At 70.4% G+C, this 86,594-nt stretch carries 91 protein-coding genes and 3 tRNA genes; 52 read left to right on the top strand and 42 right to left on the bottom strand.

Annotated features, from left to right (window positions below; translation table 11 throughout):
• Positions 1 to 129: 129 nt before the first annotated feature.
• Entirely contained in the window at positions 130 to 759 is a 630-nt protein-coding gene (locus AC21LY_RS00470) for a YqgE/AlgH family protein (protein WP_489044157.1), read from the bottom strand.
• A gap of 75 nt (positions 760 to 834) precedes the next feature.
• Between AC21LY_RS00470 and AC21LY_RS00465 the strand changes: the two genes are divergently transcribed.
• Genes AC21LY_RS00465 through AC21LY_RS00450 form a run of 4 tightly spaced genes read left to right on the top strand, consistent with a single transcriptional unit; the run spans position 835 to position 3,316 of the window.
• Positions 835 to 2,163 carry an MFS transporter gene (locus AC21LY_RS00465; protein WP_489044156.1) on the top strand — a complete coding sequence of 443 codons (1,329 nt, stop codon included), beginning with the start codon at positions 835 to 837 and terminating at the stop codon, positions 2,161 to 2,163.
• 1 nt (position 2,164) lies between these two features.
• Positions 2,165 to 2,701: a hypothetical protein gene (locus AC21LY_RS00460; protein WP_489044155.1), complete on the top strand. Its 537-nt coding sequence runs from the start codon at positions 2,165 to 2,167 to the stop codon at positions 2,699 to 2,701.
• A 49-nt stretch (positions 2,702 to 2,750) separates the two neighbouring features.
• A complete protein-coding gene (locus AC21LY_RS00455) occupies positions 2,751 to 3,026 on the top strand; it encodes a type II toxin-antitoxin system Phd/YefM family antitoxin (protein WP_489044154.1) in 276 nt (91 codons plus the stop codon).
• Complete coding sequence (locus AC21LY_RS00450; protein WP_489044153.1) at positions 3,023 to 3,316, top strand: type II toxin-antitoxin system RelE family toxin; 294 nt, start codon at positions 3,023 to 3,025, stop codon at positions 3,314 to 3,316. The genes AC21LY_RS00455 and AC21LY_RS00450 overlap by 4 nt, the downstream gene beginning before the upstream one ends.
• A gap of 4 nt (positions 3,317 to 3,320) precedes the next feature.
• On the opposite strand, the gene AC21LY_RS00445 is transcribed toward AC21LY_RS00450, so the two are convergent.
• Positions 3,321 to 4,790 (bottom strand): CCA tRNA nucleotidyltransferase, encoded by a 1,470-nt coding sequence (locus tag AC21LY_RS00445; RefSeq protein WP_489044152.1) that lies wholly within the window; start codon positions 4,788 to 4,790, stop codon positions 3,321 to 3,323.
• Positions 4,791 to 4,865: 75 nt separating this feature from the next.
• Here AC21LY_RS00445 and AC21LY_RS00440 point away from each other — a divergent pair, with 75 nt between their 5' ends.
• Genes AC21LY_RS00440 through AC21LY_RS00430 form a run of 3 tightly spaced genes read left to right on the top strand, consistent with a single transcriptional unit; the run spans position 4,866 to position 11,910 of the window.
• On the top strand, positions 4,866 to 5,768 hold the full coding sequence (locus AC21LY_RS00440) for an NUDIX hydrolase (RefSeq protein ID WP_489044151.1): 903 nt from the start codon (positions 4,866 to 4,868) through the stop codon (positions 5,766 to 5,768).
• On the top strand, positions 5,765 to 8,236 hold the full coding sequence (locus AC21LY_RS00435) for a glycoprotein (protein WP_489044150.1): 2,472 nt from the start codon (positions 5,765 to 5,767) through the stop codon (positions 8,234 to 8,236). Before AC21LY_RS00440 ends, AC21LY_RS00435 begins: the two co-directional genes overlap by 4 nt.
• Positions 8,233 to 11,910 (top strand): lipid II flippase MurJ, encoded by a 3,678-nt coding sequence (locus tag AC21LY_RS00430; protein WP_489044149.1) that lies wholly within the window; start codon positions 8,233 to 8,235, stop codon positions 11,908 to 11,910. The genes AC21LY_RS00435 and AC21LY_RS00430 overlap by 4 nt, the downstream gene beginning before the upstream one ends.
• On the opposite strand, the gene AC21LY_RS00425 is transcribed toward AC21LY_RS00430, so the two are convergent.
• Positions 11,882 to 12,757, bottom strand: coding sequence for a hypothetical protein (locus AC21LY_RS00425; protein ID WP_489044148.1), 876 nt, complete (start codon positions 12,755 to 12,757; stop codon positions 11,882 to 11,884). The two genes, AC21LY_RS00430 and AC21LY_RS00425, sit on opposite strands and share 29 nt — an antisense overlap.
• A gap of 115 nt (positions 12,758 to 12,872) precedes the next feature.
• On the opposite strand from AC21LY_RS00425, the gene AC21LY_RS00420 reads away from it, so the two are divergent.
• On the top strand, positions 12,873 to 13,472 hold the full coding sequence (locus AC21LY_RS00420; RefSeq protein WP_489044147.1) for a DNA-3-methyladenine glycosylase I: 600 nt from the start codon (positions 12,873 to 12,875) through the stop codon (positions 13,470 to 13,472).
• A gap of 12 nt (positions 13,473 to 13,484) precedes the next feature.
• Here AC21LY_RS00420 and AC21LY_RS00415 read toward each other — a convergent pair whose 3' ends face one another.
• Positions 13,485 to 16,934 carry a proline dehydrogenase family protein gene (locus tag AC21LY_RS00415; RefSeq protein ID WP_489044146.1) on the bottom strand — a complete coding sequence of 1,150 codons (3,450 nt, stop codon included), beginning with the start codon at positions 16,932 to 16,934 and terminating at the stop codon, positions 13,485 to 13,487.
• Between the two features lie 201 nt (positions 16,935 to 17,135).
• On the opposite strand from AC21LY_RS00415, the gene sigM reads away from it, so the two are divergent.
• The 5 genes from sigM to AC21LY_RS00390 all read left to right on the top strand — a co-directional run bounded on the left by sigM (position 17,136) and on the right by AC21LY_RS00390 (position 21,200).
• Positions 17,136 to 17,768, top strand: a complete 633-nt coding sequence (sigM, locus tag AC21LY_RS00410; protein ID WP_489044145.1) for an RNA polymerase sigma factor SigM — start codon at positions 17,136 to 17,138, stop codon at positions 17,766 to 17,768.
• A 110-nt stretch (positions 17,769 to 17,878) separates the two neighbouring features.
• Positions 17,879 to 18,496, top strand: coding sequence for a hypothetical protein (locus AC21LY_RS00405; RefSeq protein WP_489044144.1), 618 nt, complete (start codon positions 17,879 to 17,881; stop codon positions 18,494 to 18,496).
• A 101-nt stretch (positions 18,497 to 18,597) separates the two neighbouring features.
• Positions 18,598 to 19,554: a thioredoxin-disulfide reductase gene (trxB, locus tag AC21LY_RS00400; RefSeq protein ID WP_489044143.1), complete on the top strand. Its 957-nt coding sequence runs from the start codon at positions 18,598 to 18,600 to the stop codon at positions 19,552 to 19,554.
• Between the two features lie 28 nt (positions 19,555 to 19,582).
• On the top strand, positions 19,583 to 19,906 hold the full coding sequence (gene trxA / locus AC21LY_RS00395) for a thioredoxin (RefSeq protein WP_489044142.1): 324 nt from the start codon (positions 19,583 to 19,585) through the stop codon (positions 19,904 to 19,906).
• 100 nt (positions 19,907 to 20,006) lie between these two features.
• A complete protein-coding gene (locus tag AC21LY_RS00390) occupies positions 20,007 to 21,200 on the top strand; it encodes an N-acetylmuramoyl-L-alanine amidase (RefSeq protein WP_489044141.1) in 1,194 nt (397 codons plus the stop codon).
• A gap of 42 nt (positions 21,201 to 21,242) precedes the next feature.
• Here the strand turns inward: AC21LY_RS00390 and AC21LY_RS00385 are convergent, their stop codons facing one another.
• From AC21LY_RS00385 to rpmH, 9 genes are all read right to left on the bottom strand, one after another.
• Positions 21,243 to 21,965, bottom strand: coding sequence for a GNAT family N-acetyltransferase (locus AC21LY_RS00385; RefSeq protein WP_489044140.1), 723 nt, complete (start codon positions 21,963 to 21,965; stop codon positions 21,243 to 21,245).
• A gap of 6 nt (positions 21,966 to 21,971) precedes the next feature.
• Positions 21,972 to 23,006: a ParB/RepB/Spo0J family partition protein gene (locus AC21LY_RS00380; protein ID WP_489044139.1), complete on the bottom strand. Its 1,035-nt coding sequence runs from the start codon at positions 23,004 to 23,006 to the stop codon at positions 21,972 to 21,974.
• A 2-nt stretch (positions 23,007 to 23,008) separates the two neighbouring features.
• Positions 23,009 to 23,923: a ParA family protein gene (locus tag AC21LY_RS00375; RefSeq protein WP_489044138.1), complete on the bottom strand. Its 915-nt coding sequence runs from the start codon at positions 23,921 to 23,923 to the stop codon at positions 23,009 to 23,011.
• 2,821 nt (positions 23,924 to 26,744) lie between these two features.
• A complete protein-coding gene (gene rsmG, locus AC21LY_RS00370) occupies positions 26,745 to 27,443 on the bottom strand; it encodes a 16S rRNA (guanine(527)-N(7))-methyltransferase RsmG (RefSeq protein ID WP_489045391.1) in 699 nt (232 codons plus the stop codon).
• A gap of 126 nt (positions 27,444 to 27,569) precedes the next feature.
• Positions 27,570 to 28,109: a Jag family protein gene (locus AC21LY_RS00365; RefSeq protein WP_489044137.1), complete on the bottom strand. Its 540-nt coding sequence runs from the start codon at positions 28,107 to 28,109 to the stop codon at positions 27,570 to 27,572.
• A gap of 45 nt (positions 28,110 to 28,154) precedes the next feature.
• Positions 28,155 to 29,300: a membrane protein insertase YidC gene (yidC, locus tag AC21LY_RS00360; RefSeq protein ID WP_489044136.1), complete on the bottom strand. Its 1,146-nt coding sequence runs from the start codon at positions 29,298 to 29,300 to the stop codon at positions 28,155 to 28,157.
• Positions 29,301 to 29,408: 108 nt separating this feature from the next.
• Complete coding sequence (yidD, locus tag AC21LY_RS00355; RefSeq protein ID WP_489044135.1) at positions 29,409 to 29,669, bottom strand: membrane protein insertion efficiency factor YidD; 261 nt, start codon at positions 29,667 to 29,669, stop codon at positions 29,409 to 29,411.
• A complete protein-coding gene (rnpA, locus tag AC21LY_RS00350) occupies positions 29,666 to 30,079 on the bottom strand; it encodes a ribonuclease P protein component (protein ID WP_489044134.1) in 414 nt (137 codons plus the stop codon). Before rnpA ends, yidD begins: the two co-directional genes overlap by 4 nt.
• An 87-nt stretch (positions 30,080 to 30,166) precedes the next feature.
• A complete protein-coding gene (gene rpmH / locus AC21LY_RS00345) occupies positions 30,167 to 30,310 on the bottom strand; it encodes a 50S ribosomal protein L34 (RefSeq protein WP_068526256.1) in 144 nt (47 codons plus the stop codon).
• 636 nt (positions 30,311 to 30,946) lie between these two features.
• Here rpmH and dnaA point away from each other — a divergent pair.
• Positions 30,947 to 32,434 carry a chromosomal replication initiator protein DnaA gene (gene dnaA / locus AC21LY_RS00340; protein WP_489044133.1) on the top strand — a complete coding sequence of 496 codons (1,488 nt, stop codon included), beginning with the start codon at positions 30,947 to 30,949 and terminating at the stop codon, positions 32,432 to 32,434.
• 15 nt (positions 32,435 to 32,449) lie between these two features.
• On the opposite strand, the gene AC21LY_RS00335 is transcribed toward dnaA, so the two are convergent.
• Positions 32,450 to 33,220, bottom strand: coding sequence for a hypothetical protein (locus tag AC21LY_RS00335; protein WP_489044132.1), 771 nt, complete (start codon positions 33,218 to 33,220; stop codon positions 32,450 to 32,452).
• A 455-nt stretch (positions 33,221 to 33,675) separates the two neighbouring features.
• Between AC21LY_RS00335 and dnaN the strand changes: the two genes are divergently transcribed.
• The 6 genes from dnaN (at position 33,676) to AC21LY_RS00305 (ending at position 40,663) form a co-directional block, all read left to right on the top strand.
• Positions 33,676 to 34,839 (top strand): DNA polymerase III subunit beta, encoded by a 1,164-nt coding sequence (dnaN, locus tag AC21LY_RS00330; RefSeq protein ID WP_489044131.1) that lies wholly within the window; start codon positions 33,676 to 33,678, stop codon positions 34,837 to 34,839.
• A 37-nt stretch (positions 34,840 to 34,876) separates the two neighbouring features.
• Positions 34,877 to 35,761, top strand: coding sequence for a phosphogluconate dehydrogenase (NAD(+)-dependent, decarboxylating) (gene gnd / locus AC21LY_RS00325; RefSeq protein ID WP_489044130.1), 885 nt, complete (start codon positions 34,877 to 34,879; stop codon positions 35,759 to 35,761).
• 17 nt (positions 35,762 to 35,778) lie between these two features.
• Entirely contained in the window at positions 35,779 to 36,978 is a 1,200-nt protein-coding gene (gene recF / locus AC21LY_RS00320; RefSeq protein ID WP_489044129.1) for a DNA replication/repair protein RecF, read from the top strand.
• Positions 36,979 to 37,067: 89 nt separating this feature from the next.
• The gene (locus AC21LY_RS00315; protein WP_489044128.1) at positions 37,068 to 38,390 is read left to right on the top strand and encodes a glycosyltransferase; all 1,323 of its coding nucleotides are present in this window, start codon (positions 37,068 to 37,070) and stop codon (positions 38,388 to 38,390) included.
• Complete coding sequence (locus AC21LY_RS00310) at positions 38,387 to 40,030, top strand: MFS transporter (RefSeq protein ID WP_489044127.1); 1,644 nt, start codon at positions 38,387 to 38,389, stop codon at positions 40,028 to 40,030. Before AC21LY_RS00315 ends, AC21LY_RS00310 begins: the two co-directional genes overlap by 4 nt.
• A 90-nt stretch (positions 40,031 to 40,120) precedes the next feature.
• The gene (locus tag AC21LY_RS00305; RefSeq protein ID WP_489044126.1) at positions 40,121 to 40,663 is read left to right on the top strand and encodes a DUF721 family protein; all 543 of its coding nucleotides are present in this window, start codon (positions 40,121 to 40,123) and stop codon (positions 40,661 to 40,663) included.
• Here the strand turns inward: AC21LY_RS00305 and AC21LY_RS00300 are convergent.
• Complete coding sequence (locus tag AC21LY_RS00300; protein ID WP_489044125.1) at positions 40,660 to 41,115, bottom strand: DUF6841 family protein; 456 nt, start codon at positions 41,113 to 41,115, stop codon at positions 40,660 to 40,662. The genes AC21LY_RS00305 and AC21LY_RS00300 overlap by 4 nt on opposite strands.
• 280 nt (positions 41,116 to 41,395) lie before the next feature.
• Between AC21LY_RS00300 and gyrB the strand changes: the two genes are divergently transcribed.
• From gyrB to AC21LY_RS00265, 7 genes are all read left to right on the top strand, one after another.
• Positions 41,396 to 43,456 (top strand): DNA topoisomerase (ATP-hydrolyzing) subunit B, encoded by a 2,061-nt coding sequence (gene gyrB / locus AC21LY_RS00295; protein ID WP_489044124.1) that lies wholly within the window; start codon positions 41,396 to 41,398, stop codon positions 43,454 to 43,456.
• A gap of 63 nt (positions 43,457 to 43,519) precedes the next feature.
• Entirely contained in the window at positions 43,520 to 46,021 is a 2,502-nt protein-coding gene (gyrA, locus tag AC21LY_RS00290) for a DNA gyrase subunit A (RefSeq protein ID WP_489044123.1), read from the top strand.
• Between the two features lie 27 nt (positions 46,022 to 46,048).
• Positions 46,049 to 46,753: a DUF3566 domain-containing protein gene (locus tag AC21LY_RS00285; RefSeq protein ID WP_489044122.1), complete on the top strand. Its 705-nt coding sequence runs from the start codon at positions 46,049 to 46,051 to the stop codon at positions 46,751 to 46,753.
• Positions 46,754 to 46,806: 53 nt separating this feature from the next.
• Positions 46,807 to 46,883: transfer RNA gene (locus AC21LY_RS00280), tRNA-Ile, on the top strand.
• A 19-nt stretch (positions 46,884 to 46,902) separates the two neighbouring features.
• A tRNA-Ala gene (locus AC21LY_RS00275) sits at positions 46,903 to 46,964 on the top strand.
• A 115-nt stretch (positions 46,965 to 47,079) separates the two neighbouring features.
• Positions 47,080 to 47,152, top strand: a tRNA-Ala gene (locus AC21LY_RS00270).
• A gap of 371 nt (positions 47,153 to 47,523) precedes the next feature.
• Positions 47,524 to 48,681 carry a hypothetical protein gene (locus tag AC21LY_RS00265; protein ID WP_489044121.1) on the top strand — a complete coding sequence of 386 codons (1,158 nt, stop codon included), beginning with the start codon at positions 47,524 to 47,526 and terminating at the stop codon, positions 48,679 to 48,681.
• Here the strand turns inward: AC21LY_RS00265 and AC21LY_RS00260 are convergent.
• The 4 genes from AC21LY_RS00260 to AC21LY_RS00245 form a co-directional block, all read right to left on the bottom strand.
• Complete coding sequence (locus tag AC21LY_RS00260) at positions 48,656 to 49,060, bottom strand: hypothetical protein (protein ID WP_489044120.1); 405 nt, start codon at positions 49,058 to 49,060, stop codon at positions 48,656 to 48,658. The genes AC21LY_RS00265 and AC21LY_RS00260 overlap by 26 nt on opposite strands.
• A 215-nt stretch (positions 49,061 to 49,275) precedes the next feature.
• The gene (locus tag AC21LY_RS00255; RefSeq protein WP_489044119.1) at positions 49,276 to 49,647 is read right to left on the bottom strand and encodes a hypothetical protein; all 372 of its coding nucleotides are present in this window, start codon (positions 49,645 to 49,647) and stop codon (positions 49,276 to 49,278) included.
• Between the two features lie 84 nt (positions 49,648 to 49,731).
• The gene (locus tag AC21LY_RS00250) at positions 49,732 to 49,863 is read right to left on the bottom strand and encodes a hypothetical protein (protein ID WP_489044118.1); all 132 of its coding nucleotides are present in this window, start codon (positions 49,861 to 49,863) and stop codon (positions 49,732 to 49,734) included.
• Positions 49,864 to 49,963: 100 nt separating this feature from the next.
• Positions 49,964 to 50,317 (bottom strand): Rv2640c family ArsR-like transcriptional regulator, encoded by a 354-nt coding sequence (locus tag AC21LY_RS00245; protein WP_489044117.1) that lies wholly within the window; start codon positions 50,315 to 50,317, stop codon positions 49,964 to 49,966.
• A 95-nt stretch (positions 50,318 to 50,412) separates the two neighbouring features.
• Between AC21LY_RS00245 and AC21LY_RS00240 the strand changes: the two genes are divergently transcribed.
• From AC21LY_RS00240 to AC21LY_RS00210, 7 genes are all read left to right on the top strand, one after another.
• Complete coding sequence (locus AC21LY_RS00240; RefSeq protein ID WP_489044116.1) at positions 50,413 to 50,874, top strand: ArsI/CadI family heavy metal resistance metalloenzyme; 462 nt, start codon at positions 50,413 to 50,415, stop codon at positions 50,872 to 50,874.
• Between the two features lie 114 nt (positions 50,875 to 50,988).
• A complete protein-coding gene (locus tag AC21LY_RS00235) occupies positions 50,989 to 51,372 on the top strand; it encodes a metalloregulator ArsR/SmtB family transcription factor (RefSeq protein WP_489044115.1) in 384 nt (127 codons plus the stop codon).
• Positions 51,369 to 52,484, top strand: coding sequence for an ACR3 family arsenite efflux transporter (arsB, locus tag AC21LY_RS00230; protein WP_489044114.1), 1,116 nt, complete (start codon positions 51,369 to 51,371; stop codon positions 52,482 to 52,484). Before AC21LY_RS00235 ends, arsB begins: the two co-directional genes overlap by 4 nt.
• The gene (locus AC21LY_RS00225) at positions 52,484 to 52,909 is read left to right on the top strand and encodes an arsenate-mycothiol transferase ArsC (RefSeq protein ID WP_305112898.1); all 426 of its coding nucleotides are present in this window, start codon (positions 52,484 to 52,486) and stop codon (positions 52,907 to 52,909) included. Before arsB ends, AC21LY_RS00225 begins: the two co-directional genes overlap by 1 nt.
• 42 nt (positions 52,910 to 52,951) lie before the next feature.
• Positions 52,952 to 53,617 carry an arsenate reductase/protein-tyrosine-phosphatase family protein gene (locus AC21LY_RS00220; protein ID WP_305112899.1) on the top strand — a complete coding sequence of 222 codons (666 nt, stop codon included), beginning with the start codon at positions 52,952 to 52,954 and terminating at the stop codon, positions 53,615 to 53,617.
• A gap of 104 nt (positions 53,618 to 53,721) precedes the next feature.
• Positions 53,722 to 55,143 (top strand): FAD-dependent oxidoreductase, encoded by a 1,422-nt coding sequence (locus AC21LY_RS00215; protein ID WP_489044113.1) that lies wholly within the window; start codon positions 53,722 to 53,724, stop codon positions 55,141 to 55,143.
• Positions 55,140 to 55,667, top strand: coding sequence for a GNAT family N-acetyltransferase (locus tag AC21LY_RS00210; protein WP_489044112.1), 528 nt, complete (start codon positions 55,140 to 55,142; stop codon positions 55,665 to 55,667). Before AC21LY_RS00215 ends, AC21LY_RS00210 begins: the two co-directional genes overlap by 4 nt.
• Positions 55,668 to 55,690: 23 nt before the next feature.
• Here the strand turns inward: AC21LY_RS00210 and AC21LY_RS00205 are convergent, their stop codons facing one another.
• The 4 genes from AC21LY_RS00205 to AC21LY_RS00190 form a co-directional block, all read right to left on the bottom strand.
• The gene (locus tag AC21LY_RS00205) at positions 55,691 to 56,086 is read right to left on the bottom strand and encodes a hypothetical protein (protein ID WP_305112902.1); all 396 of its coding nucleotides are present in this window, start codon (positions 56,084 to 56,086) and stop codon (positions 55,691 to 55,693) included.
• A gap of 121 nt (positions 56,087 to 56,207) precedes the next feature.
• Positions 56,208 to 56,978, bottom strand: a complete 771-nt coding sequence (locus AC21LY_RS00200; protein ID WP_305112903.1) for a hypothetical protein — start codon at positions 56,976 to 56,978, stop codon at positions 56,208 to 56,210.
• Positions 56,979 to 57,302: 324 nt separating this feature from the next.
• Complete coding sequence (locus tag AC21LY_RS00195) at positions 57,303 to 59,300, bottom strand: heavy metal translocating P-type ATPase (RefSeq protein ID WP_489044111.1); 1,998 nt, start codon at positions 59,298 to 59,300, stop codon at positions 57,303 to 57,305.
• Positions 59,297 to 59,716 (bottom strand): ArsR/SmtB family transcription factor, encoded by a 420-nt coding sequence (locus AC21LY_RS00190; protein WP_224644788.1) that lies wholly within the window; start codon positions 59,714 to 59,716, stop codon positions 59,297 to 59,299. The genes AC21LY_RS00195 and AC21LY_RS00190 overlap by 4 nt, the downstream gene beginning before the upstream one ends.
• Positions 59,717 to 59,820: 104 nt before the next feature.
• On the opposite strand from AC21LY_RS00190, the gene AC21LY_RS00185 reads away from it, so the two are divergent.
• The 4 genes from AC21LY_RS00185 (at position 59,821) to AC21LY_RS00170 (ending at position 62,199) form a co-directional block, all read left to right on the top strand.
• Positions 59,821 to 60,411, top strand: coding sequence for a class I SAM-dependent methyltransferase (locus tag AC21LY_RS00185; RefSeq protein WP_224644789.1), 591 nt, complete (start codon positions 59,821 to 59,823; stop codon positions 60,409 to 60,411).
• Positions 60,408 to 61,139: an adenylate/guanylate cyclase domain-containing protein gene (locus AC21LY_RS00180; RefSeq protein ID WP_489044110.1), complete on the top strand. Its 732-nt coding sequence runs from the start codon at positions 60,408 to 60,410 to the stop codon at positions 61,137 to 61,139. The genes AC21LY_RS00185 and AC21LY_RS00180 overlap by 4 nt, the downstream gene beginning before the upstream one ends.
• A complete protein-coding gene (locus AC21LY_RS00175; protein ID WP_224644791.1) occupies positions 61,136 to 61,753 on the top strand; it encodes a cadmium resistance transporter in 618 nt (205 codons plus the stop codon). The genes AC21LY_RS00180 and AC21LY_RS00175 overlap by 4 nt, the downstream gene beginning before the upstream one ends.
• A gap of 62 nt (positions 61,754 to 61,815) precedes the next feature.
• Positions 61,816 to 62,199, top strand: a complete 384-nt coding sequence (locus AC21LY_RS00170; RefSeq protein WP_224644792.1) for a hypothetical protein — start codon at positions 61,816 to 61,818, stop codon at positions 62,197 to 62,199.
• 29 nt (positions 62,200 to 62,228) lie between these two features.
• Here AC21LY_RS00170 and AC21LY_RS00165 read toward each other — a convergent pair whose 3' ends face one another.
• Positions 62,229 to 62,573 carry a hypothetical protein gene (locus tag AC21LY_RS00165; protein WP_489044109.1) on the bottom strand — a complete coding sequence of 115 codons (345 nt, stop codon included), beginning with the start codon at positions 62,571 to 62,573 and terminating at the stop codon, positions 62,229 to 62,231.
• An 88-nt stretch (positions 62,574 to 62,661) separates the two neighbouring features.
• Between AC21LY_RS00165 and AC21LY_RS00160 the strand changes: the two genes are divergently transcribed.
• Positions 62,662 to 63,072 carry a hypothetical protein gene (locus AC21LY_RS00160; protein WP_343930756.1) on the top strand — a complete coding sequence of 137 codons (411 nt, stop codon included), beginning with the start codon at positions 62,662 to 62,664 and terminating at the stop codon, positions 63,070 to 63,072.
• Between the two features lie 21 nt (positions 63,073 to 63,093).
• Here AC21LY_RS00160 and AC21LY_RS00155 read toward each other — a convergent pair whose 3' ends face one another.
• Both AC21LY_RS00155 and AC21LY_RS00150 read right to left on the bottom strand, forming a co-directional pair.
• On the bottom strand, positions 63,094 to 63,447 hold the full coding sequence (locus tag AC21LY_RS00155; RefSeq protein WP_343930755.1) for a hypothetical protein: 354 nt from the start codon (positions 63,445 to 63,447) through the stop codon (positions 63,094 to 63,096).
• 18 nt (positions 63,448 to 63,465) lie between these two features.
• Positions 63,466 to 64,566, bottom strand: coding sequence for an ImmA/IrrE family metallo-endopeptidase (locus AC21LY_RS00150; protein WP_343930754.1), 1,101 nt, complete (start codon positions 64,564 to 64,566; stop codon positions 63,466 to 63,468).
• 277 nt (positions 64,567 to 64,843) lie between these two features.
• Here AC21LY_RS00150 and AC21LY_RS00145 point away from each other — a divergent pair, with 277 nt between their 5' ends.
• The 4 genes from AC21LY_RS00145 to AC21LY_RS00130 are packed head-to-tail and all read left to right on the top strand — an operon-like array spanning position 64,844 to position 69,114.
• Positions 64,844 to 65,548, top strand: coding sequence for a hypothetical protein (locus AC21LY_RS00145; RefSeq protein WP_343930753.1), 705 nt, complete (start codon positions 64,844 to 64,846; stop codon positions 65,546 to 65,548).
• A complete protein-coding gene (locus AC21LY_RS00140; RefSeq protein ID WP_343930752.1) occupies positions 65,545 to 66,669 on the top strand; it encodes a tyrosine-type recombinase/integrase in 1,125 nt (374 codons plus the stop codon). The genes AC21LY_RS00145 and AC21LY_RS00140 overlap by 4 nt, the downstream gene beginning before the upstream one ends.
• The gene (locus AC21LY_RS00135; RefSeq protein WP_489044108.1) at positions 66,656 to 68,656 is read left to right on the top strand and encodes a tyrosine-type recombinase/integrase; all 2,001 of its coding nucleotides are present in this window, start codon (positions 66,656 to 66,658) and stop codon (positions 68,654 to 68,656) included. Before AC21LY_RS00140 ends, AC21LY_RS00135 begins: the two co-directional genes overlap by 14 nt.
• Positions 68,653 to 69,114 (top strand): DUF6262 family protein, encoded by a 462-nt coding sequence (locus AC21LY_RS00130; RefSeq protein WP_343930750.1) that lies wholly within the window; start codon positions 68,653 to 68,655, stop codon positions 69,112 to 69,114. Before AC21LY_RS00135 ends, AC21LY_RS00130 begins: the two co-directional genes overlap by 4 nt.
• A 144-nt stretch (positions 69,115 to 69,258) precedes the next feature.
• Here the strand turns inward: AC21LY_RS00130 and AC21LY_RS00125 are convergent, their stop codons facing one another.
• Positions 69,259 to 69,720, bottom strand: coding sequence for an adenylyltransferase/cytidyltransferase family protein (locus AC21LY_RS00125; RefSeq protein ID WP_489044107.1), 462 nt, complete (start codon positions 69,718 to 69,720; stop codon positions 69,259 to 69,261).
• Between AC21LY_RS00125 and AC21LY_RS00120 the strand changes: the two genes are divergently transcribed.
• Entirely contained in the window at positions 69,706 to 70,161 is a 456-nt protein-coding gene (locus AC21LY_RS00120; protein ID WP_489044106.1) for a hypothetical protein, read from the top strand. The two genes, AC21LY_RS00125 and AC21LY_RS00120, sit on opposite strands and share 15 nt — an antisense overlap.
• On the opposite strand, the gene AC21LY_RS00115 is transcribed toward AC21LY_RS00120, so the two are convergent.
• From AC21LY_RS00115 to AC21LY_RS00075, 9 genes are all read right to left on the bottom strand, one after another.
• The gene (locus tag AC21LY_RS00115; protein ID WP_489044105.1) at positions 70,145 to 70,594 is read right to left on the bottom strand and encodes an ester cyclase; all 450 of its coding nucleotides are present in this window, start codon (positions 70,592 to 70,594) and stop codon (positions 70,145 to 70,147) included. The genes AC21LY_RS00120 and AC21LY_RS00115 overlap by 17 nt on opposite strands.
• Before the next feature lie 146 nt (positions 70,595 to 70,740).
• Complete coding sequence (locus tag AC21LY_RS00110; protein ID WP_489044104.1) at positions 70,741 to 71,292, bottom strand: hypothetical protein; 552 nt, start codon at positions 71,290 to 71,292, stop codon at positions 70,741 to 70,743.
• Positions 71,293 to 71,385: 93 nt separating this feature from the next.
• Positions 71,386 to 72,039, bottom strand: a complete 654-nt coding sequence (locus tag AC21LY_RS00105) for an alpha-ketoglutarate-dependent dioxygenase AlkB family protein (protein ID WP_489045390.1) — start codon at positions 72,037 to 72,039, stop codon at positions 71,386 to 71,388.
• 2 nt (positions 72,040 to 72,041) lie between these two features.
• A complete protein-coding gene (locus AC21LY_RS00100) occupies positions 72,042 to 72,575 on the bottom strand; it encodes a hypothetical protein (RefSeq protein ID WP_489044103.1) in 534 nt (177 codons plus the stop codon).
• Positions 72,572 to 72,835, bottom strand: coding sequence for an Ada metal-binding domain-containing protein (locus AC21LY_RS00095; protein WP_489044102.1), 264 nt, complete (start codon positions 72,833 to 72,835; stop codon positions 72,572 to 72,574). The genes AC21LY_RS00100 and AC21LY_RS00095 overlap by 4 nt, the downstream gene beginning before the upstream one ends.
• Positions 72,836 to 72,850: 15 nt before the next feature.
• Positions 72,851 to 73,567 (bottom strand): 2OG-Fe(II) oxygenase, encoded by a 717-nt coding sequence (locus AC21LY_RS00090; protein ID WP_489044101.1) that lies wholly within the window; start codon positions 73,565 to 73,567, stop codon positions 72,851 to 72,853.
• 2 nt (positions 73,568 to 73,569) lie between these two features.
• Positions 73,570 to 74,187, bottom strand: a complete 618-nt coding sequence (locus AC21LY_RS00085) for a methylated-DNA--[protein]-cysteine S-methyltransferase (protein WP_489044100.1) — start codon at positions 74,185 to 74,187, stop codon at positions 73,570 to 73,572.
• Between the two features lie 13 nt (positions 74,188 to 74,200).
• On the bottom strand, positions 74,201 to 74,674 hold the full coding sequence (locus AC21LY_RS00080) for an RNA polymerase sigma factor (protein ID WP_489044099.1): 474 nt from the start codon (positions 74,672 to 74,674) through the stop codon (positions 74,201 to 74,203).
• On the bottom strand, positions 74,671 to 75,243 hold the full coding sequence (locus tag AC21LY_RS00075; RefSeq protein WP_489044098.1) for a methylated-DNA--[protein]-cysteine S-methyltransferase: 573 nt from the start codon (positions 75,241 to 75,243) through the stop codon (positions 74,671 to 74,673). Before AC21LY_RS00075 ends, AC21LY_RS00080 begins: the two co-directional genes overlap by 4 nt.
• A 270-nt stretch (positions 75,244 to 75,513) precedes the next feature.
• Between AC21LY_RS00075 and AC21LY_RS00070 the strand changes: the two genes are divergently transcribed.
• The 4 genes from AC21LY_RS00070 to AC21LY_RS00055 all read left to right on the top strand — a co-directional run bounded on the left by AC21LY_RS00070 (position 75,514) and on the right by AC21LY_RS00055 (position 77,456).
• On the top strand, positions 75,514 to 75,801 hold the full coding sequence (locus AC21LY_RS00070) for a hypothetical protein (protein WP_489044097.1): 288 nt from the start codon (positions 75,514 to 75,516) through the stop codon (positions 75,799 to 75,801).
• A 458-nt stretch (positions 75,802 to 76,259) separates the two neighbouring features.
• Complete coding sequence (locus AC21LY_RS00065) at positions 76,260 to 76,472, top strand: CbtB domain-containing protein (RefSeq protein WP_489045389.1); 213 nt, start codon at positions 76,260 to 76,262, stop codon at positions 76,470 to 76,472.
• A gap of 11 nt (positions 76,473 to 76,483) precedes the next feature.
• Positions 76,484 to 77,227, top strand: a complete 744-nt coding sequence (locus tag AC21LY_RS00060) for a CbtA family protein (protein ID WP_489044096.1) — start codon at positions 76,484 to 76,486, stop codon at positions 77,225 to 77,227.
• A 55-nt stretch (positions 77,228 to 77,282) separates the two neighbouring features.
• A complete protein-coding gene (locus AC21LY_RS00055) occupies positions 77,283 to 77,456 on the top strand; it encodes a hypothetical protein (RefSeq protein ID WP_489044095.1) in 174 nt (57 codons plus the stop codon).
• A gap of 1 nt (position 77,457) precedes the next feature.
• On the opposite strand, the gene AC21LY_RS00050 is transcribed toward AC21LY_RS00055, so the two are convergent.
• Complete coding sequence (locus tag AC21LY_RS00050; protein WP_489044094.1) at positions 77,458 to 79,023, bottom strand: FAD-dependent oxidoreductase; 1,566 nt, start codon at positions 79,021 to 79,023, stop codon at positions 77,458 to 77,460.
• 58 nt (positions 79,024 to 79,081) lie between these two features.
• On the opposite strand from AC21LY_RS00050, the gene AC21LY_RS00045 reads away from it, so the two are divergent.
• Entirely contained in the window at positions 79,082 to 79,636 is a 555-nt protein-coding gene (locus tag AC21LY_RS00045) for a helix-turn-helix domain-containing protein (protein ID WP_489044093.1), read from the top strand.
• Positions 79,637 to 79,638: 2 nt separating this feature from the next.
• Here the strand turns inward: AC21LY_RS00045 and AC21LY_RS00040 are convergent, their stop codons facing one another.
• On the bottom strand, positions 79,639 to 80,133 hold the full coding sequence (locus AC21LY_RS00040) for a hypothetical protein (RefSeq protein WP_489044092.1): 495 nt from the start codon (positions 80,131 to 80,133) through the stop codon (positions 79,639 to 79,641).
• 99 nt (positions 80,134 to 80,232) lie between these two features.
• Here AC21LY_RS00040 and AC21LY_RS00035 point away from each other — a divergent pair, with 99 nt between their 5' ends.
• Both AC21LY_RS00035 and AC21LY_RS00030 read left to right on the top strand, forming a co-directional pair.
• Positions 80,233 to 80,766 carry a peptidylprolyl isomerase gene (locus AC21LY_RS00035; RefSeq protein WP_489044091.1) on the top strand — a complete coding sequence of 178 codons (534 nt, stop codon included), beginning with the start codon at positions 80,233 to 80,235 and terminating at the stop codon, positions 80,764 to 80,766.
• A gap of 329 nt (positions 80,767 to 81,095) precedes the next feature.
• On the top strand, positions 81,096 to 81,617 hold the full coding sequence (locus AC21LY_RS00030) for a C40 family peptidase (protein ID WP_489044090.1): 522 nt from the start codon (positions 81,096 to 81,098) through the stop codon (positions 81,615 to 81,617).
• Here AC21LY_RS00030 and AC21LY_RS00025 read toward each other — a convergent pair.
• A complete protein-coding gene (locus tag AC21LY_RS00025) occupies positions 81,611 to 82,021 on the bottom strand; it encodes a PH domain-containing protein (RefSeq protein ID WP_489044089.1) in 411 nt (136 codons plus the stop codon). The two genes, AC21LY_RS00030 and AC21LY_RS00025, sit on opposite strands and share 7 nt — an antisense overlap.
• Before the next feature lie 54 nt (positions 82,022 to 82,075).
• Positions 82,076 to 82,369 carry a cell division protein CrgA gene (crgA, locus tag AC21LY_RS00020; protein WP_489044088.1) on the bottom strand — a complete coding sequence of 98 codons (294 nt, stop codon included), beginning with the start codon at positions 82,367 to 82,369 and terminating at the stop codon, positions 82,076 to 82,078.
• A gap of 80 nt (positions 82,370 to 82,449) precedes the next feature.
• Here crgA and AC21LY_RS00015 point away from each other — a divergent pair, with 80 nt between their 5' ends.
• The gene (locus tag AC21LY_RS00015; RefSeq protein ID WP_489044087.1) at positions 82,450 to 83,091 is read left to right on the top strand and encodes an aminodeoxychorismate/anthranilate synthase component II; all 642 of its coding nucleotides are present in this window, start codon (positions 82,450 to 82,452) and stop codon (positions 83,089 to 83,091) included.
• A 96-nt stretch (positions 83,092 to 83,187) separates the two neighbouring features.
• Here AC21LY_RS00015 and pknB read toward each other — a convergent pair whose 3' ends face one another.
• A complete protein-coding gene (gene pknB / locus AC21LY_RS00010) occupies positions 83,188 to 85,161 on the bottom strand; it encodes a Stk1 family PASTA domain-containing Ser/Thr kinase (protein WP_489044086.1) in 1,974 nt (657 codons plus the stop codon).
• A 20-nt stretch (positions 85,162 to 85,181) separates the two neighbouring features.
• On the bottom strand, positions 85,182 to 86,594 hold a 1,413-nt coding region (locus AC21LY_RS00005; protein ID WP_489044085.1), incomplete at its 5' end, for a protein kinase domain-containing protein.

Below are 86,594 nucleotides of genomic sequence, written 5' to 3'. Positions count from 1 at the left end.
CCCCTCCGCTTTTTGTTTTTTGGTTACTAAGGGTGTACACAAAAACACCTCTGACGCACCAGAACCCGACATCGTGAGCGGTCGCCAGCCGACCGGGGGCCCGGGCATCGCCAAGGGCCCACGGTGCTGTCAGTTGACGGAGACGTCCACCGGGTGGGTGGCGAGCAGAGCGGTCGGCAGGCCCTGACGGCGCAGGACCTTGCCCCACAGGTCGACCCTGGCGGGCACCAGCACGTCCGTGTGCACGGAGGTGCACGGGATCCAGTCGTCGCGCGCCAGCTCGTCGTCGAGCTGACCCATGCCCCAGCCGCTGTACCCGGCGAAGACGCGCACCCCGTCGAGCAGCTCGTCCATCATGTCCACATCGGAGTCCAGGTCCACCAGGACCACGCGGCCGGCGACGGGCTGCAGGCCGCGGATGCCGTTCACATCGACCCCGGCCTTGACCACACCCAGGCACAGCGCTGCGGACTGGTTCACCGGGCCGCCCACGAAGACGGCCTTCGGCTTGGCCGCCAGGTCGTGCCACTGAGGCAGCACGCCGTGCACCGCCGACTCGCTGGGCCGGTTGAGAACCACGCCCAGGCTGCCCGACTCGTTGTGCTCGATCAGATAGACGACGGTGCGGGCGAACGTCGGCTCGACCAGCTCCGGCGAGGCGACCAGCAGCGCGCCCGAGGACACCTCGAAGGCCGCGTCCCCGGACTCGCCGGAGGACGCGCCGCCCGGTGCGGACTCATTCGAACGATCGGGACCCACACCCCCATCATGGCACGTCGACGACCATCGGGCGTCCGGCGACGGGGAAGCGTCCTCGCCGATAGGCTGTAGCGCGTGACGACCAGCGGAGCGGATGCACCGGCCGCCGCTGCGAAACCGGCGTGGCGGACCTTCCGCGACCTCCCCGACCTGCTGCGCCTGCTCGGTGTACGGCTCCTGAGCCAGTACGCGGAAGGCCTGTTCCAGGCCGGGCTCGGCACCGCCATCGTCTTCAATCCCGAGCGCAGCGCCAGCCCGGCCGCGGTGGCCACCGGCCTCGCGGTGCTGCTGCTGCCCTACTCGGTGATCGGCCCCTTCGCCGGCGCACTGCTGGACCGGTGGGACCGGCGGCGAGTCTTCATCGTCGCCAATCTCGCCCGCGCGCTGCTCATCGCGGCGTGCGCCGCGGTACTCGCGTCGGGGGCGGGGGAGACGGCGATCTTCGTCGTCGCGCTGGCCGTCGGCGGCGCCGGACGGTTCGTGGCATCGGGGCTCTCCGCCGCGCTCCCGCACGTCGTCGACCGGCCACAGCTCGTCGCGATCAACTCCCTGACCACCACGCTGGGAGCGGGTGCGACGGCGGTGGGCGCGAGCACGGCGGTCGGGCTGCGGGCGGTCTTCGGCTCCGACGACGTGGGCGGCGCCGGGGTCCTCGCCTGCGCCGTTCTCGTCGCGGTGCTGGGCGCGCTGCTGTCCACCCGGTTCCCCGCGGGGGTCCTCGGGCCCGACCACGACCTCACCGGCAAGCACGAGAAGCCCGCCTCCGCGCTCGGCGACATCGCCGCGGGACTCGCGCACGGCGCGTTCGCCGCGTGGCGGGCACCGTCGGTGACGGCCGCCCTGACGGGCATGGGGGCGCACCGCATCGTCTTCGGCTTCAACACGATGATGCTGCTCCTGCTGACCCGCCACCACTTCACCGACGGGACGCTGGGGCTGGCCGGGTTCGGCTCCGTGGCGGGCGCGACGGCGGTCGGCATGTTCGTCGCCGCTGTGCTCACGCCCATCGCGGTGGCGCGGTGGGGACGCCGCAACACCGTGGTCGGCGCGCTGGTCGCGGCATGCCTGACGCAGTTCACGGTGCTCACGCTGAACTTCGCCGTCCTGGTCGCCGCCGCCGCACTGCTCGGCCTCGCCGGGCAGGTGGTCAAGCTCTCCGGCGACGCGGCGATGCAGCTCGACGTGCCGGACGAGCGGCGCGGCCAGGTCTTCGCCTTCCAGGACGCGCTGTTCAACGCCACGTTCGTGGGGGCGATCGCCATCGCCGCGGCGGTGGTGCCCCTCGACGGGGTCTGCCGCCCCCTCGCCGCCTTCGGTGGCCTCCTGTACGCCGTCGCCGTCGGCGCGGTGATGGCGCTCTACCGCCGCCCGGGAACCGCGGAGGCCGCTGGCGCGTCCAATTGATATGGGGGATCTGATCGAGTACTGGTTCGGCGACGGCGAGACGGTCACCCGCTGGACCTCGCCCGCGGAGCAGGGGGCGGTGCTGCTGGACTTCGACGGGGACGGCCGGGTCGACGATGCGATGGTCGACCTCGACGGGGACGGGCGCGCCGACGTCGCCGCGCTCGATCTCGACGACGACGGGGTCCGCGAGACCGCCTTCCGCGACGACGGCTCGGGCCAGTGGTCCGTACCCACCGCCGCTCCCGAACCGGACCGGGCGTCCGGGGCCGGCCAGGCGCACGCACAGGGACCCGCCGCCGGCACCGCGGGGCGGGCGGCACCGTCGACCTGCCCGATACCGGGCGTCGCCCAGGTCCCCGATACCCGCGCCACCGTGACCGCGGTCCCGCCGGAACCGGGGCAGCCGGCCCGTCAGGCGGTCGGAGACACGGACGGGGACGGTACGCCCGACGTCCTCCTCTTCGACACCGACGGTGACGAGACGGCGGACGGTGCCGTCCCGCTCGGCCCCGGCACCGGGACCTCGGAGTTCTAGCCAGAATTATGGCCGGAATAAGGCTAGGAGTGAGGTTACAATGACCACTATGACGACGGTGCCCCTCGGCGAGGCGAAGGACCGGCTCTCGGCGCTGATCGACAGCGCCGAGAACACACACGACATCATCACGATCACCCGGCACGGCCGTGCGGCGGCGGTGCTGATGTCGGTCGACGACCTGGAATCCATGCAGGAGACCATTTTCTGGCTCTCGCGGAGCGGCACCGCTGAGGCGATCGCCGAAGCCGAGGCCACGTACGCCGCAGGCGAAGCCGCCACGGGCGACGAGGTCCGTGCCCGCTTCGGGCTGCCGCCACGGTGACCACCGGCGCATCCGGCGCCCGATCGGTGTACGAGGTCCGGTTCGGTCGCGCCGCCCAACGCGCCCTGGAACGACTGCCGCTCAAGATCGCCGCAGCGGTGGTCGAGTTCATCACCGGACCGCTCGCGGAGAATCCGCACCGGCTGAGCAAGCCGCTTCGGGACGATCTCGCGGGGCGCCGCAGCGCGCGACGCGGTGCCTACCGGGTATTGCTGCGCATCGACGAGGACGCCCACGCGATCCTCATCACCGACATCGATCATCGCGCGCACGTCTACCGTCCGCGCTGATCGCTCAGCCCTGGCGGGCGGCCCACCACTTCTTCAGCTCGGTCTCGGCCTCGTCGCGGTCGAGGGGACCGCGGTCGAGGCGCAACTCCTTGAGGAACTTCCACGCCGCGCCCACCTCGGGGCCCGGCTGCAGCCCGAGGAGCTCCATGATCGCGTTGCCGTCGAGGTCCGGCCGCACGCGCGCGAGGTCCTCCTTGGCGGCGAGATCCGCGATGCGCTGCTCCAGACCGTCGTAGGTGGCCTGCAGCTTCGCGGCGCGGCGCTTGTTGCGGGTCGTGCAGTCGGCGCGGACCAGCTTGTGCAGCCGGGGGAGCAGCGGCCCGGCGTCGGTGACGTACCGGCGGACCGCGGAATCGGTCCACTGGCCGTCGCCGTAGCCGTGGAAGCGCAGGTGCAGGAAGACGAGCTGCGCGACGTCCTCGGTGACCGCCTTCGGGTAGGCCAGGGCCCGCATCCGCTTGCGCACCATCTTCGCGCCGACCACCTCGTGGTGGTGGAAGGAGACGCCGCCGTTCGGCTCGTGCCGGCGGGTGTCGGGCTTGCCGATGTCGTGCAGCAGCGCGGCCCAGCGCAGGACGAGGTCCGGATCGGACTCCTCGAGGTCGATGGCCTGCTTGAGCACCGTCATCGAGTGCCAGAAGACGTCCTTGTGCTGGTGGTGCTCGTCGATGGCGAGCTTCATCCCGGGGATCTCCGGGATCACGCGCTGCGCGAGCCCGGTGTCCACGAGCAGCACGATGCCGTCGACGGGGTACTCGCCCAGGATCAGCTTGTCCAGCTCGGCCCGGACCCGCTCGGCGGTGATCCGGTCGATCTCCGCAGCCATGTCCGTCATGGCGGCCTGCACCCGCGGCGCCACGGCGAAGCCCAACTGGGAGACGAAGCGGGCGGCGCGGAGCATGCGCAGCGGATCGTCGGAGAAGGACTCCTCCGGGGTCGCCGGGGTGTCGATCACACCGGCGAGCAGGGCGTCGAGCCCGTTCAGCGGGTCCTGGAAGTCCTCCGCGCCGTCACGGCCGATCCGCACGGCCATCGCATTGACCGTGAAGTCGCGGCGCACCAGGTCGTCGTGCAGGTTCTCGCCGAACCGCACGACGGGGTTGCGGGTCACCCGGTCGTAGGCCTCGGCCCGGTAGGTGGTGATCTCGATCTGCTGGTCGTGGAAGGCGGCGCTGACGGTGCCGAACTCGATCCCGGTGTCCCACATCGCGTCGGCCCAGCCGCGCAGCAGCTCCTGCACCTGCTCCGGGTGGGCGTCGGTGGTGAAGTCCAGATCGCTCGTCAGGCGGCCGAGGAGCGCATCGCGGACCGATCCGCCGACGAGGTACAGCTCATGCCCGGCATCGGCGAAGCGAGCGCCCAGCGGGGCCAGTACGTCGGACAATCCGCGCAGCGAGATGTGGGCCGCCGCGAGGAGCCGGGTCCGGCGTTCGGCGCGCGCCTCGGCGGCGCCGTCGGGGGAGCTGTCTGTCACGACCGGTCAGTCTACTGCCGCGCGGAAAACGCGACGGTGGCGTCCGGGGACGGAACCGGCCAGTAGCATCGGGGGGTGACTTCCGCCGAATCCGCCGACTCCCCGGGCCGCCCCCAGCGCCCGGGTCCGGTCGGCGACGCCACGCCGGGCGCAGCCCGGCCACGGCGTCGGCGCCGTCGTGGCGGCCGCGGCCGCGGCCGCGGCCAGCTCGCGTCGGTCACCGATCAGAAGGCGCCTCCGGAGGGGGCCGAGGCACCGTCGGAGCCGGTTCAGCAGGCCGGGTCCGCGCGCAAGCAGGGCACCCCGACCTCGAAGGCCAAACGCCCCGCGGTCGGCCGGGCCCGGCCGGATTCGCGCGTCCGGACCGTCCGGGAGACCTCCGCCGGTGGCCTCGTCGTGGCCGGCCTCGACGGTGCCGCCGAGCTGCGGGCCGCCCTCATCGGCCGCGTCGACCGGCGGGGCCGCACCCTGTGGTCGCTGCCCAAGGGGCACATCGAAGCGGGGGAGACGGCCGAACAGACCGCCATCCGCGAGGTCGCGGAGGAGACGGGCCTCACCGGCTCGGTGCTCGCACCCATCGGCAAGATCGACTACTGGTTCGCCGTCGAGGGCCGCCGCGTGCACAAGACCGTGCATCACTTCCTGCTCTCCTGGCAGAGCGGCGACCTCTCGACCGAGGACTACGAGGTCTCCGAGGTCGCCTGGGTTCCGCTGGCCGAGCTCGCGACCCGGCTCACCTATTCGGACGAGCGCAAGCTCGTCGCGACGGCCCGCACCGTCATCGAGGACCTGGCCGCCCGCCCGGACGAACTGGCGGCCCGAGAGGCGGCCGAGCCGCGCAGCGAGCCGTCGGCCTACGAGCGCGCCGCCGCGGAGCGCAACGCCGTCCGCAACGATCCACCCAAGCCCCGTCGCCGGCGGGGCGGGCGTCGCGCGCGCGGCCGGCGCAGCGGAGGTGGCGGGAGCGGTCAGACGTGAGTCGGTCGGCCCGCCTCCTGTGCGTGCTGACGCTCCTGATCGCGATCACCGGCCTCCCCGCGCCGAGCGGCGCCGGCCTGCCCGATGCGCAGTTCGTCCGGATCGATGTCGACGAGGTGACCTCCCGGATCACCGACACCTCGCCGAACGAGGTCGTCGTGCGCGGCAGCGTGACGAATTTCGGCGACCGCGACGTCAGCGACCTCGGCCTGCGGATCCAGCGCGCTCCCGCGGTCTCGACGTCTGCGCAGCTCCGCTCGGACATGGTCGCCGACAACAACGTCTACGACACGCTCGGCCGGTTCGAGTCGGTGTCGAAGGTGCTCAGACCGGGGGAGCGGACGTCCTTCGCGGTCTCCATCCCCGTACGGGCCACGCCGGCCACGCGGGGCCCCACCCTCGGCATCGACCGCCCCGGCGTGTACCCGATCCTGCTGAATCTCAACGGCAAGCCCGCGTACGGCGGTGAGGCCCGCCTCGACGACTCCCGGACCCTGCTGCCCGTGCTCAGCCTGCCGGCCGGCGGCACCGACACGGCCGACACCGTCGACAAGGCGGTAACCAGCTCGCCCGCGCAGGTGACGCTGCTGTGGCCGCTCGCCGACAACCCGAAACTCGCCGGCGGCGTGCCCGGCGGGGGCGACGTGCCGGTCCGGCTCGTCGACGACGCCCTCGCCGGCTCGCTCGCCGGGGGCGGCCGGCTCGACGGCCTGCTGTCCGCCTACGAGGACGCGACCCGCGGGCCCGACCCGCGCCGCACCGCGCTGCGCGCCTCCGCCTGCCTCGCGATCGATCCGGACCTGCTCGTCACCGTCCAGGCGATGACCGGCCCCTATCGCGTCTCCCGCAATCCCGCCGACCCGCGCGGGCCCAGCACCGCCGGCACCGGCAGCGACCAGGCGACCGCCTGGCTGGAGCGACTCAAGCACGTCGCCGCCGACTCGTGCGTGGTGGCGCTGCCCTTCGGCCAGGTGGATCTCGAGGCTCTCGGCCGCTCCGCGGAGCCCTCTCTGCAGCGCGCGGCGCTGGACACCCCGTCCGACGTGATCGACTCGATCCTGGGCGTGCAGTCGGTACGCGGCGTCGCGCTCCCGACGTCCGGGGTTCTCCTGTCCGACGGAGCCCGGCAGCTGCGCGCCTCCGACTTCTCGGCGACGGTCGTCGCCGCCACCGCGGTGAAGGCGCCGGACCGCGGGCGCGGGGCACCGTCGGGCATCGTGCCGGTGGGGCAGGGCATCGGTGCCGCGGTCTTCGATCCCAGCGTCTCCGCCGCGCTCGCCGCGATGGGGCGCGTCCCCGACGGTGCCGAACGCGGCGTCGCCCCGGGCCCGACGGGGACCGTGCCCACGTCCTCGACCTTCACCATCGCAGAGGAATCCGCGACGATGCGCCGGCAGGCCGCCGTCGGCGCCGTCACCGCCGCCGCCCTCGACCCCACGCAGCGCTACGCGCCACCGGGCGGCTGGGCGGCGAGCACGGCGACGGACCCCGTCGCCCAGGTCACCGGCCGGACCACGCTGATCGTGCCGCCGCAGGTCTGGGCCGCCGGGCCCGACGACGCCCGCGCCGTCCTCGACGCCGTCTCGGCGCAGTTCGGCACCGGCCTCGCGGAACCGCGCACCTTCCGTGACGTGGTCGCCTCCGCGCAGTCCGCGGGCCGGGACCCGGCCCGCGCTGCGGACCCCTGGACGCTGCGCCAGCCCCCGGGGACCACGGCCTCCCGCGTCCCGGACCGGATCGTCACGGCCGCGGCGGCGCACGTCCGGCAGGTCGACCAGCTCGGCGCGGCCCTTCTTCCCCTGCCGAAGAGCGCCCTCACCCCGCGGATGTACACCTCGCCCCTGCGCGAGGACGCGGTGCGTGCGCTGCGGTGGGCACCGTCGAGACCCGCCGTCGACGGTGACGCCGCCATCCGCCTGACGGCCGCGCGCGCGTCGATGGCCGCGCAGCTGCAGTCGGTCCGGTTCGTCACCCCCGGCGGCGCCTACACCCTGGCCTCGGACAAGTCGCCGCTGCTCATCGTCGCCCGGAACGATCTGCCGCTGCCGATCCGGACGGTGATCGACTGGTCCGCCCCCGAGGGCGTCACCATCGACGCCTCCGAGGTGCAGGAGCTGCCCGCGCGCGGCACCCGGCAGATCGAGCTGCCCACGACGGTGGACTACTCGCGGCAGATCTCCGTCCAGCTCACGCTGCGCTCGAGCAGCAACATGCCGCTGGGCGATCCGATCTCCGTCTCGGTGCACTCCAACGCCTACGGCAAGCCGCTGTTCTGGATCACCTGCGGCGCCGGGATCCTGCTGGTACTGCTGGCCGGCCGGCGCCTGTGGCGCCGCTTCCGCGGCCGTCCCGATCCGGCGGATGCGGATCGTCCTGCGCCCGACGAGCACGAGAAGCGGATCGCGAACAGTTACGCTGCACATCGACCGCCCGCCCCGAACGAGAACCCGGAACCGAAGGACACATGAGCCGCGCCGAGCCCCGGCACATCCCGCCGAGCAGCAGTCCCGCCGCCGGCGGGAAGGACGACGCCGGCACCGCCAGCCTCCTGCGCTCCACCGGCTCCGTCGCGGTCGCGACGCTGACCTCGCGCGTCACCGGCTTCCTGCGCACCGTGCTCCTCGCGGCGATCCTCGGGCCCGCGATCGCCTCGGCCTTCAGCATTGCCAATCAGATGCCGCAGCAGGTCTCCGAGCTGGTTCTCGGTCAGGTCCTGACGGCGCTGGTGATCCCCGTACTGGTCCGCGCGGAGATGGAGGACAAGGACCGGGGACAGGCCTTCTTCGAGCGTCTCTTCACCCTCTCCCTGACGATCCTCGGCATCGCCCTCATCGCCTCGCTGGCACTGTCGCCGCTGCTGGTCGGGCTGCTGGTCGGCGGTTCGAAGGTCGACGAGGGCCTCACGCAGGCGCTCGTGATCATGTTCCTGCCGCAGCTGATGTTCTACGGGCTCTCCGCCCTGTTCACGGCGATGCTCAACACCCGCGACGAGTTCAAACCCGGCGCGTGGGCCCCGGTCGCCTGCAATGCCGTGCAGATCGCCACGCTGGTGACCTTCTACCTGATGCCGGGCGAACTCACGCTCGATCCCACCGAGATGGGACAGCCCAAGCTGCTGGTGCTCGGGATCGGCAGCACCCTGGGCGTGGTGCTCCAGGCGCTGATCCAGTTGCCCGCCATGCGGCGCTCCGGGATCAAGCTGCGCCTGCGGTGGGGCGTCGACGACCGGCTCAAGCACTTCGGCAGCATGGGCATCGCGATCGTCACCTACGTCTTCATCTCGCAGGCGGGCTGGTACGCGGTCACCCCGATCCTGTCCCACGCCTCCGACGGTGGGCCCGCGATCTACCAGTACGCCTGGATGGTGCTGCAGCTGCCGTACGGCGTGATCGGGGTGGCGCTCCTGACCGCGGTGATGCCGCGCCTGTCGCGCAACGCCGCGGAGGGCAACCGCAACGCCGTGCTCGACGATCTGTCGGTGGCCACCCGCATCACGATGGTGGCGCTGGTCCCGATCGTCGTCTTCATGACCGTCTTCGGCCCGTCCATCGGGCGGGCGCTGTTCAACTTCGGCGAGTTCAGCCAGGACGACGCGAACTTCCTCGGCACGGCGATCTCCTTCTCGGCGTTCGTGCTCGTTCCGTACGCGATGGTGCTGATCCACCTGCGGGTGTTCTACGCGCAGGAGCGGGCGTGGATCCCGACGGGCATCGTGATCGCGATCGTGGCCGTGCAGATCGCCCTGTCCTACCTGGTGCCGGTGTTCGTGGAGGGCGACCACCGGATCGTCGAGTTCGTGGGCACGGCGCGCGGCCTGGCCTACACCGCCGGCGCGATCATGGGCTGGTACCTCCTGCGCCGGACCCTCGGGCCGCTGCACCTGACCAACGTCACCCGCACCCTGGTGCAGACGGTCACCGTCTCCGTACTGGTGACCGTGACCGTGTACGCGATCATGCAGCTGGGCGTGCTCAAAGCGGTCGACCGCAGCGGTCCGCTCGGCGCCTTCCTGTACCTCGCCATGGCGGGTGCCCTCAGCCTCACACTGATCTACGCGCTGCTCGCGCTCTGGCGGGTACCGGACGTGCTGGCGATCCTGGCGCCCCTGCGCCGGCTCGCGGCCCGGTTCGTGCCGGCGCTGCGCCCAAGCGCACCGTCGGACTCCGCACCGCAGGCCTCGAGCACCCCGGACACCCGGGAGATGCGGCTCGACGAGCTGGAGGCCTACGCCAGCCTGCGCCGCGAGGAGATCACGGCCCAGCTGCCGCGGATCGCCGACGACATCGGCCTCCCGTATGCTGGTCAAAGCCATGTTCCCCGGCGCCCGCGGGCGACCGCGCAGACACCGACCACGGGCCTTCGATACCGCAGAAGAGGAGCATTCGCAGTGACCGAGGACGACTCCGCAGGCACGTCCGGCAACGAGGCACCGGGGACCGGACGGATGCCGCTGCCGTCGGTGCCGGATGCCCCGCAGGCCGGCCTCCCGGCGGCGCAGGAGTCCGGCGCCACGGCTTGGGACGAGGGCGAGACACCCCGCGGCCCCGAGCTGATTCCCGGCGCGGTGGTCGCCGGCGGCCGGTACCGGCTGATCGAGCACTACGGCGGCATCCGCGGGCTGCAGTTCTGGCAGGCGCGCGACATCAACCTCGATCGGGACGTGGCGCTGACCTTCGTCGACTCGGAGCAGACGGCCCCCGTCCCCGAGCGCGGCGCCCAGATCAGCCTGCGCGGCGAGGGCCCGCAGTCCATCCTCTCCCGCACACTGCGCCTGGGGCGCGTCCACTCGAACGGCCTGGCCCGCGTCCTCGACGTGGTGCGCGGCAGCTCGGGCGGCATCGTGGTGGCGGAGTGGATACCCAGCAGTTCGCTGGCCGACGTCGCCGGCACGCACCCGTCGGCGATCGGCGCGGCGAAGGCCGTGCGTGCGCTGGCCGGCGCCGCCGAGGGCGCTCACCGCGCCGGCGCGGCACTGTCGATCGACCACCCGGACCGCGTCCGCATCTCGCAGGACGGCCACGCCTACCTCGCCTTCCCCGGCACGCTCGCCGACGCCTCGAAGGAGTCGGACGTCCGGGGCCTGGGCGCCGTGCTGTACGCCCTCCTCCTGGAACGCTGGCCGCTCGACGATGCGACGGGCCGCACCGTGACCACCGGGAAGGGCACCGTCGCCGGTATCCGGCAGGCGGATGCCGACGCGAACGGCAACCCGGTCGAGCCGCGGGACGCCAAGCGCGACATCCCCTTCGAGATCTCGGCCGTCGCCACCCGCACCCTCGAGGGCGGCCAGGGCATCCGCACCGCCGCCACCGTCCAGCAGCTGCTCGATCAGGCGTCGGTCGTCGACGTCAAGACGGATCTGCTGACGCCGGTGCGGGAGGAGGCCCCCCGGGAGACGCCGCGCCAGGCCGCCCGGCCCGCGCCGAGCTCGATCCCGGCGGCCGAGCAGACCCCACCCGCCACCCCGGGTGCGGCGAAGTCCACCCTGCTGCAGCGGATCTCGGGCGGCAAGAAGAACGTGCCGCTGCTCGTGATCGCGGCCTGCGCGGTGGCCCTGCTGGTGATCATCGGCCTCACCCTGCTGATCAGCAGCTTGACCGGCGGTAAGGACACACAGTCGGGTGTGAGCTCGCTGTACACCTCGAGCGCGTCCCCCGGGTCGAACACGGCCGCCGCGCCTGCTCCCGGGGTCGGCGCGCCCGTCAAGGCGACCGACGTCTCGCTCGTGGATTTCGCCTCCTCCAAGGATTCGGCGGCCAACCTGTCGAACGTGCTCACCGGGAAGAGCCCGTCGTGGAAGACGGACACCTACAAGGCCGGTCCCGCGTTCGGCAACCTCAAGAAGGGGGTCGGCTTCCTGGTGACCCTCGACAAGGCGGTCTCCCTGACCCGCGGCACGATCACCTCCCCGAGCAGCGGCACCACGATCGAGGTGCGCACCGCCACCAAGGATTCCGTGAAGTCCTTGGACGAGACCTCGCTGGTGTGGTCCGGCACCCTCCGCCCCGGCGCCAACGATTTCCACGTGAGCAGCGTCGCTCCGCGCTCCCGCTACGTCCTGGTGTGGATCACCGGACTCACCAAGGAATCCGGCAACGACTGGTACACCACGATCAACCAGGTGTCCTTCCAGGGTTCCTGACGCCCCGGTCGTCGTCGATCCACACCGCACCCGAATCCGGGACCGAGATCACCAGCGGCCCAGCGGATCCCGCATCGCGGTAGTCGAGAAACCGCACCCGCCAACCGGTTCCGGTACGCAACGTCGATACCACCCGCACCTCCTCCGGGATCTGCAACCCCCGCTCCCGCGCGTGCTCCTCCGCAGCCGCCCTCGCCTGCTCCGGATCGCGGCCCGGGACACCGTCGTACCGCGGGCCCGCGCCCGTCCATTGCGTCAGCCCGCAGTCCCGCAGCCGCTGCCAGGCCTCGTCGAGCATCCGGTCCGGAGCGAGCGCGCCGAAGGCCGCCCACCACGACACGGCGTCGAGCCATTCGTACTCGCACATCCGGACCACGTGATGCATCCCGTCGGCGTTCTCCAGGCGCGCGCCGAGCGCCGCGGCGACCTCCTCGGATCCACCGACCGGGGGGAGCGGCGCCCCGGGCTCGGGCTCCGCACCGGCCATGAGGGCATCGTCGTCCCAGATCCCGGTCCAGCCGTACCGGCCCGGCCCGATCCGGTGGTCGAGCGCCGTCACGTGGTCCAGCCACGACGGTGCTCCCGCCAGTCGTTCGGCCGCCCCCGGCGCGCCCGGGACGCGCCATCCCAGGTCGCCGCAGGAGAGGACGGCCCTGCCCGGGCCGAACCAGGCCAGAGTGGCGCCCGCCGACGACGAGGCGTCGTACCGGGCGACCCCGCGTTCGCCCCCGTCGACGGTGACCCGGAAGGGCAGCGGTGCACCCGCGGCGGCGAGCAGGGGTTGCGCGGCCGCGAGCAGGCACCAGCGTGCGCGGATCAGCCGGAGGTTCTCGAGCCGGACGGGCATGGGTCCGATCCTTGCCGCCGGCGCTGAAGGCTCCCTTGGGCCGGACTTGTCGGTGCCGTGCTCTACGGTGCGAAGACGGCGCCTCTCCCGGGCGCTGTCGATCGGAGGGGGCGAGATGACGGAACACAGCGACGGCGTGGTGATCTGCGATGACGGGCTGGCCCGCCCGGCCTGGGCGGCCGAGGGCCTGCTGCGCGAGTACTACGACACCGAGTGGGGCATGCCGGTCCGGGACGAGCGGGGGCTCTTCGAGCGCATCGCCCTGGAGGGTTTCCAGGCCGGCCTGTCCTGGGCGACGGTGCTGCGCAAGCGCCCGGCCTTCCGGGCGGCGTTCGCCGACTTCGATCCCGACGCGGTGGCCGCGTTCGACGAGCGGGACGTCGAACGCCTGATGGCCGATGCCGGGATCATCCGGAACCGGCAGAAGATCGAGGCGACGATCGGCAACGCCCGGGCGGTCGTGGCGCTGCGCGAGGACGGCGGGCTGGTCGATCTGGTCTGGTCCTTCCGGCCCGAACACACCCCCGCCCCGCGCACGATGGCGGACGTGGCGGCCACCTCCCCGGAGTCGGTCGCACTGTCGAAGGAGTTGCGCCGCCGCGGCTTCCGGTTCGTGGGGCCGACCACGATGTACGCGCTGATGCAGGCGGTGGGCATCGTCGACGATCACCTCGTCGGCAGCCACCGGCGGGGCACCTCGGGGGTGTGGGCGTAGCGTACCGGCGACCTAGCCGTGGGTGCCGGTCTCGGCGGCGAGGTGCCCGTAGCGGTGGCGGGTGGTGCTGACGGCCTGCTCCCGCAGGACGGTCAGCAGCTCGCGGCGGCCGGAGAGCAGCACCGGGCCGCGGAGCACGCTGTGGCCGTGCTCGGCCGCAGCCGCAGCCACCTCGGGTTCCGGGGTACCGAGCACGCGGATGCGCACGGGTTCCGCGCGGCCGCCGAGCCCGTCGGCGTACTCCCGCACCGCACGGACGGGGGCCTCGAAGGGCAGGGCGGGCGCGTCGGGGCTCGCCGTGATGTCGAGCCGCGTGCCGGTGCGGGCGGCGGCGAGCTGTAGCCGCACGAGGTCGCGGGGGCGCGCCCCCGCGCCCACCCGCACCTCCAGGTGGGGGAGCGGCCGGTAGCGGAAGACGTTCGCCTCGCTCGCCAGCCCCGTCGGGTCGTGCTCGACGCCGAACTCGCGCTCCCAGGCGCACTGATCGGAAGCGGCGGCCGCGTGCAGCCAGGCGACGTCCTCGTCCCCGAGGTGCCGTGCGGCGGCGATGATCCGCTCGCTGAACACCGTGGACGCGACCTCGGGAGCGGTCGGCACCGCCTTATCGGCCCAGTGTCCGAACTGGGCCACGTAGTTGGGACCGCCTGCCTTAGCGCCCGGCCCGATGGAGGATCGCTTCCATCCGCCGAAGGACTGCCGCTGCACGATGGCACCGGTCATGTGCCGGTTGATGTAGAGGTTCCCCGCCTCCACCTTCTCCCGCCAATGGGCGATCTCGCCGGGGTCGAGACTGTGCAGGCCGGCGGTGAGGCCGTATCCGGTGGAGTTCTGCAGCCGCAGCGCATCGTCGAGGGTGGCGGCGCGCATGATCCCGAGCACCGGACCGAAGAGCTCCGTCGTGTGGAACCAACTGCCCTCGGCCACGCCGTCGAGGACGCCCGGGCTCCACAGCCGGCCGGCGTCGTCCAGCTTGCGCGGTTCGACGAGCCAGCTCTCGCCGGGGCCCGGCCGGGTCAGGCCCCGCAGCAGCTTGCCCGCCGCGGGCTCGATCAGGGGGCCCACGGTGGTGCCGAGGTCGTGTCCCTCTCCCACGACGAGGGTCCGGACCGCGTCCTTGAGCTGCCCCAGGAACCGCCGCGAGGATCCGACGCTGCCCACGAGGATCGCCAGCGACGCCGCCGAGCACTTCTGGCCCGCATGCCCGAAAGCGCTGCGCACCAGGTCGTTCGCGGCGAGGTCCGGATCCGCGGCGGGGGTGATGACCATCGCGTTCTTGCCCGAGGTCTCAGCGAGCAGTTCGAGCTCGGGTCGCCAGCCACGGAACAGCGCCGCGGTCTCGCTCGCACCGGTGAGTACGACCGCGTCGGCCGCGGGGTGGGTGACGAGCCTCCGGCCCGCGTCGGCCTCGTCGGCGTTCACCAGCTGCACCAGGTCCGTGGGCACCCCCGCGGCGTGCAGCGCCTCGATCGCGGCGGTACCGCAGCGGAGGACCTGGGGCGCGGGCTTGATGATCACCGCCGCACCCGCGGCGAGGGCGGCCAGCACGCCGCCGAGGGGGATGGCGACGGGGAAGTTCCACGGCGGGGTGACCACGACCAGCCGGTGCGGGGTGAAGACCGCCTCATCGTCGTGCAGGCCGAGCGCGCTGTCAGCGTAGTAACGCGCGAAGTCGATGGCCTCGGAGATCTCGGGGTCGGCCTCGGAGACGGTCTTACCCGCCTCGTAGGACATCACGGTGAGGAGGTCGCCGCGGCGCCGGGCGAGTTCGTCCGCGACGCGGTGCAGCAGCGCGGCCCGCTCCGCTGCGGGCCGTGATGCCCAGGCGCGCTGCGCGGTCAGCGCGGCGTCCACGGCGGCGTCCACGGCGGACGGGTCCTCCACCCGCGCAGGCGGTTCGACGTGGTCCGGCCGCGTCAGTGCAGCGCGGGCCCATGCCCGGTTGCCGGGGGTCGACGGATCGGTGTCCGGCTCCCCGACGAAGGGGCCGTCCTGGGCGACGACCGTCTCGCGGCCGCGGTCCTGTACGCGGTTCGGGCCGTCCTGCACCAGTTCCCGCCGGGCGGCCGCGGTGCGGAACCGCTCCTCCTCCACGGCGATCGCTCCGGCATCGGGGCTGAACATGGAGTAGAGGAAGTTCTCACTCGACGAGTTCTCCTCGAGCCGCCGCACCAGGTAGCTCACGGCCACGTTGAAGTCGCCCGCGCGCACGACCGGCGTGTACAGGATGAGCGAGCCTACATCCGCCCGAACCGCGGCCGCCTCCATCGGCGCCATACCCTGCAGCATCTCGATGTCCAACTGCCGCTGCACGTCCCGCTGCTCCGCGAGTTCGACGGCGTACGCCACGGAGAAGAGGTTCTGGGAGGCGACACCGATCCGCAGCGCGTCCGCGTTCTCCGGGCGCAGGGCCCGATCGACCATCCGCAGGTAGTTCGCGTCGACATCGGCCTTGCTCCCGTACGTCGCGAGCGGCCAGTCGTGCAGCTCGGCGTCCACGCGCTCCATCGCGAGGTTGGCGCCCTTGACCAGGCGGACCTTGATCGGGGCGCCGCCCGCGGCGACGCGGGCGCGGGCGAACTCCGTCAGCCGAGCGAGAGCGCCGGGTGCATCGGGAAGGTACGCCTGGAGCACGATTCCCGCTGTGAGGGAGTGGAACTCGGGCTCTCCCAGGAGCGTCGTGAAGACCTCGAGGGTCAGGTGGAGGTCCTTGTACTCCTCCATGTCGAGGTTGACGAACTTCCTCCCGTCGCGGGCCGTGCGGTAGAGCGGCCGCAGCCGCTCGACGATCCGGTCACGGTTGCCCTCGAGATCCCACGGGATGAGCTGGGCGACCACGGAACTGACCTTGATGGAGACGTAGTCGACGGACGGGTGGTCGAGGAGCTCATGGGTCCGGGCGAGGCGATCGTCCGCCTCCCCCTGGCCGAGGACCGCCTCGCCGAGCAGGTTGAGGTTCAGCCGGACCCCCACCTCGCGGGCACGTCGCAGGCGGCGCTGCAGCTTGTCGCCCTCGGCGTCGAAGACCAAGTGGCCCACCAGTTGCCGCAATCGCATGCGCGCTACGGGCATCGCGACCGACGGTGCGATCGCAGCGGCGACGGTGCCGGCGCGCAGCAGCGCCGCGTCAACGGGGCTCATGAACGCCTTACCCGGCGCCCCGCCTGCGGCGGGGGAGACGAGTCGGCGTAGGGCCTTCGCGGCCACGTGGTCGTCCTCGGGCCGCGCGACCTGATCGACGAAGCCCATGGTGAACTCGACGCCGCTCGGATCATGCAGCAGCGCTGCGAGACTGGAGGTTGCGGCGGCCTCCCGCCGGCCGACCTCAGCGGGACGGGATCCGCGACTGGCACGCAGCCAGCGCTGGGCGCGGGCGACGGCGGCGTCCACGGTGGCCGCGTCGGACGGGACGTCGCCGGCGCCGGCGGAGTGCAGGGGAACGGACGGACGGGACGGTTCGACCATGAGAGGCCTCCTGATAGCTCGCGCAGTGAAAGGAAGTTCCACAGCGACGGGTGCGCCACCTGGCCTATCGGGATAGTAGTACAGAACCTGAGCCTGCGGGAGACTATGTGCGATCGCGTATTTTCCGGCGTCAACCGGTGCGGTTGACGAATTGCAAAGAAATCGCCTCAGAACCGTCATCTCCGCCCCTACCATCCGTCCATGACCGAGTGGGGGAACACCATCTCGCAGTCGGCCGGGTCGGGGGATCCGGTGACCGATGCACCTGGCCCGGGCGGCGCTGCGCCGCCCGGGCGCGATGACGGCGACGAACGCTCCGACGAGCGCCTCCTCGCCGCTGCCGCCCGCGGCGACGGCGACGCCTTCGCCGAGCTCTTCCACCGGCACAGCCGGCAGCTGCGCGCGACGGCACTGCGCACGATTCGCGACTACACCGACGCCGAGGACTGCCTGCAGGACGCCATGCTGCGCGCCTACCAGCTCTCGCCGAGCTTTCGCGGCGACTGCAAGGTGGGGAGCTGGCTGCACCGCATCGTCGTCAACGCCTGCCTGGACCGGGCCCGGCGCAATCAGGTGCGGACGTCCCTGCCCATGCCCGACGACGTGAGCGGGCTGGCATCGGACGACGGGCGCGGTGCCGAGGAGCTGGAACGCCGGCTCTCGGTGGAGGCGGCCCTGCGCATGCTGCCCGAGGACCAGCGGGCCGCCGTCGTGGCCGTCGACATGCACGGACTGTCCGTGGCGCAGGCGGCGGAACTGCTCGGCGTGGCGCCCGGCACCGTCAAGAGCCGGCGGGCCCGCGCCCGCGCCCGGCTCGAGCGCCTGCTGCGCTGACCACGGCCCGCGCTCCGACGACGTGTTCTACGACATCCGCACAATATGTACTGCGATCGAGGGAACCGATCGGAGGGCTGGTGCGTCCAATTCATGAGAGGAGGTTTCCGATGCGGAAGGCAGTACCGCCGGCGGACGGCGGTGAGGATGACGAACGGCCCCGTCGTCGCGCGGACGAAGCCCGGCTCGACGCGGCCCTGGCCGAGTACCGCGACCGCACCTATGCGCAGTGGTCGGCCCCGGAGGGCCTCTCGGCCGAGAACCCGCTCGGGGACCGCCGGATCGCGGCCGCGATCCGCGCCGCCCCCGCACCCACGCCGCCGCTGCACCAGCGCCGCTTCCTCCTCGGTGCCGCCGCGGCCGCGGTCAGCGTCCTGGCCGTCACCGTCGCACTGAACACCGTGCGGGACTCACCCGCCCTTCCGGACACCGGCGTGCTCCTGGCCGCCGCCGTCCCCGGCGGAGACCGGGGCCCCTTCGCGGACGCCCGTGCGCTGGCCCGGTGCCTGGACGCCGCGTCGGTCCCGGCCCAGCACCGCACGCTGCTGGGCGCGGGCACGATGCGACTGCGCGGTGATCACGTCACCGTCCTTCTCCTCCCCGGGGGAGCGCTCGGCGAACTGCGAGTGCTCGCCGTGACGGCGGCCTGCGCCTGGGGCGAGGCCTCGTCCGTCCTGGTGCACCGCACGCTCAGCGGCGTCTCGGCGGAGCGCCGGGGCACACCGTAACCTGGACGCCGGGCAGTGCGGGAACATCCAGGGGCCCGCCGCTGTTGGCACACACGTCGGCCCGGGAACACCGGGCGCTTCTTCAAGGGTTGGGTAGGTAGATGACTGCAGCTGGCACCGATATCGCGGACGTGATCATCATCGGATCGGGTCCGGCCGGATACACGGCGGGCGTCTACGCGGGGCGCGCCGAGCTGAAGACGATCCTGTTCGAGGGCACCAACTTCGGCGGCGCACTCATGACCACCACCGAGGTGGAGAACTACCCGGGCTTCCGCGAGGGCATCATGGGCCCGCAGCTGATGGACGAGATGCGCGAGCAGGCCATCCGCTTCGGCGCCGATCTGCGCATGGAGGACGTGGAGTCCGTGCAGCTCGACGGTGAGATCAAGGAGATCGTCACCTCGGAGGGCAGCTACCGCGCCCGCGCCGTGATCCTCGCGATGGGCGCCGCGGCGCGCTACCTCGGCATCCCCGGGGAGGAGGCCCTGCTCGGCCGCGGTGTCAGCGCTTGCGCCACCTGTGACGGCTTCTTCTTCCGCGAACAGGACATCGCGGTGGTCGGCGGCGGCGATTCCGCGATGGAGGAGGCCATCTTCCTCACCAAGTTCGCGAAGTCCGTCACCCTGATCCACCGCAGCGAGAACTTCCGCGCCTCGAAGATCATGCTCGACCGCGCGCGGGCGAACGAGAAGATCCGCTTCCTCACCGATACCAAGGTGAACGCGGTGCAGGGCGAGAAGTCCGTCGAGTCGCTGCTGGTCGAGAACACGGTGACGGGCGCGGTGGAGACTCTCGAGGTCACGGGCCTGTTCGTGGCGATCGGCCACGACCCGCGCTCGGCGCTGGTGGCCGGCCAGGTCACCCTCGACGAGGAGGGTTACGTGCAGGTCGAGGGCCGCAGCACCGCCACCGGAGTGCCCGGTGTCTTCGCCGCGGGCGACCTCGTCGACCACACCTACCGCCAGGCCATCACCGCGGCCGGCAGCGGCTGTTCCGCCGCCATCGACGCCGAGCGCTGGCTCGCGCATCAGCGCACCGCCGCGATCGCCCAGTAAGCCCCCACCCCCTTCCCCGAGGAGAGACATGGCCGACATCGTCACGGTCACCGACGACACCTTCGTCGAGCAGGTCCTGCAGTCCGACAAGCCCGTGCTGGTCGATTTCTGGGCCACCTGGTGCGGCCCCTGCAAGGTGGTCGCGCCGGTGCTGGAGCAGCTCGCCGCCGAGCACGGCGACAAGGTCGTCTTCGCCAAGCTCGAAGTGGACCAGAACCCCGGCACGCAGCGGGACTACCAGGTGCTCAGCATCCCCACGCTGATCCTGTTCCAGGGCGGGAAGCCCACCACCAAGCTGGTGGGGGCGAAGAGCAAGTCCGCCATCCTCAAGGAGCTCGACGGCCTGGTCTGATTCGCCGTCGCGTTGGTCCGTGGGCCCGGAGGCCGTATCGTGTACTCGATTTCCCGACCTGCGAGCGGCCCGCCCGCAGGAAGCTAGCGAAGGGTGCTCCATGCCACGCATCAGCCTCGGTGATCACGGTGGCGCCGTGGCGGAGATCCGCGGAATCCTCGCCGACCAGGGATTCCTCCGGGACTACGTGGCGCCGACGGACCTCGTCGTCAACGGATGGACCGTCCCCGAAGCGGTCTTCGACCGTCGGCTCGATCGCGCCACGCGCGCCTTCCAGCAGCAGCGGGGGCTCCTCGTCGACGGTGTCGTCGGTCCGGCCACGTACCGGGCCCTGCGCGAGTCCACCTACCAACTGGGCGCGCGCACACTGAGCTACATCGCCTCCGCGCCGCCCTCAGGCGACGATGTGGCCGCGCTGCAGGCCCGCCTGCAGAACCTGGGCTTCTACGCCGGCATGATCGACGGTCTCTTCGGTCCGCAGACGCACCTGGGCCTGTCCGCCTACCAGCGCGAGTTCGGGCTCGTCGCCGACGGCATCTGCGGCCCCGCGACGCTGCGCTCGCTGACCTTCCTCGGCTCGCGCGTGACGGGCGGATCGCCGCACGCGATCCGCGAGGAGGAACACGTCCGCAGCTCCGGGCCCCGTCTGTCCGGTAAGCGGATCGTGATCGACCCGGGCCTCGGCGGCCCCGACCGCGGCCTGGCCGTGCAGGGCCCGGACGGCCGGCACATCACGGAGGAGGAGATCCTCTGGGATCTGGGCTCGCGGCTGGAGGGCCGGATGGCCGCCGCCGGCATGGAGACCTACCTGTCCCGTCCGCGGGGCATGGACGCCGACGACAGCACCCGCGCCTACACGGCGAACACCTTCGACGCCGACATGATGATCGCGCTGCGCACCGCGCACTACCGCAACGATCGCGCCCACGGAGTGGCGTCGTTCCACTTCGGCAACTCGCACGGCGCGAGTTCGACCATCGGGCGCAATCTGGCCGGCTTCATCCAGCGCGAGATCGTCGCGCGCACACCTCTGTCCGACTGCCACTACCACGGCCGCACCTGGGACATCGTCCGGCTGACCCGGATGCCCACGGTGCAGATCGACGTCGGCTACGTGACCAACCCGCACGACGCGGCGGTGCTGGCCTCGCCGCAGATGCGCGACACCATCGCCGAGGCGATCCTGGTGGCGGTCAAGCGGCTGTACCTGCTGGGCGAGAACGACCGCCCCACCGGCACGTACACCTTCGCCGAGCTGCTGGAGCTCGAGGAGAACGCCGAGAACCGGGCCTGACGGGCCCGGGCACCGTCGGAGCCTGAACGGCCCCGTACGGCCTCAGCCCTCCCCGGCCCTCCCGACGGGTGCGGCGGCGTCTCCCGTGCCCTCCAGAGCCGTTCTGAGGGCCGCTTCGGCGGCGCCCTCCGCGAGCAACTGCTCGAGGGCGTGCTCGACGCCGGCCTTCCACCCCAGGCCCTCCGAGAGCTCAAGACGCAGCCGGGGGTACCGGTGGTGCGGGGCGACGGTCTCGAAGCCCATCTGCTCCAGGAAGTCGGCGTCCGTCAACGGTGGGGTCTTGCATCCACACGGACCACAATTCAGTTGTGCCACAACATCTTCAGTGAGCATCCCGACCGGCGTGAGCAGTGCGAAGGCCTCCACCGCACGGACGCCGCGACGCACCAGATCGGTGCACACCGCCGTGACCAGCTCCTCCTTGACCCGCACGTCCGTACCCGGTTCGGTACCGACCCAGGTGAGCAGCACAGCGTCGGGGCTGACGGGCGCGGTGGGGAAGTGAACGGCGCGAGGAACACTCCGCGGCGGCGCGTAGAAGGCGACGCCGACGACCCGGGTCGTGCCGTCGACGGAGTGGTCGATCGCGACCTGCCCGCACGAGCCCCACTCGAGCATGAGCATCGACAGCCAGGCTTCCTTGTCGAACTCGGTGTCGGTGAGGGTCTCACCGTCCGGCGCGACCTCCCAGTAGACGCAGCGGCGGATGTGCCGCGGGAGGTCGTCGAAGCCGCCCAGGGTGAGCGGGACGATCGTCAGTGCCATGGTGCATCACTTCTCGGCGAGGAGGGCGACGATCCGTTCGAGGTCATCGGCCGAACCGACCTCGACGACGATCTTTCCCTTCCGCTTGCCCATCGAGACGGTGACCTTGGTGTCGAGCCGGTCCGCGATCCGGTCCGCGACCTCCCGGAGGCCGGGGTCCGCGGGCTGCCGACGCTGCCGGGCGGCGGGGACGACGGTGCCGTCCCCACGGTTCGCGAGGGTGACGGCCTCCTCGGTGGCCCGCACCGACATGCCCTCCGCGACGATCCTGGCGGCGAGCGCGTCCTGGGCCTCGGCGCCGGCCTCCAGCGCGAGGAGCGCGCGCGCATGACCCGCGGAGAGGACGCCGGCGGCGACCCGGCGCTGCACGGCGACGGGGAGGCGCAGGAGCCGGATCGTGTTGGTGACCACCGGCCGCGAGCGTCCGAGGCGGGCGGCGAGCTCGTCGTGCGTCACGCCGAACTCCTCGAGCAGCTGCGCGTAGGCGGCCGCCTCCTCCAGCGGGTTGAGCTGGACGCGGTGGATGTTCTCGAGGAGCGCGTCGCGAAGCATGTCGCCGTCGGCGGTCTCGCGCACGATCGCGGGGATGGCGGTGAGGCCGGCCTCCTGGCTGGCCCGCCAACGGCGCTCGCCCATGACGAGCTGGTAGCGCACGTCGCCCTGCGGGCGGGGGAGCGGCCGGACCACGATCGGCTGCATGAGCCCGAACTCGCGAATGGAGTGGATCAGCTCGGCGAGGCCCTCCTCGTCGAAGACGGTGCGCGGCTGCTGCGGGTTCGGCTGGATCGCCGTCGGCGGGATCTCCCGGTACACCGCGCCGGAGTCCGCGAGGTCCGACGGTGCCTCCCCGCCCTGGGCGCCGGACGGGGCGCCCGTCGGGCGATCGGTGGGGCGGCCGGCCCGGTTGGCCGACGGGGCCTCCGCCCGCGCTCCGATGATCACGTCCGCGGCGGCGTTGCCGAGCCGCGGTCCCTCGTCCGGTCCGGTGGGGATCAGTGCCGCGAGACCACGGCCGAGCCCGCCCTTCTTCTGCCCGGCCACGGTTACACCGCCTGCCCTGCGCCACGGAAGGCGAGTTCTCGGCCGGCATCGAGATAGCTCATCGCTCCGCGCGAACCCGGGTCGTAGTCGAGGACGGTGGTGCCGTAGCCGGGCGCCTCGGAGACCTTGACGCTGCGCGGGATCGTGGCGCTGAGCACGCGCTCGCCGAAGTGGTTGCGGACCTCGGCGGCCACCTGGTCCGCGAGCTTCGTGCGCGCGTCGTACATCGTGAGGAGCACGGTCGAGACGTGCAGGTCCTTGTTCAAGTGCGCCTGCACCAGCTCGATGTTCCGCAGCAGCTGGCCGACGCCCTCCAGCGCGTAGTACTCGCACTGGATCGGAATGAGCACCTCCTTGGCCGCGACGAGCGCGTTCACCGTGAGCAGTCCCAGCGAGGGCGGACAGTCGATGAAGATGTAGTCGATGTCGTCGGCCGCCGCGCTGGCGAGGGCGTTCTTCAGGCGCGTCTCCCGCGCCACCATGCTGACGAGCTCGATCTCCGCGCCGGCCAGGTCGATCGTCGCGGGGACGCAGTAGAGGTTGGGGGAGTGCGGGCTCTGCGCCATCGCCTCCTCCAGCGTGGTCTCGCCGAGCAGGAGCTCGTAGGTCGACGGCACGCCCGAGCGGTGATCGACGCCGAGCGCCGTGCTCGCGTTGCCCTGGGGGTCGAGGTCGACGACGAGGACCCGCAGCCCCTGCAGCGCGAGCGCCGCGGCCAGGTTGACGGCGGTGGTGGTCTTGCCGACGCCACCCTTCTGGTTGGCGATCGTCAGGGTACGACGCTCGGTGGGCTTGGGCAGGGTGCCCGCCGCTCCGGGAGTCAGGACCTGGCTGGCGCGGCGGGCGGCCGCGGCGATCGGGGTGTCGTCTTCAGCGGTTCCACGTGAAACGTCGAAGCCGGATTCGTGATCAGTCACGCGCTCTCCTCAGCAGTTGCCCCTCATCCTAGTTTCTCCGCCGGGGCGCGTCAGCCCGGTACCCATGACCCGTCGTTCAGATCACGTCGTCCGGTCGGTCTCATGGACGGTTCCACGTGAAACAGCGCGTCGGCCTCGACGTCGGCGCGTCCCACCACGCCCCCGCCGTCGTCGACGCTCGCCCGCCATCGCCTCCGACCGGCCCGCTCCGACATCATCCGGAGCCGCCACGCTCTCCGCCGGAGATCGACGCGTCGGAGCCGGCCGTCTCGCCACGGCGCGCTCTCGGTCGGGCAGGCGGCGAGAGTCAGCTGTGCACCGTCGCGTCGTGGTCCGGACGATGCCGCGCAGGCCTGTCGGCACAAGCTCTCACGCGGCCGGCCCCGGCTCGCGGCACGGTGCGGGCCACCGTGCCGGTGCTCGCGCGGTGAAGATCAGCCGCGGCATTCACGGTGTCCCAGGGGGACGCCCGGACATCTTCCCGTCGGCGACCGTGAGTCGCGCTCTGGATGCGCGCTCACACGGACGATCGCCGTCGGACGGGCGGGCCGTCGGTCCATCACACACGCGAGCTGTCCGCGGACCTGATTCTCAGAGCCCCCGCGGGTCGGCACTCGACCTGGCACGTGTTCCACGTGAAACGCTCGACGGCGAGGTCGGTCGAACCGCCGTCTCACCCGGCGCCTCCCAGTGCTGCCGATCGCTCGCCCGAGAGCCTTCGCGCCGGGCGCTGCGATCTCCGATCCCGGCATCGGAATCCGAGCGGCGCGGACGATCGGGGCATCTGTTCCACGTGAAACAGTGACCCTCCTATCCCGGACGCCGCAGATGCCGCAGCGGCACACCTGTACATCGGCGCCCACACGCGAGCGGGACTGCTCGCCTCCCGCGGCTATCCGACAGTCGTCGGACCGACGACGCGGACAGCCGGCACGCGCTCTCAGCTCGCCGCGCCGGCACGCCCCCGTCTGCTGAACCCGCGCCGCTCACGCCCACCACCTCTGGCGAGGTCCCACCGCAATCGGCTCATCCGTCGATGACCTGTGCCCGCGGCGGAGATCAGAGCGCCGGTCAACACACCGTATGCGACGCCGCAGCACGCACGGGTCCACGAGGAATCGCCATTCGGAGGCCCAGGGGAGGGGACCCGTTCGACGCGGCACCGCCCGCGAGCGCAGGGGCGAGCACCGTGGCCGGGCCCTCGGCCCGTTCCATTGCGGCGTCGAGACTTCCTGACCGGTGCCGTCGGACGCGGGCGCTGCCTCGCCCGAAGTGTCGCCGGGAGGCGCGGTGTACTGCCCACGGCGAACGGCACGGGACGGATCGGTCGTGGCACACTGCTCCGGCTCCGTCGACGGACAAGCCCCGTCTACTCACGCCACGCACCGCGTTCCGCTCCCGGGAAGACACCGATCCGCAGTCGCGCCGGCACGCCGTACTCACCGACGACGGGCGGGCGATCGGTCATCCACAGAGCAGTCCGTCCAGACCCGTCGCCACACCGCGGTCCCCGCGGGAGCACTCCGCACGGCAGCAGACATCCCGGCATTGGCACGACACCCACATACCGTCTCACCCCTTCCCGAGCCGTACCCCGGCCCCCGCATTCGTATCGCCGTAGCGGCGTCATCGCCTCGGCAGCGACGACAGCTCCGGCACGAGTCGCTCCCCAGCCCGACCGCTATCGGTATCGTTCCCGCGCCCGCTCGACATCGACGACGCCGCGGTCGCGTCCTAGGAACGTGTGCGCCCACCGGAGCCCGCAGGGGCCGGCCGAGTTCGGGCGCCTCCCTTCGTCGACGCATGTGCATCCGGACGACACTGTGGACCCACCCAGCCGGACAGTCCGCCGCATGGCGGGATACAGCAGCCAGTGGATACCACCGTCACCCCCAAGAGTTCGACTCGGGATCGCCGGCACCGCGGTCGGGGGAGGAGAGACCCGGTCGCCTCGTTTCACGTGAAACCCACGCCCCGCATCTCGCGATCCTGTGATCTCCTCGCCCGAGGGCGACGGCGAACCTCTGGTGCTCCGCAACGTGCGCCGCCACCACGGCCCCGCACGTCGACCCGAAGGCGGGCAAGCCCCGCGGCCGGCGGATCGGGACGTCAGCCCGACGCCCGACAACGCCCGCCTCCCCAGCGGAGTTCAGCGCGTCCGCACCCCTCCACCGTCACCGGCGGGCGGGCGAACAGATCCCGGAGTGACGCCTCCCGGCACACCGCTTCGGTAGCTTCCAGCACCGGCCGGGGCGCGCGGATCATCTCAGTGCCGAGGGCCTTCCATCCGACGCGCGGACACCTCGCGCTACGGTCGACGAACGTCCCGCATGTTCGAGCGTTCCACGCGGTGCTTCGGACCGGCTCCGTCCTGACAACACGATCCGGCCGGGGGAGTCATGGCATCCACACGCCACGGATCATCCCGCCACCCATGCTCCGAACCGCAGTCGCCGGGCGCCCTCTAAACCGACGCAGACCCGAGTCCACTCATCGATCTCCGCTCCAATGCCAGCGCGGCCGGGCTCGGCGTCGTATCCAGACTCGCCGGCGAGTCCGGCGGACATCTCGTCGAGCTCCGCCCGACAACGCCACGGGAGGCCGGCAAGTTCGAGCGGTAACGACGCGAGCGAGAGGCCGGTCCGCCGTCTCACGCCGACCGGAATCGACCGACCGCGTGGCGCCAGACAGGTACGTCCGTCTCATTCCGAGGCCGGCCGAGCCTCACAATTCCCGCCACAGCCAAGCCTAGCGTCACGTGTCGAAACGGCCGGTGGGTGGTTGGGCACCCACAGACCGTGCCGCAAATGACCGTTTCCGATCAGCGTCGCGACTTCGCGCGCTTCCTCGGAGCCACCGCTCGCCGCACTGCACGCACGACGGTGGTCGCCGGATCGACGATGCCGACACCGCAGAGCACCACTTCCGGCTCACGCAGCCCGGCCTTGGAGAGGACCGCGCTGTGCTCCTCGATCTCCTCGGCGGCACGCGACCCCTTCAGTGCCAACAATCGTCCGCCATCGCGGAGGAGGGGAGCGGACCACGGGGCGAGCTTCGGGAACCCGGAGACGGCACGAGAGGTCACCGCGTCGGCACCACCCACCGCGTCGACGACCGCGCGCTCCTCCGCGCGCCCCCGGACCACCCGGACGTTGGGCAGGCGCGGTCCGCAGAACTCCTCGAGGAAGACCGCGCGACGCAGCAGCGGCTCCACCAAGATCACCTCGACGTCGGGCCGGGCGATGGCGACCGGGACGCCGGGCAGGCCGGCACCGCTCCCGATGTCCACGAGCGTCTCACCGGGCTCGAGGAGCTCGCCGAGCACCGCGCAGTTAAGCACGTGCCGCTCCCACAGCCGCGGCACCTCCCGGGGGCCGATGAGCCCGCGGACCACCCCGTCTGTGGCGAGGACCCGGGCGTACTCCTCGGCGAGCTCCAGACGATCACCGAAGACCTGCCGCGCGACCGGGGGAGTGGGAGGCAGGTCCGCCGCCGTACCGCCGCCGGACGCGTCCGTCACCTCGTCGCGCTGTTCCACGTGAAACCTCTCCTGTCACACAGCCGTCTTCCGTTCGGGCATCTCACCCGGAAACGACGATGGGCCCCAGGCGCACGGCCCGGGACCCATCGTTCACCTGAAACCAGTCTAGGCGCTGGGCAGCACCACGACGCGACGGTTGGGCTCCGCGCCCTCGCTCTCCGACCGCACACCGTCGACCTTCGCGACGGCATCGTGGACGATCTTGCGCTCGAACGGCGTCATCGGCTTGAGCGACTCCTTCTCGCCCGACTCGACGACCCGCTTGGCCACCTCGGTGCCGAGCGCCGACAGCCGCGTGCGCCGACCCGCGCGCCAACCGGCGATGTCCAGCATGAGGCGGCTACGGTCGCCGGTGGACTGCTGCACCGCGAGGCGGGTCAGCTCCTGCAGGGCGTCGAGCACCTCACCGCGCGGCCCGACCAGCTTGGTGAGATCGTCGCCGCCGTCGATCGCGACGATCGCGCGGCCACCCTCCACATCGAGGTCGATATCGCCGTCGAAATCGAGGATGTCGAGCAGCTGCTCGAGGTAGTCGGCGGCAATCTCGCCCTCCTCGACCAGCTCGTCGTCCTCGTCCGCGGGGCTCTCGGCCGGCGCCTCCGCGGTCGCGGTCTGCTCCTCCTCGACGGTCACGTCGTCAGGCATGGGTACTCCTTGGGAATTCGATCATCAGGGGTTCGTGGCGCGCGCTCAGCGCTTGCGCTTGCGGTTCCGGTTGCGCTGCTGCTGGTTGCGCTGCTGCTGCCGGGCGTTCGCGGCCGGGTGCTGGGGCCTGGGCTTGGCTCCGGGGGCGGGCTTCGACGGTGCCTCATCCTCCGCGGGCGCCTCGGCATCGTCGGACTCCGTGGTCTCGGCGGCCTTCGTCACCGCGGGCGCGGCGGCGCCACCCTTCTTGGGCTTCACGCCGGGCTTGGGGGCGTTCTCCGCACGCTTCTCCTGGGCGAGGCGCTTCTTCTCCTCTTCCTCCTTGTCGAGCTTGCCGAAGACGATGTGCTGCTGGCAGTACGTCCAGATGTTCTGGGTGACCCAGTAGATCAGGATCGCGACGGGCAGGAAGAAGCCACCGACGAGCACACCGATGGGGAAGACCCACAGCATGAGGCGGTTCATGATGGCCGTCTGCGGGTTGTCCAGCGAGGCCACGGGCTGGCGGGCGATCGAGGCACGCGAGTTGAAGTGCGTCGCCAGTGCGGCGATGATCATCAGCGGCACGGACAGCGCGATGATCCAGGACTTCTGGAAGTTCGGCTCGATGTACGCGAGATCCGGACCCACCGGCATGAAGGCCTGGAACTGTGCGACGGGTTCCTGCACGTACGAGGAGAGCGGGACGCCGAAGAGCCGCGCGTCGAGGAAGCTCTGCACATCGGTGGCGGAGAAGAAGTAGTTGGCGGTGTGCCGGGTCTCGTAGGCGTTCATGTCGGGCGAGCCGAACATCTGTGCCGTACCGCCGCTCATCCGGTTGAACGAGCGGAGCACGTGGAACAGGCCGATGAACACCGGCACCTGCAGCAGCGCGGGCAGGCAGCCGAGCAGCGGGTTGAAGCCGTGCTCCTTCTGCAGCTTCTGCATCTCCAGGGCCATCTTCTGACGGTCCTTGCCGTACTTCTTCCGCAGGGCCTGCATCTGCGGCTGGAACTCCTGCATCTGCCGCGTCGTCCGGATCTGCTTGACGAAGGGCTTGTACAGGATCGCGCGCAGGGTGAGCACGAGGAAGACCACGGAGAGGGCCCACGTAATGCCGCTGTCGGGGCCGAGGCCGGGCACGAAGGAGAAGACCTTGTGCCAGACCCACATGATGCCCGACACCGGGTAGTACACGTAGTCCAAGGACATCGGATTGAAACTTGACACGGGGCGGTGCTCCTTGCCGATCTGTTCTTCGAGAGGTTCGTGAGCGCGGACATTCGCGCATCGAGCGGTGAAAGCCGTTGGCGGCGAAGGTCAGTCCGGAACGGGATCCCAGCCGCCGCGGTGCCACGGCCCGCACTTGAGCAGGCGAATGGTACTGAGGTACACGCCCCGCACCGCGCCGTGTGCCGAAAGGGCTTCCACCGCATACTCACTGCAGGTGGGGATGAACCGGCAGGTGGGCGGGCGCATGGGGGAGATCCAGGTTCGGTACAGCTGTACCGCGAAGATCAATGCCCGCCGCGGCGCCGCGCGTACCGTGCTCCCGGCGCCCGCCGGCGTTCTCTCGCTCACAAGGCGCCCAACTTCGTCAGGCCCGAACGCAGTTGCGCTGCCAGCTCGTTCGCATCGTCATCTGCCGCCGCACGCAGCGCTCGGACCACGACGAGGGCACCGTCGTCGAGTTGCCCGGTGACGGCGGCGGCAGCGGCGCGCAGCCTGCGGGCGACCGCATGGCGGACCACCGCGTTACCCACGGCCTTCGAGACGATCAGCCCGACCCGCGGTGCCGGGATGACCGGATCGAGTCCGGACACGACGAGGCCCGGTCCCCCCTCGAGAGCGGGAACCGGGCGGTCATGAGCAGCCGGATCGGTCCTGTTCGCCACGTGCACCACGATGGACCGACGACCCGTGCGCCGCCCACCCTTGACCGCCGCGCTGAAGTCGCGCGACGAACTCATGCGGTTGCGAGCGGGTAACACGGCGTGCCTTCCTTCTCCATCCCCCTTACAACAGCTCCACTTCGCCTGGACGGACCGGTGCGCGGTGGCGCTACGCGAGAGGAAAAATCAGGCCGTCAGCTTCGCGCGACCCTTGGTACGACGCGCGGAGACGATGGCGCGCCCGGCACGGGTGCGCATACGAAGACGGAAGCCGTGCACCCGCGCGCGGCGACGGTTGTTCGGCTGGAACGTCCGCTTGCCCTTGGCCACGGTGACACTCCTTGTTCAGTGGACGGTGCGGGGTGCACCGTCGATCGATGGACGGAAACTTCTTCGGCGGCACATGAAGCTCGACCTGAGGTCGAACTCGACCGACGAATCGGTGTGCGCACAGACCGGTCAAGACTACTTATACCCGCTGACAAGGTCAAACCGACACCCGCGAGGACGCGTGACGCGTCTCACAATCGGTGTTAGACGACACGCCGAGAATCCGCGACATCCCACCGTCGCCTGCGGGTATGTGCTTCATCTTGAGGACCGCGCTCCACTCTGTTAACTTTGCCGAATGCGATTGCTGAGCACGGCCACGGCACCCCGTGACCCCCGAGCACGGCAGCCCCGGACCGATCGGTGCCGGGCGTGTAGCGGAGTCGGTTCCGAACCGTAGCCCGATTTCCTTAGGACGCTGAGCAAATAGTCCTCCTACCTCGACGTTCACGGCCGGAGCACGTGGCCGACAACACCTGTACGCCGGGTCTTCCACACCTGTGGATAAACCTGTGGAGTACAGTTCTTTCGCAGGTCGGGTGGGGTGCAGTTTGCACAGCTCGACGATCGATGTGTGAACGAGTACGCCGGACGCAAGCCGGGACGGCTGGCTACGAACCCGGTGTGGAGGACCTGATGACCGTTGATCCGCTGATCGAGACGTGGACCGCCGTGGTCGACGAACTCTGCGGAGACAACACCGATCGCACCCTCACCAAGCAGGAGAAGGCCTGGCTGAAGCTGGTACAGCCGTTGACCTTGACCGAGGGCTTCGCGCTCGTAGCGGTGCCCTCGCAGTTGATGAAGGACGCGATCGAGCGCAGCCTCCGCGAGCCGCTCGTCGCCGCTCTCACCACCCGGCTCGGCCAGGACGTCGAGCTCGGCGTCCGGATCTCGCCCGATGCCATGCCCCCGGTCGCGCCCGCCGCGTCACCGGTCGTCACGGAGGTGCCGACGGGGCCGAGCACGGCCGATCTCGCCGTTCCCATCAGCGAGATCACCGCCGGCATGCCCGGCGCACCGTCACCGTCGGTCCAGCTGCCCCCGCCGATGACCGGCCCGGCCGCCAACGGCGCGGCGATGACCGGATCGTCGGGCTCGAGCCTGAACCAGAAGTACACCTTCGAGACCTTCGTGATCGGCGCCTCGAATCGGTTCGCGCACGCGGCGGCGTTCGCCGTGGCGGAGGCCCCTGCCCGCGCGTACAACCCTCTCTTCATCTGGGGCGAGTCCGGGCTCGGCAAGACCCACCTGCTGCACGCCGCCGGCCATTACGCACGGCGGCTCTTCCCCGGGATGCGCGTGAAGTACGTCTCCACGGAGGAGTTCACGAACGACTTCATCAACTCGCTCAAGGACGACCGGCAGGTCCAGTTCAAGCAGCGCTACCGCGACGTGGACATCCTGCTGGTGGACGACATCCAGTTCCTCGAGGGCAAGCTGGGTATCCAGGAGGAGTTCTTCCACACCTTCAACACGCTGCACAACGCGAACAAGCAGATCGTGATCTCCTCCGACCGCCCGCCGAAACAGCTGGCGACGCTGGAGGATCGGCTGCGCACCCGGTTCGAGTGGGGCCTGATCACCGATGTCCAGCCGCCCGAGCTGGAGATCCGGATGGCGATCCTGCTCAAGAAGGCGCAGATGGAGCGGATCCACGTGCCACCGGACGTGCTCGAACTCATCGCCACCCGCATCGACCGCAACATCCGCGAGCTCGAGGGCGCGCTCATCCGCGTGACGGCGTTCGCCTCGCTCACGCAGACCGACGTGACCTACGAGCTCGCCGAGATGGTGCTGCGCGATCTGGTGCCGGACACCACGACCATCGAGATCTCCTCCAGCACCATCCTTTCGGTGGTGGCGGAGTACTTCGAGATCTCCGTGGCAGACCTCAAGGGCACCGAGCGGGCGCGCGCCGTGACGCACGCGCGGCAGATCGCGATGTACCTGTGCCGTGAGCTGACGGAGCTTTCGCTGCCGAAGATCGGACAGATCTTCGACCGTGACCACACCACCGTCATGTACGCCGAGCGCAAGATCCGCAAGGAGATGCCCGAGCGGCGCCGGGTCTACGACCAGGTGCAGGAGCTCACGACGCGCGTCAAGCGCCGCAGCCAGTAGCCGCGGCGCCCGGCGTCAGCGGCCGGCGGTGCAGATCAGCGGTCCGCCGGAACCGTCGGCGCTGTTCTGCCGCGCGATCGTGGCACCGTCGCGGGTGATCGTGCAGCCCACGTCCCCCGTATAGCCGAGCACCGTGACCGTCACCAGGATCGCGTCCGAGGTGAACTCCTTCGACCACGGGAGCGGTTGCGTACCGAAGAGGTCCGTATCGGGGACGCCGACGGTGACGAGTTGGGCCGTGCCGGTGCCCGTCACCTCCACCCGCCACTTCCGCGCGTTCGGCCCGGTCGTGGAGCCGCCCCCGAGGATGGGCGGGATCGAGATGCCCGACGGCACGCCGCTGGGCAGGGTGATGCCACTCGGCCTGCTGCTCGTCGTGGTCGTGGGTTGCGTCGTGGTGGTCCCCTCGGACGCCGTGTTCGACGGTCCGCCGCTGGTCGCCACGAGCGCCACGATGACGGCCAGGACGAGGGCGAAGACCACCGCGGTCAGGGCGATCCACAGGAGCTTGCGGTTCCCGCCTCCGCCCGAGCCGTCACCGGGCCCCGAAGGCCCGCCAGGACCGCCCGGCGGGCCCTGCGGCGGCGGCCCGCCGTACTGGGCGTACTGATCGCCGTAGGCACCCTGTGCGTAGCCGAGCTGATAGCCACCGTCGTACTGCTCGGTGGGCGGCTCCGGGCGCTCGTATCCGCGTGTGGGTCTGGGCACGTTCCCGCCCTGCTGCCCGGGCGGGTAGTTCTGGCCGCCGGGGTGCTCTCCAGGGCGCTGTGGATCCGGATATCCCATGGTCACACCGTACGCGCCGAGCCCCGCGCCGAGAACTGTGGATTACTCACCAGTACTGCACACAGCCTGTGGATGAATCCCCGAAAACCCAGGAGTGACCTGGGGAGAGTTCATCCACAGGTTTCCACAGACCGGATTCCTCACCAATTACACGGATGTAGTTCCACAACCCCTGCGGCGGGTCGTCAACACCCCGACACGCCACCCGCGCTGCGCCGATCGCGTCTTTCCACATCCTCCACAGGGCTTATGACGATGACATATTTCTTCATCAGTTCTTTCTTCTGAAAAGAGGCGGCGCGGATGTCCGGGCGCTCCGCCCGCCCGGACGTGTCGTTCGGATCGGGGGAGACCTGAACGACACCGGATCGGTCCGGCTCCTATAGCATCGAAGGCCTCACGGTCGTGCCCGCCACGCCGTACCCGAACGACCCCCACCGAAAGGCCCCGTCGGCATGAAGTTTCGCGTCCCGCACGAGGAGTTCGCCGAATCCGTCGCGTGGGTGGCGCGCAGCCTGCCGTCGCGCCCCCCGGTGCCGGTTCTCGGTGGCGTCCTGCTCACCGCGGGTGACGACGGCCTGACGGTCTCGGGATTCGACTACGAGGTCTCGGCGCAGGTCAGGGTCGGTGCCGAGGTGGCGGACGAGGGCCAGGCGCTCGTCTCCGGCCGGCTCCTCGCGGACATCACGAAGGCACTGCCGAACAAGCCCGTCGACGTTCAGCTCGACACCACCCGCGTCGCGATCACCTGCGGCAGCGCGAAGTTCTCGCTGCCGACGATGCCGGTGGAGGACTACCCGCAGCTGCCGGAGCTCCCGCAGCAGACCGGTGCCATCGAGCGCGGGACCTTCGCCGAGGCGATCTCGCAGGTCGCCATCGCGGCGGGCAAGGACGACACGCTGCCGATGCTCACCGGCATCCGGGTGGAGATCGAAGGCGAGAAGATCGTCCTCGCGGCGACGGACCGGTTCCGGCTCGCGGTCCGCGAGTTCGACTGGCAGCCCGCGTCGTCCGAGGTCAAGGCAGCAGTGCTGGTTCCGGCGAAGACCCTGTCGGACGCCGCGAAGACCTTCGCCTCCGATCCCGAGGTGGGCATCGCGCTCGGCGCCGGGTCCGCGGTGGGCGCCGACGGCCTGCTCGGCGTCGTCGGCGCGGATCGCCGCACCACCACCCGGCTGCTGGACGCCGACTTCCCGAAGTTCCGGCAGCTGCTGCCGGCCTCGCACACCGCGCTGGCCACGATGGAGATCGCGCCCCTGCTCGAGGCGATCAAGCGCGTCGCCCTGGTCGCGGACCGAGGCGCGCAGGTGCGGATGGAGTTCTCCGACGGCACGCTGCGCCTCTCGGCCGGTGGGGACGACGCCGGCAAGGCGGAGGAGGAACTGCCCGCCGATTTCCAGGGTGAGGCGCTCACGATCGCCTTCAACCCCGGCTACCTGCAGGACGGTCTCGCGGCCATCCACACCGAGTCGGTGACCTTCGGATTCACAACTCCCAGTCGGCCTGCGGTACTGCGCCCCGCCGTGGAGAATGGCTACGAGCCGGACGACTCCGGCGCATTCCCCGCGCCGCAGAGTCCGTACACGTATCTGCTGATGCCGGTGCGTCTGCCCGGCTGATCGAACCGTCGTCTCCGCACGGAAGGGTGCCGCGAACATGCAGTTGGGTCTGATCGGTCTGGGCAAGATGGGCGCGAACATGCGCCAGCGCATCCGTAATGCCGGGCACGAGGTCATCGGCTACGACCCCCGTCCCGAGGTCACGGACGTGCCCTCGCTCGAGGCGCTCGCCGAGGCGCTCACCGGTCCGCGCATCGTCTGGGTGATGGTGCCCGCAGGCGATCCCACGCGGGAGACGGTGCGCAAGCTGGCCGAGATCCTCGAGCCTGGGGACCTGGTGATCGACGGCGGGAACTCCCGCTACACCGACGACCAGGTGAACGCGAAGCTGTTGTCCGAGAAGGGCATCGGTTACCTGGACTGCGGCGTCTCGGGCGGTGTGTGGGGCCTGGAGAACGGTTACGGCCTCATGGTCGGCGGCTCCGACGCGGATGTCGAGCGCGCCTTGCCGGTCTTCGACGCCCTGCGGCCCGAGGGCGAGCGCGCCGACGGTTTCGTGCACAGCGGCCCGGTCGGCGCGGGCCACTACGCCAAGATGATCCACAACGGCATCGAGTACGGGCTCATGCAGGCCTACGGCGAGGGCTACGACCTGCTCGAGGCGGAGCCCCTCATCGAGGACGTCGCCGGCACGATGCGCGCCTGGAGCAAGGGCACGGTCGTGCGCTCCTGGCTGCTCGATCTGCTGGTCAAGGCCCTCGAAGAGGACCCGGGCCTGTCCGAGATCACCGGTTACACCGAGGATTCGGGCGAGGGTCGCTGGACCGTCGAGGAGGCGATCCGGCATTCGGTGCCGGCGCCGGTGATCGCGGCCGCCCTCTTCGCACGATTCCAGTCCCGGCAGGACGATTCGGACACGATGAAGGCGGTGGCCGCGCTTCGGAACCAGTTCGGCGGGCACGCCGTTCATCGCGCCGACTGACGGGGCCGACCGCTCCTTTGTACGTCCGCCGGCTCACCCTGCACGACTTCCGGTCCTGGGACGACGTCACCGTCGACCTGGAACCGGGCGTCAGTGTCTTCGTCGGCCGTAACGGATTCGGCAAGACCAACCTCGTCGAGGCCTTGAACTACCTGGCGACGCTCGGTTCGCACCGCGTGGCGACCGACCAGCCGCTGATCCGGGTGGGTGCGGAATCGGCGTCCGTCTCGGCGACCGTGCACAACGCCGGCCGCGAGCTCACCGCGGAGATCGACATCATCGCCGGCCGGGCGAACCGGGCCCGGATCAACACCGCCCCGTGCCGCCGGCCGCGGGAGCTGCTGGGCATCCTGCAGTCCGTACTCTTCGCGCCCGAGGACCTCGCGCTCGTCCGGGGCGAGCCCGGCGGCCGCCGCCGTTTCCTCGACGATCTCGCGATCCTCCGCACGCCGCGCATCGCCGCCGAGAAGGCGGACTACGAGCGGGTGCTCAAGCAGCGCACCGCCCTGCTCAAGACGGCCTTCGCCGCCGCACGGCGCGGCGGGAGCGAGGCGGAGTCCATGCTCTCGACCCTCGACGTCTGGGATGCGCAGTTGGCCCGGTTCGGCGCCGAGGTGCTCGCGGCCCGGCTGGAGGTGGTGAGCTCCCTCGCACCGCATCTCACGATCGCCTACGCCGCCCTCGCGCCCCATTCCCGCGCCGCCACCATCAGGTACTCGAGTTCCCTGTTCGAGGGCTTCGACGGTGACCCCGCCGCCGCGTCCGTCGCCGAACTGGAGCGCCTCATGCTGGACGGGCTCGCCGCGGCGCGGACGCGGGAGATCGAGCGCGGCGTCTGCCTCGTCGGTCCCCATCGTGACGACCTCGACCTGCGGCTGGGGAACGAGCCCGCGAAGGGCTTCGCCTCGCACGGCGAATCCTGGTCCTATGCACTGGCATTGCGGCTCGCGTCGGTGGAGCTGCTGCGCGCCGGTGGCTCCGAGCCGGTCCTCCTGCTCGACGACGTCTTCGCCGAGCTCGACGCCAAGCGCCGGGTCGCCCTGGCGGAGGTCGCGGCGGGCACCGAACAGGTGATCGTCACCGCGGCCGTGCCGGAGGATCTGCCCCCGGCTCTCCGGGCCGCCACCTACGACGTCACCGTCGAAGGCCCGGCGGACGCCCGTCTCTCCCGGCTCGCACGCGGCGTCGCCGCCGACGGAACGTGGTCTGCGTCCTAGCACTGCGCCGCGTACAGTGCTGTACTTGCGCCGAACAACCCATGGACACCTCCATGATTCGGCGAGATCGTAGAGAAGGGGCATGAACAGTGCGCATCGCGATCGCATGTATGGGCTCGCGGGGCGACATCAGCCCGCTGCTGGCCGTGGCACGAGTCTTCACCGATCGCGGCGACACCGTGAAGATCGGGTGCACCGTCGAGGCGCAGGCGTACGTCCGCGCGCACGGTTTCGAGCCGCACGTGCTGACCACGCTCGACCTCAAGCAGTTCCTGCAGTCCCCGCAGGGCCAGGAGAAGTTCTTCGGCGCGAGCACCACCACCCAGCTGCGGGAGCTGGGCAAGCTCGCGGATTCGCACGGCGAGGAGTTCGACAGCCGCTTCGCCGCGTTCTGCGAGGACGTCGACTGTGTGATCAGCACCCGCATCCTCGAGGAACAGGCCGCGGTGGTCACGCACCGCGGGAACACCCCGCTGGTGATGGTGGAGTACTTCCCCGGTGACGTGCACAGCGCCGTGCCGAATCCGCTGCTCGAGCCCCGGCTGCAGGACATCACCGCCGGCATCCCTGTGCTGCTGCCCCTGACCTACCGGCTTTTCGACATCGGTTGGGCGCTGAGCATCTTCGCCAAGACGGCCGCGCTCGCCCGGCGCGTCGGCTATCCGCGCCGGGTGATCAACCCGCGCTCGGTGCTCGCCGGCCGCGACGTCCTGCGCGTCGAGGCCTTCGGCCGGGCACTGGTGCCGCCGCGCTCGCGAGAGGACGCGCGGCATCCCCGGATCGGTTTCATCCGGATCGCGGATCGGCCCGCCGACCGCGCCGAGCGCGACGCCCTGATCGACTCGTGGATCGCGCAGGACGAGCGCCCCGTCGTCTACGTGGGGTTCGGCAGCATGCCGGTCATGGACTTCGACGGTGTCGTCAGCGGTGCCGCGGAGATCCTGGCGGCGGAGGGCATGCGGGTCCTCGCCGTGCCCGGCTGGTCGCCGCGGAGCACCGACGAGATCGTCAACACGCCCGACCTGCTGATCGTTCCGGATGTCGACCACGACGCCGTCCTACCGCGGTGCGCGGCTCTCGTGCATCACGGCGGTGCCGGCACGACCGCCATCGCCGCTGCGTCGGGCCGCCCGTCGCTGGTCTGCAGCCAGGCCTTCGACCAGCACTTCTGGGGGCGCCGGGTCGAATCCGCCGGGGCCGGCGCGGTTCTGGCCCGGGGCCGCACGACGGCACGCGCCATCGCCGAGGGAGTCCTGCGGCTGGTGCGGGACGAGCGCATCGTCGACGGTGCCCGCCGGACCGGAGCGGCGGCCTCGGCGGACCTCGGCGGACGCGACGAGTTCGTCGCGGCCTTCGACGCCTTCCTCGGTGAGGTGGGCACCGGCGTCCCGCCCCGCCGAACCCCGGCATGACCGGCACCGTCGGCCGTTCGTCCGGCTCGACGCGCTGGATCTCGCTGGGCACCCTGTGCATCGCCGTGCTCATGACGGGGATGGACAACAGCATCGTCACCATCGCGCTCCCCACCCTGAGCGAGGAGTTCGGCGGCGGGATGAGCGCCCTGCAGTGGATCGTCGACTCCTACACGCTGGTCTTCGCCGGCCTCCTGCTCGCCACGGGCTACCTCGGCGACCGGCTCGGACGACGGCGGGTGCTCGTCGCGGGACTGGTGTGCTTCGTCGTGATCTCGGTGCTCGCCACCCGGTCCACGTCGCTGGCGCAGCTGATCACCGCGCGGGCGTCCCTGGGCGCCGCCGCCGCGCTGATCTTTCCCGCCACCCTCGCTCTCATCTCGGACCTGTTCCCCGAGAAGGTGGAACGGACCAAGGCGATCGCCGTGTGGTCCGCCGCCGCCGGCGCTTCCATCGCGATCGGTCCCGTCGTGGGCGGCTACCTCGTCGAGCACTTCGCCTGGTCGTCGGTGTTCTGGATCAACGTGCCCATCTCGATCGTCGCGATCGCCGGGTGCCTGGCGCTGGTGCCCGAGTCCTTCGGATCCGAGCGGCCGTCCTTCGACCTGCTCGGTGTGCTGCTGTCGATCTCGGGGATCACGCTGCTCGTGTGGGCACTGATCGAGGCGCCGAACTTCGGCTGGGGCAGCGCGCCCGTGGTCGGCGCGTTGATCGGCGCCGTGGTTCTCCTGCTCGCCTTCGTGGGCTACGAACGGCGGCATCGGAACCCGGTGCTCGACGTGACCCTGTTCCGGTCCCGGGGCTTCGCGATGGGATCGTTCGCGATCTGTGCGGGCTTCTTCTGCCTCCTGGGCTTCGTCTTCATCACGATCATGTACTTCCAGGCGGTGCTGGGGTACGGCCCGCTGGAGACCGCGGTGCGGGTGATCCCGTTCGCGCTCGCGGCCGTCGCGGTGACCCCGCTGGCGGCACTGGCGAACACCGAGCGCCGCATGCGGTTCACCATCGCGCTGGGCCTTGCGATCATGGCCGCCGGCTTCGTCCTGACCTCGTTGCTCACCGAATCCGCGGACTACCTCACGCAGGTCCTGCCCGCGATGTCGGTGATCGCCGTCGGCCTCGGCCTGCTGCAGGGTCCGGCGACGACCTCGGTGATGACCTCTGTGCCGTCCGCGGAGGCAGGAGCCGGCTCGGCGGTCAACGACACCACGCGCGAGGTCGGCGGTGCGCTCGGGGTCGCGATCCTCGGCTCGGTTGTGGCGCATCTGTACTCGGTGCAGGTCACGGAGGACCTGGCCCGGCTGCCCTTGGACGCCGGCGTACGCGCCGAGGCGCAGTCCTCGGTCATCGGCGGGGTGCGGGCGGTCGGCCAGGCGCCGCCCGAGCTGCAGGCCGCGCTCGGGCACGCCGTGCAGCAGGGCTTCGTCTCGGCGATGCAGTCGGCGAACCTCGTCGCCGCCGGGGTCGGCGCGGGCGCGTGCCTGATCGTCGCGATCTTCCTGCGCACCCGGCCGGTCGCGCGGCATCGTCGGACCGCTGCCGGCGACCGGGTGAGTGTGCAGGAGCTCCTGGCCCGGCAGAGCGATGGCGCGGCCGACGCTGTGACGGAGGAGATCAGGCTGCCGTATCCGGGTCGGTGATCTCGGGTGTCGACTGTGGCCGTCTCCGGCGAGGACGTCAGTGGTGGCGAGTAGCCTCGGAGACGAGGATTCCGGGCGCAGGGAGGTGTCATGACCGGGCAGAACGATGACGGGCAGCTGCACGGCTCGGCCATCGCGCGGCGTGCGCTCGAGGAGGCGCGCGCGGCGGCCAAGGCGGCCGGCAAATCCGTCGGCCAGGGCCGTTCCGAACCGATGACGGGCGGGGTGCGCCGGCTGCGCCGCGGCTCGAAGCGGTGGAGCGGGCCCTCGCCCGACGGCCGGGATCCGCAGCCTTTCGGGGCGCTCATCGGCGGCATCGCCAAGGCCCGGGGCTGGGACGCGAAGGTCAGTGAGGGAACGGTTCTCGGCTGCTGGGAGACGGTCGTCGGCGCGGATGTCGCCGCACACGCGCGCGCCGTCAACCTGCGCGAGAAGGTGCTCTACGTCAGCGCCGAGTCGACGGCGTGGGCCACGCAGCTGCGCCTGATGCAGTCCCAGTTGCTGGCGAAGATCAACGCCGCGGTCGGGCAGGGCGTCGTCACCTCCCTGCACATCACCGGCCCCAGCGCACCCAGCTGGCGCAAGGGACCACTGCACGTCCCCGGCCGGGGCCCGCGCGATACCTACGGTTAGGTGGAGGGGGACCCCGGCAGATAGGCGGCGAGGTCGATACCGCGGTCGGCCGCCAGGGCCTGGAGCTTCGTGGCGTCGTCGACCTGGATGCAGACGCACGCGCGCAGGCCGTCGTCGTCGCGGCGCACGATGTAGTACGCCGTGCTGTCGGTGAGCGGCTCGCCGTCGGCGTCGCGGAAGAGCCACCGGACGTGGAGTAGGACGACGGCCCCGGTGAGCGGCGTGACGTCCAGGAGTTCGTGGCCGACGGAGGCCAGCCCCAGCGCTCGGTACAGCGGATACGACTGCTCCAGGCCCCGGGCCATGGACACGCGGTCGTCCAGGACCCCGGAGAAGTGGTCGTCGACGATCATCGCGGGTTCCGCCCAGAGGCCGGCGGCGGCAGTGGAGTCGAAGAGCGTGAGGGTCTGCGCGTACCGGGTCAGGTAGTCGTTGATCTCGTTGCGATCCATACCCCGACCCTACGATCGATTGCTTGTTCACGGCCCAGCGTCGCCGTGTACGCGTCGGATCACGATTCGGAGTGAGCCGACCGAAACGAGGTTGATCGCGTCTGCGACGCGATCAGGGCGTGGCAAGCGCATTCATCCTCGTGAAGAGGAGTAGACTAGAAGGGCAAGAGCGCCTCGTCTCCGCGGGGTGCTGCCCGATCACCATCGCGGCGCGCCCGGTCGGCGGAAGTTCGCGGCCGCTCGCTCGGTGGTTTCGACGAAGGAGCGCCAACACATCGTGGTGGCTGACAACAACGCGGACAAGCCCAAGGGCTCGTACGGCGCAGATTCCATCAAGCAGCTCGAAGGCCTCGAGGCGGTGCGCAAGCGCCCCGGTATGTACATCGGTACCACCGGGCCGCGCGGTCTGCACCACATGATCTGGGAGGTCGTCGACAACTCCGTCGACGAGGCGATGGCGGGCCACGCCACGCGGGTGGATGTGACGCTCATGGCCGACGGCGGTGTGCAGGTGGTCGACGACGGCCGTGGCATCCCCGTCGCGATGCACGCCAAGGGTGTCCCCACGGTCCAGCTGGTGCTCACCTCGCTGCACGCCGGCGGTAAGTTCGACTCCGACGCCTACGCCGTCTCGGGCGGCCTCCACGGCGTCGGTATCTCGGTGGTCAACGCGCTGTCCAGCCGCGTCGAGGTCGAGATCGACGTCGACGGCTTCCACTGGCAGCAGAACTTCCACTGGGACGACAAGAAGCGCGACTCCGTCGCCGAGGAGCTGATCAAGGGCGAGCCGACCGAGCGCACCGGTACGACGGTGCGGTTCTGGGCCGACCCGAAGGTCTTCACCGAGACCACCCAGTACGACTTCGAGACGGTCTCGCGGCGGCTGCAGGAGATGGCCTTCCTCAACAAGGGCCTGACCATCACGCTCACCGATGAGCGCCCCATCGCCGTCGAGGTGCCCGAGGACGCCCTCGCCGAGGAGGCCCCGTCGGCGCACGAGGACGACGTGGCCGCGGCGCTGGCCGAGGTCGCGCCCCGCAAGCGCGAGCGGATCTTCCACTACCCCGACGGCCTGGTCGACTACGTCAAGCACATCAACGCACGCACGTCGAAGTCGCCCATCCACGGCTCGATCATCTCCTTCGAGGGCAAGGAGAAGGGCCACGAGATCGAGATCGCGATGCAGTGGAACTCGGGTTACTCCGAGTCCGTGCACACCTTCGCCAACACCATCAACACCCACGAGGGCGGTACCCACGAGGAGGGCTTCCGCACCGCGCTGACCGGTGTCGTCAAGGCCTACGCCAAGGACAAGAAACTGGTCAAGGAGAAGGACGGCGATCTCTCCGGCGACGACATCCGCGAGGGCCTCGCCGCGGTCATCTCCGTGAAGGTCGCCGAGCCGCAGTTCGAGGGCCAGACCAAGACCAAGCTCGGCAACTCCGAGGTCCGTGGTTTCGTGCAGCGCATCGCCCGCGAGCAGCTGCAGTTCTGGTTCGACTCGAACCCGGCCGACGCGAAGACCATCGTGCAGAAGGCCGCCGCCTCGGCGCAGGCCCGGCTCGCGGCCCGCAAGGCGCGAGAGCTGGTGCGCCGCAAGAGCGCCACCGACATCGGCGGCCTCCCCGGCAAGCTCGCGGACTGCCGCAGCAACGACCCGGCCAAGTGCGAGGTCTACATCGTGGAGGGTGACTCCGCCGGCGGCTCCGCGAAGAGTGGCCGCGACTCGATGTACCAGGCGATCCTGCCCATTCGCGGCAAGATCATCAACGTCGAGAAGGCCCGGATCGACAAGGTGCTCAAGAACACCGAGGTCCAGTCGATCATCACTGCGTTCGGCACCGGCATCCACGACGAGTTCGACATCGCCAAGCTGCGGTACAACAAGATCGTGCTCATGGCCGACGCCGACGTCGACGGCCAGCACATCGCGACTCTGCTCCTGACGCTGCTGTTCCGGTTCATGCGCCCGCTCGTCGAGCACGGGCACGTCTTCCTCGCCCAGCCCCCGCTCTACAAGCTCAAGTGGCAGAAGGGCGCCGAGCCGGAGTTCGCCTACAGCGACCTCGAGCGCGACGCGCTGCTCGCCGAGGGTCTCAAGGCCGGCAAGAAGATCAACAAGGACGACGGCATCCAGCGCTACAAGGGCCTGGGCGAGATGAACGCCAAGGAGCTGTGGGAGACCACGATGGACCCCGAGGTCCGCGTGCTCAAGCAGATCACGCTCGACGATGCCGCCGCCGCCGACGAGCTGTTCTCGATCCTCATGGGTGAGGACGTGGTGGCCCGCCGCTCGTTCATCGCGCGCAACGCCAAGGACGTGCGGTTCCTCGACGTGTAGCCGGACGGTCGCCCTCCGGGGCGACCACCGCACCGTCGAACCGCCTGATGCTGAAGGATTTCCATGACTGACACCACCCCGCCCACCGAGACCGGTGGCCACGACCGGATCGAACCGGTCGACATCCAGCAGGAGATGCAGCGCAGCTACATCGACTACGCCATGAGTGTGATCGTGGGCCGCGCGCTGCCCGAGGTCCGCGACGGCATGAAGCCGGTGCAACGCCGAATCCTGTACGCGTCGTACGACGCCGGGTACCGGCCCGACCGCGGCTACGTGAAGTCGGCCAAGCCGGTCGCCGAGACCATGGGTAACTACCACCCGCACGGCGATACGGCGATCTACGACGCGCTCGTGCGCCTCGCGCAGCCCTGGTCGCTGCGCTACCCGCTCATCGACGGGCAGGGCAACTTCGGCTCGCCGGGTAACGACCCCGCCGCCGCGATGCGCTACACCGAGGCCCGGCTGACGCCGCTCGCGATGGAGATGCTGCGCGACATCGACGAGGAGACCGTCGATTTCGTGCCCAACTACGACGGCAAGACGCAGGAGCCGACGGTGCTCCCGGCGCGCGTGCCGAACCTGCTCATGAACGGCTCCGGCGGCATCGCCGTGGGCATGGCGACCAACATCCCACCGCACAACCTGCGCGAGCTCGCCGACGCGATCTTCTGGTGCCTGGACAACTACGACGCCGACTCCGAGGCCACGCTCGCGGCGTGCATGGAGCGGATCAAGGGCCCCGACTTCCCGACTCACGGCCTCATCGTCGGCAGCCAGGGCATCAAGGACGCCTATTCCACCGGCCGCGGCTCCATCCGCATGCGCGGCGTGGTGTCCGTGGAGGAGGACTCCAAGGGCGCAACGGAACTCGTCATCACCGAGCTGCCCTACCAGGTCAACCCCGACAACCTCGTGCTGTCGATCGCCGAGCAGGTGCGCGACGGCAAGATCGCCGGCATCAGCAAGATCGAGGACCAGTCCTCCGACCGCGTCGGCATGCGGATCGTCGTGCGGCTCAAGCGCGACGCCGTCGCCAAGGTGGTGCTCAACAACCTCTACAAGCACAGCCAGCTGCAGACCAGCTTCGGCGCGAACATGCTGTCCATCGTCGACGGGGTGCCGCGCACCCTGCGCCTGGACCAGATGATCCGCTACTACGTGGCGCACCAGTTGGACGTCATCGTGCGGCGCACGCGATTCCGCCTGCGCAAGGCCGAGGAGCGCGCCCACATCCTGCGCGGCCTGGTCAAGGCGCTCGACGCCCTCGACGAGGTGATCGCCCTCATCCGGCGGTCCGAGACCACCGAGATCGCGCGCGCCGGCCTGATTCAGCTCCTCGACGTCGACGAGCTGCAGGCCAACGCCATCCTCGACATGCAGCTGCGCCGCCTCGCGGCCCTCGAGCGCCAGAAGATCATCGACCAGTTGGCCGAGATCGAGCTCGAGATCGCCGATCTCAAGGACATCCTCGACAAACCCGAGCGCCAGCGCGCCATCGTCCGCGACGAGCTCGGCGAGATCGTCGATAAGTTCGGCGACGACCGTCGCACCAAGATCATCGCGGCGGACGGCGACGTCACCGACGAGGACCTCATCGCCCGCGAGGACGTGGTCGTCACCATCACGGAGACCGGCTACGCCAAGCGCACCAAGACGGACCTCTACCGCAGCCAGAAGCGCGGCGGCAAGGGTGTCAAGGGTGCCGATCTCAAGCAGGACGACATCGTCGCGCACTTCTTCGTGTGCTCCACCCACGACTGGATCCTGTTCTTCACTACCAAGGGGCGGGTCTACCGGGCCAAGGCCTACGAGCTCCCCGAGCAGAGCCGCACGGCCCGTGGCCAGCACGTCGCCAACCTGCTCGCCTTCCAGCCGGAGGAGCGGATCGCCCAGGTCATCCAGATCAAGGCCTACGACGACGCGCCCTACCTGATCCTCGCGACCAAGAACGGGCTCGTGAAGAAGTCCAAGCTCGAGGACTTCGACTCGAACCGCAGCGGCGGCATCGTCGCCATCAACCTGCGCGACGGTGACGAGCTGGTCGGCGCGGTCCTTGCCTCGCAGGAGAACGACCTGCTCCTGGTGAGCAAGAACGCGCAGTCGATCCGGTTCAAGGCCACCGACGAGGCCCTGCGGCCCATGGGACGCGCGACCTCGGGTGTCCAGGGCATGCGATTCAACGGCGACGATCAGCTCCTGGCGCTCAACGTGGTCCAGGAAGACACGTACCTGCTCGTCGCGACCTCGGGCGGTTACGCCAAGCGAACGGCGATGGACGACTACCCTGTTCAGGGTCGCGGCGGCAAGGGCGTGCTGACCATCCAGTTCGACCCGCGGCGCGGCGACCTGGTGGGTGCGCTCATCGTCGACGACGAGACCGAGCTGTACGCCATCACGTCGGGCGGTGGTGTGATCCGCACGGCTGCACGGCAGGTCCGTAAGGCGGGCCGTCAGACGAAGGGTGTCCGGCTGATGAACCTGGCCGAAGGCACTAGTCTCTTGGCCATCGCCCGCAACGCCGATGAGAGCGACGAACCCGAGCAGACGGACGGCGAGGCATAAGCCGCCGCGGAGCACGAAGGAGCGCATGTGAGTACCCCTGGAACCGGATCCGGCCAGCCGCCGGAGTCCGGGCCGGAGGCGGGCCGGCAGCCCGTCCGCATTCCGCGACGCGACACCGATGTCGGCCGTGTGGTCGACGCGCCCACGGAGGGTGTGGAGCGCGAGGAGCTGCCGAAGAACCTCCCCGATCTGGACAAGATCCATCACGTCGCCCCGGCCTCGGCGCCGACGGTGCCCGTGCCCGCCCAGGCGGCCGCCGACACCCCCGCGCCGGCGGCCTCGGCCGCGGCCCCGGCGGGGGAGGCACCGTCGAACCTGCATACCGTGGGTGGCTCGCCGACCCGTGCCGCGGGCGTGCGGACGCAGGCCCCCATCGGGCCGGTCCGCGCCGGTATGCAGCTGCGGAGCATCGACCCGTGGACCACGTTCAAGCTGACCGGCGTGGTCTCGGTGGTGCTGTTCTTCGTGTGGATGATCGCCGTCGGCGCGCTGTACATCGTGCTCAGCGGCATGGGCGTGTGGGCCAAGATCAACGACAGCTTCCAGACCCTGACCAACGAGCAGGCGGGTGTGAGCCTGCTGACGGCCGGCAACGTCTTCACCTACGCGGGCCTCGCCGGCCTCGCGAACGTGATCCTGCTGACCGCGCTGGCGACCGTGGGCGCGTTCATCTACAACCTCTGCGCGGACCTCGTCGGCGGTATCGAGGTGACCCTCGCCGATAGGGACTGACCAGCGGTTTTGTGGAACTCGGGGCGGACTGGTAACGTTTCGCCTCGGTTCAAGGGCCTATAGCTCAGGCGGTTAGAGCGCTTCGCTGATAACGAAGAGGTCGGAGGTTCAAGTCCTCCTAGGCCCACCACAACCCCACTCGGGGCCTTAGCTCAGTTGGTAGAGCGCCGCCTTTGCAAGGCGGATGTCAGGAGTTCGGTCCTTATCTCCAGCTGACAGGCTCGGTGAGGGGTTGACCAGCAGGGATGCTGTGGTGGACATGTCCACCACGAGGTCGTAGTTTGGCGGTGGGGACGGTGCCCAGCAATGGGTGCACAACCACACACGGGGGCTTAGCTCAGTTGGTAGAGCATCGCCTTTGCAAGGCGAGGGTCAGGGGTTCGAATCCCCTAGCCTCCACAGATATGTTGAATTGCTGACGATGTCATCAGCGAGGAGCCCCCAAGGCCACCGGCCTGGGGGCTCCTCGCGTCGGTAGGGCCATAGGTGACGTAGAGGTGACGACGTCCCGAGACCTGTCATGTTCAGGCTCTAGAATAGAGACAGCTGAAGCCCGGCTCGTTTGCAGACGAACCGGGCTCCGCTGAACAACTGAATCACCGCTCCGAGGGCGCGAGCCCTCGATACCGTGACCGTTGCGAATGTCTTTGGATGACGACTCCGATGGTAGACGGTGTGCGCGGGTTCGCCAAACACCGGAACGGTAGGTGTGGGCGAGCGATGCGGACCTCGGCGTGGTGGCTCATCCACAACGCCTTGAGGAGGCACCGTTGACCAACGACAGTTGCGACTCTGATCGCACTACCGATTCCACCAGCACTGAACGGACAGGTGAGGCCCGGCCCATTCAGGTCGGGCAGCACCGGCTTGAGGGAATGTCGACGGACCTGTTCGTTCAGGTCCCGACGACCTTGATCGACCCGACTCGCGCTCTGATCGCGGCGGAGGGTGTCGGCGCGGTTTTCACCGTGCCGTGGCAGTCCCGGACCCACCGCTCCGCGGTTGCGAGGACCGCGGCGGATCAGACCCGCAAGAAGTGCCCCGACGCAGCCTTGCTGCTCGACGCGAACCTCTACAGCGGCCGGCAGCGGAAGATGGCGACGGCGGAGCCGACCCGCGACTGGATCACCGTGCAACGTAGCGCGGGCCTGACGTGGGCGTTGACCGATTCTGGCTATGTGGCCAAGGGCGACACCGCCGGGCTGCGGACCACCTTGAAGACGGCGGCCCGCTTCGGTGGACAGGTGATTGCGGCGCTGCCGATCGCGAGCTGGTGGCTCTCGCACGCCGCCGATTCGCTCCGGTCTGAGATCAACGCGCACGGCATCCCCGTGGCGTTGATGGTCGAAGACACAGACGACCCGTTCGACCGTACGAACGTCGTGACCGGGCTGGTGCACGTCCTCACGGCAGATGTCCCGGTGCTGCTCCTGCGTAGTGACACGGCGGGGTTGGGGGCGCTGGCGTACGGCGCCGCGGGCGCGGCGTTGGGTTCGTCGACGACGTACCGGCACATCTACCCCGACATCGGCGGGGGCGGCAGCAGCGGGTCGGTGTCGTTCATCCTCCCGGAGCTGCTGGCGTACACGTCGCTGACGGCGTTCGAGCGGCATTACCTCAAGGACGAGTCCCACGCCGCGTGGTGCTGCGACTGCGCACTCTGCGGTGGGCGGGACCTGACCTGGATCCGCACGGCTGACATCCCGAAGGCAGCAGCGTTCTCGCATTCGGTCTCCGCGGTCGCGATGCTCGGTCGCGGGTTGGCCACCGCTATCGCCGCGCACAACGGCCCGCAGGCGTGGACGGCGATGTGCGAGGCTGCCCACGAGAGCAACATCGAGATCGAGCGGCTCACCGGCGGGGACTGGAAGCGCAAACGCGCCCTGTCGGCGTGGATCGGCGCTACGCCGGAGCCGGCTGCGGCGTGATCGGCACCCCTGTCGCGAGGGCGTGAGCGAAGAGCCGCTCCTCCCAGTACCGCACCGCGACGATCCGCGGAGGATCGGCAACCTTCGATCCCCGCACCAGTAGTTCCTCGCCGGCGTGAGAGGTATGCACCACGCTCACGTCGGCGAGGTCCGCCGCCGTCAAGCTCAGCGCCGTGGGGCGCCGCTCGGTCAGCACCACGGTTTCCCCGAACCCGCGAAGCTCGCTGGCGACGTACAGGGCCCTCTTCCACTGCCCGGTGGCGACGAACCCGACGATGCTCAACGGTGCCGCCGGCGGCGCCCCCGCGCCCTCCGCCGGGCACATCTCCCACAGCTCGAGGACCTGCGCGTCGAGCATCGGTCCCGCACCCGACGACATTCGTTCGGCGATGCTCGACGACCATCGGATTACCGGATACCCGCGAAGTCCCGACAGTTCGGTCCGCGGCAACACCGACACCGAGCGATCGAGGACGAGCTCCGCAGCTGCGACCACGGCCGCGTCGACCAGATCCGCCGGAGGAACTACAGGGACCTCGAACAGCGGGATCTGACCCGCAGATGCGCGGATCGGCCGGGCACGTCGCCGCGCCGTCACTGGTCTTCCTGTTCCACGGGGGTGGGCTCCGGGGCGATGACCCGCGACGCGGCGAACAGATGTATGCGGTCCTCCAGGGCCAGGAACGCCACGACGCTCCCAATGTCCAGACCGGCCGAGTCCAGGACCGCTGCCGGCAGCGCGACCTGTCGTGACGTCCGCAGCCGCCGGGGGCGATCCGGATTACCCCGCGCGGATGGCTTCGTCCCGCGCGGGCCGCGAGTGGGAACGATCTCGACGATCCTCTGGTCGGCGACGACACCGATCCGGACCCACGAAGGCTGCCGCACTCCGGACGCCTTCGCCACCTTCGCCGGGATAGTGACCCGGCGGAAGCTGTCGATCGTCCGGGGACCCGTGGGGAGCATACTGCTGATTTTAGCAGTCAAGGACCGAATAGTCACTGGTACTGTGGATTACAGCGCACTATGCTCTTGCCGAACGTTGTCCCGCTACGGCACGGAAACGCCGTCGGACGAGACGGCATCGAAGGCTTCGAGGACGGCGCGGAGGAACTCGGCCGCGGTGAGGGGGATGCCGCGTTCGCGGAGCTGTTGCTCTAGCCGCTGCTCGATGTTGTCCACGTGTGTCGATCCTGCCGCAGGCGATATCGCTGGTCCTCCGCCCGGGAGCCTCGCGAAGGTGGCTGGGAGCCGCTACCTGTGCACGAGAGGCGCGTTCGCCCTAGCAACACGTGGCCAGGACAGCCCGGAGTGCTTCAAGGGAGTCAGGTTCGGCGCGGTAGAAGACGTTGATCCCCCGCCGCTCGGAGCTGACGAGGCCGGCCTTCTTGAGCTGGCTCAGGTGGTGGCTGATGGTCGCCGACGACAGGCCCACGGTGTCGGCGAGGTCGCCGGTGCTGACATCGCCCGGACGTGCGGCCATGAGGATCGAGATCAGCTGGATCCGGGCGGGGTCGGCGAGGGCCTTGAGGCGCAGGGCCAGCTCGAGCGCCGCGGCCTCGTCCATCACGCCGGCAGCGAGCGGGGCGCAGCAGATCGGGGCGCTGATGTCGACGACGGGGAGCGTCTTGGGCATGGCTCCAATCTACCTACTCGTTGACATATGTCAAAGTGTGGTCTAGAACTGAACCGCACACCAATTAGATGTATGTCGAAGCCTCGGAGGTTCTCATGTCCCGCGTCCAGCTCGCCCTCAATGTCGACGACCTCGATCAGTCGATCGCGTTCTACACCAAGCTGTTCGGTACTGGCCCGGCGAAGGTCAAGCCCGGCTACGCCAACTTCGCTGTCGCCGACCCGGCGCTCAAGCTGGTCCTGCTGGAGAACCCCGGCCAGGGCGGCAGCATCAACCACCTCGGCGTCGAGGTCGACTCCAGCGACAAGGTTCACGCTGAGATCGCCCGCCTGACGCAGGAGCAGCTGTTCACCGAGGAGGAGATCGGCGCCACCTGTTGCTTCGCCACCCAGGACAAGGTCTGGGTCACCGCCCCTGACGCCGAGCGCTGGGAGGTCTACACCGTCCTTGCCGATGCCGAGACCTTCAACGGCGAACCTGCCCCGGCGACCACCGCCGAGAACTCCGACGCTACGCCGGCTGCGTGCTGCACTCCGGCGTCGGCGAACTGCTGCTGACATGCTCCTGATTGATGGCCGTCACCGACCTTGGTGGCGGCCATCGCTGTGCTCTGGGTCGGGTTCCACGCGCGTCGTCTTGTGCACTGGATCGATATCTGTCAATATCGACGTGTGTCGAATTCGATTCCGTTGACCGATGTGACCGTGCGGTGCTCGCCGCTGGTCCGTGAGCCCCTGTCGGAGGGGCAGTCCGTCGACCTCGCGGCGGTGTTCAAGGCCCTGGCCGACCCGATTCGGCTGCGCCTGTTCAGCCTGATCGCCAGCCACGAGGGCGGCGAGGCCTGCGTCTGCGACATCTCGCCGGCGGTGGACGTCTCGCAGCCGACGATCTCGCACCACCTCAAGGTCCTCAAGACCGTCGGCCTGCTCGAGTCCGAGCGCCGCGCCTCGTGGGTGTACTACCGCGTCATCCCCGAAGTCCTGTCCTCGCTCGCCGGGATCCTGCAGTCCGGCGACCCCGCCACCACCGCGAGCTCGTTGGAGGTTCTCTCGTGACCAGCCCCACCCCGACGACCGAGCATCAGCCGGTCGTCGGCAAGCTCTCCACCCTCGACCGATTCCTACCGGTGTGGATCGGCGTCGCCATGGCCCTTGGCCTGCTGCTCGGCCGCATGATCCCGGGCCTGAACACCGCGCTGGAGAAGATCCAGGTCGACGGCGTCTCCCTGCCGATCGCACTCGGCCTGCTGATCATGATGTACCCGGTGCTGGCGAAGGTCCGCTACGACCGCCTCGACACCGTCACCGGCGACCGCAAGCTGCTACTCGGATCGCTCCTGCTGAACTGGGTCCTCGGCCCCGCGCTGATGTTCGCCCTCGCGTGGATCTTCCTGCCCGACCTGCCCGAATACCGCACCGGGCTGATCATCGTCGGCCTGGCCCGGTGTATCGCGATGGTGATCATCTGGAACGACCTCGCCTGCGGCGACCGGGAGGCCGCCGCGGTACTCGTCGCGCTGAACTCGGTGTTCCAGGTGATCATGTTCGCGGTCCTCGGCTGGTTCTACCTCTCGATCCTGCCCGGCTGGCTCGGCCTGGAACAGACCACCATTAGCACCTCGCCGTGGCAGATCGCCAAGTCCGTGCTGATCTTCCTGGGCATCCCGCTGCTCGCCGGCTTCCTCTCCCGCCGGATCGGGGAGAAGACCAAGGGTCGCGACTGGTACGAGGCGAAGTTCCTCCCGCGCATCGGCCCGTGGGCCCTGTACGGGCTGTTGTTCACGATCGTCATCCTCTTCGCTCTGCAGGGGGAGCAGATCACCTCCCGCCCGTGGGACGTCGCCCGCATCGCGCTACCGCTGCTGGTGTACTTCGCCGTGATGTGGGGCGGCGGGTATCTACTTGGCGCCGTCATGGGCCTGGGCTACGAGCGCACCACGACCCTCGCGTTCACCGCCGCGGGCAACAACTTCGAGCTCGCCATCGCCGTCGCGATCGCTACTTACGGCGCCACCTCCGGGCAGGCATTGGCCGGTGTCGTCGGGCCGCTCATCGAGGTCCCCGTCCTGGTCGGCCTGGTCTATGTCTCGTTGGCCCTGCGCAAGCGATTCCCCCTCACCCCGTCCGCCACCGCCGCGACCGCGGATCCGTCCAGGAGCGTGAACTGATGCCCGACAACGAAACCCGCACGTCGAGCGTGTTGTTCGTGTGTGTGAAGAACGGCGGCAAGTCGCAGATGGCCGCCGGCCTGATGCGCAAGACCGCGGGCGAGGCCGTCGAGGTGCACTCGGCCGGGACCAAGCCCGGCTCCGCGGTCAACGGCCTGTCCGCGCAGTCCCTGGCCGAGGTGGGTGTCGACATCACCGGCGAGACCCCCAAGTCCATCGACCCGGCGCTGCTGGCCCGGGTGGATCTGGTGGTCACTCTTGGCCGCGAAGCCGTCGTCGACGCCCCGGACGGTGTCGCGTTGGTCAACTGGGACACCGACGAGCCGTCGGAGCGGGGCATCGACGGGATCGAACGGATGCGCCTCGTGCGCGATGACATCGCTGCCCGCGTCACCGCGCTGGCAGCTGAACTCACCACCCGGTAGCACCCCAGCAGGCCGGGAAGCTCGAGAAGCGGGAGAAGTCGGATGAACGCCAACGCCACGACCGAGTCGGCCGGAACACCGGACCTGTTGATGCCCCAGGCCCTGCTGTCGCGGACCGCGGAGCGGCTCGCCGCCCAGTACCGTGGGATCGTCTCCGAGCAGACCGTCGAACGGGTCGTCTTCGAGTCCTACACCGCGCTGCGGCGCACCGCCCGCATCCACACCCACCTGGTGACTCTCGCCGGCCGGTTCGCCGCCGAGCGGCTCGCCGCCCTGGCGCAGTCGACGGGTGCGAGCACCAAGACCGTGCCCGAGGTGCTGTTCATCTGTGTCCACAACGCGGGCCGCTCGCAGATGGCCGCCGCGCTCCTGACGCACCACGCGGCCGGGGCGGTGCACGTGCGCTCCGCCGGGTCGCTTCCTGCCGCGGTGATCAACCCGATCGTCGAGCAGGCCATGACCGAGGTCGGGCTCGACCTGGCCGCCGAGTTCCCCAAGCCGCTCACCGACGACGTGGTCGCGGCCGCGGACGTGGTGATCTCCATGGGCTGCGGCGACGCCTGCCCGGTCTACCCGGGCAAGCGGTACCTGGACTGGCAGGTCGCCGACCCCGACAACCACCCCATCGAGACCGTCCGCCTGATCCGCGACGACCTCGACCGCCGCGTCAAAGCCCTCCTCACCGAGCTCCATCCAGCCACCACCTGACCCACCCTCCTGGATCGACCTGCTCGACGGCCCGCTCACCGCCGTCAGCGCCGCCGTGCCTGCTCCACCTCATTTGCCTGTTCTTGGAAGGGAACCGACACCCCATGTCTGCACGCAAGATCATCGCCATCGGCGGATCGGACGCCGGGATCTCCGCCGCCCTGCGGGCCCGCGAACTCGACCCCACCAGCGAGGTCACCGTGGTCGTCGCCGACGCCTACCCGAACTTCTCCATCTGCGGCATCCCGTACTACGTCTCCGGCGAGGTCACCCACTGGAGCAACCTCGCCCACCGCACCGCCGCCGACCTCGCCGCCACCGGCATGACCGTGCACACCGACACCAGAGCTACCGCCATCGACCCGGCCGGACACCGCCTGACCGTCACCGGCCCCGACGGCGCCGCCCGGGACCTCGACTACGACGCCCTCGTCATCGGCACCGGCGCCGTCTCCGTGCGGCCCCCGATCACCGGCCTCGACCACCTCGGCCCCGCCGACGGCGTGCACCTGCTGCACTCGATGGGCGACACCTTCGCCGTGATGAACACCCTCACCACCAAGGACCCGAAGACCGCGATCATCATCGGCGCCGGCTACATCGGCCTCGAAATGGCCGAAGGTCTCACCGCCCGCGGCATCACCGTCACCCAGATCGAAGCCCTCCCCGAGGTGCTCCCCACCGTCGAACCCGAACTCGGCGCCCTCGTCCACGACGAACTGGTCCGCAACCGGGTCGACGTCCGCACCCACACTCTCGTCACCGCCGTCGACCGCACCGACACCGGCGCCCTGACCGTCACCACCAGCAGCGACGGCCAGACCGACCACCTCACCGCCGATCTCGTGCTCGTCGTCGTGGGCGTGCGCCCCGACACCGACCTCGCCGCCGCAGCCGGGGCGCAGCTCGGCATCAAGAACACGATCGCCGTCGATGAGCAGATGCGCACCAACCTGGCCGACGTCTTCGCCGCCGGCGACGCCGTGCACACCCACCATCGACAGCTCGGCATCACCTGGCTCCCCCTCGGCACCACCGCGCACAAGCAGGGCCGCGTCGCCGGCGAGAACGCCCTCGGCGGTACCGCCCGCTACACCGGCTCCCTGGGCACCCAAGTCGTGAAGATCTTCGACCTCGTCGCCGCCCGCACCGGCCTCAAAGAGACCGAAGCCCTCGCCGCCGACCGCGGCTGGGTGCCCGTGTCGACGACCTCCACACCGGACGATCACAAGGCCTACTACCCGGGCGCCACCCCGATCAGCATCCGGATCACCGGCGACCAGAACACCGGCGCACTCCTCGGTGCCCAGCTCATCGGGCACCGCACCGCTGAGATCTCCAAGCGCGTCGACACCTACGCCACCGCCCTGCACCACAGCATGACCGTCGACGCCCTCTCCGAGCTCGACCTGTCCTACACCCCGCCCCTCGGGTCCCCGTGGGACGCCGTGCAGGTCGCCGCCCAGAACTGGGTCCGCGAGCACCAGCTGCACCACCAGCGCAGCGCCCTTAGCCTGAACAGGTGACCACCAGCGACGACGACACCCCCGGGTCCGCCGCCCCGGCGGCGGCCCCAGCGATCGTCGCGATGCGGCCCGAGCACGGGCCACAGATCCTCGCGATCTACCAAGCCTGCATGGACACCGGCAACGCCACCTTCGAGACCACCGCACCCAGCTGGACGGACTTCGACCAACGACACCTACCCCAGCACCGCTTCGTCGCCCTCACCCCGTGCGGGCAGGTCATCGGATGGGTCGCCGCGGCGCCCGTCTCGGGGCGCTGCGTCTACGCCGGCGTCATCGAGCACAGCGTCTACGTCGACCCCGGACACGCCGGGCAGGGCATCGGAGCCGCGCTGCTGCAGGCCCTCATCCGGTCTGCTGAAGCTGCCGGGGTGTGGACCATCCAGACCGGGATCTTCCCCGAGAACCACGCCAGCCTCGCCCTGCACCGGAACGCCGGCTTCCGCACCGTCGGCACCCGCGAACGCATCGGCCAACGCGACGGCCGCTGGCGCGACGTGGTCCTCATCGAACGCCGCAACTGACTACCGCCCGCGCCCATCCGGACTCAGCCGGCGTCACCGACTTCGGAACCGTCGCCCGGTTCGCCATCGGCCACCTCGGGGGCGCGGGTGATCGACACGATCACCGAAGAGCGGCGGAACTGCTCGGTATCGAAGGGGCTCGCGGGATCGTCGAACCAGACCAGCGACTGATCGCCCACCCGCGGCCACCGGGTCACCCGGGTGATCCGGTGCGCGATGCCGTCGTAGTCGAACGCCCCCGAGGCGCTGGCGGGGCCGGGACGGCGCGTGTAGGTCAACGCGTCCAGATCCCACAGGTGCGTAGATCCCTGGGACGCCACCACCCACCGGCCACGCATACCGTCCGCGAGCTCATCCACCGTCTCCGACGGCGGATCGTTGACGTCAGGGGCCTGCTGGACATCCGGCTCATCCGTCATGGGGACTCCTCGTCTCGGGGTCGGGCTCGCTGTCCCGAACGCTAGGTGGTGTGTTCATCTGGGTGCCGCCTGGGGGCCTGTGTTTCGGGCCCCGGGGTTCGCGCTGCTGCCAGGGGCAGACCTACACAGCGGGCTCGAGGACGCGAGGATAGATCAGTTCGATCCGCGGGACGTGGATTTCGACGCCGCCGAGGACCCGCACCCGGGGCCACTCGCCGTCGACCATCGTGAGGCCGGCCTGGGCGGGGGTGAGGCCGTCCTCGGTGGGGATCAGGCACGTCTCACCGGGACCGGCCTTGCACCCGGGGCAGCTGGTCTTGGTCTCGATGGCGATTCGGGACTTTTCGAGCTCGAGCTTCTCGTCGTCGGTGGCGTGGCGCCAGCAGCCGAAGCCTTCTTGGTGGCCGACTCCGGCCTGGTACAGCGGCCGCATCTGGCACGGTTTACCGTTCGTCTTCGGCCGCAGGCACTTCTGCTTGAGGCTGCGGTCGAGGTCGTCCTTCTTGGCCTTGATCCGCTCGGCGTTGAGAGCCATCTGCGTCAGGTAGTCGGCGGTGTTGTCGCCGGCCGCCTCGTACAGGGCGAACACCTGCCGCGGGGACTGGGGGCCTGTCCAGCGTCGGCTATCCGCCCCGTACACGGCGACCGGCAGCTTGCGTGCGACGATGCCGATCGCGACCTCGATGTAGCGCGCCAGATCGGTGTGCATGTTGCCCACCCGCTCCGGATAGATCGCGATGCCGTACTCGGCCTCGATCCGTGCGGCCTCGCGGTTGAATCCGTCGACGGCGATCTCCACCTGCCGCAGCGCCGTGATCAGCGGCGTGTGATCGAGCGGGGAAGACGTGGGCTTCGGGCGGGGGGTGCGGTTGCGATCTGATCTCCGGGACATTGGTACGAGCGTGCCAGTAACTACGTAGGAGGTTGCTCGACGGTGGCGCACTGCTTCGCAGGAGCGGTGTGCGAAATGCGCGCGCGAAATACCAGGCGCATCCCCTCGAACCCAAACGAACAGACCGGAGTCTACGCATGTCTAGCGCAGGCGCCAGAGCCGAGCACGACGGCCTGCACAACCTCGGCGTCCCCCGGATTCCCAAGGGACGCCGTGCAGGTCACCGCCCGGAGCGAAATCCGCGAGCAGAGGCCGTACACCGCGGACCGTGCGGGTCGTGCCTCGGTAACGCGCTCCGAGGCACGACCCGTGTCCGCTGTGGGGTTACGCCGCTTGCTGAACCACCGGCTCCGAGCGCGCTTCTTGGGGCGCAGGCGGGAGCGCGGTGACGCGGCCGGCGCGGACGCCGTTGGCGATGACGACGATCTCGGCGAGTTCGTGGACGGCGACGACGGCGGCGAGGCCGAGGACGCCGAACAGTGCGAGGGGGATGAGGATCGCGATCAGAGCGAGGGACAGGGCCACGTTCTGCAGCATGATCGTTCGGGCTCGGCGGGCGTGATCGAGGGCCTGCGGCAGCGTCCGCAGGTCCTCGCCCATGAGCGCGACGTCGGCGGTTTCGATCGCGACGTCCGAGCCCATGGCGCCCATGGCGATACCGAGGTCCGCGGTGGCGAGGGCGGGGGCGTCGTTGACGCCGTCGCCGACCATCGCGGTGAACCGGTCCTTGCGGAGCTCGCCGATGATGCGGGCCTTGTCCTCGGGCCGCAGGTCGGCGTGCACGTCGTCGATACCGGCGATCTGCGCCAGGGCGGTGGCGGTGGCGGAGTTGTCGCCGGTGAGCATCGCGACGGTGGCGCCGCCGCTGTGCAAGTGGTCGATGACCTCGGCCGCTTCGGGACGCAGCTCGTCGCGGACCGCGACCGCCCCGATGACCTGTCCGTCGTCTTCGACGAGGACCGCGGTGGCGCCGCTGGCTTGCATGGCCGCGACCCGCGCTGCGAGTGGGCCCGGGTCGATCCAGCCGGGCCGGCCGAGCCGGGCGGGGCGCCCGTCGACGAGACCGGTCAGCCCGGCCCCGGGCACGGCCTGCACCTCTGCCGCCGCGACGGTGTGGTCACCGTTGGCGGTGAGGATCGCCCGCGCCAGGGGGTGTTCGCTGTGTGCTTCGAGCGCCGCGGCGATGGCGAGCACCCGGTTCTGTTCCGGCGACCGGACACCCGAGCCGAGGGCATTCGACTCGACGCCGGTTCCGGTGGTGGTGGTGGCGATGTCGACGACGGCGGGGCGGTTCGCGGTCAGGGTGCCGGTCTTGTCGAGGGCGACGGTGCGGACGCGGCCGAGGGCTTCGAGGGCGGCGCCGCCCTTGACCAGGACGCCGATCTTGCTGGCGGCGCCGATCGCGGCGACGACGGTGACGGGGACGGAGATCGCCAGCGCGCACGGGGAGGCGGCGACGAGCACGACCAGGGCCCGCTCGATCCACGTTGCGGGGTCGCCGAGCAGGGACCCGAGGATCGCGATCGCGGCGGCGAAGATCATGATCGCCGGCACCAGGGGCTTGGCGATGGTGTCGGCCAGGCGCTGCGCGTCGCCCTTGCGGGACTGCTCGGCTTCGACGATCTGCACGATCTTGGCCAGCGAGTTGTTCTCCGCGGTGGTGGTGACCTCCACGGTGAGGGCGCCGGTGCCGTTGATCGACCCGGCGAACACTTCGTCGCCGGGTCCGGCTTCGACGGGCACGGATTCGCCGGTGATCGCCGAAACGTCCAGGGCGGTCCGGCCGTCGGTGATCCGGCCGTCGGTGGCGATCCGCTCACCGGGCTTGACCAGCATCCGGTCCCCGACCGCCAGCTCGGCTGGGGAGACGGTGGTCGGGGCGCCATCGCGCAGGACGGTCGCGGTGTCGGGGACGAGGTTGAGCAGCGCCCGCAGGCCGCGGCGGGTCCGCGAGACCGCGTACTCCTCGAGGCCCTCGCTGATGGAGAACAGCACGGCGAGCATCGCGGCTTCGCCGACCTCGCCGAGGATCACCGCGCCGACGGCGGCGATCGTCATCAGCGTCCCGACGCCGATCTTGCCCTTGGCCAGGCGCCGCAGCGTGGACGGGACGAAGGTCCACCCGCCGATCAGCAGCGCGATCCACTCCAGCACCAGCGACACGCGCTGCGGTCCGCCGCTCCACCCGACGATGTACGCGGCGAGCAGGAACACCGCCGCTGCCGCGGCGGCCTGCAGCTCCCGCACCTGCCACCAATGCTCAGGGGCCTGCTCGTCCTCGCCGGCGGGCTCGTCGTGCCCGCACCCGCACGCGTCGCTCATCCCCGCACCACCTTCGCCGCCGAAGCTTCCTCGGGCGTGACAGCGTCCGGGCCGCAGCAGGAGGCGCTGTCGGTGCCGTAGTTCGGGCACAGCGCCACCGCGTTGCCGGTCGCCGCGAGCAGCGTCTCCGCCGCCGCGAGCAGGTCCATCAGCTCCGGGCGGGCGAGGCTGTAGAAGACCTGCCGGCCCTCCGGGCGGCCCTGCACCAGCCCGCAGTCCCGCAGGCACGCCACGTGCGCCGACACCGTCGACTGCGCCAGACCCAGCTCGGCCATCAGATCCGCCACCCGCGCCTCACCACCGTGGGCCAGCCGGGTCGCGATCGCCAACCGGGTCCCGTCGGAGAGGCTGTGGAACAACGCGACCGCGGGATCGAGCTGTGCGCCGGTCGCCACCGAACACTCATTCATCGTCATACGGCGATGATAGCGGCATTCTGTGGTGTAATCGAGTTCCCGCGAGGAACAGGCTGCCGACCGGTGGCCTGAGCGGGTGTTGGGAGCTGCTGGGTATGCCGTCAATGTCGACGATCGAGTCTCTGTTCTGCCGCAGCACGCCGTGGGAGGCAGCGACGCGGCGATGGGTGCTGCCGTGGGCCTTGCAGGGCGTGCGTCCCACCGGGCGGGTGCTGGAGATCGGCGGCGGCGGGGGCGCGATGGCCGCGCAGCTGCTCGCGGCGTGCACCCCGGCGGATCGGGTGCAGCTCACCGTCACCGACTTCGACCCGGTGATGGTCGACGCCGCGCAGGATCGGTTGCAGCGCTTCGGTGACCGGGCCGTGGCGCAGGTGGCCGACGCCACCGCGTTGCCCTTCGGCGACGGGGAGTTCGACACCGTCGTCTCGTTCATCATGTTGCACCACGTCGTCGACTGGGAGCAGGCGCTGCGCGAAGCCGTCCGGGTGCTGCATCCCGGCGGAACCCTGGTCGGCTACGACCTGCTCGGCACCGCGCCGGCGCGGATCCTGCACCGGCTCGAAGGCGCTCCGCACCGGTTCATCGACCGCGGCCAGCTGCGCCCGCACCTCGCGGGCCTGCCGCTGCGGGACCTCACCGTCCGGGAGAACGCGGCACTGACCCGCTTCCGCGCGACCCGCACCGCAGGCCGATGACCACGCCAGAGCCCGACGGCGGGCCCCGTCACGGGCATCATCACGGTGCGCGGCCCGAGCTGGACGGCCTCGAACAGGTGGAGGTCGCGGTGGCGTTCGTCGACCTCGCCGGCTACAGCGTGCTCACCGAGATGTGCGGCGACCAGGAGGCCGCCGAGCTCGCGATCCGATTGGCCGAGCAGGCCCGGCGAGCCCTGCACCCGCAGGCCCGGCTGGTGAAAACCATCGGCGATGCGGTGATGCTCACCGCCGAGACCACCGATGCGATGCTGGCCACGGCCACCACCCTCGCCGAGCACGCCGCCGACGAGGACGGATTCCTCGCCCTCCGCGCCGGAATCCACCACGGCACCGCGGTGCGCCGCGACGGCGACTTGTTCGGGCACGCGGTCAACATCGCCGCCCGCATCACCGCCCTCGCCGGCGCCGGCCACGCCGTCATCACCGACCCGCTCCTGCCCGCCGCCACCCGCGCCGGTGTGCCCACCGCCGCCCTCGGCCCGCGAAGCCTGCGCAACATCAGCGCCCCGATCGACCTGCACAGCATCACCTTCACGCAGACCCGACACCCGCACGACCCGATCTGCGGGGCCCGCATCGACCCGGCGACCGCCCCCGCACACCGGCACACCGACGCCGGCCGATGGTGGTTCTGCTCAGCCGACTGCGCCGGCCGATTCGACCGAGCGACCACCACAGCCACCCCGTCACGGCGGGGTGGCCGGTGATGATCTCGACCGTGCTGCAAGCGGTGGGCCTGTTCGTGGCCACCAACATCGACGACATCATCGTGATCTCCCTGTTCTTCGCCCGCGGCGCGGGCCAGCGGCACCTGACGGCCAAGATCACCGCCGGGCAGTACCTCGGATTCGCCGGCATTCTCGCCGTCGCGGTGCTGATCGCCCTCGGGGCCGGCGCATTCCTCCCCGTCGCGGCGATTCCGTACTTCGGGCTCGTCCCCCTGGTCCTGGGGCTGCGGGCAGCGTGGTCGAGCTGGCGCGAATACCGCGACAACGACGGCGACGGCGATGACTCCGCGGCGGGGAAGGGTGCGGGGAACGCGGTCGGCGTCCTGGGCGTGGCGGGCGTGACCTTCGCCAACGGCGGCGACAACATCGGCGTGTACGTGCCCGTCTTCGTCAGCATCAGCCGCACCGCGATCGCCGCCTACTGCGTGGTCTTCCTGATCCTGGTTGGGGCACTGGTCTACATCGCCCGGTTCGTTGCCACCCGCCGCCGCATCGCCGAGATCCTCGAACGATGGGAAAGCGTGCTCTTCCCCCTGGTGCTGATCATCCTCGGTGTCGTCATCCTGGTCTCGGGCGGCGCCTTCGGCCTGTAAGCAGGTTGGTGGTGCCGGGCGCTCCCATACCGCGGTGTCCGCGTGCTGGCAGGCTGGTCTGCATGGACGAGGTGAGTGAGGACGACCTGGCGGGTATCCGCGCACGGTTCCTTCCCGGGTGGTACGGGTCCCTGGATGTCGGGCCAGGCTGGTACCGGCTGATCGTCGATCTCGACCGGGAGCTTGCGGCGATCGACCCCGGCTACCAGCTGGCGCAGGTCAAGGAGAAGTTCGGTGGGCTGCGGTACTACGTGGAGTTCGAAGCGGACCGGCCCCGGCCGGGCTTCGACGAGCTGATCCGGGCGGCGGAACGACGCTCGGAGCTGACCTGCGAGCAATGCGGCCGTGCCGGCGGCCTCACACGCCGCGGGACCTGGGTCCGGACCCTGTGTGCCGCCGACGCCGCGGCGAGCGGATTCGTCCCCGACGAGTCCGCACCCAACTAGAAGATCGGTGCGGGTCCGGTGCACGGCGGTCAGTCGTCGGTGTCGCGCAGGAGGTGTTCGGCGATCCGGTTCCACGGCACCGTCGCGTCGTGATCATCGAATGTGAGCGTGATGCCGACCTCGCGCACGCCAGCGGCGGTGAGATGACGCTGGAGTGCGGTGAGCACCTCGGCGGTCGTGCCGGCACCGACTTCTGCGGCCGTCGTGGCCACCGCTTCGTCGAGTAGGTGGGCGGCCGTGCGGTACCGCTGATCGATCAGGTCCATCTCGGCGGTGATGGCGCCCACCCGGGCCCGCCGTTGCGGGTCGGCGAGAATCCGCGCCAGCCGTTCATCGCCGGAGATGAACCGCACCTCGTCGCCGCTTCCCGTCATGGTCGTCAGTATCCACTCTGGATCGACCCCAGGGCGCGGGGATATTCGGGTGGACAAGTGCACCGGACCGCGCGGATCATCACCGTGCGTGGACGAGACGAGCGCCGGCGACGATGAGGGAGCGATCCTCGACGGGATCGTCGGGCCCTTCTACGACGCCGATGGTGTCACCGGGTACCTCGGTCTGGATGGCGATGACCTGGCGCGGATGGTCGCCGCGGAGCAGGTGATCTGGGTTCCGCTGGCCGGCGGCACACCGGTGTTCCCTGTGTGGCAGTTCCCCGACGGTCGCTGGGTGGACGAGCGGCTGCTGACCATCTGGCAGGCCCTTCGGCGCGCCGCCGAGCCGTGGACGGCGGCCTGCTGGATGTGCGCGCCGTCAGCGGACCTCGACGACCAGAGCGCGATCACGTACCTCACCAGTGGCCCGCGTGATCCCCGCCGCCTGGAGGTCGTCCTGGCACGGGCATCCGAAGACTGCGCCCGCTGGATGCAGTAGAGCGCGGCACCGGGCTAGCTGCTACCAGGTTTCGGCGGACTCTTCCTCGAGGACCTTGGCCGTGAGACCGCGGGCGTGTGCTGCGCGCCATGCGGCGGCGAGGTTGTCGGCGCGGCTTTGCCAGGTCATCTCGCCGAGGTACTCGGCGTGCTTCTTCGTCGCATCGGTCCACCGCAACTCCGCGTAGAGGCGCCGGTACTGGCACCGCAGGACCACCCGCCCCAGCGCGTTCGGCGCGGTGCGGATGACGCGGTTGTGGCGGCCGCCTGCGGCGTCGTCCTGCTCTTTGGCCTGCACCGCCTTGTTCCACCCGTGTGGGACCTTCCAGTGGTGGTCTTTGACCGCGTCCTCGCCGTTCCAGCCCCACCGCGACATCCTTGACGCCCCGCGGTGTTAGACGACGGTCAGATGCCGGCTGCCGGCGGTGGCACCTTCGGGTGCACCGAACAGGCTGGTGCGCCGGTCGGTGCTCAGCAGTGTCAGGGCGTCGAGCTCGGTGGTGCTGTATCCGTCGGTGGCGAGCTGAGCGAGGACATCCCGCGCGAGCTCCGGGGTCTCGGCAGGGACACCGGGCCGGGCGCCGTACATCCGGCCGGTCTCGTTGAGCAGACGGAACATCGCCCGGTACTGCCGGTCGGAGAGCGCGCCACGCTCACGTGCTCGGACGACGAGCGAGGACTCGCTCACCCCCCAGTCCAGGCGCAACTCGTCGAGCTCGTGGATGGTCCGGGTCGAGACCCGGTCCAGCGCCGGGCCGATGTCGTCGACCGGCGCGAGGAACTCGGCGGCGAAGACATCCGCCCGACGTTCGGTTTCGGCCGGGCTGACCAGGGTCATCGCATCCATCACCAGGTGCCCGAGCTCGTGCGCGAGGGTCATGCGCATCCGGTCCGGCGGCAGGGCAGCGTTGACGTACACCAGGTGCGGGTGATGCGCGGTGGCACGCAGGGTGACCGCGTCGATCTCGCGGTCGTTGAAGTCCTCGACGACGACGAAGACTCCGGCCGCTTCCAGCAGCTCGACCATCGACCGGATGGGCCCGGCGATCCGCCAGAGCCGGCGCAGGACCTGCGCGACGGTGATCTCACCGAGCTCGGCGGCGTAGTCCCCGGGGTCGAGATCGGGCAGCGCCAGCGCCGGGTCCAGGTCGGTGTGGGCCACGACCCGGCCGAGGCGCATCGCAACCAGGTTGGCGCGCGCCCAGACGCGGTCGCGCTTCCACTCCGCGGTGGTGGCGTTGGCGCGGAAGTGCGTGCCCTGCGCAGGGGAACGCTCGAACGCAACGCACAGAGCGTCCACTGGGCACTGCAACGCCCGTGCGTAGTCGTCGAGCGCTTTACCGGCCAGCGGCAGCGCACCGGCCTCGACCCGGGTGACGTGCGATCCGGAGACCCCGGCCTCCTCCGCGAGCCGCTTCTTCGACCAGCCGTGCGCCAGTCGCGTCAGCGCAACCATCACCGGGTTCGCCTCGGCCTGCGAGATGAGTGCCGTCACCCAGATCGCCTCCATATCCCTCGATCGATCCCTGCGTTCCACGCTATCGCGGCACCACCGCAAATCCGCGCAGAAACACCGTGTGAACTGCGATTTTCCTACCGGCCCGGTTATCTGCACCCGAAACGCAAGTGACTGATGTGACGCCCGTCTCGGTCGCGAGATCGAGGCGAACCGGTGCGGCTAATTCTGCAGGTCACGGCGTGTTGCCTACCTGAGAACTATACCACGTTAGGCAAAATTCCACGCAAGTAATTACATCGAGAGGAGACAGATCGTGACGACACTCATGGACGACCTCAACCCGCTGCCGGGAACGGTGTCCCGGAAGGAGGCGCAGCGGATCCTGCGTCCGGTGACGATCGGTATCGGCGCGCTGCTGCTGGCCGCGGTCGATCACTGGAACACGCTCATGGCGGAGCAGCCTGCGCATCTGCAGACGATGCTGCAGCCGCTGCTGCGGGGCAGCCATGTCGCGGCGTTCGTCTCCGCCGGCACCAACGTCTGGTTGAGCGCCCAGGGGATGCATCCGCCTGGGCACCTGGTCAAACGGCCCTACCAGTGGTCGGAGGTGAGCAGCCACGGCCGCACCTACCTGGCGATCCATCACAAGGAGATGGACGGCACCAACACCCGGCGCAAGGCGTTCATCAAGCAGGACTCCCAGACCCTGCAGCTGGTGGGCGATCCCACGCACTGCGAACTGACCTGGGACTACGACGCGGCCACCGATTCGCACGTGCGGCGGATCTGGGTCAGCGCCCCAGGGGTGCAGTGGGAACGGTTCGAGGTGCCGATGGATCGGGTGCAGGAGAGGTACGCCGCCTGGCGCAAGCGGGATGTGCGGTGGCTGCCCGGGCGGCTAACCGCCGACGACCTCGTCGGCACCGAGGATCTCGTACGCGTTGAGCAGGATCGGCGCCGCACCGACATCAAGACCCGCCGGCCGCGCCGCGACGACGTTATCGAGGACCAGCGATGAGGGCCGCCCCGGTCACTGTTCACGGGGTCCGGTCGTGGACGGTCGTCGACGACCAGGGCCTGCCGGTGCCCGAGATCGAGCAGTTCCTGCACTGGCAGCGGGCGATCGGGCGTTCCCGGAACACCGTCCGCTCGTACGCACGGCACCTGAGCCAGTTCTACCGCTGGCTCGCTGCCCGGGGAATCTCCTGGGATGAGCTGGATTTCCAGCAGCTGTGCGACTTCGTCGCGGTCCTCACCGCAGGACTGCCGCCGCTGCCGTCACGGTGCGGGGGCCGCGCACCCGGCACCGTGAAAGCGGTCAGCGCCGCGGTACGTGAGTTCTACGAGTTCCACCGCGTCGAGGGTCGCGGACCGCAGGACCTGGTGCTGACCCGCAATCCGTCGAAGTTGCCGCGGCGCGCGCACAGCTTCCTCGCCCACCTCGAGCAGCGTCGTCCACGCGAGGTCTCCCGCCTGGCCCGCCCCGACCGGCAGCCGGCCGAGACCGTGCAGGTGATCGACTTCGAGACTGACTTCGCCAAGCTGCTCGCCGCGGCGTCGACCACCCGTGACCGGCTGCTGCTGTCGGCGCAGTACGACCTGGGCCTGCGGGTCGGCCAAGCGCTCGGCCTGCGCCACGGCGACCTGAACCCGATGCGCCGGCAGGTGATGATCTGCCGGCGCGACGACAACGCCAACGGCGCCCTGTCGAAGCAGAAGACCCAGTTCATCGTCGACGCGCCGCGGCGGTTCTTCGACCTGTACGCGGCGTACCTGCTCGATGAGATCGCCCACGTCGACAGCGATTACGTGTTCGTCAACCTCTCCCGCCCACCCGTCGGTGGTCCGATGACCTACTCCAACGCCTACCAGCTCATCGAACGGATCGGCGCCGCCGCCGGGATCGACGACCTCAACCCGCACATGCTCCGCCACACCCACGCCACCGCCCTGGCCAAAGCCGGATGGACCGCCGCCGAAATCGCCGCCCGCCTCGGCCAATCCCACTCAACCAGCGCCGACGTGTACATCCACCTCGCCAGCGACGACCTCGCCGAAAAGCTCCGCCACACCGAGCATCTGGTCTGGCGAGAACCGCAGCAGCACCGAGTGAACGGAGACGGCGATGGCGCACGGTAACGGCGAGCGAGCCCGGTCCGGGCCCCGCGACGTCCCTGCTCTGCAGGTGCCGGACGGGCCCTGGTGCGCAGCGACGTGGCCGGTCGTCGATGTCGCCGGCGACCGCCGCCGTGCCGCTACCGACCCCTGCGCCGTCATCGACTGCGACGGCGAACGGTACTGGCTCGGCGGCCCCGGCGGACGCGCAGCCGCCACCTCGGGGCTGTGCTACGCCCACTACTTCCAGTGGTTCCGCGCCGGACAGCCCGGCGACTTCGACGCCTGGGCCACCATCAGTGCCTTGCCCGTCGGTGTGCCGCGCGGCCGGCCTGCCACCACCCAGGCGGTCGACTTCCGCCGTATCCCAGCGGCGGCCGCCGACGAAATCCGGTTCGTCGCCGCCACCAAGATCGGCCGCGGCGACTGGACCCCCAACGCCGGACTGCGCCGCGTCCTGATCGTCCTCATCGAGGTCGCCGACGGGCGCATCACCAGCTCCCTGACCGAACGCCCCGTCGACGACTGGCTGCTGCTGTGCCGGCAATACTGGCCCTACACCAACTTCGACTCCCTGTGCGCCCCCTACATCCGCAGATTCTTCCGGCTCCTGCACGGGGCCACCGACCCCGACCCATGGGCGGCGGATCACTGGCACTGGCGCGACGGATTCGAGTTCGTCCTCGATACCACCCAAGCCGGGGCGACACGAACCGCTGTCGACTGGGCCACCGTCCCGGTGCCCTGGCTCAAAGACGCCGTCAAACGCCTCGCCCGCCAACAGCTCTCCACCTCCAGCATGTCCTGGGGAACGCTCACCCAGTGGCTGCGCGCCACCCGCCAACTCGCCCAGTTCCTCACCCTCGACGGCACCGTCCCCGAACCGCCGGCGGTCACCCGCACGATGTTCCTCGACTACCTCGAATGGACACGCCGTCCCGACACCACCGCGAACTCTCAGCTCGCGAACACCGCGGCCTACCTGCTGGAAACACTCCGCGACTGCGGACTCGTCGACGACCTCGGATCGGCGGTCTTCCTGCGCCGCGGCGAGAACGTCCACCGCAAGACCCGCCGGCCCAGGCCCTTCCCACCCGACGTCATCGAACGCATCGACACCCGGATCGTCGACAACCCGGACACCGATCCCACCCTCCGAGCGATGATCGCCACCACACGGTGGGCCGGGTGCCGCATCTCCGAACTCGTCGCCCTCCCGATCGACTGCCTCCAACACAGCGACCAGGGGTACTGGATCGAATACTGGATGACCAAAACCAGTGCCTGGCGACGGTTTCCCGTCCCCGATGGCCTCGCTACGATCATCCGCGACCAGCAGGCCCGCGTCCGCGACACCTACGGACCCGACGCCGAACACCTCTTCCCCGGCGCCCGGTCCAGCGCCGTCGCCGGCCGCACCCAGCCCTGGTCGACCAGCGGCCTGCGCCACCGCCTCGCCGCACTGTTCCGCGGGCACGACATCACCACCTCGATCACCACCGGCGAGAAGATCTCCGGCGGCGACGTCCACCGCTTCCGCCACACCATCGGGATGAACCTGCTCAACAACGGATGGACCCAACCGGAAGTCCGCGACTTCCTCGGTCACCACAGCGACACCATGACCGCGACCTACGCTCGGATCACTGACGACACCCTCGCCCGGAAAGCCCGACAATTCTGGGACGCCAACCCCGACAACGGCGCTGACGCCACCGTCGAGCGACTGCGAGCCCGCTTCACCACCGCACTTCCGAACGGGTTCTGCACGCTCCCCGCGACGCAACGCTGCGAATTCCGCCCGAACCCCTGCATCGACTGCTCCTTCCACGACTCCGGCGGCCGCACCTTCCTCGGCGCGCACATCACCCACCGCGACCAGCTCAAACAGCTCGCCGCCCAAGCACAGGAAAACGGCGACAGCCAGGCAGCGGAACTGAACAAGAGCATGCTCGACAAGGTCACCAAGCTCATCGACGAAATCGGCTCTGACGCGCAGGCACCCAGGTGAGCGAAGGCGACCGCGATCACCGCACCGCCCGCCTCACCGCGGCCGCCGCCGCCCGCACAACCAGCGCGACCGCCCGCGCACGCCGAGCCATCACCCGGCTGCACAACACCGGACAACCCGTCACCTTCGTCGCCGTCGCCCGCGCCGCTGACGTTTCAACCAGCTTCCTCTACAAGCAACCTCTGCTTCGACAGGAAATCGACGCGAAACGCGGCACTGCCACCGCCGGAACCGAACGCTCGACCGCGGCAAGCGTGGAATCCCTCCGCACCAAGCTCACGACCGCGATCGACCGCAACCGCCAGTTGACCGAACAACTCGAGCAACTACGCACCGAGAACGAGGCGCTCCGCAGCCGACTCCTCGAGCTGGGAACGCGGCCACCGGCCGCGCAAGAAATCCGTCGAGGAGAACCTGCAGATAAACCGACCGCCACAGGGCCACAACAGCCACGATGACCCCCGTCAGCCACGTCGTGGACAGTCAGGAGACTCCTAGAGATATCGAATCTCCTAGGCTCCACAAGAAGACGTACCGATCAGAGCCGGTATCCGAGCATGCGGATACCGGCTCTGATCGTTCGTGTGCACAGCCGCCGTCGGTCAGATCGCTGCGACGCGCTGCACGAGGTGCCGCAGCAGGTGCGTGCCGGCGGTGCGGTAGTCATCGGGTAGGACCACGATCCGGGCGTCGTTCGCTTCGAGTACGGCGCGCGCGGCCGCGAGTTCGGGGGTGCCGGCGGCGGAGGGTTCGACGAACGCGACGGCGAATCGCACCTCGTTCCAGGTATCGGTGAGGCCGGCCCGGTACGGCACGACGTCGTCGACGGCGCGGAGTGCGGCGACCATGCGGGCGCGGTCGGCGTAGGGCAGCATCGGTTTACGGTGCTCCTGTCGCTCGTAAAGAGCGTCCGTGGCGACGCCGACGACGAGGCGGGTGCACTGTGCTGCCGCGGCCTCGAGCAGATCGAGGTGCCCGGGGGTGAGGACGTCGAAGGCACCGGCGATGTAGCCGACGCGGTCGTCGTGATCGTGCGGCCCGGTCGAAGGATGGGCGGATTTCATGGGAGGACCTGCTCTCATCGTGGAGGGGCGCTCGGTGCGGGGCCGCACACCGTCGGGCTAGGTCGCCGGCTCGAGGAATCGGAGGACGGTGCCGAGCGCCGCCGCGAGTTCCGTCGCTCCGGGCCGGGGCGTCTGGAGGAGGTCGTCGCCGGCCGTCGGGCCGACGGTGATGTTCCACCGCTCGAAGACGTCGTGCGCGCGCTGAAGAGCGGGATCGCGATCGGTGGCCGGAAGCTGCTGGAGATGCTCATCGGGGTGTCCTTCTTCGGTGGCCCGGGCGGGCGTCGGTGGGTGAGGAAGGCACTCCCGGAGGACGGCGTGCCTGGCTGGGGTGTGTGGGCGGGCCCGACCTCGTCGGCCGTGCCCGCCCACGTGACCCGCCGGGCGCTCCGGGCGCGGGCGCGGGTCCGGCGGGCGGTTCGGGTCAGCTGGCGGGGATGATGCCGAGCTGCTGGAGGACCGTGACGCCGTCGTCGAGGCCGACCTCTTCGACGATGAGGCCGTTCTGCACCTTCAGGACGGTGGTGCCGGTGAACCGCATCGTCTTTCCTGAGGCAGCGGCCACCGAGCCGATCGGCAGATCGGTGAAGTCGATGTCACCGGTGTGGGTGCCGCCGCCCTCCCACTGGCCCACGACGTAGTCTCCCTCGGCGATGAGGTCTGCGGTGCCCCAGAAGTTCAGGTCCGGGAACGCGGCGCGGAAGCCCTCGGCGAAGGCCCGTACCTGGTCGCGGCCGCGCAGGGGCTGATGCAGCGAGTACTCGAAGCGGATATCGGGGGCGGCGAGCTCGTCGATGACGGCCGGGTTGAACGGGTTGCCCCAGAACTCGGTGAACCAGCGTCCGACGACGGCCTTGTTGTCCTCGATCGACATGATGTTCTCACTTCCTATGCATCGGGTTGGATACCGCCTCACGTGGGTATCCGCTCTGTAGACGCTGCGAATTCCGAGAACGTGAGATGTCGGTGGAGACCCGCCGGCGGCCGATCGGCCGTGCCCAGCGGGTTCGTGGCATGCGGTCATGGCAGGCCGCTGCGGGCATTGGTGATCAGGCGGCGTTGCAGTGTGGCGGTGACGAGGTCGATGATCCGGTCCGGGGGCGAGTCGTCCGTCCGCCGCTGCAGGTAGTAGCTGGCTGAGTCGGTGACGCCCAGCGGGTTGGTCGCGGTGAGCACCACCACGGCGTACTGCCAGTACCGTTCGGGCGGCTCGGGGATGCTCAGGACCTCGGCGAGCCGGTCGAAGGTCCTCCGCTGCGCCGCCGGGGGAAGCCCGTCGACGGCCGGTGCCGGGCCGAATCCGCTCGGCGGCCCGTAGGCCGCGATGGCGGCGCCCGCCCGTTCCAACAGCGAGTTCTCCGAGACCCGCAGGTCGAAGTCCTGAAGGTGCTGCAGGTAGACCTTGTAGTCCTCGACGCCGTCGAGGTTCCTCAGATTCACGAACGCCGCGGTCGCGGCACGCCACGTCGACCGGGGGTGCCGGTCCGCGCCGAGGATCGCGACCACCTCGCTGAGGACGTCTCCCCGCGCCACCCCGAACGTTTCGTCGCGCCACGATCTTTTCGATGCCATCGCTGGGCCCTTCCACGCTGATCAGAGAGAACCGGTCAGCAGGTAGACGGTGCGGGGCCCCGGAGCGTGAGATCAGATCGGGAAGGGCGGTCCTCAGTCGGTCATCCCGGTCTCGCGCAGGGTGATGTTGACCCTCCCGGCCTCCAGGCCGCACCCGGCCGGCGCGGTGCCCGGGTGTACGGCGGTGACGCCGTGGTAGGCCAGTCGGGCGGGTCCACCGAAGACCAGGAGGTCGCCCGACTCGAGGACGAGATCGGTGTACGGGCGGTTCCGGTTCTCGGTGTTGCCCAGCCGGAACGTGCAGGCATCGCCGATCGACAGCGAGACGACCGGCGCCAGGGACAGCTCGTCCTTGTCCTGGTGCATCCCCATGCGGGCTTGCGCGGCGTAGAAGTTGGCGAGCGCCGCGTCGGGCGTGTAGCCGGCGGCTTCGTCGTCGGGATAACCGACGGTGACCAGCGCACGGCGGCCGAGCCGGACCATCCACTCCGGGAACGGGAGCACCCGGGCGCCGTTGACGTCGGTCGCGGCCCGCGTGTACCGGTACGGCTGCCAGTGCCATCCCAGGCACACGGTTTCGACGGACATGCGATGCCCGCGAACGGATGCCGCACGGATCGGGACCGGCCCGTGCGCCCACCGGTGGAACTGCCGCACGATCCAAGCCTGCTGCTCGAGGTCGAGCCAGCCGCGGACGAGGTGCGCCCCCGGCGCGACCTGCGCCACGGACCGGTCGAGGGCGAACAGGGTCAGCGCGTCCGCTGCCGGCCCCGACGTTCGATCGTCCACAACTCACCTCCCCGGGTCGTGCCGCTGAGCCCGCCGAGGTCCCAGTCGTAGAGGGCGGTCAGGACGGGCGGTATCGCGGAGTCGCCGGCGACGACGATCGTGCGGTCGGGCCGCCAGTCGGTCGACCAGAGCAAGCGGCTGATCATCTGCATCCAGCCGCGGCCGGTGCCGACGGTGATCCACGCATCGGCGCGGCTGTCGGCGAGACGCTGCGCGGGGCGGAGCCACGACGCCGCGGTCTCGGTCCAGTCGATCACATCGGCGACGGTGCCGCCGCGGGCCTCCCACAGCGCTGTGACGGCGTGCGCGGTGGCGCCGGCGATCGGGCTACGGCCCGAGCCGATGCAGATCCGGCGGGCCCCGCGCCGCTCGGCCTCGTCCAGCGCGGCGGCGAGCTCCTCGGCGGTCGCCGGCCGATCGGTCGCGTCGAGGGTGGTCCGGTCGGGGATCCGGGGGCTGGCCGGGGAAGCCGGGCGGTGCAGGGATGCGGTCATCGAGAGTCCTTCGGGTGGTTCGCCTTCCAGGCGAGGTAGCGGTCGCGGCAGCACGCCGCGCAGGGGCGGTAGCCGGCGGCGATCGCGGTCCGCTCGTCGGCGAAGAAGACGCGGTGGGCCACGTACCCGCCGCGGGCGATGGCCCGCAGCGACGCGGGGCAGTCGAGGCGGCCGTAGATCCTGCTCCGACGGTGCCCGCCCCACGTACCGGGAGTGGCGCTGGGGAACGGCCGGTTCGCGCTGTCGCGCAGCGTGTACACGAGGAGCTCCGTTCTTCAGGCGGCGTCGTGGAAGACCAGGGCGAGCGTGTGCCGCTCACCCGATCGGACCGCGGACACCCCGTGCCGCACCGGCGCCGCGGACCAGCCCCGCGCGGACCGGACCGGCCGGTCGCGGGTGGTGAACACCAGCCCGTGCCCGCGGGGCAGCGTGAACGACGTCCCGCGCGACTGGGCCCGCGGCCGCTGCTCGACGAGGAGGAACTCCCCGCCGGTGTGATCGGTCTCGGGGTCGTTGAGTCCGATCACCACCTGCAGCGGGAACACCAGGTCCCCGTACAGGTCGCGGTGCAGGGCGTTCCAGTCCCCGGGGCCGTATTTGAGCAGGATCGCGGTGGACTTGGGCTGCCCGGCGTCGTGGCACATCCGCAGCCACTCGTCGAGGTCGTCGGGCCAGGGCGCCTCCCGGCCGAGCCGTGCCCACCAGCGTCGGGCGATCGGCAGCAGCCGCGGGTACAGGGTGTGCTTGAGCTCGTCGATCGGGTCCGGGTAGGGCCGGGCGAAGTACCTGTACTCGCCCTGCCCGAACCGGTAGCGCTCCATGTCGACGGTGCTGCGGAACAGCTCCTCGCTGTCGTACAGTTCGCGGATGCGCACGGTCTGCTCGTCGGTGAGCAGCCGCGGCAGCAGTGCTCCGCCCACAGCGTCGAGGTCGGATTCGATGCGGTCCCAGTCGGCGGACGCCGGCGCGGCCGGCAGTGTCGAGGCGGCCATGATCACGCCGCCTCGAGGTGCAGGAGCGCCGACTTTGCGTCCGTTCCGCCGACGTACCCGCCGAGGCTGCCGTCCGTGCGGACGACGCGGTGGCAGGGCACGATCACCGGGATGGGGTTGGTCGCGCAGGCGGTGCCGACGGCGCGGACCGCGCCCGGATTGCCGACGAGCTCGGCGACCTCGCGGTAGCTGCGGGTCTGCCCGTAGGCGATCTCCGGGAGGTGGCTCTGCACGAGCTGCCGGAAGCCGTGCGACAGCGACAGGTCCAGCTCGATGTCGAAGGCCTTGCGCCGGTGCTCGAAGTACTCGTCCAGCTCGCGTGCGACGCGATCGAGCCGGCCCGGTGCCCGCAGGATGCGCGGGCTGAGCTTCTCGGCGAGGGTCTCCAGGACGCGGTCGTGGTCCTCGCGGGCGAACGCCACGCGCACCAGGCCCTTGTCCGTCGCGGCGAGCAGCAGCTCACCGAGCGGGGAGTCGACGACCGTGTACGCGACGTCGAGCAGCCCCTGGGCCTGCGCGTGTTCGGTCAGCCGGCCGCGGAGCCGGGCGAGGGCGTCGGAACTGACGGGCGCGGAGAGCGCGCCCGGGATGTCTGTGCGGGGATCGATGGACTCGTTCATGATGGTTCTCCTCTCAGTGTGCGCCCGGATAGGTTTTTCGTAGGTTCTTCAGTCCGTCGGCGGCGGCGCGGCGCGCGGCCTCGACGGTGCCGCCGAGGATCCCGGCGATCTCGGCGTAGGGCAGGTCGGCCGCGTAGCGGTACGCCACCGCCTGCCGTTGCTTGTCCGGCAGGCGGGCCACCGCCGACCAGAGCTCCTCGGACGTGCCGTCGAACGGTGCCTCGTTGCTCGCCGCCTCGGGAACCGCGTCGACGGGCGCGGCTCGCCGCTGCGACGCCCGGATGAGGTCGATGGCCTTACGGTGCGCGATCGTCACCAACCAGGCCTCGACGTTCGCGTCGTCGGGGAGCTGCGGGTACGCGCGCATCGCGGCGAGGAAGGTCTCGGACCACGCGTCCTCGGCGTCGTGCGCGCCGAGTACCGCGCGACAGACCCGCAGCACCGTCGCCGCGTGCTCGTCGACGACCCGCTCGAAGGGAGCTCTCATGCCGAACTCGCCTCCCGCGCGACGCCCGTGCCGCCTGTATCGCCCGAGTCGCCCGGGGCCCACTGCAGCGGTAGGTGCGGCGTCGCGCCGGCGTGCGCTTCGAGGTCGAGCAGCGCGCGCTTGCGTTTGAGCCCCCCGGCGTAGCCGGTCAACGCGCCCGAAGCGCCGATCACCCGATGGCACGGGATCAGCACGCACAGCGGGTTCGCGCCCACCGCCTGCCCGACCTGCCACGCCGTCTCCGGGTGACCCAGCCGCCCGGCGATCGCCCCGTACGTCGTCGTGCTGCCGTACGGGATCTCCTGCAGCATCGTCCACACCGCCCGCTGGAAGTCGTCCCCGTCCGGCGCGAGCGGCAGATCGAACTCACGGCGCTCGCCCGCGAGGTACTCGCCGACCTGCTGCGCCGCCACACTCAGCAGAGCGTCGTCGTCGACGCGCGGACCGAACGTCGCTTCGGCGGGACGCCGGATGTGATGACGGAAGTACAGCCCGGTGACCCTGTCGTGGTCCGCGACCAGCGTCAAGGGGCCCAGGGCGGTCTCGGCCACGAGATTCCTGACGTTCATGTGCTCTCTCCTTTCGATGTCCTCTATCCGGTAGACGCTCACGGTCGTGTGAACGTGAGGTCCGACGTGGATCGTGTGATGGTTCGTGGCCGGGCGATCCGAGATGGAGCATCCATCATGCGATCACGACGCCATTGCCGCTGGTCCCCAGGCCGGTACGGCTAGGATCTAGCCCACACGAACCCGCCTGGAGTTCCGCGCGGCGGGGGCGACTTCTGCAGCCCGGGGAAGAGGCGCGGACACCTGTGGGAAGCGAGGGGGGAGGACATCGTGTTCTCGAGTAGACCCAAGACCCTGTTCACCTGGGCGCTGATCCTGATCCTCGTGGGCGTCTTCGCGAAGACCGCGATGACCGACGTGCTGCTGGCGATCGACGGGGCGATCACTCCCGTGGAACAGCATCTCAACGAGATCGGCACGATCGTCGACCTGACGAGCGCGGTCGCGCTGCCCCTGGGTTGCAGCCTGCTGGCCGCGGGCATCGTCATCGCCTCCCTCCCGCGCGGCGGAAACACCCGGCCCGAACCGGGTAGCACCCGGCCCGGCGAAGACGACTGAGGCCGCCCGTGATCGCCCCGAAATCCTGGATCCTCACCGCCGGCTGGCTGCTGATCGCCGGGGGTGCACTGGTCGAGATCGTCCTTCGGACTCGTCCCGAAACGACCGCGTTGGGCGCGGACAGCATCGAACCGACGATGTCGCTGAGTCTTCTCGCCGCGATGGCCGGCAGCACCGCGATCCCCGTCGGATGCGCACTCGTCTTCGCCGGCCTGATCGTCAGGCACCTGCGAGCCCGGGGGGCGGCCGGACGCCTGACCCGGTACCAGCACGATGCGCGATCGCGCGCCCTGTCCCGGGCCCGCGGGCGCGCTACACTGCGCGAGCCGGATGCGGAATCCCCTCGGGAGCGGTCGCGCCACTGTGAAGCCAGACCCGCGCCGGCGCTGGGCCCGGACGACCGGGCACCGTCGAACCGCCTACCCGGGCGCGAAACCCCGGACGAAGGAGCGCCGCTCATGGCGAACGCATCCACCACCGCACACGCCGGTGATCTCTCGCTGCACATCTCCCGTCGCGCGGTCTGGCTGAGCACGACGCTCTTCCTGGCCGTGCTGGCGTACTACTTCATCGGCATCGACCAGGGCGCCGTCTCGGTGTTCGGCAACGACATGCACGTGCACGAGTTCTTCCACGACGCCCGGCACTTCCTCGGCTTCCCCTGCCACTGACCGGGGGAGCCGTGGAGAAGCACGTCATCGCCCGCGGCGCACTCGCCGGGGCGACCGGAGGATTGCTCGCCTTCGTCTTCGGGCGGATCCTGGTGGAGCCGATCATCGGGCGGGCCGTCGACTTCGAGGAGGCCCGCAAGGCCGCTGAGCACGCCGGGCACGACGAGGCCGAGCTGTTCAGCCGGACGGTCCAGGCGAACGTCGGACTCGGGGCCGGGTTGATCCTGTTCGGCATCGCGATGGGCGCGCTGTTCGCCGTCGCCTACTGCGTCGCGGCGCCCAGGCTGGCGCAGTGGACGCCGCGGACGGTCGCGCTGGCCGTGGCCGGCTCGCTGTTCGCCGGGATCTACGCCCTGCCGTACCTGAAGTACCCGCCGAACCCGCCCGTCGTCGGCGATCCCGACACGATCCGTGAGCGCACGGGCGCCTACCTGCTCATGGTCGCGATCTGCCTGGCGCTGGTCGCGGCCGCGTGGGCCGTGGGATCGGCGACGGTGCCGCGGCTCGGGGCGTACCGCGCGGCGCTGGCCGGCGGAGCGCTCGTCGTCGTGGGCTTCGCACTCGCCTGCCTGCTGCTGCCGGCGAACGCCGCGACGCCCCACGGCTTCGATCCCGACGACCTGTACTGGTTCCGCACCTACTCCTTCCTGGCGCAGGCGATCCTGTGGGGCGCGATCGGACTCGTCGGCGGCGAGCTCCTGCACCGTCTGACGGTGACGCGCGGTGCAGCCCGGACGGCGCCCGCGGCCGTCTGAGGAATCCAGCGGTTTCCAGCTGGGAGATGCGGCAGCGGCGGCATACCCTGGGGGTATGAACCGCCGCTGCGCTCTGTGCTGGGCGGCCGCGCTGATCGCGATGATCGTCTCGGCCACCGTCCACTACCGGGGTGGTGGCGGCGGCGTCGACGGGCTGTTCCTCGTCATCGCCCTGGCCTGGGTGCTGCTCGCCATCCAGGCGCACCAGCCCACGGGCTGGCGGGGATAGTTCAGAAGTCCCGCCGGCGGGCGCGCAGCACGACGTCCTCGATGTGGTGGCTCGACGCCGCGCCGTGCGGGCGGGGGCGCTTCTCGTGCACCTCGATCAGCCAGTCATCGGACCCGGAGAGCAGTGCGACGATCTTGGGGACCTGCAGGTAGGCGTCCGGATCGAAGGAGGGGGCGTGCCCGGCGTCGGCGGCCACCGTCCGCATCGCCTCGGGATCATGGCCGACGACCAGCAGCGTGCCGCCGGGCGCGACCGCGTCGAGCAGGTTCTGCGCGCCGCGCCCGTCGGGCGTGCGTGGGATCGACGCGTACTGCGCGCTGACCAGGTCGAACGCGCCGGCGGGGAACGGACGCAGGTCGCCCACGTCGGCGAGGAGGGTGATGACTGCGACACCGCGCTCCGCGGCCGCGGCGCCCACGTGCTCGAGCGCGCGGGCCGAGACGTCGGCCGCGGTCACCGTCCACCCGCGCCCGGCGAGCCACACCGCGTCGCCGCCCTCGCCGGCGCCCACGTCGAGCGCCCGTCCCGGCGCGAGACCCTCCACTTCGTGCACCAGCGTCCCGTTGGGATTGCCGCTCCAGATCCGCTCGCCGTCGTACCGGTGATCCCAGTCGCGGCGGTTCGCGGACGGCCGTGCGTCGGCGCGCAGATCCTCCTCGGCGAGGTCGAAGCTGATCGCCGCGCCGACGGTGCTGCCGTGCGCGGCGGCCGAGAGCAGCTGCTGGGCGGGATCCGTGGCGTTCCCGGCGGCGTACAGTCCCGCCACGGAGGTCGCGCCGGTGGCATCGACGGCGATCACGTCGCCGGTCCCCGAGGCGTGCGGGGTCGCCGAGAGCCCGAGGCCGGCGAAGGCGTCGGCGCGGGTGCGGAAGCGCGGGCGGACGAAGACGGCGTCGGCGTCCAGGACCGTGCCGTCGGCCAGCTCGACGCCGGTGAGGACCGCACCGTCGGTGATGATGCGGCGCCCGGTGCCGGTGCGCACGTCCACCCCGCCGGCCCGGAGGGCGGGCAGGCGTTCGTCGTCGGCGAGCGCCGGATCCACCACGACGGTGAGCCGATCGGTGAGTCGATGCAGGAGCGCCGTGGGATGCAGCTCGTGCGGGGTGCTCACGAGCTGCACAACGCGCTGGTCGCGGATCTCGAAGCCGTGGCAGAACGGGCAGTGCAGCACGTCGCGGCCCCAGCGCGCCGCGAGACCGTCGATCTCGGGGAGCTCGTCGACCAGGCCCGTGGCGGCGAGGACGCGGCGCGCGAGGACGGCGTGCCCACTGCGCAGCTCCACGCGGAAGGCGCCGTCGGCGGTGCGGGTCACGCGCTCGGCCGAGCCGGACAGGATCTCGCCGCCGTAGGCACGCACGTCCTCGCGGCCCCGTCGGAGCAGGTCGGACGGTGCGGCGCCGTCGAACCCGAGGTAGCCGTGGAGATGCTCGGCGGGGGCGTTGCGGGGCTCGCCCGCGTCGATGACGATGACGGAGCGGCGCTGCCGCGCGATCTGCAGCGCCGCGGCGAGGCCGGCCGCGGAGCCGCCGATCACGCAGACGTCGCAGTGGCGTTCGATGTGATTCATGGCTCCCAGCGTGGCCATCTCTGGCAGATGCCGCAAGATGTCTTGCTATATTCGCATGATGACGGAGCTGGGCGAGATCGAGAACCTGGTGCGGACGCGGTTGCGGAGCCTGCGCACCACCCTGGGGCTGTCTCTGGACGAGCTCGCGGCCCGGACCCGGCTGAGTGCCTCGACGATCAGCCGCGTCGAGACGGGTCGTCGCAGCATCAGTCTCGACATCCTCGTGCCGCTGGCGAAGGCGCTCCAGGTGGACCTGGACGCACTGCTGGACGCGGGAGAGGCCGACGACGTGGTGCTGCGCCCCGCGCCCAGCCGGCAGGACGGCCGGACCACCTGGCTGCTCACCCGCCCCACCAGCGACATCGTGGCGATGAAGATGCGGCTCGAGTCCACGGCTGCGCCCGAGCCCCGCGTCCACCCGGGCCACGACTGGTTCTTCGTCCTCACCGGCCGGGTGCGCCTGACCCTCGGGGAGCGGACGATCGAGGTGGCGAGCGGCGAATCGGCCGAGTTCAACACCATGACGCCGCACGCGATCGCCGCCGCGGACGGACCGGCCGAGCTGATCATGATCTTCGACCGTGCCGGGCGGCACGCGCACGGCGAAGGCTAGGGCTACTCGCCCTTCTTGCGGGGATCCTCGTCGGCCGCGGACTCGACGGGCGCCTCGTCGGCCGGTTCCGATTCCTCGACGGCGGCCGGGGCACTGTCGCCGGTGGCGCCGCTGGCGGGCCGGACGCGGGGCGGAGCGGGCGCGACGGGCGGTGCCGACGGGGTGCGCAGCAGCTTGAAGGCCAGCCCGCCGACCGCCAGCACCAGCGCCACGACCGCGCCGATCACGAGCGGCCTGCGCCACGCCGGGCGGGACGGCGCATCGTCGGACAGGGTGATGGCGCGCTCCGGATCGACCTCGGCCGGGGCGAGCCACGACCGGAGCAGGCCGTAGATCCCGGCGAGCGTCCGGCTCGTGAGCGATAGGGCGAGGCCCGTGAGCGCTCGCGCGATGTTGGCCGGCCCGACGATGCTCTGGCCCAGGCCGGAGACCAGGCGTTGGACGTTCGACGGTGCGTCGGTGGCGGGGGCGTCGTCGAGAAGAGGGGAGGTGGCCATGGAGGCGTGATCCTTTCAGCGGACGAGGGAGCGTCTTTCCACCGATTCTTATCCGGTCTCCACGGGTTGGCAGGGTGTGGAAAATGGCAGAATGTCGGTGTGACCAACTCCAACGCTACCGCCCACGTGACCCTGCACACCTCTGAAGGCGACATCCGCATCGCCCTGTTCGGCAATCACGCTCCCGTGACCGTGGCGAACTTCCTCGGACTCGCCCAGGGCACCAAGGAATACACCACCACGAACGCCTCCGGCGGTACGTCGGGACCGTTCTACGACGGCTCGATCTTCCACCGTGTCATCGACGGCTTCATGATCCAGGGCGGCGACCCGACGGGTACGGGCACGGGCGGCCCCGGGTACGACTTCGTCGACGAGTTCCACCCCGAGCTCCGGTTCGACCACCCGTACCTCCTCGCAATGGCCAACATCGGCCGTCCGGCCACGAACGGCTCGCAGTTCTTCATCACGGTCGGCAAGACGCCGCACCTCAACAACCGGCACACGATCTTCGGTGAGGTCGAGGACGAGGCCAGCCGCAAGGTGGTCGACGCGATCGGCGCCACGCAGACCGACCGCGCGGACCGTCCGGTCAAGGACATCACGATCAACTCCATCACCGTCGAGGAGTAGTCACCCCGACATCAGCGCGAGCCCGGCCGGATCACCGGCCGGGCTCGCGTGCTCCAACTACCCGAAAGATAATTACTTCGTCTCACTGATCCATCAGTGTGGATCGTAATCGGCTTCGAATTCCCGAACGATGAAGAAATCGTGTGAGCCCGATCTCGATCCGTCCGGGCCGGTGAGCATGTTCACCGCACAACGGCCGCTTTGAGATGGACACTCGATGTCCGGCCTTCGTAACGTTTCCGTGATCTTGTGGAGACCGAGGCGTGACCGACACGCCGCTCCACCGGAGTCGGGAGTCGACGAAGGTGTCCAGTGACAGTACGAGGACCATGCCCCGCCGCAGCGCTCGCCGCGGCACGATGCGCGCAGCCCTGGGGGCGGCCGTCGCGGTGATCGGACTCGTCGCAGTACCGGCGGTGGCCCAGGCCGCCCCCGTTCCGGCCCCGCAAGCGCCGGCCCCGAAGGCTCCCGCCCCACAGGCCCCGGCCCCGCAGGCGGCGGGGCAGGCTGCCGGACCCGACCGCTCGTCGGTCGTGCGCGCGGCGCTCACCCGCGTCGGTATGCCTTACTCCTACGGCGCGGCCGGGCCGAGTTCCTTCGACTGCTCCGGCCTGGTCACCTGGGCCATGGGCCAGGCGGGCGTCGGCGTGCCGCGCAGCAGCTACTCGTTGATGAGTGCGGGCACCCCGGTCGCGCAGGCGGACCTGCGCCCGGGCGACGTGGTGATCACGAACGGCGGCGGCCATGCCGCGCTGTACATCGGCGGCGGACAGGTCGTGGAGGCCGTCACGGCCGGCGTGCCGGTGCGCGTCGCCGGAATCCGCGGCTTCGTCACCGCGCGCCGCTACTGAGCGCCGGGCCGCAGGGCCTCGAGCTGCTGCGCCACGAGGGTGGGCGCCTCGCCGAGCTCCCAGCGGCCCAGGAAGAGCAGGTCATCCCCGCGCGTTAGCTCCAGGAGCACGGACTCGCGGCCCCAGTGCCGTGTGGTCGTGCGCTTGATCTCCAGGCCGTCCCACGGGAAGACCTTGCGGCCGAAGGCGCCGCGGTAGACGACGCCGGCACCGTCGGCGGACAGACGCGGGCGGAGCACCAGGACCTGGACCCCCAGGTAGATCAGGGCGGTCACGCCCACGCCGACGAGCACCATCCCGACGGGATCCTTGATCGCCTGGAAGGCGATGGCGGCGGCGCCCAGGATCACGCCGGACACGAGCAGGACGACGCCCACGCCGCGCGGAGCGCTCCAGTTATCCACAGGTTTATCCACAGCTGGGGATGAAATACATCGATGTGATTCCGCTGGTCAGAGCTACTTCCACCACATCGTCATCAACAGGCCTGCGATCATCAGGCCGAAACCGATCGCGAAGTTCCACGCCTCGAGGTTGGCCATCCACTCCAGCGGCTTGCCGGGCGCGCCCAGGCCGTTCGGATCCGCACCGACGTAGTAGACGAGGAGCCAGGCCAGGCCGGCCAGCATGAGCGCCAGGAACGCGACCACGAACCACCGGCCCGACGGCGCGTTCACCTTGACCGGCGTGCGCGAATCCGTGGCGGTGTTGATCGTGTAATCGGTCTTCTTCCGGACCTTCGACTTCGGCATGGCTTCCTTCTACCTGGGTACTGTTCACCTGCCAGGTTATCGGATGTACCTGCGTGACCCCAGCCCGCTAGTGTGGACGGGTGCGGATCCTCGTCGTCGACAACTATGACAGCTTCGTGTTCAACCTGGTCCAGTACCTCGGCCAGCTGGGCGTGGAGGCGGACGTCTGGCGCAACGACGATTCGCGGCTCGACGATCCGGCCGCTGCGGCCGCGCAGTACGACGGTGTGCTGCTCAGCCCCGGGCCCGGTACTCCCCAGCGCGCCGGACAGACCATGGCGATGGTGACGGCCGCCCGCGAGGCCGGCTCCCCACTACTGGGTGTGTGCCTCGGGCACCAGGCGATCGGCGCGGTCTTCGGCGCCACTGTCGACCGCGCCCCCGAGCTGCTGCACGGCAAGACCTCGCTGGTGCACCACAACGGCCACGGCGTCCTCGCCGGACTCCCGGACCCGTTCACCGCGACCCGCTACCACTCGCTGACGGTGCTCGAGCCCACGATCCCCGATGAGCTCGAGATCACCGGGCGCACCGAGTCGGGCGTCGTGATGGCCTTCCGGCATCGCGAGCTGCCGATCCACGGCGTCCAGTTCCATCCCGAGTCCGTGCTCACGCGGGGCGGGCACCGCATGCTGGCGAACTGGCTGGCGGTGTGCGGTTTCGATGTCCCGGAGGCGCGGATCGCCGAGCTCGAGCACGAGGTGGCCGCGGCGCTCGGGTGATCGCCGGACGGCGATCACCGGCGAGTGCGGTCGGTTTCCCGCGCTATCGGGTGGGAAACCGACCGCACTCGTGAGTTCTACGGCTCGTCGGCGCGGCTACGAGCGCCGGACGTGCAGCACGATCGACGCCGACGTGTCCACCTGAGTACCGGGCTTCGGGTCGGTGTCCCACACCCGCCCGCGGTCGAACAGGCCCGACGGGGCGTCGACCACGACCGTGATGTTCCCGTCCGAGAACCCGGCCTGGATCAGCGCGGCCCGGGCGGCGTTCTGATCCTGGTTGATCACGTTGGGCATGTTGATCGGCTTGACACGGGAGACCTGCAGCGTCACGGTGCTGCCCTTGTCGGCGTTCGACCCGCCGGCCGGGTTCTGGCTGATGACAGTGCCCGCCGCGGTGGAGCTGTCGACCTGCTGGATCTTCACGTCGAAGCCCAGGCCCTTGAGGTTCGAGGTGGCCTGGTCGACCTGCGTGTTGGTCACGTCCGGGACCCGGACCTGCTCCTTACCGGAGCTGACGGTCAGCTGGATCGGCGTGCTCTGCTGGGTCTTCGTGCCGATCGCCGGGTTGGTCGAGATGACGCTGCCCTTCGGCACCGTCGGCGAGGGATCGTTCTTGACGTCCTTGGCCACGGTGAAGCCCGCCTTCTCGAGGATCTCGCGGGCCTCCTTCTCGGGCTTGTTCGCGACATCGGGCACGGCGGCGATCTTCGGACCGGTCGAGACCTGCAGCACCACCGTCGAGCCCTTCGCGGCGCTCGCGTTCGGCCCGGGCAGCGTCGAGATCACGTGCTCCGGCGGCACCGCGTTGTCGGGCATGCGCTGCACCTCGACGGTGAAGCCCAGCTTCTGCAGCGCGACCTGGGCGTCCGCGGCGGGCTCGCCGATCTGCGAGGTCACCGTCGCGGTCTGCTCGCCGCCGCGACTGTTGAGCAGGTACCAGGTGGTACCGCCGACGAGGACCAGCGCGATGACCGCGGCCGAGATCAGCAGGAGCAGGCTCGAGCGGCTCCGGGTCCGGACGGGGGCCGAGTGCCGGCGCCGGACGGGCGCGGGGGCCGCGGTCGCCTCGACGACCTCCGTCGCCGGATCGTCGTTCGACGGTGCCGCGCCCTCCGCGCCGCCGCCGGCGGCGACCGGGGCGGCGGCGCGCCGACGGGGCCGGGAGGGCTCGGTGAGCAGCGCCTCGCGCTCGGAGTCGGACAGCACCATCGGCGCCTCGGGCTTGCGCCCCGCGAGCACCCGGATCAGGTCCTGCCGCATCTCGCCGGCCGTCTGGTAGCGGTTCGCGGGGTTCTTCGACAGCGCCTTGAGCGTGATCGAGTCCAGCTCCGGCGGCACGGTCTCGAGGATCGACGACGGTGTCGGCGGATCCTCGCGGACGTGCTGGTAGGCGACGGAGACGGGCGAATCGCCGGTGAACGGCGGCTGCCCGGTGAGCAGCTCGAAGAGCACGCAACCGGCCGCGTAGACATCGGAACGGGCGTCCACGGAATCGCCGCGGGCCTGCTCCGGGGAGAGGTACTGCGCGGTGCCGATGACGGCCGCCGTCTGGGTCATCCCCGCCGACGGGTCGCTCATCGCCCGGGCGATGCCGAAGTCCATCACCTTGATCTCGCCCGCGCGGGTGAGCATCACGTTGGCCGGCTTCATGTCGCGGTGCACGATGCCGTTGCGGTGGCTGAAGTCCAGCGCCGCGCAGACGTCGGCCATCCAGGTCATCGCGGCCTGCGGGGCGATGGTGCCGTCGCGGCGCAGCACGTCGCGCAGCGTCTCACCGTCGACGTACTCCATGACGATGTACGGCAGCGGCCCCCCCGGGGTCTGCGCCTCACCGGTGTCGTACACCTGCACGATCGTCGGGTGGTTCAGCGAGGCGGCGTTCTGCGCCTCCCGCCGGAACCGCTCGTAGAAGCTCGGATCCCGGGCCAGGTCGGCACGCAGGATCTTGATCGCCACGTCGCGCGAAAGACGCGTATCCCGGGCCAGGTGCACCTCGGACATGCCACCGAACCCGAGCGTTTCGCCCAGGTCGTAGCGGTCGTTGATGCGACGCGGCGGGGTAGTCATTCGTCTATGTCCGTCATCCGTTAGTTGTTGCAGGGGAGGGGGATCCCGAAGATGCCGGTGCACGGCGGCTTCGTCGTCGGCTCACCCCCGGTGACCGGCGGCTCGGTGGTCGTCGGAGGCGGGGCCTGCGTCGTCGTCGGCGGTGGCGGGGGTGCCTGCGTCGTCGTCCGCGGCGGAGGCGGCGCCTGCGTGGTCGGCTGCACCGTCGACGTCTCGGTCACCGTCCGCGGCGGCTGCGTCGTCGTGGGCCGGGCCTGCGTCGAGGTCCCCGTCGGCGGGGGCGCGACGGTGCCGGTGTCGGTCACGCTCGTCGACGTCGGCGGGACGGCCGGTTCGTCGCTGCTCGTGAGCAGGTAGCCACCGACGATCGCCGCGGCGATCAGCAGCAGGACCACCGAGACCGCGAGGATCGTCTTCTGGGCCTTCGTCCAGCCGCCGCCGTCGGCCGCGGTCGACGGTGCCGCCGCCCGCGGGGTCGGGGCGGAGTTGCGCGAGACGGGCTGTGGCCCCGGCCGCGACGACGGCACGACCGTGGTGGCCGCGGTCTCCGGCGGACGGCTCACGGCGGCCGCGGCCGTCTGCGCCGCGCCGGTCCAGCCGCGCGGCATCGGCGGGCGCTGCCCGGCCTTCACCGCCGCGACCGCGTCGGCGAACTCGCCGCCGTTGGCGTAGCGCTGCCGCGGGTCCTTGCCGAGGGTCAGGGTGATCAGCTCGCGGACCGGCGCCGGCAGGTCACCGGGCAGCGGCTCCGGCTGGTCCCGGATGTGCTTCATCGCGACGGTGATCGCACCCTCGCCCGAGAAGGGCCGCTTGCCGGCGAGGCATTCGTAGCCGACGACGCCGAGGGAGTAGACGTCGGAGGCGGCGGTGGCGTCTTCGCCGGAGGCTTGTTCGGGGGAGATGTATTGGGCGGTGCCCATGACCATGCCGGTTTTGGTGACGGGTGCGGCGTCGACGGCTTTGGCGATGCCGAAGTCGGTGATTTTCACTTGGCCGGTGGGGGTGATGAGGATGTTGCCGGGTTTGACGTCGCGGTGGACGAGGCCGGCGGTGTGGGCGACTTGGAGGGCGCGGCCGGTTTGTTCGAGGAGGTCGAGTGCTTGGGCCTGGCTGAGGTGGCCGAGGCGGCTGAGGACGGCGTTGAGGGGTTCGCCGTTGACCAGTTCCATGACGAGGTAGGCCAGGGGTGCGCCGCCGGCTTGGTCGGCGGTTTCGCCGTAGTCGTAGACGCCGGCGATGCCGGGGTGGTTGAGGGCGGCGGTGGTGCGGGCTTCGTTGCGGAAGCGGGCGAGGAATTCTTGGTCTTCGGAGAATTCGGCTTTGAGGACTTTGACTGCGACGCGGCGGTCGAGGCGGGTGTCCATGGCTTCCCAGACTTGGCCCATGCCGCCGGTGGCGATGAGCCGGAGGAGTTCGTAGCGGTCGGCGATCAC

Source organism: Tsukamurella sp. II2bb (assembly GCF_057815145.1).
This window is presented reverse-complemented; position numbering and strand designations above follow the sequence as displayed.

Coding starts and splice junctions, on each gene's coding strand:
- AC21LY_RS00460 (WP_489044155.1), top strand. CDS start 2,165: ATGGGGGATCTGATCGAGTACTGGTTCGGCGACGGCGAGACGGTCACC.
- AC21LY_RS00455 (WP_489044154.1), top strand. CDS start 2,751: ATGACGACGGTGCCCCTCGGCGAGGCGAAGGACCGGCTCTCGGCGCTG.
- AC21LY_RS00430 (WP_489044149.1), top strand. CDS start 8,233: ATGAGCCGCGCCGAGCCCCGGCACATCCCGCCGAGCAGCAGTCCCGCC.
- AC21LY_RS00425 (WP_489044148.1), bottom strand. CDS start 12,757: ATGCCCGTCCGGCTCGAGAACCTCCGGCTGATCCGCGCACGCTGGTGC.
- AC21LY_RS00420 (WP_489044147.1), top strand. CDS start 12,873: ATGACGGAACACAGCGACGGCGTGGTGATCTGCGATGACGGGCTGGCC.
- AC21LY_RS00415 (WP_489044146.1), bottom strand. CDS start 16,934: ATGGTCGAACCGTCCCGTCCGTCCGTTCCCCTGCACTCCGCCGGCGCC.
- sigM (WP_489044145.1), top strand. CDS start 17,136: ATGACCGAGTGGGGGAACACCATCTCGCAGTCGGCCGGGTCGGGGGAT.
- AC21LY_RS00405 (WP_489044144.1), top strand. CDS start 17,879: ATGCGGAAGGCAGTACCGCCGGCGGACGGCGGTGAGGATGACGAACGG.
- trxB (WP_489044143.1), top strand. CDS start 18,598: ATGACTGCAGCTGGCACCGATATCGCGGACGTGATCATCATCGGATCG.
- trxA (WP_489044142.1), top strand. CDS start 19,583: ATGGCCGACATCGTCACGGTCACCGACGACACCTTCGTCGAGCAGGTC.
- AC21LY_RS00390 (WP_489044141.1), top strand. CDS start 20,007: ATGCCACGCATCAGCCTCGGTGATCACGGTGGCGCCGTGGCGGAGATC.
- AC21LY_RS00385 (WP_489044140.1), bottom strand. CDS start 21,965: ATGGCACTGACGATCGTCCCGCTCACCCTGGGCGGCTTCGACGACCTC.
- AC21LY_RS00365 (WP_489044137.1), bottom strand. CDS start 28,109: ATGCCTGACGACGTGACCGTCGAGGAGGAGCAGACCGCGACCGCGGAG.
- yidC (WP_489044136.1), bottom strand. CDS start 29,300: ATGTCCTTGGACTACGTGTACTACCCGGTGTCGGGCATCATGTGGGTC.
- dnaA (WP_489044133.1), top strand. CDS start 30,947: ATGACCGTTGATCCGCTGATCGAGACGTGGACCGCCGTGGTCGACGAA.
- AC21LY_RS00335 (WP_489044132.1), bottom strand. CDS start 33,220: ATGGGATATCCGGATCCACAGCGCCCTGGAGAGCACCCCGGCGGCCAG.
- dnaN (WP_489044131.1), top strand. CDS start 33,676: ATGAAGTTTCGCGTCCCGCACGAGGAGTTCGCCGAATCCGTCGCGTGG.
- gnd (WP_489044130.1), top strand. CDS start 34,877: ATGCAGTTGGGTCTGATCGGTCTGGGCAAGATGGGCGCGAACATGCGC.
- AC21LY_RS00310 (WP_489044127.1), top strand. CDS start 38,387: ATGACCGGCACCGTCGGCCGTTCGTCCGGCTCGACGCGCTGGATCTCG.
- AC21LY_RS00305 (WP_489044126.1), top strand. CDS start 40,121: ATGACCGGGCAGAACGATGACGGGCAGCTGCACGGCTCGGCCATCGCG.
- AC21LY_RS00300 (WP_489044125.1), bottom strand. CDS start 41,115: ATGGATCGCAACGAGATCAACGACTACCTGACCCGGTACGCGCAGACC.
- gyrA (WP_489044123.1), top strand. CDS start 43,520: ATGACTGACACCACCCCGCCCACCGAGACCGGTGGCCACGACCGGATC.
- AC21LY_RS00260 (WP_489044120.1), bottom strand. CDS start 49,060: ATGTCGTCGGGTGCGGGACCGATGCTCGACGCGCAGGTCCTCGAGCTG.
- AC21LY_RS00255 (WP_489044119.1), bottom strand. CDS start 49,647: ATGCTCCCCACGGGTCCCCGGACGATCGACAGCTTCCGCCGGGTCACT.
- AC21LY_RS00245 (WP_489044117.1), bottom strand. CDS start 50,317: ATGCCCAAGACGCTCCCCGTCGTCGACATCAGCGCCCCGATCTGCTGC.
- AC21LY_RS00240 (WP_489044116.1), top strand. CDS start 50,413: ATGTCCCGCGTCCAGCTCGCCCTCAATGTCGACGACCTCGATCAGTCG.
- AC21LY_RS00225 (WP_305112898.1), top strand. CDS start 52,484: ATGCCCGACAACGAAACCCGCACGTCGAGCGTGTTGTTCGTGTGTGTG.
- AC21LY_RS00220 (WP_305112899.1), top strand. CDS start 52,952: ATGAACGCCAACGCCACGACCGAGTCGGCCGGAACACCGGACCTGTTG.
- AC21LY_RS00215 (WP_489044113.1), top strand. CDS start 53,722: ATGTCTGCACGCAAGATCATCGCCATCGGCGGATCGGACGCCGGGATC.
- AC21LY_RS00205 (WP_305112902.1), bottom strand. CDS start 56,086: ATGACGGATGAGCCGGATGTCCAGCAGGCCCCTGACGTCAACGATCCG.
- AC21LY_RS00200 (WP_305112903.1), bottom strand. CDS start 56,978: ATGTCCCGGAGATCAGATCGCAACCGCACCCCCCGCCCGAAGCCCACG.
- AC21LY_RS00195 (WP_489044111.1), bottom strand. CDS start 59,300: ATGAGCGACGCGTGCGGGTGCGGGCACGACGAGCCCGCCGGCGAGGAC.
- AC21LY_RS00190 (WP_224644788.1), bottom strand. CDS start 59,716: ATGACGATGAATGAGTGTTCGGTGGCGACCGGCGCACAGCTCGATCCC.
- AC21LY_RS00185 (WP_224644789.1), top strand. CDS start 59,821: ATGTCGACGATCGAGTCTCTGTTCTGCCGCAGCACGCCGTGGGAGGCA.
- AC21LY_RS00180 (WP_489044110.1), top strand. CDS start 60,408: ATGACCACGCCAGAGCCCGACGGCGGGCCCCGTCACGGGCATCATCAC.
- AC21LY_RS00170 (WP_224644792.1), top strand. CDS start 61,816: ATGGACGAGGTGAGTGAGGACGACCTGGCGGGTATCCGCGCACGGTTC.
- AC21LY_RS00165 (WP_489044109.1), bottom strand. CDS start 62,573: ATGACGGGAAGCGGCGACGAGGTGCGGTTCATCTCCGGCGATGAACGG.
- AC21LY_RS00155 (WP_343930755.1), bottom strand. CDS start 63,447: ATGTCGCGGTGGGGCTGGAACGGCGAGGACGCGGTCAAAGACCACCAC.
- AC21LY_RS00140 (WP_343930752.1), top strand. CDS start 65,545: ATGAGGGCCGCCCCGGTCACTGTTCACGGGGTCCGGTCGTGGACGGTC.
- AC21LY_RS00135 (WP_489044108.1), top strand. CDS start 66,656: ATGGCGCACGGTAACGGCGAGCGAGCCCGGTCCGGGCCCCGCGACGTC.
- AC21LY_RS00120 (WP_489044106.1), top strand. CDS start 69,706: ATGGGCGGATTTCATGGGAGGACCTGCTCTCATCGTGGAGGGGCGCTC.
- AC21LY_RS00125 (WP_489044107.1), bottom strand. CDS start 69,720: ATGAAATCCGCCCATCCTTCGACCGGGCCGCACGATCACGACGACCGC.
- AC21LY_RS00115 (WP_489044105.1), bottom strand. CDS start 70,594: ATGTCGATCGAGGACAACAAGGCCGTCGTCGGACGCTGGTTCACCGAG.
- AC21LY_RS00110 (WP_489044104.1), bottom strand. CDS start 71,292: ATGGCATCGAAAAGATCGTGGCGCGACGAAACGTTCGGGGTGGCGCGG.
- AC21LY_RS00100 (WP_489044103.1), bottom strand. CDS start 72,575: ATGACCGCATCCCTGCACCGCCCGGCTTCCCCGGCCAGCCCCCGGATC.
- AC21LY_RS00090 (WP_489044101.1), bottom strand. CDS start 73,567: ATGGCCGCCTCGACACTGCCGGCCGCGCCGGCGTCCGCCGACTGGGAC.
- AC21LY_RS00085 (WP_489044100.1), bottom strand. CDS start 74,187: ATGAACGAGTCCATCGATCCCCGCACAGACATCCCGGGCGCGCTCTCC.
- AC21LY_RS00080 (WP_489044099.1), bottom strand. CDS start 74,674: ATGAGAGCTCCCTTCGAGCGGGTCGTCGACGAGCACGCGGCGACGGTG.
- AC21LY_RS00075 (WP_489044098.1), bottom strand. CDS start 75,243: ATGAACGTCAGGAATCTCGTGGCCGAGACCGCCCTGGGCCCCTTGACG.
- AC21LY_RS00065 (WP_489045389.1), top strand. CDS start 76,260: ATGGCGAACGCATCCACCACCGCACACGCCGGTGATCTCTCGCTGCAC.
- AC21LY_RS00055 (WP_489044095.1), top strand. CDS start 77,283: ATGAACCGCCGCTGCGCTCTGTGCTGGGCGGCCGCGCTGATCGCGATG.
- AC21LY_RS00050 (WP_489044094.1), bottom strand. CDS start 79,023: ATGAATCACATCGAACGCCACTGCGACGTCTGCGTGATCGGCGGCTCC.
- AC21LY_RS00045 (WP_489044093.1), top strand. CDS start 79,082: ATGACGGAGCTGGGCGAGATCGAGAACCTGGTGCGGACGCGGTTGCGG.
- AC21LY_RS00040 (WP_489044092.1), bottom strand. CDS start 80,133: ATGGCCACCTCCCCTCTTCTCGACGACGCCCCCGCCACCGACGCACCG.
- AC21LY_RS00030 (WP_489044090.1), top strand. CDS start 81,096: ATGCCCCGCCGCAGCGCTCGCCGCGGCACGATGCGCGCAGCCCTGGGG.
- crgA (WP_489044088.1), bottom strand. CDS start 82,369: ATGCCGAAGTCGAAGGTCCGGAAGAAGACCGATTACACGATCAACACC.
- pknB (WP_489044086.1), bottom strand. CDS start 85,161: ATGACTACCCCGCCGCGTCGCATCAACGACCGCTACGACCTGGGCGAA.